Origin of the sequence: Streptomyces sp. NPDC048295 (assembly GCF_040652135.1) — a bacterium.
Classification (GTDB): Bacteria; Actinomycetota; Actinomycetes; order Streptomycetales; family Streptomycetaceae; genus Streptomyces.
Genome location: NZ_JBEZLL010000014.1, coordinates 111,611 through 214,321 on the forward strand (window position 1 = coordinate 111,611; position 102,711 = coordinate 214,321).

The 102,711-nt window shown below is 69.4% G+C and carries 94 protein-coding genes, 1 tRNA gene and 5 pseudogenes (1 of these 100 running past the window's edge); 54 read left to right on the forward strand and 46 right to left on the reverse strand.

Annotated features, from left to right (window positions below; genetic code table 11):
- The 3 genes from AB0D53_RS21760 to AB0D53_RS21770 all read right to left on the reverse strand — a co-directional run.
- On the reverse strand, window positions 1–1,927 hold the 5' portion of the coding sequence (locus AB0D53_RS21760; protein WP_362449003.1) for a hypothetical protein. Its footprint begins 362 nt before the window's first position; only the first 1,927 of its 2,289 coding nucleotides appear in the window; the start codon lies at window positions 1,925–1,927; its stop codon lies off the left edge, out of view.
- A 3-nt stretch (window positions 1,928–1,930) separates the two neighbouring features.
- Window positions 1,931–2,002: transfer RNA gene (locus AB0D53_RS21765), tRNA-Pro, on the reverse strand.
- Window positions 2,003–2,429: 427 nt separating this feature from the next.
- Window positions 2,430–3,611 (reverse strand): hypothetical protein, encoded by a 1,182-nt coding sequence (locus AB0D53_RS21770; RefSeq protein WP_362449005.1) that lies wholly within the window; start codon window positions 3,609–3,611, stop codon window positions 2,430–2,432.
- A gap of 399 nt (window positions 3,612–4,010) precedes the next feature.
- Here AB0D53_RS21770 and AB0D53_RS21775 point away from each other — a divergent pair, with 399 nt between their 5' ends.
- The 4 genes and pseudogenes from AB0D53_RS21775 (at window position 4,011) to AB0D53_RS21790 (ending at window position 7,381) form a co-directional block, all read left to right on the forward strand.
- Window positions 4,011–4,586, forward strand: coding sequence for a class I SAM-dependent methyltransferase (locus AB0D53_RS21775; RefSeq protein ID WP_362449007.1), 576 nt, complete (start codon window positions 4,011–4,013; stop codon window positions 4,584–4,586).
- Between the two features lie 106 nt (window positions 4,587–4,692).
- A pseudogene (locus tag AB0D53_RS21780) lies at window positions 4,693–5,310 on the forward strand (tyrosine-protein phosphatase); the annotation flags it as partial.
- 310 nt (window positions 5,311–5,620) lie between these two features.
- Complete coding sequence (locus AB0D53_RS21785; RefSeq protein ID WP_362449009.1) at window positions 5,621–6,271, forward strand: DUF5701 family protein; 651 nt, start codon at window positions 5,621–5,623, stop codon at window positions 6,269–6,271.
- 147 nt (window positions 6,272–6,418) lie between these two features.
- Entirely contained in the window at window positions 6,419–7,381 is a 963-nt protein-coding gene (locus tag AB0D53_RS21790) for a nitronate monooxygenase (protein ID WP_362449011.1), read from the forward strand.
- Window positions 7,382–7,419: 38 nt separating this feature from the next.
- On the opposite strand, the gene AB0D53_RS21795 is transcribed toward AB0D53_RS21790, so the two are convergent.
- Both AB0D53_RS21795 and AB0D53_RS21800 read right to left on the reverse strand, forming a co-directional pair.
- A complete protein-coding gene (locus tag AB0D53_RS21795) occupies window positions 7,420–7,653 on the reverse strand; it encodes a hypothetical protein (RefSeq protein WP_362449013.1) in 234 nt (77 codons plus the stop codon).
- A 489-nt stretch (window positions 7,654–8,142) separates the two neighbouring features.
- Window positions 8,143–8,673 (reverse strand): CGNR zinc finger domain-containing protein, encoded by a 531-nt coding sequence (locus AB0D53_RS21800; protein ID WP_362449186.1) that lies wholly within the window; start codon window positions 8,671–8,673, stop codon window positions 8,143–8,145.
- A gap of 104 nt (window positions 8,674–8,777) precedes the next feature.
- Here AB0D53_RS21800 and AB0D53_RS21805 point away from each other — a divergent pair, with 104 nt between their 5' ends.
- On the forward strand, window positions 8,778–9,980 hold the full coding sequence (locus AB0D53_RS21805; protein WP_362449015.1) for an MFS transporter: 1,203 nt from the start codon (window positions 8,778–8,780) through the stop codon (window positions 9,978–9,980).
- An 89-nt stretch (window positions 9,981–10,069) separates the two neighbouring features.
- Entirely contained in the window at window positions 10,070–10,888 is an 819-nt protein-coding gene (locus AB0D53_RS21810; RefSeq protein WP_362449017.1) for an isocitrate lyase/phosphoenolpyruvate mutase family protein, read from the forward strand.
- A gap of 42 nt (window positions 10,889–10,930) precedes the next feature.
- On the opposite strand, the gene AB0D53_RS21815 is transcribed toward AB0D53_RS21810, so the two are convergent.
- Window positions 10,931–12,136 carry an erythromycin esterase family protein gene (locus AB0D53_RS21815; protein WP_362449019.1) on the reverse strand — a complete coding sequence of 402 codons (1,206 nt, stop codon included), beginning with the start codon at window positions 12,134–12,136 and terminating at the stop codon, window positions 10,931–10,933.
- Between the two features lie 58 nt (window positions 12,137–12,194).
- Between AB0D53_RS21815 and AB0D53_RS21820 the strand changes: the two genes are divergently transcribed.
- Window positions 12,195–12,950: a TioE family transcriptional regulator gene (locus AB0D53_RS21820; RefSeq protein ID WP_362449021.1), complete on the forward strand. Its 756-nt coding sequence runs from the start codon at window positions 12,195–12,197 to the stop codon at window positions 12,948–12,950.
- 88 nt (window positions 12,951–13,038) lie between these two features.
- Here the strand turns inward: AB0D53_RS21820 and AB0D53_RS21825 are convergent, their stop codons facing one another.
- Together AB0D53_RS21825 and AB0D53_RS21830 are read right to left on the reverse strand one after the other, a co-directional pair.
- Window positions 13,039–13,842, reverse strand: a complete 804-nt coding sequence (locus AB0D53_RS21825; protein ID WP_362449023.1) for a methyltransferase domain-containing protein — start codon at window positions 13,840–13,842, stop codon at window positions 13,039–13,041.
- Between the two features lie 99 nt (window positions 13,843–13,941).
- Window positions 13,942–15,471 carry a hypothetical protein gene (locus tag AB0D53_RS21830; RefSeq protein WP_362449025.1) on the reverse strand — a complete coding sequence of 510 codons (1,530 nt, stop codon included), beginning with the start codon at window positions 15,469–15,471 and terminating at the stop codon, window positions 13,942–13,944.
- Between the two features lie 112 nt (window positions 15,472–15,583).
- Here AB0D53_RS21830 and AB0D53_RS21835 point away from each other — a divergent pair, with 112 nt between their 5' ends.
- Together AB0D53_RS21835 and AB0D53_RS21840 are read left to right on the forward strand one after the other, a co-directional pair.
- Entirely contained in the window at window positions 15,584–16,747 is a 1,164-nt protein-coding gene (locus tag AB0D53_RS21835) for a HAMP domain-containing sensor histidine kinase (RefSeq protein ID WP_362449027.1), read from the forward strand.
- On the forward strand, window positions 16,744–17,415 hold the full coding sequence (locus tag AB0D53_RS21840) for a response regulator transcription factor (protein ID WP_362449029.1): 672 nt from the start codon (window positions 16,744–16,746) through the stop codon (window positions 17,413–17,415). The genes AB0D53_RS21835 and AB0D53_RS21840 overlap by 4 nt, the downstream gene beginning before the upstream one ends.
- A gap of 70 nt (window positions 17,416–17,485) precedes the next feature.
- Here AB0D53_RS21840 and AB0D53_RS21845 read toward each other — a convergent pair whose 3' ends face one another.
- On the reverse strand, window positions 17,486–17,908 hold the full coding sequence (locus AB0D53_RS21845; protein ID WP_362449030.1) for a hypothetical protein: 423 nt from the start codon (window positions 17,906–17,908) through the stop codon (window positions 17,486–17,488).
- Here AB0D53_RS21845 and AB0D53_RS21850 point away from each other — a divergent pair.
- Both AB0D53_RS21850 and AB0D53_RS21855 read left to right on the forward strand, forming a co-directional pair.
- Window positions 17,804–18,595 (forward strand): hypothetical protein, encoded by a 792-nt coding sequence (locus tag AB0D53_RS21850; protein WP_362449198.1) that lies wholly within the window; start codon window positions 17,804–17,806, stop codon window positions 18,593–18,595. The two genes, AB0D53_RS21845 and AB0D53_RS21850, sit on opposite strands and share 105 nt — an antisense overlap.
- Before the next feature lie 333 nt (window positions 18,596–18,928).
- The gene (locus tag AB0D53_RS21855; RefSeq protein WP_362449032.1) at window positions 18,929–19,480 is read left to right on the forward strand and encodes a DoxX family protein; all 552 of its coding nucleotides are present in this window, start codon (window positions 18,929–18,931) and stop codon (window positions 19,478–19,480) included.
- A 70-nt stretch (window positions 19,481–19,550) separates the two neighbouring features.
- Here AB0D53_RS21855 and AB0D53_RS21860 read toward each other — a convergent pair whose 3' ends face one another.
- The 3 genes from AB0D53_RS21860 to AB0D53_RS21870 form a co-directional block, all read right to left on the reverse strand.
- Window positions 19,551–20,726, reverse strand: a complete 1,176-nt coding sequence (locus AB0D53_RS21860; protein ID WP_362449188.1) for a DUF6596 domain-containing protein — start codon at window positions 20,724–20,726, stop codon at window positions 19,551–19,553.
- A gap of 8 nt (window positions 20,727–20,734) precedes the next feature.
- Window positions 20,735–21,142 (reverse strand): YciI family protein, encoded by a 408-nt coding sequence (locus tag AB0D53_RS21865; RefSeq protein ID WP_362449034.1) that lies wholly within the window; start codon window positions 21,140–21,142, stop codon window positions 20,735–20,737.
- Window positions 21,143–21,330: 188 nt separating this feature from the next.
- Entirely contained in the window at window positions 21,331–22,137 is an 807-nt protein-coding gene (locus AB0D53_RS21870) for a helix-turn-helix transcriptional regulator (RefSeq protein WP_362449190.1), read from the reverse strand.
- A gap of 86 nt (window positions 22,138–22,223) precedes the next feature.
- On the opposite strand from AB0D53_RS21870, the gene AB0D53_RS21875 reads away from it, so the two are divergent.
- The 3 genes from AB0D53_RS21875 to AB0D53_RS21885 all read left to right on the forward strand — a co-directional run bounded on the left by AB0D53_RS21875 (window position 22,224) and on the right by AB0D53_RS21885 (window position 23,810).
- Entirely contained in the window at window positions 22,224–23,027 is an 804-nt protein-coding gene (locus AB0D53_RS21875; protein WP_362449036.1) for a sulfite exporter TauE/SafE family protein, read from the forward strand.
- A 145-nt stretch (window positions 23,028–23,172) separates the two neighbouring features.
- Entirely contained in the window at window positions 23,173–23,577 is a 405-nt protein-coding gene (locus AB0D53_RS21880) for a DUF6221 family protein (RefSeq protein WP_362449038.1), read from the forward strand.
- Window positions 23,574–23,810 carry a hypothetical protein gene (locus AB0D53_RS21885; protein WP_362449040.1) on the forward strand — a complete coding sequence of 79 codons (237 nt, stop codon included), beginning with the start codon at window positions 23,574–23,576 and terminating at the stop codon, window positions 23,808–23,810. The genes AB0D53_RS21880 and AB0D53_RS21885 overlap by 4 nt, the downstream gene beginning before the upstream one ends.
- A gap of 74 nt (window positions 23,811–23,884) precedes the next feature.
- On the opposite strand, the gene AB0D53_RS21890 is transcribed toward AB0D53_RS21885, so the two are convergent.
- Complete coding sequence (locus AB0D53_RS21890) at window positions 23,885–24,049, reverse strand: hypothetical protein (protein ID WP_362449200.1); 165 nt, start codon at window positions 24,047–24,049, stop codon at window positions 23,885–23,887.
- 181 nt (window positions 24,050–24,230) lie between these two features.
- Between AB0D53_RS21890 and AB0D53_RS21895 the strand changes: the two genes are divergently transcribed.
- Window positions 24,231–25,739, forward strand: coding sequence for a carotenoid oxygenase family protein (locus AB0D53_RS21895; RefSeq protein ID WP_362449042.1), 1,509 nt, complete (start codon window positions 24,231–24,233; stop codon window positions 25,737–25,739).
- Between the two features lie 115 nt (window positions 25,740–25,854).
- On the opposite strand, the gene AB0D53_RS21900 is transcribed toward AB0D53_RS21895, so the two are convergent.
- A complete protein-coding gene (locus AB0D53_RS21900) occupies window positions 25,855–26,400 on the reverse strand; it encodes a YciI family protein (protein ID WP_362449044.1) in 546 nt (181 codons plus the stop codon).
- 467 nt (window positions 26,401–26,867) lie between these two features.
- Here AB0D53_RS21900 and AB0D53_RS21905 point away from each other — a divergent pair, with 467 nt between their 5' ends.
- Window positions 26,868–28,460 (forward strand): oleate hydratase, encoded by a 1,593-nt coding sequence (locus AB0D53_RS21905; protein WP_362449046.1) that lies wholly within the window; start codon window positions 26,868–26,870, stop codon window positions 28,458–28,460.
- Window positions 28,461–28,556: 96 nt separating this feature from the next.
- Here the strand turns inward: AB0D53_RS21905 and AB0D53_RS21910 are convergent, their stop codons facing one another.
- Entirely contained in the window at window positions 28,557–29,042 is a 486-nt protein-coding gene (locus tag AB0D53_RS21910; protein WP_362449048.1) for a CrcB family protein, read from the reverse strand.
- A gap of 309 nt (window positions 29,043–29,351) precedes the next feature.
- Here AB0D53_RS21910 and AB0D53_RS21915 point away from each other — a divergent pair, with 309 nt between their 5' ends.
- The 6 genes from AB0D53_RS21915 (at window position 29,352) to AB0D53_RS21940 (ending at window position 34,329) form a co-directional block, all read left to right on the forward strand.
- Window positions 29,352–29,837 (forward strand): inorganic diphosphatase, encoded by a 486-nt coding sequence (locus tag AB0D53_RS21915; protein WP_362449050.1) that lies wholly within the window; start codon window positions 29,352–29,354, stop codon window positions 29,835–29,837.
- Window positions 29,838–29,864: 27 nt separating this feature from the next.
- Entirely contained in the window at window positions 29,865–30,653 is a 789-nt protein-coding gene (locus AB0D53_RS21920; RefSeq protein ID WP_362449052.1) for a hypothetical protein, read from the forward strand.
- A gap of 4 nt (window positions 30,654–30,657) precedes the next feature.
- The gene (locus tag AB0D53_RS21925; protein ID WP_362449054.1) at window positions 30,658–31,194 is read left to right on the forward strand and encodes a histidine phosphatase family protein; all 537 of its coding nucleotides are present in this window, start codon (window positions 30,658–30,660) and stop codon (window positions 31,192–31,194) included.
- Between the two features lie 517 nt (window positions 31,195–31,711).
- Window positions 31,712–32,302, forward strand: coding sequence for an isochorismatase family protein (locus AB0D53_RS21930; protein ID WP_362449056.1), 591 nt, complete (start codon window positions 31,712–31,714; stop codon window positions 32,300–32,302).
- 382 nt (window positions 32,303–32,684) lie between these two features.
- On the forward strand, window positions 32,685–33,350 hold the full coding sequence (locus AB0D53_RS21935; protein WP_362449058.1) for a DUF4097 family beta strand repeat-containing protein: 666 nt from the start codon (window positions 32,685–32,687) through the stop codon (window positions 33,348–33,350).
- A gap of 160 nt (window positions 33,351–33,510) precedes the next feature.
- A complete protein-coding gene (locus AB0D53_RS21940) occupies window positions 33,511–34,329 on the forward strand; it encodes an alpha/beta hydrolase (RefSeq protein WP_362449060.1) in 819 nt (272 codons plus the stop codon).
- A gap of 411 nt (window positions 34,330–34,740) precedes the next feature.
- On the opposite strand, the gene AB0D53_RS21945 is transcribed toward AB0D53_RS21940, so the two are convergent.
- A complete protein-coding gene (locus tag AB0D53_RS21945; RefSeq protein WP_362449062.1) occupies window positions 34,741–35,655 on the reverse strand; it encodes an aminoglycoside phosphotransferase family protein in 915 nt (304 codons plus the stop codon).
- Between the two features lie 231 nt (window positions 35,656–35,886).
- Here AB0D53_RS21945 and AB0D53_RS21950 point away from each other — a divergent pair, with 231 nt between their 5' ends.
- Entirely contained in the window at window positions 35,887–37,143 is a 1,257-nt protein-coding gene (locus tag AB0D53_RS21950; RefSeq protein WP_362449192.1) for an SLC13 family permease, read from the forward strand.
- A 5-nt stretch (window positions 37,144–37,148) separates the two neighbouring features.
- On the forward strand, window positions 37,149–37,649 hold the full coding sequence (locus AB0D53_RS21955; protein WP_362449064.1) for a universal stress protein: 501 nt from the start codon (window positions 37,149–37,151) through the stop codon (window positions 37,647–37,649).
- Window positions 37,650–37,810: 161 nt separating this feature from the next.
- Here the strand turns inward: AB0D53_RS21955 and AB0D53_RS21960 are convergent, their stop codons facing one another.
- Together AB0D53_RS21960 and AB0D53_RS21965 are read right to left on the reverse strand one after the other, a co-directional pair.
- On the reverse strand, window positions 37,811–38,371 hold the full coding sequence (locus AB0D53_RS21960; protein WP_362449066.1) for an SMI1/KNR4 family protein: 561 nt from the start codon (window positions 38,369–38,371) through the stop codon (window positions 37,811–37,813).
- A gap of 458 nt (window positions 38,372–38,829) precedes the next feature.
- The gene (locus AB0D53_RS21965; RefSeq protein ID WP_362449068.1) at window positions 38,830–39,468 is read right to left on the reverse strand and encodes a LysE family translocator; all 639 of its coding nucleotides are present in this window, start codon (window positions 39,466–39,468) and stop codon (window positions 38,830–38,832) included.
- Window positions 39,469–39,774: 306 nt separating this feature from the next.
- On the opposite strand from AB0D53_RS21965, the gene AB0D53_RS21970 reads away from it, so the two are divergent.
- The 3 genes from AB0D53_RS21970 to AB0D53_RS21980 all read left to right on the forward strand — a co-directional run bounded on the left by AB0D53_RS21970 (window position 39,775) and on the right by AB0D53_RS21980 (window position 43,189).
- The gene (locus AB0D53_RS21970; protein WP_362449070.1) at window positions 39,775–39,912 is read left to right on the forward strand and encodes a hypothetical protein; all 138 of its coding nucleotides are present in this window, start codon (window positions 39,775–39,777) and stop codon (window positions 39,910–39,912) included.
- Between the two features lie 105 nt (window positions 39,913–40,017).
- The gene (locus tag AB0D53_RS21975; RefSeq protein ID WP_362449072.1) at window positions 40,018–41,775 is read left to right on the forward strand and encodes a hypothetical protein; all 1,758 of its coding nucleotides are present in this window, start codon (window positions 40,018–40,020) and stop codon (window positions 41,773–41,775) included.
- Window positions 41,776–42,124: 349 nt separating this feature from the next.
- A complete protein-coding gene (locus tag AB0D53_RS21980) occupies window positions 42,125–43,189 on the forward strand; it encodes a 2,3-butanediol dehydrogenase (protein WP_362449074.1) in 1,065 nt (354 codons plus the stop codon).
- A 356-nt stretch (window positions 43,190–43,545) separates the two neighbouring features.
- On the opposite strand, the gene AB0D53_RS21985 is transcribed toward AB0D53_RS21980, so the two are convergent.
- Window positions 43,546–44,661, reverse strand: a complete 1,116-nt coding sequence (locus AB0D53_RS21985) for a MerR family transcriptional regulator (RefSeq protein ID WP_362449076.1) — start codon at window positions 44,659–44,661, stop codon at window positions 43,546–43,548.
- A 336-nt stretch (window positions 44,662–44,997) separates the two neighbouring features.
- On the opposite strand from AB0D53_RS21985, the gene AB0D53_RS21990 reads away from it, so the two are divergent.
- The 5 genes from AB0D53_RS21990 to AB0D53_RS22010 all read left to right on the forward strand — a co-directional run bounded on the left by AB0D53_RS21990 (window position 44,998) and on the right by AB0D53_RS22010 (window position 48,270).
- Window positions 44,998–45,453: a hypothetical protein gene (locus tag AB0D53_RS21990; RefSeq protein ID WP_362449078.1), complete on the forward strand. Its 456-nt coding sequence runs from the start codon at window positions 44,998–45,000 to the stop codon at window positions 45,451–45,453.
- Between the two features lie 143 nt (window positions 45,454–45,596).
- Window positions 45,597–46,118 carry a hypothetical protein gene (locus tag AB0D53_RS21995; protein ID WP_362449080.1) on the forward strand — a complete coding sequence of 174 codons (522 nt, stop codon included), beginning with the start codon at window positions 45,597–45,599 and terminating at the stop codon, window positions 46,116–46,118.
- A gap of 427 nt (window positions 46,119–46,545) precedes the next feature.
- Window positions 46,546–46,863 (forward strand): helix-turn-helix domain-containing protein, encoded by a 318-nt coding sequence (locus AB0D53_RS22000; RefSeq protein WP_362449082.1) that lies wholly within the window; start codon window positions 46,546–46,548, stop codon window positions 46,861–46,863.
- A 158-nt stretch (window positions 46,864–47,021) separates the two neighbouring features.
- A complete protein-coding gene (locus AB0D53_RS22005) occupies window positions 47,022–47,480 on the forward strand; it encodes a hypothetical protein (protein WP_362449084.1) in 459 nt (152 codons plus the stop codon).
- Window positions 47,481–47,514: 34 nt separating this feature from the next.
- Window positions 47,515–48,270: a DUF1877 domain-containing protein gene (locus AB0D53_RS22010; protein ID WP_362449086.1), complete on the forward strand. Its 756-nt coding sequence runs from the start codon at window positions 47,515–47,517 to the stop codon at window positions 48,268–48,270.
- Window positions 48,271–48,896: 626 nt separating this feature from the next.
- On the opposite strand, the gene AB0D53_RS22015 is transcribed toward AB0D53_RS22010, so the two are convergent.
- On the reverse strand, window positions 48,897–50,429 hold the full coding sequence (locus AB0D53_RS22015; protein ID WP_362449088.1) for an amidohydrolase family protein: 1,533 nt from the start codon (window positions 50,427–50,429) through the stop codon (window positions 48,897–48,899).
- Between the two features lie 501 nt (window positions 50,430–50,930).
- Between AB0D53_RS22015 and AB0D53_RS22020 the strand changes: the two genes are divergently transcribed.
- Entirely contained in the window at window positions 50,931–52,145 is a 1,215-nt protein-coding gene (locus AB0D53_RS22020) for an APC family permease (RefSeq protein WP_362449194.1), read from the forward strand.
- Window positions 52,146–52,467: 322 nt separating this feature from the next.
- Here AB0D53_RS22020 and AB0D53_RS22025 read toward each other — a convergent pair whose 3' ends face one another.
- Window positions 52,468–52,872, reverse strand: a complete 405-nt coding sequence (locus AB0D53_RS22025; RefSeq protein ID WP_362449090.1) for a nuclear transport factor 2 family protein — start codon at window positions 52,870–52,872, stop codon at window positions 52,468–52,470.
- Between the two features lie 424 nt (window positions 52,873–53,296).
- Here AB0D53_RS22025 and AB0D53_RS22030 point away from each other — a divergent pair, with 424 nt between their 5' ends.
- Window positions 53,297–53,629, forward strand: a complete 333-nt coding sequence (locus AB0D53_RS22030) for a metalloregulator ArsR/SmtB family transcription factor (protein ID WP_362449092.1) — start codon at window positions 53,297–53,299, stop codon at window positions 53,627–53,629.
- The gene (locus AB0D53_RS22035; RefSeq protein WP_362449196.1) at window positions 53,626–54,372 is read left to right on the forward strand and encodes a DUF2071 domain-containing protein; all 747 of its coding nucleotides are present in this window, start codon (window positions 53,626–53,628) and stop codon (window positions 54,370–54,372) included. The genes AB0D53_RS22030 and AB0D53_RS22035 overlap by 4 nt, the downstream gene beginning before the upstream one ends.
- Window positions 54,373–54,381: 9 nt before the next feature.
- On the opposite strand, the gene AB0D53_RS22040 is transcribed toward AB0D53_RS22035, so the two are convergent.
- A complete protein-coding gene (locus AB0D53_RS22040; protein ID WP_362449094.1) occupies window positions 54,382–54,690 on the reverse strand; it encodes a transposase in 309 nt (102 codons plus the stop codon).
- A gap of 197 nt (window positions 54,691–54,887) precedes the next feature.
- Window positions 54,888–55,388 (reverse strand): pyridoxamine 5'-phosphate oxidase family protein, encoded by a 501-nt coding sequence (locus AB0D53_RS22045; RefSeq protein ID WP_362449096.1) that lies wholly within the window; start codon window positions 55,386–55,388, stop codon window positions 54,888–54,890.
- Window positions 55,389–55,634: 246 nt separating this feature from the next.
- Between AB0D53_RS22045 and AB0D53_RS22050 the strand changes: the two are divergent.
- Window positions 55,635–56,468 (forward strand): annotated as a pseudogene (locus AB0D53_RS22050) (DUF6596 domain-containing protein); the annotation flags it as partial.
- A gap of 905 nt (window positions 56,469–57,373) precedes the next feature.
- On the opposite strand, the gene AB0D53_RS22055 reads toward AB0D53_RS22050, so the two are convergent.
- From AB0D53_RS22055 to AB0D53_RS22065, 3 genes are read right to left on the reverse strand one after another with little or no spacing between them, the layout of a single operon-like run.
- Window positions 57,374–57,700: a hypothetical protein gene (locus tag AB0D53_RS22055; protein WP_362449098.1), complete on the reverse strand. Its 327-nt coding sequence runs from the start codon at window positions 57,698–57,700 to the stop codon at window positions 57,374–57,376.
- A gap of 42 nt (window positions 57,701–57,742) precedes the next feature.
- Window positions 57,743–58,606 carry a DUF3592 domain-containing protein gene (locus tag AB0D53_RS22060; protein WP_362449100.1) on the reverse strand — a complete coding sequence of 288 codons (864 nt, stop codon included), beginning with the start codon at window positions 58,604–58,606 and terminating at the stop codon, window positions 57,743–57,745.
- Window positions 58,607–58,629: 23 nt separating this feature from the next.
- Window positions 58,630–59,712, reverse strand: coding sequence for a hypothetical protein (locus tag AB0D53_RS22065; RefSeq protein WP_362449102.1), 1,083 nt, complete (start codon window positions 59,710–59,712; stop codon window positions 58,630–58,632).
- Between the two features lie 1,028 nt (window positions 59,713–60,740).
- On the opposite strand from AB0D53_RS22065, the gene AB0D53_RS22070 reads away from it, so the two are divergent.
- A complete protein-coding gene (locus AB0D53_RS22070) occupies window positions 60,741–61,619 on the forward strand; it encodes a hypothetical protein (protein ID WP_362449104.1) in 879 nt (292 codons plus the stop codon).
- A gap of 217 nt (window positions 61,620–61,836) precedes the next feature.
- The gene (locus AB0D53_RS22075) at window positions 61,837–62,073 is read left to right on the forward strand and encodes a hypothetical protein (protein ID WP_362449106.1); all 237 of its coding nucleotides are present in this window, start codon (window positions 61,837–61,839) and stop codon (window positions 62,071–62,073) included.
- A gap of 459 nt (window positions 62,074–62,532) precedes the next feature.
- On the opposite strand, the gene AB0D53_RS22080 is transcribed toward AB0D53_RS22075, so the two are convergent.
- Both AB0D53_RS22080 and AB0D53_RS22085 read right to left on the reverse strand, forming a co-directional pair.
- Window positions 62,533–62,655, reverse strand: coding sequence for a hypothetical protein (locus AB0D53_RS22080; protein ID WP_362449202.1), 123 nt, complete (start codon window positions 62,653–62,655; stop codon window positions 62,533–62,535).
- Entirely contained in the window at window positions 62,633–63,169 is a 537-nt protein-coding gene (locus AB0D53_RS22085; protein ID WP_362449108.1) for a YrhB domain-containing protein, read from the reverse strand. Before AB0D53_RS22085 ends, AB0D53_RS22080 begins: the two co-directional genes overlap by 23 nt.
- A gap of 163 nt (window positions 63,170–63,332) precedes the next feature.
- On the opposite strand from AB0D53_RS22085, the pseudogene AB0D53_RS22090 reads away from it, so the two are divergent.
- Window positions 63,333–63,535 (forward strand): annotated as a pseudogene (locus AB0D53_RS22090) (hypothetical protein); the annotation flags it as partial.
- A gap of 112 nt (window positions 63,536–63,647) precedes the next feature.
- Here AB0D53_RS22090 and AB0D53_RS22095 read toward each other — a convergent pair.
- Together AB0D53_RS22095 and AB0D53_RS22100 are read right to left on the reverse strand one after the other, a co-directional pair.
- Complete coding sequence (locus AB0D53_RS22095; protein WP_362449110.1) at window positions 63,648–64,304, reverse strand: class I SAM-dependent methyltransferase; 657 nt, start codon at window positions 64,302–64,304, stop codon at window positions 63,648–63,650.
- Window positions 64,305–64,669: 365 nt separating this feature from the next.
- On the reverse strand, window positions 64,670–64,942 hold the full coding sequence (locus AB0D53_RS22100) for a DUF6225 family protein (RefSeq protein ID WP_362449112.1): 273 nt from the start codon (window positions 64,940–64,942) through the stop codon (window positions 64,670–64,672).
- Window positions 64,943–65,463: 521 nt separating this feature from the next.
- Here AB0D53_RS22100 and AB0D53_RS22105 point away from each other — a divergent pair.
- Window positions 65,464–65,724, forward strand: coding sequence for a hypothetical protein (locus AB0D53_RS22105; protein ID WP_362449114.1), 261 nt, complete (start codon window positions 65,464–65,466; stop codon window positions 65,722–65,724).
- A gap of 105 nt (window positions 65,725–65,829) precedes the next feature.
- On the opposite strand, the gene AB0D53_RS22110 is transcribed toward AB0D53_RS22105, so the two are convergent.
- From AB0D53_RS22110 to AB0D53_RS22120, 3 genes and pseudogenes are all read right to left on the reverse strand, one after another.
- The gene (locus AB0D53_RS22110) at window positions 65,830–66,390 is read right to left on the reverse strand and encodes an SMI1/KNR4 family protein (RefSeq protein ID WP_362449116.1); all 561 of its coding nucleotides are present in this window, start codon (window positions 66,388–66,390) and stop codon (window positions 65,830–65,832) included.
- A 144-nt stretch (window positions 66,391–66,534) separates the two neighbouring features.
- Window positions 66,535–67,402 (reverse strand): annotated as a pseudogene (locus AB0D53_RS22115) (IS5 family transposase); the annotation flags it as partial.
- A 301-nt stretch (window positions 67,403–67,703) separates the two neighbouring features.
- Window positions 67,704–69,245: a hypothetical protein gene (locus AB0D53_RS22120; RefSeq protein WP_362449118.1), complete on the reverse strand. Its 1,542-nt coding sequence runs from the start codon at window positions 69,243–69,245 to the stop codon at window positions 67,704–67,706.
- Between the two features lie 286 nt (window positions 69,246–69,531).
- Between AB0D53_RS22120 and AB0D53_RS22125 the strand changes: the two genes are divergently transcribed.
- The 4 genes from AB0D53_RS22125 to AB0D53_RS22140 all read left to right on the forward strand — a co-directional run bounded on the left by AB0D53_RS22125 (window position 69,532) and on the right by AB0D53_RS22140 (window position 74,731).
- Window positions 69,532–69,741: a hypothetical protein gene (locus AB0D53_RS22125; RefSeq protein WP_362449120.1), complete on the forward strand. Its 210-nt coding sequence runs from the start codon at window positions 69,532–69,534 to the stop codon at window positions 69,739–69,741.
- Window positions 69,738–70,460 (forward strand): restriction endonuclease, encoded by a 723-nt coding sequence (locus AB0D53_RS22130; RefSeq protein WP_362449122.1) that lies wholly within the window; start codon window positions 69,738–69,740, stop codon window positions 70,458–70,460. The genes AB0D53_RS22125 and AB0D53_RS22130 overlap by 4 nt, the downstream gene beginning before the upstream one ends.
- Window positions 70,461–70,864: 404 nt before the next feature.
- Entirely contained in the window at window positions 70,865–72,409 is a 1,545-nt protein-coding gene (locus AB0D53_RS22135) for a N,N-dimethylformamidase beta subunit family domain-containing protein (protein WP_362449124.1), read from the forward strand.
- A 720-nt stretch (window positions 72,410–73,129) separates the two neighbouring features.
- Complete coding sequence (locus tag AB0D53_RS22140; RefSeq protein ID WP_362449126.1) at window positions 73,130–74,731, forward strand: TROVE domain-containing protein; 1,602 nt, start codon at window positions 73,130–73,132, stop codon at window positions 74,729–74,731.
- Between the two features lie 63 nt (window positions 74,732–74,794).
- Here the strand turns inward: AB0D53_RS22140 and AB0D53_RS22145 are convergent, their stop codons facing one another.
- The 8 genes from AB0D53_RS22145 to AB0D53_RS22180 all read right to left on the reverse strand — a co-directional run bounded on the left by AB0D53_RS22145 (window position 74,795) and on the right by AB0D53_RS22180 (window position 85,652).
- Window positions 74,795–75,559, reverse strand: coding sequence for a hypothetical protein (locus tag AB0D53_RS22145; protein WP_362449128.1), 765 nt, complete (start codon window positions 75,557–75,559; stop codon window positions 74,795–74,797).
- A gap of 260 nt (window positions 75,560–75,819) precedes the next feature.
- A complete protein-coding gene (locus AB0D53_RS22150; RefSeq protein ID WP_362449130.1) occupies window positions 75,820–76,686 on the reverse strand; it encodes an NAD(P)-dependent oxidoreductase in 867 nt (288 codons plus the stop codon).
- A 26-nt stretch (window positions 76,687–76,712) separates the two neighbouring features.
- Window positions 76,713–78,935: an FAD-dependent oxidoreductase gene (locus AB0D53_RS22155; RefSeq protein ID WP_362449132.1), complete on the reverse strand. Its 2,223-nt coding sequence runs from the start codon at window positions 78,933–78,935 to the stop codon at window positions 76,713–76,715.
- 12 nt (window positions 78,936–78,947) lie between these two features.
- Window positions 78,948–81,239: a hypothetical protein gene (locus AB0D53_RS22160; protein WP_362449134.1), complete on the reverse strand. Its 2,292-nt coding sequence runs from the start codon at window positions 81,237–81,239 to the stop codon at window positions 78,948–78,950.
- Window positions 81,240–81,342: 103 nt separating this feature from the next.
- Window positions 81,343–82,221: a carbohydrate ABC transporter permease gene (locus AB0D53_RS22165; protein WP_362449136.1), complete on the reverse strand. Its 879-nt coding sequence runs from the start codon at window positions 82,219–82,221 to the stop codon at window positions 81,343–81,345.
- A complete protein-coding gene (locus AB0D53_RS22170) occupies window positions 82,218–83,168 on the reverse strand; it encodes a sugar ABC transporter permease (RefSeq protein ID WP_362449138.1) in 951 nt (316 codons plus the stop codon). The genes AB0D53_RS22165 and AB0D53_RS22170 overlap by 4 nt, the downstream gene beginning before the upstream one ends.
- Window positions 83,169–83,175: 7 nt before the next feature.
- The gene (locus AB0D53_RS22175) at window positions 83,176–84,426 is read right to left on the reverse strand and encodes an extracellular solute-binding protein (protein ID WP_362449141.1); all 1,251 of its coding nucleotides are present in this window, start codon (window positions 84,424–84,426) and stop codon (window positions 83,176–83,178) included.
- Between the two features lie 224 nt (window positions 84,427–84,650).
- Window positions 84,651–85,652, reverse strand: a complete 1,002-nt coding sequence (locus AB0D53_RS22180) for a LacI family DNA-binding transcriptional regulator (protein WP_362449143.1) — start codon at window positions 85,650–85,652, stop codon at window positions 84,651–84,653.
- Between the two features lie 235 nt (window positions 85,653–85,887).
- Between AB0D53_RS22180 and AB0D53_RS22185 the strand changes: the two genes are divergently transcribed.
- The 4 genes from AB0D53_RS22185 to AB0D53_RS22200 all read left to right on the forward strand — a co-directional run bounded on the left by AB0D53_RS22185 (window position 85,888) and on the right by AB0D53_RS22200 (window position 91,808).
- Entirely contained in the window at window positions 85,888–87,030 is a 1,143-nt protein-coding gene (locus tag AB0D53_RS22185; protein ID WP_362449145.1) for a mandelate racemase/muconate lactonizing enzyme family protein, read from the forward strand.
- 401 nt (window positions 87,031–87,431) lie between these two features.
- On the forward strand, window positions 87,432–89,525 hold the full coding sequence (locus AB0D53_RS22190; protein WP_362449147.1) for a DUF6351 family protein: 2,094 nt from the start codon (window positions 87,432–87,434) through the stop codon (window positions 89,523–89,525).
- 480 nt (window positions 89,526–90,005) lie between these two features.
- A complete protein-coding gene (locus AB0D53_RS22195) occupies window positions 90,006–90,749 on the forward strand; it encodes an SDR family oxidoreductase (protein WP_362449149.1) in 744 nt (247 codons plus the stop codon).
- A 378-nt stretch (window positions 90,750–91,127) separates the two neighbouring features.
- Complete coding sequence (locus AB0D53_RS22200; RefSeq protein WP_362449151.1) at window positions 91,128–91,808, forward strand: class I SAM-dependent methyltransferase; 681 nt, start codon at window positions 91,128–91,130, stop codon at window positions 91,806–91,808.
- Between the two features lie 302 nt (window positions 91,809–92,110).
- On the opposite strand, the gene AB0D53_RS22205 is transcribed toward AB0D53_RS22200, so the two are convergent.
- Both AB0D53_RS22205 and AB0D53_RS22210 read right to left on the reverse strand, forming a co-directional pair.
- A complete protein-coding gene (locus AB0D53_RS22205) occupies window positions 92,111–93,103 on the reverse strand; it encodes a calcium-binding protein (RefSeq protein WP_362449153.1) in 993 nt (330 codons plus the stop codon).
- 676 nt (window positions 93,104–93,779) lie between these two features.
- Window positions 93,780–94,712 carry a DMT family transporter gene (locus AB0D53_RS22210; protein WP_362449155.1) on the reverse strand — a complete coding sequence of 311 codons (933 nt, stop codon included), beginning with the start codon at window positions 94,710–94,712 and terminating at the stop codon, window positions 93,780–93,782.
- Between the two features lie 40 nt (window positions 94,713–94,752).
- On the opposite strand from AB0D53_RS22210, the gene AB0D53_RS22215 reads away from it, so the two are divergent.
- Window positions 94,753–95,277 carry a MarR family transcriptional regulator gene (locus AB0D53_RS22215; RefSeq protein ID WP_362449157.1) on the forward strand — a complete coding sequence of 175 codons (525 nt, stop codon included), beginning with the start codon at window positions 94,753–94,755 and terminating at the stop codon, window positions 95,275–95,277.
- A gap of 465 nt (window positions 95,278–95,742) precedes the next feature.
- Here AB0D53_RS22215 and AB0D53_RS22220 read toward each other — a convergent pair whose 3' ends face one another.
- Window positions 95,743–96,246 (reverse strand): hypothetical protein, encoded by a 504-nt coding sequence (locus AB0D53_RS22220; protein ID WP_362449160.1) that lies wholly within the window; start codon window positions 96,244–96,246, stop codon window positions 95,743–95,745.
- A 109-nt stretch (window positions 96,247–96,355) separates the two neighbouring features.
- On the opposite strand from AB0D53_RS22220, the gene AB0D53_RS22225 reads away from it, so the two are divergent.
- Complete coding sequence (locus AB0D53_RS22225; protein WP_362449162.1) at window positions 96,356–97,222, forward strand: hypothetical protein; 867 nt, start codon at window positions 96,356–96,358, stop codon at window positions 97,220–97,222.
- 406 nt (window positions 97,223–97,628) lie between these two features.
- Here the strand turns inward: AB0D53_RS22225 and AB0D53_RS22230 are convergent, their stop codons facing one another.
- On the reverse strand, window positions 97,629–97,805 hold the full coding sequence (locus tag AB0D53_RS22230; RefSeq protein ID WP_362449164.1) for a hypothetical protein: 177 nt from the start codon (window positions 97,803–97,805) through the stop codon (window positions 97,629–97,631).
- A 133-nt stretch (window positions 97,806–97,938) separates the two neighbouring features.
- Here AB0D53_RS22230 and AB0D53_RS22235 point away from each other — a divergent pair, with 133 nt between their 5' ends.
- The 4 genes from AB0D53_RS22235 to AB0D53_RS22250 all read left to right on the forward strand — a co-directional run bounded on the left by AB0D53_RS22235 (window position 97,939) and on the right by AB0D53_RS22250 (window position 102,194).
- Complete coding sequence (locus AB0D53_RS22235) at window positions 97,939–98,472, forward strand: hypothetical protein (RefSeq protein ID WP_362449166.1); 534 nt, start codon at window positions 97,939–97,941, stop codon at window positions 98,470–98,472.
- A gap of 16 nt (window positions 98,473–98,488) precedes the next feature.
- A complete protein-coding gene (locus AB0D53_RS22240) occupies window positions 98,489–99,499 on the forward strand; it encodes a hypothetical protein (RefSeq protein ID WP_362449168.1) in 1,011 nt (336 codons plus the stop codon).
- Between the two features lie 21 nt (window positions 99,500–99,520).
- Window positions 99,521–100,855, forward strand: a complete 1,335-nt coding sequence (locus tag AB0D53_RS22245) for a Dyp-type peroxidase (RefSeq protein ID WP_362449170.1) — start codon at window positions 99,521–99,523, stop codon at window positions 100,853–100,855.
- Window positions 100,856–101,006: 151 nt separating this feature from the next.
- The gene (locus AB0D53_RS22250; RefSeq protein ID WP_362449172.1) at window positions 101,007–102,194 is read left to right on the forward strand and encodes a PP2C family protein-serine/threonine phosphatase; all 1,188 of its coding nucleotides are present in this window, start codon (window positions 101,007–101,009) and stop codon (window positions 102,192–102,194) included.
- 209 nt (window positions 102,195–102,403) lie between these two features.
- Here AB0D53_RS22250 and AB0D53_RS22255 read toward each other — a convergent pair.
- Window positions 102,404–102,586 (reverse strand): annotated as a pseudogene (locus AB0D53_RS22255) (short-chain dehydrogenase/reductase); the annotation flags it as partial.
- Window positions 102,587–102,711 lie beyond the last annotated feature (125 nt).

Sequence of the window (102,711 nt, forward strand, 5' to 3'; positions counted from 1 at the left end):
CCAGGGTGGCCAGATTGTGAGTGGTGAGGATCTGGGCCTGCTCGATGACCTTGCCGTTGGCCGCCACGGACCAGGTCCGCCCGTCCGGCTCACCGGCCCGCGCCGCGCACAGTTTCGCGAAGCCGGGCGAAGTGCGTGCCGGATGGGTACGGCGCAGTGACTCGCTCGCTTCGGTGATCGCCAGGTTGCGGACCGCCGCGTAGTCGATGCCGTAATAGCGCTCGTACAGAGTGCCGCCGAGCAATTCGGCGGCGACCCGCGCCGCAGCGAGGAACTTCGGTGTGAAGGCGCCCATGAAGATGTCCGACGCGAGTTCCTCGACGAACGGAGCGCCGGCATCGGCCTGTCGGGCGAGCACGCCGAGCTCCCGGACCAGAGGGTTGGGCAGGAGTGTGCCGGGGAAGGCCTGCACGGCCAGTTCGCCGAGTTGGCGCAACGCGGTGTGCGCAACTTCCTCCGTCCCCTGATCGTGGACGCGGTATTCGGCCACTGCGCCCACCCAGGGCAGCTCCTCCGCCCGCACCTGCCGGGCGAGGTCGAGCAGGAGCAGCGATCGGCGATTGCGGAACGCCCGGTAGTTCGCGGCCATCAGGGTGCGCAGAGCCTGGTCCTGATACACCTGCGAATCGGTTGCGGCGACCAGTTGCGGAACCAGTTCGGCCAGGACTTCGGCCGAGGGCACCACACCACGTTCCACAAGTGTGCCGATGGGAGCACTCAGTGCCGCCTCCACGACGCGTCGCACCGCCACCGGGATCGCCGCTCCGGCCGGCAACCCCGTCTCGGCGGCCTCGCGGGGCGAGACGTCCGAGACCAGTGGTGTCACATCGGCCGCACCGGTCTGCTGAGGCAGTCCGGAGAGCCGGCGCAGAACGAGTTGGGCCAGTGCGTGGTACGAGGGCCGGGCAGCCTGCACCGCCTGACGTGCACGCAACTCGCTGTGCCGAACGGAGCCGGGACGGCCGCGCCGTCGAACCATCGACTCCACCGCGTGCCGCAGCAGCCCGAGCCGACGGGGGCCCAGCGGCCGGCCTGCGACGGCTTCCTCCAGGGCGCCGCGCAGGATGCCCAGGTTCTCCTTCGGGTCACGGTGCTTGGTGCAGCGTGTGTGGGCCGCGGCGAGGACCCGGTAGCGGCGCAGGAGCAGCTCACCGCGCTCCTGCCATGCGTCGTCGGGTATGCGGTCCAGCACGCGGCCGGTTCCGACTGTTTCCAGCCAGTGGGCGAGCAGTTCGTCGCCGAAGGGCTGCCAGACGGCGAGGGCCTCGCGCTGGGTCTCCACCGCGGAGTTGGGGCGTCGGGCGGACAAGGACACGCCGACATCGCCGACCGTGCGCCGGTGCACCGCCTGGACGTCGGGCGCAGGCAGGGCGGACGGCCGCGGCATGAAGCGCAGCCGGTCGGCCCACGGTTCCAGGATCTCGACGAGATCCAGCGCGCCGGCCACGTCCCCGGCCCGCACCAGCCAGGCCACGACCAGCAGCGCGGCCTCCTCGGGCACCAGGATCTCGTAACGTCCGCTGTCGAGCAGCGCGTACAGCCGGGCGAGGCCCGGTTCGGTGAGGCAGTACGCGAACAGTGCCCGACGCTCGGCGGGTACCTCCGCCAGGGAAGCGGCCTCGTGTTCGTACGGCTGGAGCGGGCCCTCGGCTCTCGCCGCGGCGGTGGCGAAGCCGCCCCGGACGACTTCCGGGGTCACCCAGGCGGGCAGTCCCGCCACCGGGGCGCGTGAGCCGATGGTCAGGCGGCCGTCCGCCATACCGGAGAGCACGGCCTGCCAGCGCGCGATGCGACCCGCCGCGCGGGTCCGGGTGGCGCTTTCACCATGGGTCAGCCAGGTCAGAAAAGCCCGGTCCCGCATGGCCTCGGGAAAGGCCGTGAGGTTCCTGGACCCTTCAGAATGCTGCTGCTCAGCGTTTTCGTTCATAAGCCGACGTGGCAGGTTCCGCCCCTGCGCCCTCCGGGTCCCGAGCCCGGTGCTCTGCTACTGAGCTACACGCCGATGGACGTGAGGCTAGATGTCTGGCGGAAGCCCCTGCAAGCGCATTGTCCGGGCATTCGCAGTCCGGTGACCGGTGGCCGGTAGCGTTCCGTGCCGACGACAAGAGGGCCGCCACGGATGCTGGTACTCAACTCGGTTCTCTTCGAGTGGAATCGTTGCGCAGGCTCCAGATCTCCTTCCACTCCCGGGTGTGCCTGGCTGCCGACAGCGGGTCGCGAACCTGGGCCCGCTGCACCGCCAAGGTGATCCCGCACGTCTTGCATCGCACATTCGTATGCCGGACGAGGGGCGGCAGGCTTTCGTCGTGAACCCGTCCCCGGTGCGTGTTGAAGCTGCTCATCCGAAGACGTTGCGGTCTGCCGGGCCGGGATCGCACCCCACTATGGCCTCAGTGCTCGTGGTGGCGGCAGGTCGCCGGCCGCGTCTCTCATCGAGCCCCGACCGCACCGGCGTCGGGCGGGTCCTGGAATGGAGCCGCGGCATCTCCCGTACCGGAACGGCTCACGGCCACCCGCAGTGTCACGGCAGCCGCGACCCCCGCCACCAGCCCACAGGTCAGGGCAGCCGGGACGCCGCCACCGATACCGGCGGACAACTGCAGCAGGCCCCGGCGCAGGCCCACCCCGTCCGTGACCACCCGCAGCAACTGGCTCGCCAGGAGCCCGAGGACGGTCGCGCAGACCGCGCCCGTCGCCATCGCCGGGACGGTGGTCCGGGTGAACAGTGCGGGCAGCCGCCGCAGCGCCCACCACACGACGGCGAGCAGCAGCGCGTCGGTGGCCCGGTAAAGGAGCCAGTCGCCGAGCGGTGCGCCCGCCGGGTCGGACCAGGCACCGAGCAGCAGCCACTGGCGCAGGAGATCGCCCGGCTCGGAGAGCAGCCCGCTGTCCGGGGATACCTGTTGGATGGCGGCGGCGACCGGCTGGTACGAGAGGAGCACCAGGGACAGCGCGATCACCGCCGTTCCGACGGTGGCGGCCAGGCGGGCGGGGCGCGCCGGGATGCCTTCCTGCGGCAGCGGACCGGTTCCCTTGGCGGTGATGCGAGCGATGAGCACCGCACCCGTCGCCGCCACCAGCGCGCTCGCGACCAGGGCTTGCCGTCCGGAGGAGATCACGCCCGCGAGTTGGGGCAGGAAGCGGTAACTGCCGTGCCCCTGCGAGGCGATGAGCCACGGCGCGGAGACGGTCACAGCCAGGGTTCCGGCCACCAGACCCCAGGCCCACATCGCGAGCAGCGCGGCCGGCATCCGGCCCCGCACCGGAGGCAGCCTGTGGATCAGGAGCAGCGCCACGGGCACGAAGAAGGCGAAGACCGCGGCGAACCGGATCTGCATCGCGGTTTCGTACAGCGAGAGATAGCGGGTGCCGTCCGTCATGGTCGTGTCCCCGATCCCACCGGACATTCCGGCGCCGAACCGAACCGAGGCCGGAGGGTCGTACGACCAGGGGACGAGCCACCGTTCGAGCTCGGCGGTGGTCTGACCGCCGAAGACGCCGGTGCTGCCGGGCAGATGAAGTGCCTGCGTGCTCGCCCCCGCCCACCACAGAAGGGCCGTGAGGAGCAGACCTCCTGCCAATGCCGGTACTGCCGCGCGCCGGTATGTCATGTGCCGCCCCCGCCTCGACCGCTCATCCGGTGAATCCCCTGGCCATGGAGATTACGAGGCGCCGATCACATACGGATCACGGTCGTACGCCGACTTGCCCGGCGTCGAAGTCCGCGATCGGGCGGTCAGCCCCGCAGTTCGGACAGGTACTCCTCGCCGGGGCGCGGACCGTTCGCCGCGAGGGTCTCCTCCGGGGGATCGGCCGAAGGTGCCCGTCACCGGGCGAAGCGTGCCGAAGCCGAAGCTGTCGACGGCCAGGTTTTCGCCGGGGGAGAGACCTGACCGTCATGATGACCAGGCTGCCCACAGAGCTTCCGAAGCCGGTGGTCGGACGGAACCCGGTGCGTGGACCTCCGCTCGCGGATAGCGTCATGATCACGACGACGAAGGGGTGTATTCATGACCGAACGCGCTGAACGAGCTGTTCCGGACCGTGTGGTCGCGGCGGAGCGTGCCGCCTCCGAGGTGGGGTTCAAGAAGAGTTGCATTCCCGAGGTGGGAAGGCTGCTCAGGCTGGCCGCCGCTGCGAAACCCCACGGAACGATCGCGGAGAGCGGCACCGGCTCGGGAGTGGGCACCGCCTGGCTCCACAGCGGCCTCGGCGCCGGCGCACGGCTGGTCACCGTGGAACGCGACGAGGATCTGGCCCGTCGAGCCGCCGGTGTGTTCGCGGACGACGAGCGCGTCAGCGTTCTCGCCGGGGACTGGCGGCTGATCGAGCGACATGCCCCCTTCGACGTCTTCTTCTGTGACGGCGGGGGCAAGCGTGACGACCCCGAGAGGGTCGTCGATCTGCTGGCTCCCGGAGGCATGCTCATCCTGGACGACTTCACCCCCTCGTCCCACTGGCCGCCCCGCTTCGAGGGCGAGGTGGACGAGCTCCGCCTGTTCTACCTCAGTCATCCGGACCTGGATGCCACTGAAGTACTGACGACACCGGTCAGTTCAGTGGTCATCGCGGCACGTCGCCCCTAGGTAGACGTCCACTGCGCCGACTTTCTCGGGACGACGCTTCAGGAGCGGTCTTCGGGGAGCTCCATGGCAGTGCGCATGCAGTGGTCGGTGACTCGGTGTCCGCAACTTCCGCGATGCGGGTGGTGTGGGTATGCTCCGCCGCGGCGTTCTCTACCGTTCCGGTGCGCTGGACGTCATGCAGCCGGAAGGCGCGCGGATCCTGGAGGAAATCGGCCTGCGCAGCGTGATCGACCTGCGCAGTCGGCCGGAGGTGGCAGCCAGATCCGATCTGCGCCGGCACTTGGAGTTCGAGTACAGCCACATACCGCTCTTCGCCGAGCAGCGTTGGCCCTCGGACCAGCGCGAGCTCTACCCGGCCATGGCCGAGCACGCCGGGCGCTCGACCGTGGCGGTCATCCGTCGCCTCATCGTTCCTGGGGCACTGCCTGCTCTCCTCCACTGCGCCTCGGGCAAGGACCGAACCGGTGTGACCGTGGCCATCCTCCAGACGCTTGCGAGCGCCTCCGAGAAAGAGTTGACGGAGGACTTCCTCCGCTCCAACACGGCCCTGGGCCTCAGCGAGGCCACAGCTGGTGCCGGCCACGCGACCCGCGCCGTCACTGCGACTCACCTGCTCCACGCCATGATCTGGATCCGCAGCCACTACGGGTCCGTACCCGGCTATCTCCTGGCGCACGGTGCTGAGGAAGTCGAACTGCGGGCGCTCGAACGCGCCTTGGCCTGACACGCTCCGGCACCACGGCTGCGGGGCTTCGACCCGGGGCTACCGGGGCCGGCCGGAGGCGATCGAACGCTCCGAGTGCGGCGAGGTCCGGTAGAGCGAGTTCCGGTAGGAGGAACGATGTCCGGGCTCCGGTGCGGAATCGGGGCACCGGCAGATCATCAGGGCAGCGATCGCGACCACATGAGCTCATCCTTCGACGCGGGCGACAGCCGTCGGGCAGCGGCAGCGGCGACGCGGAACGAATCCGGCTTCCGCCGCGTTGTAGGCGGGCACGTTCAACTTGCCCTGCTTCGACATTTCATGGAGTCGCATGTCAGCCGAATCCCGCACTCTGCCCTCGATCGCCGACCAGGCAGAGCGACTGATCGAGCTCGGAGTTCATGAACTCGGACGCTTCCGGCCCGCAGAGCTGCGCTCGACGGCCGCAGAGGCCGGGGCTCGGTCCGGCCTTCTTGTCGTCCACCCGGACCGCGTCCCGGCGTCGGCCCTCGCACCGCTGCTCCGGCATCAGGGCAAGTCCGGGTTCGTCGTGGTCGACATGCCCGACATCGATCAGTTCTCGCCCATCGAATCGACGACGGTGCCCGACGAGCCGTTCTATGTGCTGGAAGGCATCGACCGAGGCGATCACATGGCGAACTGGAGCCCTGACGAGGCGCTCCCCGCCATCATCGAAAAGGGCCGCACTCCTCTGCTCCTGGCCGAGGGCATGCACTGGGTGCTGCAGCACCCTGCGGCACTTGAACGCGGACGCTGCTTCATGACCATCGGGTCCCGCCTGCGGAAGGAAAACGGCTCGCTCGACGCGCGAACCCCAGCACTGTGGATCAGCAACGGGACCGGGCGCGACGGCCGGGACAACCGTGACGCGCCGAAGGCGGGCTGGTGTTGGGCGGGCAACCGGCACACATGGCTCGGCTTCGCCTCGGCGGCCGGACGAACCTCGGCCCGGTCCGCGTAGCGTCCGTCCGGCAGGCGCGGCAGTGGGCCATGGGGTCATGAGGCCGTGGCAAGGGACGAGGGTCTTCGGGACGGGGAAGTTCCCCCGAAACGGGGCCGGGTTCCAGGCTGTTGTTTCAGAGGGCCGAAGCGGGCGAGGATGGTGCTCATGGCATTGTCGACCGCGTTCACGAAGATGTTCGGTGTGCGTCACCCGATCGCGTTGGCGCCCATGGGAGGGTCGGCCGGCGGTGCATTGGCCGCGGCCGTCTCCCGCGGCGGCGGACTGGGACTGCTGGGTGGCGGGTACGGGGATCGGGAGTGGCTGGCCCGCGAACTGCCCGTCGCGGCCGCGAGCGGCAGACCGTGGGGCATCGGATTCCTGAGCTGGGCGGCCGGTGTCGGCGCGGTCGAGCAGGCGTTGGAGTACGGCCCCCGGGCCGTGATGCTCTCCTTCGGGGACCCGAGCCCGTTCGTCGAGCGGATCCGGGCCGCCGGCGCGGCGGTGATCGTTCAGGTCACCGATCTGGAGGAGGCCCGGACAGCGGTGGATCTGGGGGCCGATGTCATCGTCGCGCAGGGGACGGAGAGCGGCGGACACGGGGCCCGGCGCGGCAGGGCCACGTTGCCGTTCGTGCCGGTGGTGGCGGACCTGGCCGCGCCGGTGCCGGTGCTGGCGGCCGGCGGGATCGCCGACGGCCGCGGCGTGGCAGCCGCGCTGGCCCTGGGGGCCGCAGGTGCACTCATCGGCACTCGATTCCAGGCCACGGTCGAGTCCCTGGCCGATCCCGCGACCGCCGAGGCGATCGTCAGCGGTCGCGGGCAGGACACGGAACGCAGCGGCGTCCTCGACATCGCCAGGGGAGCCGGATGGTCGACGGCGAAGTACACGGCTCGTACCCTCGGCCATCCCTACCTCGACCACTGGCGAGACAGGGAGGCGGAGCTCGCCGCCGACCCGGAAGCCCGGCACACCTATCAGGCCGATGTGGCCCGAGGCCACGTGCCGCCGCTGCCGGTGTGGGCCGGCGAAGGAGTCGACCTCGTCAATGACGTGCCACCGGCGGCCGACCTCGTCGCCGCACTGGCTGCCCAGGCCGAGGCCGCCCTGACCCGGGCAGGGAGGCACTGACACGCGCGTACCCGGGTGCACTTCAGGTTCCTGATGTGTCAGCCCGGGACGACCTGTAACCCGGCGGGCTCAAGGTAGGGCTGACCCTCGGTACGGGACAGCGGCGCCCCCGAGTGCGCGGACTTCTCCTGCTGCCGGTCGGACGCCGGGCCCTGGTCGGCGCTCTTTACCCGGGGCCTTCCGCTGCCGCGCATCGCTTCCCGGTACAGAGCCGTCAGCGCGTCGTCGATGGGATGGTGCTGCGCCTTCCCCGAGTAGTCCGCCTTTTCCACCTCATGAGACCGACCGCGACGGGCATCTGCCGCTTTCCGTCGGCACGCGTCAGCGACGTCGTTCCGGCCCTCCAGACCGTGCCGTCGTGGCCCCGGAACGTGCCACAACCGGGGACCGTGGCTCTGTGCGGGCCGAGGCCGCAGTCGATGCTCTTCTTTTTCCAGAATGCGGACCGGGACCGTGCGTTGCATCTGCGCCGGTGAGGACCGCTTGACGATCCCGCGGGCGAGCGGCCTGCGGCGGGGGCGGTTGAGGTCCTTCATGGTCGATACGGAGGAAACGGCCGCGGTGACCGGCGCCGGCGCCGAGGCAGCCGGCTCAGCGGGTTTCCTGCGGTCGGCGACCGGGTCGGCCGGATCGGACGGGGGAACACCGGCATGATTGCTCCGAGTTCGGGATCCATGACGGCCATCCTCGTGGCCGCGCCCCGACCTCATCCGCCAACCGTCGTGCATCCGGCCCGGGTTGCGCACTGATCGGCGCGGGACCTACTCGGACCGGGGCGGTTGTGCGGCGGATCGGGAGCGCCGGTGGGCCGCGACCCGCTCGCGGGTCGCGCAACGGCGCGAGCAGTAGCGGCGTTCCGGGCCGCTGCCCCGGGTGATGAAGACGATCCGGCAGCCGGGCGACGAACAGATCCTGCCGGGCGGACGCTGGTGGTCCCAGATGAGGACGGTCAGGGCGATGCACGACGAGGCGAGAAGCCACTCGTCCCAGGGGGCGTTGTCATCGTCGTCGAGATGGGGATGCCAGGGGGCGCTGCCGGCGTGCGACGTCAGGCGGAGCGGTCCGGTGTGTTCCCGCAGGAGGCGATTGAGAACGGCGGCGGCGCCGTCGGTGTCCCCGGCGGCGAAGACCTCCCGCAGCAGGGTGGCAGCCGCACGCATCCCGGCGACATCGTGAGTGGTGAGGGCGATGGGTTCAGGCTCACCGTAGGCACGAAGCACGTCGGCGACCCCGGCCGGGTCAGGGCGGTAGTCGTCGAGGACGTTGATCAGGGCCGCGGTCCGCCGGGCCATGGCCAGCACTGAGTGCCGGGTGGACCAGTCGTCGATGGGGGAAGGCACTCAGGGAATGTAACGCATATTGCCGATGTTTGAGTTACCTCCGTAACGTCCCGCTCATGAAGAGGCGTTACACACTCCACCTGTATCTGGCCGGAGCCGTGGCAGCCCGTGCCGGGGACGAGATGTCGGGGCCGGCGCTGATGCTGGCAGCATTCGCGCTGGCAGGCTCGGCAACGGACGCATCGTCGCTGCTCGCGGGCGTCACGATCTCCGCCGCGGTCGGCGGTCCGGTGTTCGGGGTGCTCCTCGACAGAACAGGACGGCCGGGCCGCCTGCTGGCCGGAGCCCTCTTCCTGTACGCGGCAGGGCTGGGGATGGTCCTCGCGGGGCTCGGCCGTCTGCCGTTCGCCGTCAGCGTTCTGATCGCAGTGTGTACGGGGATGCTGGGGCCGGCCCTCTCGGGTGGATGGACGGCCCAGTTGCCCCGAGTGGTGCCGGGTGACCGTCTGCCCCGGGCGAACGCCCTCGACGCCATGACGTTCGGCGTGGCGAGCCTGGCCGGTCCGGCTCTCGCCGGTGCGGTGGCGGAGGCACTGGGGGCCCCGACGTCCGTGGTGGTCTCCGCGGCGCTCATCTGCCTGGCGCTGCCCGCCGCATGGACACTCCCCGACCGTCCCGGCCGGGCACGGGGCCCGCTGCCGGGCTCGGTTTTCGGCGACCTTGCCGCCGGGATACGGATCATCGTCAGAAGACCTCCCCTGGCCCGGGCGACTCTCACCTCGACCGTCTCCTGTGCGGCTCAGGGCATGCTGACGGCCTGCGTCGCGCTCCTCGGCGAGCGCGTCCTGGGCGGAGCCGGCCGCGGTGCGATGCTGCTCGCCTGCACGGCGATATCCGCCCTGGCGGCCACCGCCGTACTCGCGCGATTCCCGCGCTCGGTCGTGCCCGACACCATCATCTGGGCCGGCGCCCTCGTCCAGGCCGCCGCCCTGGCCCTGGCCGCTTCGGGCCGGCCGGCCGTGCTGATCGTGGCCGCACTGCTGGCCGGGGTCGGTGAAGGACCCCAGCTGGCCGCTGTGTTCGCGGTCCGCCACCGCGAAGCCCCGGAACACCTGCGCGGCCAGATCTTCACCACCGGCGCCAGTGCGAAGATCACCGGATTCGCCCTCGGAGCGTCGGTCGGCGGACCGCTTGCGACCTGGTCCGTTCCGGGCACCCTGGCACTCGCATCAGGTGTGGCGGCCCTCGCGGCACTGGCCCGCTTCGCGGTTCCGTCGACGAACGTCGACTCGCCCGGGAACCGCAGCCCGGCGACATAGCCGGGGCGTTCCGCCCGCCCGCAAAAGAATCGACGTCCATGTCGGATTCCTGCCGGAAGACGGCCACCAGCCGGTGTTTGACTGCGGTCATGACCCTCACACGGCCGGACACCGCCCACCTCTTCCGTTCTCTGCACACCCCCTCCGCACCCCTCGCGCTCGCCAACGCCTGGGACGTCGCGAGCGCCCGCGTCATCGAGGCCTCGGGTGCTCCCGCGATCGCCACCACCAGTGCCGGCGTCGCCTGGTCGTTGGGTTCCCCGGACGGCGACGTTCTGGCCCGCGACCGGGCGCTGCGGCTGATCGCCCGAGTCGTCGCCGCGGTCTCGGTCCCGGTCTCCGCCGACATCGAGGGCGGGTTCGGGAACGACGCCGCCGAGGTGGCCGAGACCATCGCCGGGGTGCTTGCGGCGGGTGCCGTCGGCGTCAACATCGAGGACGGCACCCGGCCTCCGGCGGAACTCGCGGCACGGCTCGCCGCAGCCCGTCGGACCGCTGACCGCGCGGGCGCCGACCTGTTCCTCAACGCCCGCATCGACACCTTCCTTTCCGGGCTCGGTGACCCGGACACCCGACTGAAGGAAACCCTGACCCGGGCGCACATGTACGTCGACTCCGGCGCGGACGGCATCTTCGTCCCCGGTGTCACCGACTCCGCCACCGTCGCGGCGCTGACCGGGGAGATCTCCGTACCGCTGAACATCATGGCCGGCCCCGGCGCCCCGGCCGTTGCCGAGCTCGGTGCCCTCGGGGTGGCCCGCGTCAGTCTCGGCTCGGGCGTGGCGCAAGCCGCCTACGCCGCCGCACGCCGCGCCGCGCAGGAGCTCTGCGGTTCCGGCACGTACGACTCCCTGACCGAAGGCATCGCCTTCCCCGAACTCAACACGCTGATCTCCGGGCACCACTGAACGTCCTGCCGGCCGTGTCCCCGGCCTCGCAGGGCAGTACACCTAGCTCTGCGGGATGTCCTTGACGTACACGATGCCGTCGATGCCGGCCAAGTGCGCCGGGTCGAGCGGGGCGTAGCCGAACCAAGGAGACACGCGGGGCGCGGCGGGCAGGGCGTCGCCCAGGGCGGTGGCCAGTCCTGGGGCGTCGACGACGCAGTGGTCCTCCGGGAGTGCGTACAGGAGTCCTTCGACGGTGTCCGGCGGCGGTGTGTCCACTCCCTGGTGCCGGATGGTGCCGAGGGCCGTGGCCACGAAGGCGTACGCTCCGCCGAGTCGGGCGTTCACCAGCGCACCGGCGCTCCACCACTCCACCGGTCCCTCCCACGTCTGCATCGTGCTCTTCTCGCGTTGGAGATGGGCGTTGTGGGCATGGACGAGCGCAGGGTCCCGGGCGGCGACGGCGAGGAGATTGTCGGCCATCATCAGATCCCGCAGCGCGCACAGCCGTGTCATGCGGACCGGTGAGGTGTCGGCCATCCAGTAGTGGTAGCGCAGCAGGCCGACGGCGGTGCGACCGTACAGGCGCGTCCGTTCCCAGACGTCCCGCGAGTCCGCCGCGATCAGCTGCGGCGTCTGCGCGTCGAGCAGCGCCACCAGATCGTCGGCGAGCAGTCGCAGCTCCCTGGCATCGGCCGACTGCCCCACGGACCGGGACGGGTCCGTCATCGCGGCGGGCTCGGTCCATCGGTCGTCCGCGCCGAGCAGGCGGTCCAGCGTTTCGCCGGTGCAGGGGAGCAGGTTCGCGTCCACCCGGTTCGCGAGACGGTCGTGGAGGGTGGTGAGGGCCTGCCGGGGGCTCGCGGCGCCGGTGATCTCCAGCGGTCCGTCGATGCCGGCGAAGCGGAGCTGTTCGGACGCGGGCCGGCCGTCGTTGTGGGACCGCATCCACCGCACGAGCTCGCGGTTGGCCGCAAAGGCGCCCCAGTCGTGGCTGAATCCGTGTTCCATGGCCTCGTCGAGAGTTCCCGTGCCCGAGGTGACGTAGTCGTCCACGACCAGGCCCGACATGCAGTCGCTCTCGATCGCGATCGTCCGGTAGCCCTCACGCTCGGCGAGCTGCCGGAAGAGCTTGTTGCGTACTTCGAGCAGGGTCTCCGCGCCATGGGTGGGCTCACCCAGGGCGAGCAGCCGGGGCCGGGGCCGGAACAGTCCCATGACCGCGGTGGCATCGACGGCATGGGTGATGTCTGTGATGTCAGTAGCCATGCATTCAACGCTATCGTTGAACCTTCGGTTGAAACTTTTCTGCGAAATCAACGGAACCATGGCGCATAACCTTCAAAGCGGTGAAAGGCTCAGGCCGGTCGATCTGGCGCGTGGGCACGGTCTGTCCACGCAGGCGGTCAGGAACTACGAGGCGGCGGGCATCCTTCCGCCCGCCGGTCGCACGCCCCACGGCTACCGCACCTACACGCCACTGCACGCGCAAGCCCTGCGCGCATTCCTGGCCCTGGTGCCCGGCCACGGCCACGCCACGGCCACGTCGGTCATGCGGGCGGTGAACGAGGGCGCGGCCGACGAGGCGTTCCGGCTCATCGACGAGAGCCACGCCCAACTCCTCGACGACCGACAGACCCTCCAGGCCGTGGAGGGCGCCCTGCGAGACCTGTCGCCCGCCGAGATGTCCGGACCCGGCGCGGCGGTGGGCGGGTCCGGGGCAGGGGAAACGTTCATCGGACCGCTGGCAAGGAGGCTCGGGATCCGTCCCGCGACGCTGCGCAAATGGGAGGCCGCCGGGCTGGTGCTCCCGCGCCGCGACCCGCAGACCGGATACCGCGTCTACGACGAGGCGGACGTACGGGACGCCCGACTGGCCCACCAGCTCAGGCGGGGCGGCTACCTGCTGGAGCGGATCGCCCCACTGATCACCCAGGTGCGGGCGGCCGGCGGGCTGGAGCCGCTGGAGTCCGCCCTGCACGACTGGCGCGGCAGACTGTCCGCCCGCGGGCGCGCCATGCTGGCCGGGGCCGCCGAATTGGAGGCGTACCTCCGGAAACTGCCGACGGATGCCGTGCCTTGAGCCCGGACATCCTTGAGCCCGGGCGTCCTTGGGGCCGGACGAGCGGACGGCATGGAACCGGACAGTGGACGTGGCCGGCCGGCGGTTGCTACGGGCGGCGCCCCCACGCGGAGATCATCGGGGCGGTGGCCAGATCGAGGCGCCCGGTGGCCACGTTCGTCAGATGACGGTCGATCTCCTCGTCGGTGGCCAGCCCCTCCGCCACCAGACGATGGCGGATCTGCTGCACGGTCGCGGTCTCGAGGACGGCACAGGCCGGCGAGGTGATCGGGAAGTAGGCATCGGCCTGAACGTCCTCAAGACCCGCTTCGCGCAGCAGCCGGGGCAGCGTTCGCCCGTAGGCGAGGTCCGCGCCGCGGGCCGCCATCAAGGAGCGGAACCCGGATCGCAGCCGGTTCGCGAGCCGCTGGTCGGGTCCGGACTCGTCCGGACACAGCAGAGGCTGCAGCCCAGGGTCGGCATCCTCCAGGAACAGCCATCCACCGGGTCGCAGCGCCTGGATCATCCGGCGCAGCGCCTCGGCACGATCGGGGACGTGCACCAGTACCAGCCGGGCGTGGACGAGGTCGAACGCACCGGGCGGCGGCGGGTCGGCCGCCACATCGTGCCGCAGCACCTCGATCACTCCACCGTCGATGTCCTGGGTCCACGACACGTCGATGTCGGTGGCGACCACCGCCCCCTCCGGACCGACCCGCTCGGCCAGCCCGAGGGGTACGGACGGAGCACCCGCCCCGACCTCCCAACAGCGCATACCGCTGGTGATACCGAGCTGGTCGACATGCCGGAACGTCACCGGATCGAACAACTCCCCGAGCGCACCGAAGCGGACTCCGGCCTCCGACTGCTGGTTGTCCAGGAGATAGCCGTGATCCGTGTTGTGTTCAGCCATATGGCGATTCTGGCAGAGGAGGTGGTCGACGTCCGACCTGCCGAAGCAGAGCAGCGCGGCGCGTGGGCGACGCGAGTGCGCCCCGGGGGCAGAGAGCTGCTACTCGGTCCGCCGTCCGCCTTGCGGCAGGCGGCTCAGGGCAAGCCCGAGAAGCGTCGCCGTGTACGCACACAGCACCGCGAGTCCGGCCCACCACGGCAGGGGGAAGTATCCGGTGGAGGGTGCGTAGTGGGCGACGACCTGCGGGTACTCGATCAGGGTCTGCTGGGCGGCGAAGCCGGCCGCCGGAGTGACTCGCAGCAGCCACTGCGACAGGCCGTCGGCCAGCAGCGGGAACGAGGTCACGGCGTACGGGACCGCGATCGTCAGGACGGCGACGGCGATCGCGAGCCGGCCGCGCCGAAGCAGCGCACCGAGCGCGAGCGCGAACACGGCGGCGAGGGCGAGGACGGCGGCCGTTCCGACGGCGACCCGCGCCGAGGTGAGTGCGGACACCTCGACGACGGAGGTCCCGCTCCCCGTCGAGGTCGCCACGGCGACCGGGACGACGATGCCGGTGGCGAGGAGACCGGTTCCGAAGGTGAGTGCTCCGACGACGACCGCCTTCGCCGCGAGCACCCGGCGGGTGAGCGGCGTGCCGTCCGCGGACCCGCGGGGGCGGCCGGGGTCGGAGGTGACGAACCGGACGGCGACCACCAGCACGACGATCAGCCCGAGGGACAGGCCGCCGAGGGAGCGTTCCACCGGGAGGCCGCCGCCCTCAGTGCCTCCGGGCCCGATGTCGCCGGTGCCGGTGACGGTGAACGTACCGTTCCTCTCCACCGCCCCGGATGCCCTGTGGTACTTCTCCCAGTCGGTCCGGTTCATCTCGCCGACGGCATCCGTGTTCCAACTCCCCGCAGCGGCAGCACCCTTGAGGGCGACGTTGTCGAAGACACCGCCGGCCTGTGTGAACCGCACCTGCTCCGTGGCACCGCCGAGCCCCACGGACCGCAGCGTCAGGTCGCCGGGAGAGGCGGCGAACAGGCCGACCTGCACGGTCCCGGGCAGCCCGGACAGCCGTGCCGTGCCGACCTTCGCCCACCGCTCGCCGTCGGCTGACTCGTATCCGGTGACGGTGTCGCCCGACCGTGTCAGCCGCAGCCAGCGCGGCGACCCGGCCGAGACCCCACCGCCGCCGCCCGCGATGTCGTGGTGGTAGTCGTACTGCATCCGCACACCGTGGCTGCCGGTGAGCATCAGCGCCGCGTACGAGGACCCCTGACGGATCCCGTCCTTGATGATGATGCCGGCCTTCGCCCACGGCACCAGGCCAGGGACGATCCGGTCGTGGTCCGGCGGCGGATAGGTGATCGTTCCCGACATGGACGTCAGCCGGACCGTGATGCTGCCGTTCTCGCCCAGGTCGCGATGGAGGAAGTAGAACTGGTCGTCGACGCGGGAGTCGTCCGGCCCGGTCGGTTCGGCCGGGCACGGACCGTCGCAGGATGTGTGGCCGCCGAGCGCGGAGAGCAGACCGAAGGCGACGACGACCAGAGCCGCGGCCGCCATCGCGACGAGCCGGCCCGGACGCCGCAACCGGGTCCACTCCCGCCGGAGCAGTTGAAGTGTTTCGTTGGTGGTGAGCATGGACCCGGTTCTACGGATCGGGGCATAACGCGGTCCGAACCGCCGCTGTCATGCCGTTGTTAGGCGCGGTGGGGCAATCTGGGGCCGGCCGGATCCGAGGAGGAAGAGACACGTGGGCAGAGTGCGGAGCGGTACCGTCGGACGGCGATTCACGATCCTGTACGCCTCCGGGTTCCTCGGGTCCGGGAGCGTACTGCTCGCCCTGACCTACCTGATGTCGGGCGGCCGGGTGACCGGTGTCGCTCCTGAACAGCCCCCGGCCGTCCGGCCCGGCCTCGCCGCAGCCGAGCAGCAGATCCGGGATCTGCAGCGGCAGCTCTCGGAGGTGCATGCGCAGCAGAACCACCGGCTGCTGGTCGGTTCGCTGATCGCGCTGGCGGTGATGGCGGGCGTCTCGCTCCTGCTCGGCCGGGCCCTCGCCGGCCGGGTCCTGCGCCCGCTGCGGCTGATCACCGCGGCGACACGGCGGATCTCCGCCGAGAACCTGCATCAGCGGCTCGCCGTCGTCGGACCCGTCGACGAGGTCAAGGAGCTCGCCGACACGGTCGACGGACTTCTGGAACGTCTTGAGGCCTCCTTCGTCGCCCAGCGCCGGTTCGTCGGCAACGCCTCGCACGAACTGCGTACGCCGCTGGCGACGATGCGGGCGTCGCTGGACGTCGCCGTCGCCAAACCGGAGCCGGCGGCACAGACCGTGGCGCTCGCCGGACGGTTGCGCAGAGAGCTCGACCGGGTGGACCACCTGCTGGACGGCTTCCTCGTCCTCGCCCGGGCGCAGCACGGCGCCCTCGCTGGCCGAAGTCCGGTGTCGCTCGGCGAGCTGGCCCGGGAGGCACTGACCGTCCGGGCCGCCGACATCGCCGCGAAGAAGCTGACCGTCGAGGACGAGGCGCACCTGGACGCCTGGACACGGGGCAGTCCGGCACTGCTGTCCCGGATGGTCGAGAACATGGTCGACAACGCGATCGTGCACAACGAGGAGAGCGGCTGGATCCGGATCGCCACCGAACACGACGACACCGGGACACGGCTCGTCGTGGAGACCGGCGGGCGTGTCCTCGACCAGGCCGGGGTGGACGGGCTGACGCAGCCGTTCGTACGGCTCGGCGCCGACCGTACGGGACCGGAGGGGAGTTCCGGCCTGGGACTGTCGATCGTCGCAGCGATCGTCGCGGCTCACGGCGGCCACCTCACTCTCCTGGCCCGGCCGGAGGGCGGCCTGCGCGTCGGCGCTGCGCTGCCGACGGCGGCCGGTTCGCAAGGAGCGGCACGGTGAGAATTCTGGTCGTGGAGGACGCCAGGTCGCTCGCCGAGGTCCTCGCCGAGGGGCTGCGGGACCAGGGGATGGCCGTCGATATCGCGCACGACGGCCTGGCCGCCGCAGCCAGGCTCGACGTGAACGCGTACGACGTGGTGGTTCTCGACCGTGACCTGCCCGGTATCCACGGGGACACGCTCTGCCAGATGATCACCGAGCGGGACGAGCGGGCGATGGTCCTGATGCTCACCGCGGCCGGGGCGCCCGGCGACCGGGTCAGCGGCCTCACCCTCGGCGCCGACGACTACCTCGCCAAGCCCTTCCACTTCCCGGAGCTGATCCTGCGCATCCGGTCCCTGGCCCGCCGCAGACCGGCCGCCCGGGCCCGCACTTTGCGCGCCGCCGGTCTCGAACTCGACCCGGTACGCCGGACCGCCCTGCGCGACGGCCGCCCGCTGGAGCTGTCCGCCAAGGAGTTCGCCGTCCTGGAAGCACTGCTGCGCGCCGTGCCCGGCTTTCTGAGCGCCGAGGACCTCCTGGAGCAGGTGTGGGACGAGAACGCCGACCCGTTCACCAACACCGTGACCGTCACCATCGGCAGGCTGCGCCGCAAACTGGGCGGCCCGCCCGTCATCACGACCACCCCCGGTGTCGGTTACCGCATCGCCGACGCTCCGGCCGTCTGACGTGGCAGGACGGGCCGGAGCCGGGCCACGAACAGTCCGATGCCCCGGCCCCTGTCCGGCGGTGTGCCGCCTATGGCGCCGATCCTCCCGGCCGCCGACCCCGGCGGCGGGCCCGGGGAGGGGGAACGCGGCGAAGCCCGTGTTCAGGACGGCCGCCCCGGCGGCGGAGGTGATGGCGATGGCCGTGGTGCGGCCGGTAGGGGCCTCGGGGCTCCATATGGAGGCTTGCCGGGGCCTGGGGGGATGGGGCAGCCGAGGGATCGGGGGCCGGGGCGGTGACGGTCGCCGCCGGATCCACCGTGCCCGCGCCGACCAGCGCCTTGTCGGCCGGGATGTGAAACGCCGTCGCAGTCAGGCAGTCGGACTGCTGAGAGGGTGTCAGATCCGGGTGTACGGCGACGGCGAGCGCGGCGGCGCCCGCGACGAAGGCGGTGGCCAGCCCGGCGCCGTCGCCGGTGAAGCTGCCCGTACCGCCGGGATCGACGCTCGTCACGGCATTGCCGCCGTCGCCGACTCTGCCGGGAAGGGCAAGGCGGCCGACGAACCGTCACCCGCGGGGAGCCACAGAGCATCCGCCGAGCCGGGCTCCGGGTCCAAGGCCGCCGCAGGGAGAACAGCGGCCGGAGGGGGCACGGCTGCCGGATCCACCGTCAAATCCACCGCGGCCCAGCAGTTCTCCGCCTATGCGGGACCGCACCGCTCGGGCTCCGGAGTTTCCTACAGCGAGCACGGCTCGTCCATAGGTCGCCAACAACGACGACCTGTGGACGACCGCTACTCGCCCCACGGCTCTAACGGCCGATTCCGCTCGATCCCGATGTCTGGGGACGGCAGCGACGCGGGTACCTACGCGACCTGGTCCTTCAGCACCGGCTCCGTCACCTCGGGCTCCTGCCGCATCAGCGTGCACATCCCCGACTCCAGCGACATCCGGCATGCCGGCGGCGCCCCGTCCTACTGCACCGTCCACGCCGGGAGCAGCTCCTCCCGGACACAGCCGGCGAGCTTCACGATCGACCAGGCCGCCCACCACGGGCAGTGGGTGGCGGCCCCGAACGTCAGGATCGGTGGCGGGAAGCCGGCGGTCGTGCTGCACGACCGCGGCAAGGACGGGAATTCGGAGGGTTCCACGGACGCGGCGCACCACGCGGCGGACGTGGTCTATGCGAACTGCAGCTGACGCGGGGCACTCCCGAATCCGTACCTCAATCCGTCAAATCCGGTTCCGACGGCGACCCATGGGCTGCGGCCCGCTGTTGACAGTGGATGACAGCAGGCTGGGGCTCAGGGCTCCAGCCTGCTGTCATCGGGTCCGTACCAGGGGCGGTCACGCCTCCACGCACCTGCTGATACCGCGCGCACTCCACCGCTCCAGGGTCGATACCGGGCGGGGGAGGGGTGACGATGGAAAGAAGATCCAGTATCGCGCATTTCGATTACCGCGCATTTCGATACGAAAGCGAACGGCGGCTCGACGGCGGGGGCGGCAGCTCCGACCGAGAGGGAGCCTCCAATGAAGTTCATCGATGAGAAGTTGCGCGCCCCGCCCAGGTCGGCGGTCCACGTTGCGGCGAGGCCTGCGATCTCCGCCGGCGACTGCGGACTGCTCCTTCTCAGGATCGCCTTCGGCCTTCTCATGGCCGGGCACGGATCCCAGAAGCTCTTCGGACTGTTCGGTGGTGAAGGCCTCGACGCGACGGGCAAGGGTTTCGCCGCTCTGGGCTACCGACCGGGAGCGGTCTATGCCGCCATCGGCGGTGGTTCCGAATTCCTCGGCGGCCTGGGCCTGGCCCTGGGGCTGTTCACGCCGTTGGCATCGGCCGCCCTGATCGGTGTGATGATCAATGCCATGGTGACCGTCACCGCAGCACATGGCCTGTGGGCGACGCAGGGCGGCGCCGAATACAACGTGTGCATCGCGGTCGTGGCGCTGGCCGTCGCCGCCATCGGTCCCGGCCGGTTCGCCCTCGACAGACCGTTCCGCTGGGGTAAGGGCGGCTGGCCGGAAGCCGCTTTCGCGTTGTTCGCGGGCGGCATCGGCGCCGCCGTCGTACTGAGCCTCTGAGCCCGGGCCGACTCAGATACATGGGCCATGGGCCACGCCGAGTACCGGGGTGAATGCCCGGCGTGAACCGTCAGCGACGCCCCCGGGTATTGAGCCGGGCGGCCTGGCGCATCAGATGGTCGCGCTCGGCGAGGTCGGTGGCTTTCAGGGCCGCCTCGGCGTACAGCCGTGCTGCCGTCGTCAGGTCACCGTCGCGCTCGTGGAGGTACGCCGCCACCGCGACGTAACGGGGCAGCGAGTCGTCCAGAGACGCGAGTGCCGCCAGACCGGCACGAGGTCCGTCGGCTTCGCCCACGGCCACCGCGCGGTTGAGACGCACGACCGGGCTGTCGGTCAGGCGAGCGAGTTCGTCGTACCACTCGACGATCTGCACCCAGTCCGTCTCCTCGGCGGTGGGTGCGTCGGCGTGCAGGGCCGCGATGGCGGCCTGGGCCTGGAACTCGCCGAGACGGTCGCGAGCGAGGGCCGCCTGGAGGATCCCGACGCCTTCGGTGATCGCCCCGGTGTCCCACCGGCCGCGGTCCTGCTCGGAGAGCGGCACCAGGCTGCCGTCGGACGCGGTCCGGGCGGCACGCCGTGCGTGGTGGAGCAGCATGAGGGCGAGCAGCCCCGCCACCTCGGGGTGGTCGATCACGGCGGCGAGCTGCCGGGTGAGCCGGATTGCCTCGGCGGCGAGGTCGACGTCGCCGGAGTAGCCCTCGTTGAAGACCAGGTAGAGCACGCGCAGCACGGTGGCGACATCGCCGGGCCGGTCCAGACGCACACGGGAGACGGTGCGCTTGGCCCGGCTGATGCGCTGCGCCATGGTTGCCTCTGGCACCAGGTAGGCCTGGGCGATCTGGCGGGTGGTGAGCCCACCGACGGCACGCAGTGTGAGCGCGACCGCGGAGGACGGCGTGAGCGAGGGATGGGCGCACAGGAAGTAGAGCTGGAGCGTGTCGTCCACCGCGGGCGCGGGCCCCGGAGCCGGTTCCTCGTCGACGAGGTCCTCACGCCGGCGGCGGGCCGCGTCCGCCCGGGTCGCGTCCAGGAACCGGCGCCAGGCCACGGTGACCAGCCAGCCCTTCGGGTCGCGGATGGCATCTTCCCTGCCCGAAGAGCCGGGGGAAGAGCCGGACGGCCAGACACGGACCGCCTCGACCAGCGCGTCCTGAACGGCGTCCTCGGCCGCCGCGAAGTCGGCCCCGCGGCGGACGAGGATTCCGAGCACGCTCGGAGTGAGGCTCCGGAGCAGATTCTCGTCCACTGCCGACGTCACTCCGTGATGGTGGCCGGTGCGCCGAGGAACGGGCGCACCTCGAGCCACTCGTGGATCGGCTTCCCGCCCGCGCCGGGGGCGGCCGAGAGCTCCCCGGCCAGCTCGACGGCGCGCTCGTAACTGTCGACGTCGATCACCATCCAGCCTGCGATCAGGTCCTTGGTCTCGGCGAACGGGCCGTCGGTGACCGGCGGGCGCCCCTCACCGTCGTACCGGACCCACATGCCCTCGGGAGCGAGCGCCTGACCGTCGACGAACTCACCGGTCTTCTCGAGCCGGTCCGCGAAGTCCTGCATGTACTGGACATGGGCCGAGATCTCCTCCGGCGTCCACTGGTCCATGCACACGTCGTTCACCGGGGCCGGGGCGCCGCGGTAGTGCTTGAGCAGCAAGTACTTGGCCATCGTGTTTCTCCTCGGTGGTGATGCGACCCATTCTGGTCGCGTTCATAGCAGGGACGGAGCCGGTCACGGGTTCTCGACATCACCGTCCAACATTTTTTGCATTCGTGGACGAGCCCGGGTGAACCGCTCGCGGCGCCCGGTTCCATCCAACCGCCGGAGACGCCAGGAGCATCCGTCGCCGCACCACATCAGAGCGCCTCCCCGGGCAGTCGGCATCGGCCGCCGCCGCCCCGGTGGCTCGCGGAGAAGCGGGACGGGGGCATCCCGAAGGCGCGGGTGAAAGCAGCGGTGAACGCTGCGGGAGAGGCGTAACCGATACGGCCACCGACCTCGCTGACCGACCCGGTGCGCAGCAGTGGGACGGCCGCGAGCAGGCGGGCGCGCCCCCGCCAGACGGCCGGGCTGTCGCCGGTCTCGACGCGGAAACGCCGGGTGAAGGCCCGTTCGCTCATCGCCGTCCTGGCGGCCCACGTGGCGTTGGTGGCATCGGCGTCCGGGGCCGCCAGATACTCCCGGCAGAGCTCCGCGAGGTCGGCGGAGGCGGGAATCGCCACGTGGAACGGGAGCGGGGCGCGCTCGGCGATCTCGTACAGGAGGAGTGCGGCGATGCTTCCCTCACGCCCGGACAGGCTGTAGTCGACATCGAACTCGACAGCGGCCAGGAGCAGCTCGCGCAGCAGTGGCGGTACGTCCACGACCGTGCAGGTGGCGGGCCACCAGGGGACGGCATGCGGCTCGATGTACAGGCTCCGGGTGCTCACCCCCAGCATGCGGACCCGGTGCCGTGTAGTGGGCGGGATCAGTACGGCGCGCTCGGGCGGAACGGTCCAGGTCCCCTCGGCGGTGTCGACGACCATGACTCCGGTGGCACCGTAGAGGAACTGCGCACGCCGGTGTTGGTGCCAGTCCAGTACGTGGCCGGGCGGGTAGTCGGTGCCGATCGGCAGGACGGCTCGGTCGGCGTGGTCGACGTCGTCGAGCGGAACGTTCTTCACCCCGTCCACATTAGTGGCTGACACGCAAAAGAAGTGTGCCGACCATCGCATGCGAGTAGGCAGCCCCGGCTGATGTGGTGGGAGCCATGGACTTCGTGATGCTGATCGGGGTCGGGCTCCTCACCGGGGTGACGACTGTGTTGTTCGGATTCGGTGGAGGGTTCGTCGCGGTACCGGTCGTGGTCTGGGCGGACGCCGCCCTCGGTGCGGACGCGATGCGGGTGGCGACGGCCACCTCGGCCCTGGTGATGGTGGTGAACGCGGGGTTCGCGACGGCCGTCACACCGCGGCGGGTACTCCTCTCGCTCCGGGGCAGCGGCATCCTGCTCCTGCTGCTGGCGGCCGGTGCCTCGGCCGGGGCGCTCGCCACCCGCCTCGCTCCCTCCGCTCTGGCCCACTGGGCGTTCGTCGCGTACGTCGCGCTCACCATCGCCGACCTGCTCCTGCGCCCCGGCTTTCTCCGCCCGGACCTCCACGCCGGGACGGCAGCGGACACACCGCGCCCGCTGCCGTCCGCCCTCGGCGCACCGATCGGCGCGGTCGCCGCCTTCCTGGGTGTCGGTGGCAGCGTCATGACCGTCCCCGCGATGCGACGGGCCGGGCACACGATGAGTGTGGCGACCGCACTGGCCAACCCCCTCACCCTCGCCATCGCACTGCCGGCCACCGCGGTGTCCCTGTGCGTGGCAGTGGTCCCCGCCGCCACGCACGCGCAGGTGCGGCTGGTGGGCCTCATCGACCTCCGCGCAGCATCGGCGCTGCTCCTGGGGGCCCTGCCGGTGATCGCGGTGCTGCGGCGACGCCCGCCGAGGATTCCCGACCGCATCCACGCCTGGGCCTACATCGGACTGCTGTTCACGGTGACGGTCGCGATGCTGTTCCTGGTCTGACCATCGCTCCGGGGTGAAGCCCGCCGACGGCGCGGCTTGTTGAGTCGATGGCCGCCGCCGACGATGCGGCTCATCACGGATCAGGCTCCACCCCCGGTTCACCGATCCTCCCGTTCCGGCCCTGGCGATACGGGAGGATGGCCCCATGGACGACTTGATGCGATTCCTTGGTGACAGGCTCGACGAGGACGAGTCCGTGGCGCGCGCTGCCGGGGGGCGTAGCGCTGACGGGCTCCGCTGGCTGGACCACGGCTCGGGGAGCGGTCTGGTGAGTGACGACACCGGAATGGTGGTCACGCACAACACTGGCGTGAGCGACCAGCACGCCGCTCACATCGCCCACCAGGACCCGGCTCGCACCCTGCGCGAAGTCGAGGCCAAGCGTGGACTGCTCAAGCGGTACGAGGAGCCGGAGGCGAGCGCGGCGCTGCCGGACTCCTTCAACAAGCTCACCGCCGGCGTGGAACGCGCGGTCCTCCTGGAAGTCTTCCGCCACCTGACCCTGCCCTATGCCGACCACCCCGACTACCGCGAGGAATGGCGGCCATGAGCATCTGGTCCAGCGTGCCCGGCCCCGACATCCAGGCCCTGAACGGCTTCGACGAGACCGCTCGCTACCGTGCCGAGGGCGATCCGACCATCAGCATCGACGTGGCCACCACAGGCCACCACGACCACATCCGCCTTGCGCTCTACGACGACGGCGAGATGGAGGCGCTCCTGTCACCCGAGGCCGCACGCGCTCTGCGCGACAGGATCGACGAGGCCTTGCGCAGCCGCTGACCGCGTTCCGCCGTCGGCGCGGACCCGCACCCGGGGAGCGGTTCCGCCCACCGGACGCGACTGCGAAAGGACCCTCAGGCCACCGCGAACTCGGCGACGTACTCGTCGAAGGGCTCGATGCCGACCTTTGCACGCAGTGTGTCCGGATACTCGGGCTCCTTGCAGGGCCACGCCGTGCCGGTGACGAGGGCGACTTCCCTCCGGGCGCTTCCGACCCCCGCGAGTCGGGAGCGGATCATGCCAGGACGTCAATTCATCTCCGTACAGGCGTGATTCCTTGGTGGTGGGCCTATGCGGGGGTGGCACCAGCACCACCCCCGCACACGGGCCTCAGGCCACCTGACTCGCCCGTCGTCAGCGCAGCAGAATCTTTCCCAGGACCGGCGAGGACCGCCGGGAACCGATCACAGGGGGAGAGCGATGACCAGTCACACACGCCGACGGATCCTCCACGGAGCGGCGCTCGCGGCGGCCGGGAGCGTCGTAGGAGGCTACGGCCTCGGCCACTACGCCACCGCGGCGCAAGCGGCCACCAGCGGCACAGGAACCGGGAGCGGGGCCACGTTCCCGTTCCTGGAAGGGGCCTTCGCCCCGGTGACCGAGGAGCTCACCGCGTTCGACCTGGAGGTGACCGGCCGGATCCCGCGCGACCTGGACGGCCGTTATCTGCGTACCGGCCCCAACGCACTGGGTATCGAGGATCCGCGGGCCCACCATTGGATGCTCGGCGACGGCATGGTGCACGGGGTGCGGCTGCGCGGCGGGCGCGCCGAGTGGTACCGCAACCGGTGGGTGCGCTCCTCGCAGGTGGCACGGAAACTTGGCGAGCCGTACCCGGGCGAGGCACCGCCGGACGACTTCGCCTGCAACACCCACGTCATCCCGTACAAGGGGCGCATCCTGGCCCTCCAGGAGAGCGGACCACTGCCGTACGAACTGGACGGCGAGCTGAACACGGTGCGGCCGTACGACTTCCGCTCCACACTGGAGGGCGCGTTCACCGCGCACACCAAGTACGACGCGGCGGCGGACGAACTGCACGCGGTGGCGTACTACCCGACCTGGGACCATGTGCGGCACCTCGTGGTCGACCGGACCGGCCGGGTGGCACGGACCACCAGGATCCCCGTGGCGGACGCGCCGATGATGCACGACTTCGCTCTCACGCAGAAGTACGTGGTGATCGTCGATGTGCCGATCACCTTCGACATGGCGGCCGCCGAGGCGGGCGCGCCCGTGCCCTATGTCTGGAACCCGCAACACCCGATGCGGGTGGGGGTGATGCCACGGACCGGTGGCGCGGTCCGCTGGTTCGAGATCGATCCGGTGTACTACTCGCACACACTCAACGCCTACGACCAGGGCGACACCATCGTCATGGAACTCACCACCATGCCCGCGCCGTTCTACGCCGCGGGCCGGGGCAACGGCGGGCCTTCCGCGAACGGCACACCCGCGCTCGACCGCTGGACCATCGACCTGCGCGCGGGCCGTGTCCGCAGCACGCGGATCGACGACCTGCCACAGGAGTTCCCCCGTGTCAACGAGTCCCTCGTGTCGCGACGGCACCGCTTCGCGTACGCGGCGAGCGCGGCGGAGATGTGGCGCGCCTACGAAACGGTCGACGGAGTCCCGCCGGACGACGGGTTCACCAACTGTCTGGTGAAGCACGACATGCTGCGCGGCAGCCGACAGGTGCACCGATTCCCGGACGGCGCGGCAGCCGGGGAGCCCGTGTTCGTGCCGCGCCGCGGGTCACGGGACGAGGACGACGGCTACCTCCTTTCCTATGTGCACGACCCCGACCGCGGTGCGAGCGACCTGGTGATCCTCTCCGCGCAGGACTTCACCGGACGCCCACTGGCCCGTATCCACCTGCCGGGGCGAGTGCCGCTCGGTTTCCATGGGAGCTGGGTGCCGGACGCGTGAGGGAGACAGCGCCCGGGCACTGGCGGTCAGGCCGATGCGCCGTGGGTTCGGGCGGACGCAGGGAAGCTGAACCACCCGAACGGCCACACGGTCATCGGCCTCCGACTTCCCCGGGTCAGGACGCCCGTCCGCCGAACTGCCAGTTGTGCACCTCGATGTCGGCGTACCTCTCCGCGGTGAGGACGGCGCGTGCCGTGTCCGGGTCCGGCGCCCGGACCAACGCCGCCGTGCCCAGCCAGGCGGTGCCGTCGTCGGACAGCAGCGGTCCGTAGGCGATCAGCTCGTCCCGATGGAGCGGCACCGTGAGATCGGCGGCCTGCCCCGTGCCCAGGCCGAGCACCAGGTAACGGTTGCCACCGGTCCGGCCGCCGGGGAAGTCCCACATGGTGCGCCCCAGCAGGTTGCGCCATCGCCGTACCAGCACGTCCCGGTACACGCCGGCCTGGTAACCGGGCTCGTCGAAGGCGAACGCGCGGGCGGCAACGCGATCGGGCAGGTCGACGATGTGCACACTGCCGGTGGGCGTGTCGCCCGCGAGCGTCGGGCCCCGGGCGATCATTTCCTTTGCGTACCCGTCCATATAGGACCAGTGGTCTTCCAGTAGCTCGGCGCGCAGCGTCTCTGAGCCGGGCCGGTCGCGGTGGTAGCAGAAGAACTCCATGCCCACAGCGTCTCTTCGAGAGGGCGATCAGGTCGAGCGGGTTTCAAGGTGACGCCTGCCCGGCAGTCGTGACGCACGCGCTGCCCCTCGGGCCGGCCCCAGTGCTCCTCGTCGACGGTCGGCTCCTGCTCGGTGAAGAGGGCACCGAACTCCTCGGAGCCGGGAAGAGGCTCCGCTTCGGCGTGCATCCAGGGCATGTCGGCGCCGGTCTCGGCCGGTCCGGCCGACCGACACCGGTATCCGGCAACGCCCGGCGCGCCCGGGCCATCGCTCTGCTCCGGCACCACGCGCATCCCACCACACGGCGAACCACGGCGGCCCTGTGCACCGTGGTGACGGGCCGACGGCGCACGGCCTGTTCCGTTCGCGCGATGTACGCAGGTGCGAGAGGCTCGGTGGGGGTCGGCGGGCCGCGCAGTCCGCCGCGACCGCTCCGTGCCCGTTCCCGCCGTACCGGAGGTCAGCTCGTGCCGGCATCGAAGAACTCCCAGGTCTACCTCGTCGGTGGTGGCGTGGCCTCGCTCGCCGCAGCCGCCTTCCTCGTACGGGACGCGGGGGTGCCCGGCGAGAACGTGCACATTCTGGAGCAGTTGCCGATCGTCGGCGGATCGATGGACGGAGCCCCTGCACCGACCGCCGAGGGCGGATACGTCACCCGTGGCGGCCGGATGTTCGAGGAAGAGCACTACGTGTGCCTGTGGAACCTCCTGGAGACGATCCCGACCCTGGACGATCCGGCGATCTCGGTACGGCAGGAGATGCTCGCCTTCAACATCGAGCACCCCACGAACGCCAAGGCCCGGATCATCAACGGCGATCGCACCATCGCCGACGCCTCCCGGCTCGGCCTGGACGCCCGCGATCGCGTCGACATGACCCGGCTGCTCGCGCTGCCCGAGCGGGTGATCGGCGCGCGTCGTATCGACGACTTCTTCCAGCCGCACTTCTTCGCCACGAACTTCTGGTGCATGTGGCGTACGACGTTCGCGTTCCAGACCTGGCACTCGGCGATCGAGCTGAAGCGTTACTTTCTCGCCTTCGTCCAGGAATTCGACCGCATCCACACGCTGTCCGGGGTGCGGCGCAGCAAGTACAACCAGTACGACTCCGTCATCCGTCCGATCCAGGAGTGGCTCATCGCCCGGGGCGTGCGGACCGAGTTCGGGGTGACCGTCGCCGACATCGACTTCTCCGACGCCACTGCCCGCAGGGTTTTCCGACTTCGCCTGGAGCGTGACGGCGCCGAGGCGGGGACGATCGAGCTGGGCGAGGACGACTACGCGTTCCTGACCATCGGGTCGATGACGGCCGACACCACATACGGCGACCGCTCCACGGTTCCCGAGCTGATCCGCGACAAGAGGGACGGTTCCTGGCGGCTGTGGGAGGCGATCGCCAAGAAGGCCCCCGACTTCGGCCGTCCGACCACGTTCTGCGGCAACATCGACGAGACCAAGTGGGAGTCCTTCACCCTCACCATGACCGGCAGAACTCTGCTGGACCGCATCCAGGAGTACACCGGCAATGTCCCCGGCGAAGGCGCCCTGATGACCTGGAAGGACTCGCGCTGGCTCCTATCGGTCGTCGTGCCGGCGCAACCGCACTTCCGCGACCAGCAGGAGGACACGTACACGCTGTGGGGATACTCGCTGTTCGGCGACGTCCCCGGCGACCACGTGCCGAAGAAGATGGACGACTGCACCGGTGCAGAGATCCTCGACGAGCTCCTCGGCCACCTCGGCTTCGACGACATCGCCGACGAGGTCCGGGCCACCACGAAGGTGACCACGGTCCAGATGCCCTATATCGACGCCCAGTTCCAGCGCCGCACCGTCGCCGACCGGCCTCTGGTCGTTCCCGACGGTGCCGAGAACTTCGCGTTCCTCGGCCAGTTCGTCGAGATCCCCGAGGACGTCGTATTCACCGTCGAGTACTCGGTCCGCGCGGCCATGCTCGCGGTCTACCACCACTTCGGCGTCGACAAGGAGATCCCGACGATGTACCACGGCCTCTCCGATCCGAAGATCGCCTGGTCCGCGCTGAGAACCGCCTTCGCCTGATGACGCCGGAGCCCTCGGTACCGGCGAGGCGCGCGACTTGGTGGTCGTCGAGGACGACGAGGCCCTCGGAGACGGGCAGCGCGGACCCGGTGAGCCTCAAGACTGCTTCCATGCGACGACGCGACGTGTCACGGTGACGGCGATCCAGACGGAGCCCATGGCGGCGAGCAAGGTGAGGACCAGGTAGGTCGGGCCGGCGAGTGCTCCGTGCCCGGCCACCAGGCGCTGGACATCGCTGACGTACGTGGAGAAGGTGGTGAAGCCGCCGAGGACACCGGTGCCGAAGAAGGGGCGCACGAGCCGGTGGGCCGCCCAGACATCGGTGATCACGAACATGAACACGCCGATGACCGCGCAGCCGATGGCATTGACCGCCAAGGTCGTCCACGGGAAGACATCGGCCGCCGTGGGCCACAGAAGCGATGCCCCGTACCGTGCGGTGGCCCCCAGACCACCGCGGACTGCGACGGCGGCCACCACGGGACCCTGCCGCAACCGCGGATCCTTGCGTTGCCCGGGAACGTGAAAGCCGACATCGTGGCCGACCGCTTCGTCCAGCGTCGAAGTCCGGGGCTCTTCCATGTACGTCTCCTACTCGCCGGGCACGGGAAACACGGGTGCGCGTCGCAAGCAGGGACCGTTGACGGCGTCGTTGCCGCGGTTCGGGTACGGCGGGCCCCACGGCCGTGCGATGAGAACGAGATCACCGCTCCCGGCAGCCTGCCGGGAGCCACGAATGTTGTCCCGGCAGGCATGGACCGGCGGTTGTACCGCCCGGCCGTGCGCGGGACACTGGACACGTCGGGCGATGAGGCTCGGCGTAACCGCGCCGATGCGGCGCCGATGACCTCTGCGTGATCCAGCCGTCCGGTATCACGGGAGGTGGGCGCGGTGCCTCGCATCAAGGTCGAGGTCGAGTCGACCATCGGGTCGTCCATCGGGAGGCACGGCAGTCCGGAGTCCGCCGAGCACGACGTACCGGGCCGCGACGGAGGCTGGCCGGTGGGCGAAGGGCGAGCTCAGGACACCCTGGGCGAGGACGGCCGGTCCGTGCGAACCATGGTCCTGATGCAGGAGCCGGCGCGGCCTGGCGACGAGGTGCCGGCCTGGCCGGTGGCCATGCTGCATCTGAGCGACGGCCGACGTGACCTGGAGGAAGTGGTGTGCGTCGCCGAGGCCGAGCCCTTCGTCGACCTGGTCGACCTAGCGGACCTGGGCCGCTGGCACGCGGAGCCTGCCGCGTGGGCAGCTGCGCTCCGCAGGCTCTCACCCGGCTCCACGTATCGGGTAACGGGCTGCGGCAGCCGGAAGGAGGCCGACCGACTGGTGGCGGATGCCCAGCACACCTACCTCCAGCTCACCGGATGCATGGACTGATGCACGCCGGCGGAAGGAAGACAGGCTGTGACGACGATCATCGACGCCCGCACGCGTCATGCGGTGGCACTTACGGCGGCGCGCGATCGGCTGCTGCGCATGAGCGTGCACCTGCCCGTCATCAACGGCGAGCCGGGGCCGCTCCACGCCCGGATACTCGTCGTCGCGGACGTGCTGTCGCGGACGCTGGAGGCGGACGGCCACCAGCTGATCTGGGCCTGCGAGCTTCCCGACCCGTCACCGGAGCGGGTCAGGACGTTGCTGACCTTCACGACCGCACTCGGAGTGCACCCTCCCGCCTCGTTCACCGGCAGCAGCGGCGAGTCGCTCGACGCCCTTGGTGGCCCGGCCGACGTCGATGTCTTCGGCGACGGACGACACGATGCCGAACCGGGGGTCTGGGTGGAGGTGGGACGTGCGGACGGGACCGGAGCGCACCGGCAACGTCCGGCCGTGGGCGAGGACCTGCTGGCCATCAGGCTCGGGTTGCTCAGTCGGCCGTACCACCGGCCCTTCACCCTCACGCCCGGTGATGTCGTCGAGGCAGATCGGACGCTGCTGCGCTGGCGGGAACGGGTTGCGCACTGGGCGTGTTCGCCGTCGAAACCGGTGCCGCGGGAAGTGAGCCGCGCGGCGGCCGACGCGCTGGCGGCCGACCTCGGCACACCGGCTGTACTGGACCTGCTGCTCCGTGCCGAGGTGGCCGATGGCGTGCCCGAGGGCCAGAAGTTCGAGACCTTCGCCTCCCTGGACCGGATCCTCGGCCTGGAACTCATCCGTGAGATCGGCCGCCCTCCACCGCGGGAAGCGGGCTGAGACCGTGCCCAGGCCTGCCCCGGCCCGACTGATCGTGCTGCGGCACGCCAAGTCGGCCTGGCCGCACGGCGTACCCGACCACCTGCGCCCGCTTGCGGGCCGGGGCCGCCGGGACGCTCCGGCAGCCGGACGTCGGCTGCGCGAAGGGAAGTACGTGCCCGACCTGGTCATCTGCTCGACGGCCCGGCGTACCCGGCAGACATGGGACCTGGTCGCGGCACAGCTGGGCGCGTCACCGGAGGTGGTGTTCGAGCCACGGGTGTACGACGCGAGCGCGTCCACCCTGGTAGCCGTTCTGCGTGATGTGCCGGATCGGAAACGGACCGTTCTGCTGATCGGCCACCAGCCCGGAGTGCAGGACCTGGTCCTGTCCCTCGCGGGAGGCGGAGAGGATGAGGCACTCGCGCGGGCACGCGTGAAGTACCCGACCTCCGCTGTCGCGGTCCTGTCGCTGACCGGCACGTCGTGGTCCCACCTCGCGCCGGGCACGGCGGCGCTCGACGAATTCACCGTCCCACGCGGCACCACCGTCACACATTGAGGATTCCGGCGCATCCGTCTTCCGCTGCTCTCCCCGTTTCCCTGCTCTGCCCGTTCCTCGTCGCACGCAGGGGCATGACGCCTCCTCAGCGGGACGGGACCGCTCGGGATGTCCGGGCCTTCCACCTCGTGCCCGCCCAGCCTGCGAACCGGCCGTCGGGGTCGCCGGTGTCCTGTCCGTGCCGGAGCGGGGCCGGGTCACCCGGATTGCCCGCAGTCGACCGCGGTTGTGTGGTGAGCCCCATCACCGGCACGCTCGGCGCGCACCTCCTGTATGCGCTCCACCCCGTTCGCCGGTTCTGGTGCAGGGCGCCCGTGCTGACCTGCTTCGACGGCTGAGGGGAGCACGCTGGCAAAGCTTCTCTCTCCCTGCGGCTCCGGCGCGGGAGGGAGCGTTGCACCACGTTGCCGGGCGTGCCGTGCCGGTCGGGTGAACGACCGGCGAGTGGAGCGCACGTCCACCGGCGGGAGGGTGACCATCGGGGGAATGGCTGTATCCGAGGGAAAGGGCACTCCCCATGCGTCGTGCACTGATCATCGTCGATGTGCAGAAGGACTTCTGCGAGGGCGGCAGCGTTCCGGTGAAGGGCGGCGCGGACCGGGCCGCCGCCATCGCCGAGCTGCTCCGGCGCCCGGACGAGCGGTACGCCTTCGTGGTGGCCACCCGTGACCACCACATCGACCCGGGCACCCACTTCTCCGAGAACCCCGACTTCCAGGACTCGTTCCCCGTACATTGCGTCGTCGGCAGCGAAGGAGGCGAGTTCCACCCGGACTTCGCGCCCGCTGTGGACTCCGGGCACGTCGACGAGGTCGTCTTCAAGGGAGCGCACTCCGCCTCGAAGAGCGGTTTCGAAGGCTTCACCCAGGACGGGACGACGCTGTCCGACTGGTTGAACGCCCGCGATGTCACCGATCTCGATGTCGTGGGCATCGCAACCGACCACTGCGTCAAAGCCACCGCGCTGGACGGAGTACGGGCGGGCTTCACTGTGCAGGTCCTGCTCGACTACACCGCCGGCGTCGCCCCCGACACCACGCGCACCGCACTCGACGAGCTGCGCCGGGCCGGTGTCGCGCTGAGCGGCGAACCTGTCGTCGTCGCCTGATCAGGTCGTCCCCATCACGGAATCCGTGCGCGGAGTGTGCCGGTCCTTCTCGCATGGGGCGTTCTTGCAGGTTCGGCAGGGGGCTGGTCATGTGGGCCCGCGATCCGCGACCAGGCTTCGATCAGCCCCTGCCGCCCAAGTACACCGAAGTCCGAGCCGGTGGCCCCGCCTTCGGTGGCGCGGTGGGCCCGCCGTAGCGTTCATCTTCGGCTCATTGCAATGAGTGGAAGATTGATGTTGCGTTAGTCTTATATCTATTGCAACGATTTCAATGCTGCCACCTGCATGAACATCAATTTCGTGCAATGAATCTGTTGTCGAACTTTGGAAAGCAACGTAGCGTTTCCTGTGTCAGAAACGGCAAGCAGCTACGGGAGACACCATGCTGAAGTTCGACACCCCCGCCCCGATCTCCGTCGTCCTGGACCTCCCCGCCGGACGTGTCCAGTTCATCGCCTCCAACCGCGCCGACACCACCGTCGAGGTCCTGCCCGCGAACCCCTCCAGGAGCCGGGACGCCAAGACGGCTGAGCAGACCACCGTCGCCTGCGCCGACGGCGTCCTGCGGATCGCGGCCTCGACCCCGGACAACCGGCTCTCCGGCCCCTCCGGATCCCTGGAGGTCACCGTCCAACTGCCCGCCGGCTCCGGCGTCGAGGCCAGGACCGCCGGCGCCGAGCTCCGAGGCGTCGGACGCCTCGGCGACATTGCCTTCGAAGGCGCGTACCGCCAGATCAAGATCGACGAGGCCGAGAGCGTCCGCCTCACCGCGATCGACGGCGACATCGAAGTCGGCCGGCTCAACGGCCCCGCGGAGATAAGCACCACAAGCGGCGACATACGGATCACCGAGGCGGTGCGCGGCACGGTCGCGCTCCGCACCCAGTCCGGCGACATCACGGTCGGCGCCGCCGCCGGCGTTCCGGCCGTCCTGGACGCCGGCACCGCCCACGGCCGTATCAGCAACGCCCTCAAGAACGACGGCACCGCCGGACTCGACATCCGCGCCACCACCGCCCACGGTGACATCACCGCCCGCAGCCTCTAGCGGGGCCGGGGCCAGAACCAGAAGTATCCGGCCGGGCCGGCTACGACCGAGCTCCTGCCGGTCGTTCCCGAAGGCCCGGCCGCCCGCGCCGCGAGGCCCACGATCCACATGCAGGTCCCGGACAAGCCGTACGGGACATCTGACCCGACCAGGGGAAAACATGACGACGAACAGCACCTCCTCGACCATCTCGCAGTGGACCGGAATGGTTCCGGTCGACGACACGGCCCTGGCCGTCACCGACACCGGCGGGCCCGGCATCCCGGTGGTCTACCTCAACGGCCAGTTCGCCACCCAGGGGTACTGGCGGCGGGTCATCGCCGAACTGGGGCCAGAATGGCGGCACATCACCTACGACGAGCGGGCCCGCGGCAGGAAATCGAAGCGCTCGGCGGACTACTCCTTCGAGGCGGCCGTCCGGGACGTCGATGCCGTCCTCGCGGCCAGGAGCGTGCACCGGGCGCTGCTCGTGGGCTGGTCCTACGGAGCGTTCGTCGCAGCACACTGGGCCGACCGCAACCCGGACCGTACCCTCGGCGCGGTCCTGGTCGACGGCGCGTTCCCGTACGACTGGCTCGACGAAGCCATGGAACAGCGGATCAGGAAGATGTTCCGGCGCATGGGCTGGTTCCTGCCGTTGCTGCGCCCGACCGGCCTGGCCCCGCGGATGACCGCCGAGCAGCAGGCGGACAGCAACATCGAGATCGGTGTGATCTCCCAAGAGCACGAACTGGGCCCTGTGCTGGACAACATCACTGTCCCGGTACGGTACGTGGTCGCTTCGGGTACGTCCCTCGGAAGCCGTGGTGACGAGCAGGAGCGGATACGGACCAGCCTCGACGCGGTGACCGCCCGCAACGCGAACATCGAGATCAGTGCGAAGGTCGCCAGCAACCACGGTGCGATCCTGAAGAAGGAGTCCCCTGTCATCGCCGAGGCCATACGGGAGATCGCCGCCCTCGACCACGAGCAACACTGAAGGCACGCCCACGGCACCCGATGACAACTGCACGCCCTCGCCACGCGAGGAGCAGGAAATCAGGCGCTCTGGTAGCGGTCCCGGACCTCGGGGCGCTGCCGGAAGCCGGCCGATGCGCAGGCGGCGACAGCGCCGGAATGGGAACTCAGGGTGCAGACGAGCGGACTTCACCGAAGTGACTGCTCAGCAGCCTGGTCCAGCAGCGAGGCAAGGCGCGTCTGCTCGGCGGTGTCCTCGGCTTGCGCTGCGTTCACCTCCGGCCGTCGCGGCGGCCGGCCATTGCGCCCAGGTCGTCTCCGCGGCCGGTTCGACGACCCTGGCTCCACGGGGGAGCGGGCCACAGATGCACACGAGGGCCGGTCAGCGGCACCAGGGCCCGCCTTGGTCCGCTGGCCTGTTCGGCCCGGTCGTTCAGCGGGCCGTCGCGATGAGGCGTCGTAGCGTGGCATGGGCGGGCGGGCCCCAGGTGGGCTTGCCGCCCGGGCGGCCGTGGACGCCGGCGTCTCCGATGAGGATGCAGGCCAGGGCGCGCAGCGCCGCCCAGCCGCGAGCGCGACGCAGGGTCGCGTCATCCGGGGCCGGCCGGTAGGCCCCGTGGAAGCGGTCGACGGCGCCGTCCGGCAGTAGTACCCAGGGGGCGGCGAGGTCGCAGGCCGGATCGCCCGCGAAGAGGTCACCGAAGTCGATCACACCGCAGAAGGTGCCATCCGTGGTGAGAACGTTGGCCGGATGAAGGTCGCCATGGAGCCACAGTGCCGGGCCCGCCCAGCCAGGTGCGTTGGCGGCGTCCTCCCAGACCGCGCGGACGGCATCCGGGTCGGCGATCAGCCCCAGCTCGGTGGCCGAGGCGAGCATCTTGGCGAACCCTTCGGTAGCGTCGGCCAGTGGCCCCCCGCGATCACGACCGGTGGGCGCCCCGGCGGGAGCGGGCCGGTGAAGAGCTGTCAGGAAGGCGGCCAAGGCGTCGGCCGCCTCCGCGGCGCGTGTGGCGGGGGCGCGGTCGGCGGGCTCGCCCGGCACCCAGGTGGTGACGATCCAGGGCCGTGGAAACCGCTCCGAGGGCTCACCGAGGCGCTGCGGGACGGGGATCCGCAGAGGAAGGTCCGGGGCGAGGGCGGGCAGCCAGGTGTACTCCTTGCGCAGCAACTCGTCCGCAGTCCGTGTCGCCCACGGCAACCGGACGGCAAGGTCGTCCCCGAGCCGCCACAGCTGGTTGTCCCAACCGCGCGCGCCGAGCTCCACGCGGTGATGGGCCAGGTCGGGGTGCTGGTCGCGCAGCAGGTCCCGGACCAACTCCGCGGTGATCTCGATCTCGGTGTGGGTCATGCGGAGCAACGATAGCCTCGCCGACCGTGGCGGGCCCGGGGCAGGTCTACTCTCGCCACCGAAACATCCCAGAAGTTTGCATATCGCCATAATCATCACTGTTTCACCCGAGAGCTGGTAACAGCTGACTACGCGAACTCACCAGCGCCCACCGGCTCCGGTGTACTTGACGACAGTCGTCCGGTGCGGCCGTCCTCTGCGCCAGGACTCCACTCCGGAAAGGCTCAGCCCCTGAACGCCTCACTCGCGGAAGCACTCTCCGCCGCCCTCCTCCTTGCGGTGCTGGCCTGCGCGGTGATCCGGCCGTGGGGCTGGCCGGAGGCGGTCGTGGCCGTCCCCGCAGCCGGGGTGGTCATCGCCACCGGCGCGATCCCGCTGAACCACGCGGCGGCCGAGGCCGCCCGGCTGGGCCCGGTGATCGGCTTCCTCGCAGCCGTCCTGGTCCTGGCCCAGCTGTGCGACGACGAGGGCCTGTTCCACGCCTGCGGCGCCTGGATGGCCCGCCGAGCGGCCGGCCGGCCCCACCGGCTGCTGGTTCTCGTCTTCGTGACTGCCTCACTGATCACAGCGGTCCTCAGCCTGGACGCCACGGTGGTGCTGCTGACCCCGGTGGTGTTCGCCACCGCCGCCCGCCTCGGCGCCCGCGCCAAACCGCACGTATACGCCTGCACCCACCTGTCGAACACCGCCTCACTGCTGCTGCCGGTCTCCAACCTGACCAACCTTCTGGCGTTTGCCGCCAGTGGCCTGACCTTCACCCGTTTCGCCGCCCTGATGGCCCTGCCCTGGCTGGTGGCCATCGGCACCGAGTACGTGGTGATCCGGCGTTTCTTCGCCACCGACCTGGACGCCGGCGCCCAGGCCCCGCCGGCCGACCAGCCCCGCGAACTGCCTCTGTTCGCCCTGCTCACAGTGGCGGGCACCCTGGCGGGCTTCGTCCTGACCTCGGCCCTCGGCACCAATCCGGCCTGGGCGGCGGCCGCAGGCGCGGTCGTCCTGGCGGCCCGCGCCCTGGCCCGGCGACGCACCACCCCCACGGCGATCGTCCGGGCCGCGGCCCTGCCGTTCTGCGCCTTCGTCCTGGCCCTGGGCATCGTGGTCCGGGCGGTGGTCGACAACGGCCTCGCGGACGTACTGGGCCACCTGGTGCCCGGCGGCACCGGCCTCCCGGCCCTTCTCGCCCTCGCGGCACTGGCAGCCGTACTGGCGAACGTCATCAACAACCTGCCCGCCGTTCTGGTCCTGCTGCCGCTGACCGCCCCCACCGGCCCGGGCGCCGTCCTGGCAGTCCTTCTCGGGGTGAACATCGGACCCAACCTGACCTACGCCGGCTCGCTGGCCACCCTGTTGTGGCGGCGCATCGTGCGCGAACACGACACCGACGTGGATCTGCGCGAGTTCACCCGGCTCGGCCTGTTGGCCGTACCCGCCGCCCTGCTGCTCTCGGTGGTGGCACTGTGGGTCTCTCTCCAAGCGATCGGAGGCTGAACACCGTGACCGTCATTGTCTGGATCGTGGAGGGCACCTGGCCCGCCTGCGTCGACGCCGCCCGCACCCACACGCCCGCGGACGCCGAACTGGTGCTGCTTCACGTCACCGGCCACGAGGTGCCGGGCGCCGCCCACGGTGCCTATGCCGGACTGCTGGGCCGCGCACGCCCCGACCGTGACCCGGGCACTGCAGTGGAACACCTGGCCGCCGCGTCCGCCGAACAACTGCTGGCCAGTGCGGCCGAGCGGCTGGGACGCCCGTGTACCTGCCGAGAATGCCCGGGCCGCGCCGAAGGGGAAGTCGTGACCGCCGCAGAAGGCGCCGACCTTCTCATTCTTGCCCGCGACGGCGACCGTACCCATGTCGGACCGCGCAGCCTCGGTCCGGCCGGCCGCTTCATCGTCGACCACGCCTCCTGCCCCGTCCTGCTGGTCTGGCCGGACACCGCGCCCAGCACGACCACCAGCCCGCCACCGCCACCCCACCTGCCGCACCACTACTAGTCCTAGGAAAACGACCGTCCGGCGGCCGCAGACGGACCAGCCCGCAGCCAACAGGACCGCTTTCGAGTCGAGAGCTCGGGGCGGCGGTCTTCCGTGCCGCCTCCACGAGCTCGACGACGGTTCGACGCCACGGGATCAATCAGGAGACATGGCCCGGCGCGTCATGCCACGTCGAACCAGGGCTTGTTGGCGGCCCAGTGCTTGACCCATCCTGCGAATCCGGGTTCAGCCGTGGTGAACCCGAACCCGGATCCGAAGGGAGTCGCCCCTTCGCCAGTGATGAACCAGACGTGCCCGCGATGCGCGCCGGTGACGACGAGGTGCCAGTACATTCCGCAGCCGTCCGTCCCGAGCACGATTGTCCCGTGATTGAACATCTGGTCCAGGATCGGATCGATCTCCTCCGACGGCCTGGTGTCCTCATCCCACAGCCAACTCGAGGTGAGCGGGAAGGGCCGGCTCAGGTCTCGTTCCCCCCGGCCGTCACCCCAGTCGTCGGGCAGCTCCGCAAGCCCCACCAACCCGTAGTCCGGCGGTCCGGAGTGAGACCCGTCGGTGACCTCCGCAACGAAGGTCCGATAGGGCTCGGGCAGGACTGTGCCGTGCTCCGCTTCGAAGGCTTGCACCGCTTCCCAGCCCAGCGCGGACTCGCCGCCGGTGTCGATGCCGAAGGCTTCACGAATCGCAGCGAGGTCGTCAGGATCTGCGTGCTCGGTGTTCATGCGGCCCATTGATACCAGCCGGCTGTGACACGACCCCAGCCTGCCGCCCGGCCGTGCTCCTGCCGTTCCGGCCTCCAGCCCCAGGACCATCACACAACGTTGCTGTCGCTCACCCCAGTGCTTCGGGCGCGGCGCATGGGTCCGACTCCCTGGCTTGATCTACCAGGCGGGACGGCCTGCACGGTCGAACGTGGTGATGGGGAGCGTTGTGCCGATCACGGCGAGGCCGATGGTGCTGTCGATCCGTTATCAGGCGGTGGTGATGGAAGCCAGAGGCGGCGGGCGGGAGGAGGAGCCGCTCAGGGTGGCGAAGGCGCGTACGGCTGCACGGCCGTCGTCGACCGGCCGATCTGCAACGGCGCCGGCATCCTGACCGGACCGAGTGCCACTGCCTCGCGCACAGCGAAAAACACGCCGAATGCGCCGCCGCCCGACGCGGTCGCCACTCCGGTACGGGTTCAGTCCTTGCGCCCCGTCGCGGCGACGGTGACGCCGAGGCCGATCATTGTGAGCCCGCCGACTCCTCCGACCAGGGAGAGCCGCCGGGGTGAGCGGGCGAACCAGTCCCGCCCGGTTGCCGCGATCAGTCCCCACACGCTGTCGGAGGCCATTGCGATGACGTTGAAGACCAGCCCGAGCACCAGCATCTGAACCGCGATGTGTCCTTGGCCCCGGTCGACGAACTGCGGCAGCACGGCGGCGAAGAACACCATGGTCTTGGGGTTGGCCACGCCGACCGCGAACCCCTCCAGCAGTGTGCGCAGGCCGCCCTGCGTGGTCGTGTCAGCAGTGAAAGCGGCCTGCAGCGAGCCGCGTTGACGCCACGCCTTGACACCCAGATACACCAAGTAGGCGGCACCGGCCATTTTCAGCACCGTGAAGACGAGAACGGAGCGCTCCACGATCGTCCCGACCCCGAGAGCCACAGCCGCGATGAGCACATAGGCACCCAGCGTATTCCCCACGACCGTGGTCAGCGCGGCACGCCGCCCCTGCGCCAACGCCCGCCCGATCACGAACAGCACACTGGGCCCGGGAATCACAATCAGCAGGAATGACATGGCCGCGAAGGCGAGCAAGCGCTCGGAAGACACCATGGGGCCCATACAAGCACGGGTCGGGTTCGCCCTTCAGCCTCTTTTTGCTCAAGGTCCGGGTGCGGACCGAGGACGCTGCCTTTGCCGTGGCACCCGGTGTGCCGGTGTGGTGAGCCGTGGTCCTGTCACCAGCCCAGGCGGAGCACGGCAGTTGTCGCCATCGAACCTCGGGGAGCACCACGCCGATTTCTTGCAGACGGCGCCGGGGAGGCGGCTGGGCACCCATGTCAGCAATTCTCAAAGGCTGTTCTTCGATGACAGGATGTCCGTCAGGGAACCGATCGGCCGAGGTCAGCGGGGGCATGAGTGGCGGGCACCGTAGGCGCGGCGCTGGAAGAGGTGCCGTGGGAGCGGCTGGAGTCGGCGCTCGGGCACGACCCCGCCGTGGAGTTGCGGCGCGCCCTGCGGAGACTGGTGGACAAGGGCGCGACGGCGACCGCGTAAGACTGCAACCTGCTGTTCGAATACGTTGCGCCAGGCACCAGAGGCGCGAATCCCGTCGCGACCGCCGTGCTGCCGCTGGTCGTTGCTCTTGTCTGCGATCCGGTCATGGGCGCCCGGGCCACGCTCGTTCAACTGCTGACGAGCCTGTCCGAGGCCGCGGCCGAAGCCGGGGAGGGAAGCGAGGACGCGGCGTGGTGCGAGGTGTGGCAGCGCCACCGGCCCAGGCTCCTGACGTTGCTCGCGGACCCCCTGCCCGAGGTGCGAAGAGAGGCCCTGCCCATCGCGGAATGTGTCGACGTGCTGCTGGAGCGGTGGCAGGCCGAGACGGACCCGACGGTGCGGCTGCCCACGCTGCTCGTGCTCGGGACCGCCACGGCCGGCGCCGACGATGCGAGGGCCGTGGAACGGGTACGAGAGGCCGTGACCGGAGTACTGAGGACCGATACTCCCGTCATGCGGGTCGCGGCCGTCCACTCCTGGGCCGCGTTCGACCCTCTGGCGCCGGTGCGTGAGCTGGACCTGCTGGTCGAGGTCCTGTCCGACCCGGCTGTGCGCCCGCAGTTCGAGAAACTCTGGTTCGTGCCGGACATCGGCGGTCCCCTCAACCGCGAGGGCGTTCTCTCCTGGACGGCCCGCCCGCTCGAGGATGCTCCGCAGACGGCACTTTCCTTCGTCGTCCGACTCGTCGACGCGGCGCGCCGGACCGGGGACACCCTGCTGTGCCAGGCCGCGCTCGACGAGGCATGGCGGCTGCTGGTGGTGATGCCGTCCGCGGCGTCCGCGTTGCTGCCGCACGCGGGCGCACTGCTCTGCGACCCGGACGACGGCGTACGCTACCGGGCGGCCCACCTGCTCGCGGTGCTGGGTGCGCGGTCGGCCCCGTACGCTGACGAACTGGCAGCACTCCTCGACGACTTGGCCGAGGACGAATTCTTCGAGGGCACGGTGGGCGACCACGCCCGGTGGGCGCTGACCCGCATGGGTGACCGGCGTGCCCTGCCGGAGCTGGTCGAGCGGCTCTACGAGCCGTACCGAGACCAGTACACCCTCGGATACTGCCTGAGCGATCCCCATCTGCCGGAGGTCGAGGAGGTACTGGCCCCACTGCGGGCACACGCGGAGATTCTCTTGCCCGGGGTACGGAAACTGCTCCGCGACGACGGTAAGGGCGGCGCGCTGACCTGCTCCTTCCTGAACGTACTCCAGGCGTGGGGGCCGGCCGCGGCGCCCGCGCTGCCGGAGGTGGTGGCCCTGCTGGACGACGCCCGGTACTCGCTGTACGCAGTCGACGCGCTCGTGGCGATGGGACCGGCCGCAGCCTCCGCGGAGTCCGCCGTACGCCGGTGCACGGTCCTCGACCACTCCGGCAACCACCACAAGGTGGCATGGGCGGCCTGGCGCCTCGGCGGCGACCGCGACACGGCGCTGCGGCTGATCGGCGAGGCGGTGCTGACGCAGGAAGGACCGCTCTACGGCCCCGTCGACCTCCTCGGCGACTTCGGCCCGGCGGCGGCGCCCTATGCCGATCGGGTACAGCAGCTCATGCAGCACGGCGATACCTGGTTGCGGCCACGAGCGGCCGTCGCGCTCTGGTCGATCACGGGCGAACCCGAGCCGAGCGTGTCCGTCTTGGAGGAGTATCTCCCTCCCATCGCTCACGGCGGCGACAGCTACGGCAGCTTTTTCTACGCGCTGCAGGCCCTCGCCCGGATCGGAACCGTCTCCCCGGCGGCGCGGGCTGTCCTGAGCGGGGTGCAGGGATTCGACCGGCCGCTGTCGACGTACCGTGACCACCGGGCGGTCCTCCAGGACGAAATGATCCGGTCCGCGATCGACGACGTCCTTGCCCTGCCCTGCTCCTGAGAACCGGTCTGTCGGCGCAACGAGAACGAGCCGGCCGGCCACCGGGTATCCCACCAACGCAGGAGCATCAGCTTCGCACCGGACAGGGGCGACGGGGCGTTCCTGGTGGCGTGGGTTCGCACCGGCCGGCTGACCGCCGGGCCTTTGCCGCACACATCGGGGGAGTGTGTGCGCGGCCCCGCGAATGCAGGGCGTGCTGTCGGGCCAGACGGTTGGCGCGAGCGCGCGCCCGTATTGGGTCGTACTGTTAGCTATTGCCGTGAATATGTCGTGCGAGGTGCCCGCCTCGTCCCACGGCAGGACCCGACACGAGACGTGAGCAGAAAACAGACGAAGGGGCCGGCCCAAAGTGAAGGCTGCACGCTACTACGACCGAGGCGACATCCGTATCGAGGACGTCCCGGAACCCGCCGTACGGCCGGGCACGGTGGGCATCGATGTCGCGTACTGCGGGATCTGCGGCACAGACCTGCACGAGTACCTCGACGGACCGATCTTCGTTCCGCCGGCCGGTCACCCGCACCCCGTCTCGGGCGAGTCCGCCCCGGTGACGCTCGGTCACGAGATGTCCGGCGTCGTGTACGCGGTGGGCGAAGGTGTCGAGGGTCTGAAGCCGGGCGATCGCGTTGTCGTCGAACCCTACATCCTGCGCCCCGACGTCGACACGAGCAAGAACAACTCCGCCTATCACATCTCGCCCGACATGAACTTCATCGGGTTGGGCGGCCGCGGTGGCGGGCTCGCGGAGAAGATCGTCGTCGAACGCCGGTGGGTCCACCCGGTCGGAGATGTCCCGCTGGACCAGGCGGCGCTCATCGAGCCGCTGTCGGTGGCATACCACGCGTTCCAGCGCTCGGGCGCGAAGGCGGGCGACCTCGCACTCGTGGGCGGTGCAGGCCCCATCGGGATGCTCACCTGCGCGGTGCTCAAGGCGATGGGCGTCGAGGTCGCGGTCACCGAGCTCAGTTCGCTGCGCCGGCAGAAGGCGCTGGACTCCGGGGTCGCCGACCACGTCATCGACCCCGCCGTCACCGACGTTGCCAAGGAGGTCCGGCGCCTCACCGACGGCAAGGGCGCGGATGTCGCTTTCGAGGCCACGTCCGTCAACGCCGTCCTCGACACACTGCTGGACGCCATCAGGCCCGGCGGTGTCATCACCGTCATCTCGATCTGGGGCAAGCCGGCGTCGCTGGACATGCAGAAGCTCGTCCTCAAGGAGGTCGACCTGCGCGGCACGATCGCATACGTCAACTCCCACCCGCAGACCATCGAGCTCGTGCAGGAAGGCCGCATCGACCTGGCTCCGTTCATCACCAAGACCATCGGCCTCGACGACCTCGTGACCGAAGGCTTCGAGACCCTGATCCACCACAACGAGACGGCCGTCAAGATCTTGGTGGACCCGCACTCCTGACACGCCGGCAGACCCGGCCACGGGCTCCGGAACTCGTTCGGCCGCCTCACGCCCGGAGGCCGATGGCGGTGAGACCGTCCGACCGGACCGTGCCGTCGGGCTCTGGACCGGTCCCGGCCCGGACGTCCATCCGAGCTTCGACAACTACGCCCGCCCGCAAGGCCTCCGCCATCAAGAAACGGCTGCTGGTCCACGCCCGGTGGGCCGGCCCGCAGGATTGCCGCGGGGCTCGTGCCGATCAGGGCCACCGACCTCGTCGACCGGGTGGCCCGGGCGGCCGGGGAACGTGCGCGCGAGCGCGGGGCCGCCCGCGTAGAGGCAGGCCAGCTCCTTGCGGTGTTCTCACGCACCCGGGTTCAGGCCACGAGAAGGCGCAGGCCGAGCTCTGCCGTGTCGAGGGCGACGAGGTCGCGGTTGCGCTCGGCCCACCGGCCCGAGGAAAGGTCGTCGCGAAGCCCGTTCACCGCCCGGCGCTCGGCCTCCGGCCCGACTCCGGTCCATACCGATACCGCGCGGCGCACATCTTCGTCCAGGTATGCCTCGGGCCGACGCCAGTAGGCCTCGAAGAAGCCGTCAGCACAGTCCCAAGGGATGAGCACCGGCTCCGCGCGGCCCCCGATCGCGCGGGTCAGGTCGGCCAGTGAAGGCCAGCCGTCGAGAAGGCCGGCGAATTCAGGCAGGTAGTCGCGGGTGAGCCAGAAGCGCTCACGCCAGCCGGTGGCACTGGCGTCGTACGTGAACACCACCACACGGCGGGCCACGCGCCGCATCTCGCGGAGCCCGGCGATCGGGTCCTGCCAGTGATGAACGGTACTGAAGGCCATTGCGGCGTCGAAGGACAGGTCTTCGAACGGGAGGCTCTCCGCACTGGCGGCCACACACGGCGCCGCGCCCGCGGGACGCTGCGCCCGCATGACCGCTGACGGTTCCACCGCTGTGACATCCCGGTCCGGAGGTTCGTACGAGCCGGTGCCGGCACCGACGTTCAGTACGGTCCGCGCGTCGCCGAGCGCATCCCAGACCCTCGCGGCGATCCGCGGCTCGGTGCGCCGCGTCGCCGGGTAGGCGGACCCGATTGATTCGTACAACTGCGCGCCGAATAGCTTCAGTTGATCCTCCGGCGTCGTCCTGATCCCCATTGCGCGCGCCTCCAGTTCCTTGTCGATGGCCGTCACCGTGGCAACAGCGCGGTCGCGCTGTTCGAGCAGCAGGCCGCGCAACCGGTGCAGGTGCGCGACCGCGTCGGTGGCCGGATCGTCGACCAGATCTGCGATCTCGCGCAATCCGAAGCCCAGCCGCCGGTAGGCGAGAACCTCCCGCAGCCGCTCCACGTCGCCCGCCGAGTAGGCCCGGTACGCGGCCGAGGTCCGCGCGGACGGCTGCACGAGGCCGATGGCGTCGTAGTGATGCAGCGTACGGACGCTCACGCCGGCCAGCCCGGCCACACGTCCCACGCTCAGGTGCTCTTCCATGCCGGCGACAATGGGGCATGACGCCACGTGAGGGTCAAGCGCTTCTCTCCTGGCGGACTGTTTTCTCGTACAGCCATCAGTGTTCCTCCGCAGCGCGACAGGACTTCCGATGAGCGACGTGGGTGCTCTGGCCCCGGTGTGCCGATCCGCCGGGACCGGTGAGGTGTGAGTACCGGGTGGCATGCTCTGCCGCTATGAACAGACAGCAGCTCTGACAGCCGGTCGCCTTGATGTCCTTGGTCCGCAGTCGGACGGTCCCAGTGATCGTCGCTTCACCGCACGGGCGAACTCGGCTCAGAAGGCGAGCCCGTTGGAGGGAATCCGTACTCTGCGGGTATGGAATGGACGACGTTGGTCAGCACGATGCTGGGAGCGGTCATCGGTGTCGGCAGCACGCTCCTGGCGGATCGCTTGAGGTGGCGCCGGGACAAGGGCGAGCGTGACAGAGAGGCATTGCGGTCTTCGTACGTTGAGTTCCTGGAAGCGCTGACAAAGGCCAGGGACGTTATCAGCGAGGCAAGCCGTGCGTCGAACACCTTGCAGCAGGAACAGATACAGAGCGCTCTGCTGGAACATGGAGTGCATGTGAAGCAGTATCAGCTCGAACTGCTGGCACCGGCACATGTCGTCACGAAGGCCAGGGACGCCGGCTACAAGCTCGCGCTCTACCGGGATGCGGTGGTGGATGGTGCGCGGAGAGACGATCCTGACTGTGCTGATGCGCGCCGTGCCTTCCGTGCGGCCCGAGAGGAGCTGATGGAAGCCATGCGTTCGGCTGTGATGAGGGCTTGAGCCTCAGGAAGTGGTGGTCGTGTCGCCGGCGGTCTGCTTCGTGAGGCGATGGAACTCAGGGGCCGGGGCTTGGAACCGTGCCTCGGAGCCGGGCTCGGCGCCGGTTTCCGGGCGTGAGCCGGAAGTGTTCTAGATTGGCTCGCATGAGTGTGCGGGGGTGGAGCTACCGATATGTCGGACCGGTCGACCTGAAGACCGGCGTCCGGCCTGGCAGCGGTGGCCGTCGGATCGGCTCCGCGGATGACTTCGACAGCTGGGCCGCTGAGAGACCAGCAGTGGAGCTGGTGGAACCATTCACCTTTGTGGTCGGCACGGACGCAGTGCTTCGGCTGGCGCCGCGACGAAGCGAACACGTGGCCTGTGCCGGCGGAGAAAGAGTGCTGAGCGCCGGGGAGATCAGCTTCACCCGTGAGGCAGGCCGATGGGTCGTGGCCGACGTCAGCAACCATTCAACCGGGTACTGCCCGGACATCAGCTCCTGGCCGGCAGTCGCCCGCGCCCTGGACGATGTAGAGCTCGGCCACCCGTCGGGCTTCACGCATGAAGTGGTGTTCCGACGCTGCCCCGGCTGCCAGGAGCACAACATCGTGCGCGAGGACGACTTCGTCTGCGTCTTCTGCGGCAACGATCTGCCCCAGGCGTGGAACGTGGATCCCACTGCATGACGGCTGTGGGCCATCGACACTCGTTGATGACGGCGACGTGCTCGCACCCCTCCCGCGTCGGCCTGCGACTGGAGCCCGGCTGAAGACCGGGTGCCATCGGCGGAACAGGTCGTAGTTCCGGCGCCACGGCCTCTACTCGACGGGAATGCCCCGCCGGGCAGCCACGGCAGGAGCCGTGCAGGCCGGCGCGGACGAAGCGGACGAGGCCGCGGCGGGTGGAGCCAGGTCCGGGCGCCCGGACCGAGCCGTACGCTGCGGCGGGACGCGGGATGGCAGAAACAGGCGCTGATTGACGCAGGTGTGCACGCCGTCCGTCGTCCCAGGCCCGGTGTGTGCTTGGGGGTGAGTCGATGAGCCATCCGGTCGCCCTTTTGAGGTGCCCCGCAGCCGGCCCCCCCCAGGGATGTGTGGTGTCGCAGGCCGGGCAGTGCGTGGAGACCAGGAGATCGGGCTCGTCCCGGACGCCGCCAACGAACCGGCTCAGGTGTCCGGACGCAGTCGCTTCGCGTTGGACCTGGGCTTCCGTGCTGCGTGCGGCCTCGCCCTCAGCGACTACCAGCGGGATCTGCGGCTGCGCCGAGCCCGATCGCTGTCGGCCGAGGGCGCGGCACCGTCGACGGCGGAAGCTGAGGCCGGCTACGGGGACCAGGCTCATCTCACCCGACGGTTCACCCGCTCCTACGGCATCACTCCGGCTGTCTACGGGACCGTGCTCCGGCAAGGGGTCTGTCCGCGCGTCGAGTAGGTCACCGCCATGACGCCGGAGAGATCTGACCCTGCCCGGACAAAACAAGGCTCCCGGGGATCGGCCATGGCATCCCCGGGGCTGTTGGATGCCCCTCTGCCCCTACCGCTAGAGTGCGATGCTTGTTCGATTCGCCGCGAGGCGGAGAGGGAGAGATCATGAGCATGCAACTGAGAGAAACCGCCATTGAGTTGGCGGAGATCTTGTGGCGGGAACACACTGTTTACCGTGAGCGGTCCGGTGGTGTGGTCATCCGGGGCGAGCATGTACGGCGGTGGATCAGTCTTGCTCCGGCGGGCGGTCGGGACGAAGTCCTCGTACGCGCCGGGCGGATCCTGGACGGCGGCACCACCGCTCCCGCGCGTTCGGAAGCTGTGGTTCCGCTCTCTGCTGCCACAGACGTGCTTGCCGCGACCTGCCGTCGCCTGCTCGCCGAGGCGGCGGCCGATGCCGCGCCGGTCGTGCCGCGGGCGGCACCCGGGCGGTTCAATCGCTCCGGGAAAGCGGTGCGCCCCAAAGGCCGCGGGAAACACACCGGTTTCGGTTCATGGGTGATCCTCGCCTGCGTCACCGGTGTGGTCGCCCTGTACGTCTACAGCACTGCGACGTACGGCTAGGCACCGTTCGGCGGTTCCATTCAGGAATCGGCTCATGACGTCTTCCCTGTACGACGGTTGGCGGGCCGTCACATCCCACCGCCGCCAACGTGCCCGTGCCGCCCCGCGCGAAGCAATTGCCGCGGGCGAAGCGGGCGGCGTCCCCTGCATCGCCCGTCGGCTCGGCGCGGATCACGGTCTCTTCCCCGAGTACACCGACGATCGCAACAGCCGGCTCACCGTTTCCGGTCCGTCCTCCGCTGGACATCGTCGGGATACTGCCGTCATGGCCGTCACTCAGCAAATTGCTCGCATCTCGGCGGGGTATCTCGCCGACTGCCGCCGTTCAGCCCGCGAATCGCCGGCCGGGGATCCTCACTGGGATCCGTCGCCGTGGGACATCCTCGACCTGGACTGGGCGCCGGCGTTGCTGGGACGGGTCTGCGAACTGGCAGGTCTGGATGGCGCCCGCCTGGACGCCCTGCGGCAGGCCACCGACGGTGACACGGTGCTCGACCTTGGCTTTCTCAACACGCACCCGCATGCCATCGGCCCCTTCGGACCCGCTCCCACAGCCCTTTCCGCAGCTCAAGTGGCCCGAGTCTCAGAACTGCTCGGGCAGATGGACATGCCGGCGATGCTTGCCGCGCTGCCGGCCGACGACACACAAGCCGCTGCCCTGATTGGTTTCGGAGCCGACCTGATCGCTGGAGGCCCGAGGAAGTACCTGCTCGAGCATTTCGATGCCTTGAGGGAGTTCTACCTCGGAGCATCCCAACGGGACCTTCTCGTCGTGCTCTGGTGGGACTGATACCGGCATTCACCCCGGTCTGCTCCACGGGCGGCCGAGCGGCTACGTGATGGCCCACCAGTGCAGAACCGTCAGTGTTTTCTTCGGTCTGCTTGCCGGCGCATGCCGAGCGTGTCGAGGGCGGCGCGGTGTTGTGCGGTGAGTGCGTGGGCTCGCTTGCGGATGGTGTCGAGCCATGTTTCGCGTACAACGAGCACACGATCGAGTCCGCCCCCGGTCACAGCCGTGCCTGGAGCGGCTTGAAGGCCGACTGCCGGGTCACCGCAGGCCCAGGCGAGGCCGAGGCGCTGTCCCGGACGCACCACACCTGCGGCTCCTGACCCCACCCGGCGGCTTACCGTACGGGAACGCTGCCCGGTGGGCCGCTGGAGTGCTGGACGAATTCTTCTGCTCCCGACTTTGAACCGCCTCCTCCAACTCGACCACCAACACCGTGCCCGCATGCTGGATCCTGATCGGTATGGCTTGATGCCACAACTGCTGTTCCAACATGTGGACTTCGCGGAATCTGAGTCAGAATCCGAGTCGGAACCCGTTGGCGATCCCGCGTCGTGGATTCAGGCCGGCCCGGCGGACGTGGGGCTGAATCGAGGCTGTTGCCGTTCCGCGAGGACGGTGCCCGGCGGTCAGTGGACGCAGATGTGAGGAGCCGCGTTGCCCGTGACCGGAGGCTCGCTCGCGGCAGCGGCGCGCGCCACGTCGGCCAGCAGGCGCAGGCGCTCCGCGCGATCCAGATATCGGCCGTCGATCAGGACGGAGTGGATCCGCTGCGTATGGCGGATGTCGGTACGCGGGTCCGCGTCCAGGACCAGCAGATCGGCGCGGTCGGCCGGCAGGCCGAGCATCCGGCCGGGCGCAGTGGTTGCGGAGTGCAGGACGTCCCGCGTGGGCAGTCCCGCCTCGACGAGCAGTTCCAACTCGTGGTGGAGGGAGAAGCCGGGGACCGCGTATCCGGTGCCGGTGTCGGTGCCCGCGAGCAACTGCACACCGGCCCGGTGGAGTTCCGCGACGAGGCGCAGCCGGTGCTCGTAGATCCGGTGGATGCGGGAGGTGTCCCGCGCGGTGCGACCCGCGGTGAGGGAGGACCAGATGGCCGGCCAGTAGTCGGTCATCCAGCCGGGCAGGTATGCGAACTCCGGTGAGTCGGAGGGCAACTGGTCGGTGCGTTCCAGCGAATGATGGACGGTGAGGGTCGGAACGACGTGGGTGCCGTTGACGGCGAGCCGGTCGAAGAGGGCGCGGGCACGGCCGGCATCGTACGTCTGCATCGCCTGCCACTCCACCGCGTGCACCTGCCGGAACCAGCTCGCGTAGCGCTCGAAACTGGTGCCGAGGCCGGGGTCGATCCGGACCTTCGCCATGGCCCGCCGGATCTCGGCCTCCTGGGCCGAGGTGCTGAGGAGGAGGGCGTGGAGGTGCTCGATGGACTGCTGCCCGGCGTCACTCGCCCGGGCGATGGGCAGGGTGTCGGGGCAGTGGCCCGCGTGGCGCAGGCCCTGCCGGCGGGACTCGTCGGCGATCGCCTCGTACGCCTCTGGCGTGAGCCGCGAGTACACCTTGATGAAGTCGGCGCCGTTCGCCTTCGCCTCACGCACCGCGCGGCGCGCGGACGGGGCGTCGGTGACCTCGATGACGCGCTCGCCGGTGTCATTGGCCCACAGTGAGGGCTGCCCGTCGATGATCGAGCTGGCGATCACCCAGCGCGGGCCGAGGAGCTTGCCCGCGCGGACCTTGTTGCGCCACTCGTGGTGGAGAGGCCCGCCCCACATCTCGCGGACCGTGGTCACACCGTTGAGCGGGAAGAGGGGCGGCAGAACGGTCTCGGGCCCTTGGTTGTGGACATGGGACTCGATGAGGCCGCCCATGACGATGTACTTGCCGGTCAGGTCGTACGTTGTCGTCCCGTGGGGAATCGGGACCTCGGCCGAACGGCCCACCCGGCTGATGCGGCCGTCGAGTACGAGGACGGTGCGGTCCGTGCCCGCGCCGAGGACGGTGGCGTGGGTGAGAGCGATGGCGCGGCCGGGATGCTGACCGGAAGCAGCCGCCGTACGGTCCGGTGTCGTGTGGGCGGCCGCTGCCGCGGGCGCTGCGGCGGGTAGGACTACGCCGCCGGTGAGGGCGGCCGAGGAGGCGAGTGCTTCGCGTCGAGTGGGCATGTCACCACTCTGGTGCGGGCCGGATCATTGGTCACTGGCTCCAGGCAGTGGGTACGGGGTGTTGGTGGCAACACCATGGCGAGGGGCACCACCACGTGAGAGGCCCTGTCGACCGCTGAGGCGTGGACTCCGGGGCCGCGGCCCTCGTCGCCGAAATGCAACACCGAGCGGCTTCGATCAGGGCGGTTCGCAGCCGTGGCTCCCGGCAGGCACTGAGCTCCTCGGCAGGCAAGATCTCCTCCGCCGTGGGCGGGCCGGCCCGGTCGGATAACGCGACGAGCGTGAGCAGCTCCTCGTAGGGCTCTCCAGGATCCAGTGGCAGCGGCGTCCGGCTCTATCGGTGCGGCGCATGACGAGACCATTGCTTGTTCAGGTCGATCGCTTATCGTCTGCGCGGACCGCAACCCCGCAGGCGGCCGCAACCGACAAGGAGAGACGCAGTTGAGCAGCCCCACCTCGCCCCCGCCCAGAGTCCCGGACGAACTCCAGCGGCGCCTGGGGATGTCGGACGCGGTGCTGATCGGGCTGGGCTCGATGATCGGCGCCGGGATCTTCGCCTCCCTCGCCCCGGCCGCCCACGCGGCCGGCTCCGGGCTGCTCGTCGGACTCGCCCTGGCGGCGGTCGTCGCGTACTGCAACGCCACCTCCTCGGCCCGTCTCGCCGCCCTCTATCCGGCATCCGGCGGTACCTACGTCTACGGACGCGAGCGTCTGGGGGAGTTCTGGGGCTACCTGGCCGGATGGGCGTTCATCGTGGGCAAAACCGCCTCGTGCGCAGCCATGGCACTGACCGTCGGCTCCTACGTCTGGCCCGGCCAGGCCCACGCGGTCGCGGTGGCGTCGGTCGTGGCGCTGACCGCGGTGAACTACGCCGGAGTGCAGAAGTCAGCCGTGCTCACCCGGGTCACCGTGGCTGTGGTCCTGGTGGTCCTCGCCGCCGTCGTGGCCGTCTCGTCGACCTCCGCAGCCGTGGACGCGGCTCGGCTGGACATCGGCTCGGACGCCGCCCCCGGCGGTGTCCTGCAGGCGGCGGGCCTGCTGTTCTTCGCCTTCGCCGGGTACGCCCGCATCGCCACCCTGGGCGAGGAGGTCCGCGATCCGGCCCGCACCATTCCCCGTGCCATTCCGGTCGCGCTCGGCATCACCCTTGCCGTCTACGCCGCCGTCGCCGTCTCGGCGCTGCTCGTCCTCGGCCCGGGCGGGCTGGCGGCGGCCACAGCTCCGCTGACGGAGGCGGCCCGGGCGGCGGGGGCCGACTGGCTCGCCCCGGTCGTCCGCGCCGGTGCGGCGGTCGCGGCGCTCGGCTCGCTGCTCGCCCTTGTCCTCGGCGTCTCGCGCACCACCCTGGCCATGGCCCGAGACCACCATCTGCCCCACGCCCTGGCCACCGTGCACCCGAAGTTCAAGGTTCCGCACCGCGCCGAACTCCTCGTCGGCGCCGTCGTCGCCACCGTGGCCGCGACCGCGGACATCCGTGGGGCGATCGGCTTCTCCTCCTTCGGCGTTCTGGCCTACTACGCCGTCGCCAACGCCTCCGCCTTCACGCTCACCCCGGCCGAAGGCCGCCCCGCCCGGATAGTCCCGGTGGTCGGCCTGGCCGGCTGCCTCGTCCTCGCCTTCGCCCTGCCGCTTTCCTCCGTCGTCACCGGGGCTGCAGTCCTCGCTGTCGGCGCCGCGGCCTTCGTGATCCGTCGGGCAGCGGCCCGACGGACCTAGCCACCGCCCACGCCGTCGGGCGCGACCGTTACGGTCGACGGGAGGGGCCGAGATGCACTCACCGAACTGCGCCTTCGGGGTGCGCCCACGATCGAGCACATCGACGTCGAAGCCCTCGGTGCCCACCCCTTCGCGGACGGCGGAGGGTTTCCCACTTCGTATAGTGCGTTCGTTCTTTGTGTCGAGCGTTCGTTCGTCATGCTGGATGGGGACGGCCCTTCAGGCTGCGGTGGTCCATCCACCAGTCCTTTCGGCGTACGCGTTCTTGGAACTCAACAAAGTGGCAGGCTGATCACCCGGCTGACCCGAGCGAGGCCAGGAATCAGGTCCCGGTGATGGTTCGGCCCGGCATCGGCTCCGCGAGCGCGGCCCGCCAATCCGGCGCGCCGAAGGGGTCGGCGAAGTACTGCGTCTCGTGCACCACGTGCTGGTTGGCGAATTCCATGATGCTCACCGAATACGAAGGCACACCGTCGTAGGTGATGAGGCACTCGCTCACCCACAGATTCGCATGGCCGGTGATCCGCTGGACGGTGAAGTGCCGGTCGGCCGGGTGCCCGCCGCGTTGCGCCGAGATCGTTGCTCGGCCCCGGAACCGCTCGCCCGACTGCGGGTAGTCCAGGATCGCGTCCGTGGCATAGATGGCGTGTTCGGCTTCGGTGTTCCCGCGTTCCGAGGCCCGCCAATGCTCCTCGATCGCTGCCCTGGTTCGGGAGTCAGTATCCATGGCACCGTCCTTTCATAGCGGTGACAGCCTAGGCACCCCGGGCCACAGTCGGCCCGGGACCAGGCGGACCCGGGCTGCCGAGTCCTCCCTTTGGCCGGAGCGGAGGGGGCGGCCCTCGCCACGACAGCGAAGCAGGGGCGAGTCAGGAAGGCCCCACACCACGGTCCGCGCTCTTCCGGCACCGGACCGCCACGATGGCTCTCCGGTCGGGTGATCTCGTCGTCCGGTGCGAGCCAGGGGGAGCAACCGGTACCCGGGAAGCGGAGACCCTCGCGCAGTTGTACGTGTACGAGTTGCGACTGAGTGCATCAGCCAGGGAGTGAGCGGTCCGGTGGGCGAGCTGAGCCGAAGCGGTCAGCCGCACCTGCCGGCAGAGTCACGAGACCACTTGTTAGATATTTAGCCAAGCTGCTAAATATTGGGTATGACAGAAGCTCAGGACGAGGCGGGAGCCTTCCGCGCTCTCGCCGATCCGACGAGGCGCCAGATCCTCGAGGACCTCAGGGGCGGTGAGCTCGCGGCCGGGGAGATCGCAGCCAGGTTCGCGATCAGCGCGCCCTCCATCTCACGACATCTCGGCGTGCTCAAGGGAGCCGGTCTGGTCACCGAGCGACGGGAGGGCAACAGGATTCTCTATATGCTGGCCGAGGATCGCCTGGCCACCTGCATCGGTCGGTTCCTCAGCGTCGTCTGCCCCGAGCAGATCGTGCTTCGCCACACCAAATGGCGCCCTGGGGCGCAGAGCGAGGGATCATGATGCAGCCGCGCCTGTCCAGCGTCATCGAGCGACGACTGCTGGTGAACTATCGAGTCTCCCCGGATGCCGCCGCACGCCTGCTCCCTGGGCCACTGCGTCCGCAACTTGTGCACGGTTATGCGGTCGCGGGCATCTGCCTGCTGCGCCTGGGAAGGGCCCGGCCGGCCTGGATGCCCAAGGCCTTCGGGCTGCGGAGCGAGAACGCGGCACATCGGATCGCCGTCGAGTGGGACGGGCCGGACGGTGTCGAGACCGGCGTCTACATCCCACGGCGCGACACTTCCTCGCGGCTCAACGCCTGGGCCGGAGGCCGCCTCTTCCCCGGCGAACACGGCCGCGCCGACTTCGAGGTACACGAGAGGCCCGGTCAGGTGCGCGTCGCACTGGCGACACGGGATGGCGATACCCGAGTGGATACCACCGTCGATCTGTCCGACGAGCTACGAGGCAGCGAACTCTTCGCCGACCTTGCCGAGGCTTCCCGTTTCTTCAGGAGCGGGGCAAAGGGCTTCTCGGCGACCAGCTCCGGCCGCCACCTGGACGGTATGGAGCTACGGACCAAGGTGTGGCACATGGAAGCCGGCCGGGTTCGCTCCATCGGGTCGTCCTTCTTCGACGACCCGGACCGCTTCCCGCCGGGGAGTGCGACCCTGGACTGCGTTCTCATCATGCGTGACGTCCCTGCCAGCTGGCGGCCACTCCCGGCCATGGCTTGCGGGAGAGATGCTCAACTCGCCAACTGAAGTGCTCGGTCACACGCATTTGTGACTGATTCCCAAATGGCCTGCGTTCAGGCCGACTGCCCAGGTCGCCGGGTCGTCCTCAAGCAGTGCCGAGACGTCGCCTGTCAGCTTCAGCACTTCAGCTTCGTTGTTTGGTACGCGGCGCGAGAACAGCTTCGTCCCGTCCGTGTCGATCACGGTGCAGTGGTGCGCGGCCTCGCCGGCGTCCGTCCCCGCCCGGAGTGCGGGCACCCGAGCGTTCCTGGTCGATCGGTTGACCGGTGGTCCCTGCGGACGATCACCCCGACATGTCCTTACGAAGCGATCTCGTTCGCTCATCCCAAGGAGCGGGCCGTGCCGTCGCGCGGCACTGAGCGCCTGTCGGTCAAAGCCACACGTACGGCGTGATCGCTTTCAGCCACACCCAGGCCCCTGGGTCTCCCGATCGTACGAAGGACCGGAATCAACCGGCCAACAAGGTAAGGAGCACCTTCAGACGGCCACTGTGCATTCCAGTTGGCCACCGTGGTTCTCTGTCAGTGCTCCGGTGAGCGGGGCAGAGAATCGGACGGCTGCTGTCCCAGCCACGTCCCGTCCCGCATGATGACTCTGCCGCGTAGTTCCGGCTCGCCGCGCCAAGCGCGCACGGTCTTCGGAACCACACGCACATACACAAAGGGGGCCTCCTCCGTCCGCGGGTCCCACCCGAACTTGTCGGTGAACGCCTGCGCCGCGCCGTCGGGCACCTCCTGGCTGGGGAAGCACTCCGCCTGCCCCTGGAGAAGCACCACATCGAAGGTGTCCGGCAGTGCCAACCGCACACGCGGCTCAGTGCGGACGTTCCGCGCCGTCGCTGAAGTCGCGCTGGTACACATCCATACCGCCTGCCCATCCCACAGGAACCACAGCGGCACCTGGTGCGGCCCGTGATCAGGGTGAGCTGTCGACACCCAAACATCCCGCTCCGCAACGAGCCGCTCCAGCGTGTCGCGCCTACGCTCCGACATCTGACGATGAGCCATCTCCGTGGTCTGCATGAGTGCAGACCCTAGCCGGGAGGCCTGAAGCACGGATGAGGCGCGGGACCTACTCCCAGCGGCCGATGGAGCTCTCATCCTGCACCTTGGGTGGTGTCGGCGTACGCGCGATCGCCCCATCTGCATACGGATGAAGATGAGCAGCACCACCCTGCTGCCCGACCTCGCAGGCGAACCCGAACCCCACCGCGCCGTTCATCCGGTCGGCGCGGCCCTCGACCCCCTGCGCACCGCGTGGCCGATTTCGAGATCGCCCGAGCCTACTTCGTGCCGGAACCGACCATGGCGGTCCGGATCAGCCGGGCCAAGCAGCGGATCAAGGCCGCCGGCAGCGAGTTCACCATGCCGGTCGGGCAGGACAGGGCGGAGCATCTGCGGGTCGTGCTGCACGTGCTGTACGTGATTTTCAACGAGGGTTGCACCGCCAGTTCCGGCGACCGGCTGCGCCGTGACGACCTGGCCGCCGAGGCGATCCGTCTGGCCCGCCTGTTGCACCGGCTGCTGCCGGACGACGGCGCAGTGGCCGGCCTGCTGGCCCTGATGCTGCTCAACGACGCCCGCCGGGCCGCCCGCACCGGCCTGCACGGCGAGCTGATCCCGCTCGACGAGCAGGACCGCTCGCGCTGGGACCGCGGCCGCATCGCCGAAGGTGTCGCACTGGTCACCGATGCGATGACCCGCTCGACGCTCGGCCCCTACCAGTTGCAGGCCGCCATTGCCGCACTGCACGACGAGGCGCCCAGCACCGGCGAGACCGACTGACGTCAGATCAATACGCTGTACTAGATCCTGGAGCGGCTCTCAGCGAACCCGATGGCCAGCCTGAACCGGGCGGTGGCGGTCGCCATGATCGAGGGACCACAGGCCGGCCTGGCCCTGCTGGACAAGCTGGCCGCGGACGACCGGATCGCGGACCATCATTGGCTGCACGCGGTCCGCGCGCACCTCCTGGAGATGGCCGACGACCTGCCGGCAGCCCGGGAGTACTACCATCGCGCCGCCCGCGGCACCACCAGCCTGACCGAGCGCCGCTACCTGGAAACCCGTGCCGCCCGACTGACGCCACGCACCGCTTGCTGACCCGGCCGGCGAGGCCGACGGCGTGGGCGCGCTGAAGGATCCTGTGACCGGCGGCGGCGTACGTGGCGAACACTGTCACCCGGTCCAAGTCCCGTACCGGGCACATAGTGCCGCACCCGGCGACGTCCGCCCTGCTCACGCCCTCGCGGAGGTGTTCGTCGGCGGCGTCCGTGTAACGCCGGACGATGTGGCGGCGGAACATGCTGCTCCGTTCTTTACGGCACCTGTTGGTGAGCGCGAGGTCCTGCTCCTGCGAGACGGCCAGGACGTGGTCCAGGACGATCAGCGCCGCCCATGCGGAGAAACCCGCCACCCGACCTTCGCGCGGGTTCCGCTCAGGCGTTGTTGCGCCTGCATTGCGGCAAGTCCACGGGCATCGGTCCGCCCGCCCGTGAGCACATGGCGATACCGGTGGGGGAACGACGAAGTGCGCCAACTGGGGCCGATGGTGCAGGACTGGCGGGCCCACCTGGGCCTGGGAGCCGACGACAAGACGATCTGCTGCACCGATGCGAACGGCGCTGCGGTCGTGGCGATTCAGGCACTTCACCGGCAACTCGCAGACCTTCAGGCCGAGGTCGGCGAACTCCGGGCGCAGAAGGCTGAACCGGCAGCGTACGCACCCGGTGCGGAGACCCCCGCGGAGCTGACCACCTCAACCGCTGGGCCAGGCCGCGGCTGGGTGCAGCGGCTACGGATGGCGGACGCTGAACGGTACAGGCGGGGCAGCTGCACAAGATGAGCACCGCCGTACTGCCGCCGCTGACGGTCCCAGCTGCCGTGCCGTGCCGGACCGTGCGCGACAGATGGTCCCACTGATGACGCGGTTGCGCCGGAACAGCTCGAAGACTGCGTGGTCCACCCGCATGTGTACGGCGCCGTGCTCGAAAACCATCGGTTCCGCGTCAGAACACCGACCGGTCGGCGAGTCGCGCCACCTCGGTGAAGTAGGTGCGGAACAACGGCTCGTCGCCGGGCGGCACCTGGAACGCGGGCGAGGTCGAGTGCCGGAGGGCGAGCCGATCGGTGTTGTAAAGGGCGGCCTGCGGATCACGGACCACGCCGAAGTACAGAGTGCCGGGCCGGTCCGGCTTCTTGTAGTGCAGCGACACTCCGAGCCAGCGCAACGGGACACGGAACGTGTGCGCCGAACTGTCCAGGTTGAACAGCTCGAACACCCCCCGGTCCACACGCGCATGCAGGTTCTCGTAGTCGAATGTGAACGGTTCCATGGGGGAGAAGGTACACACCTGGTCCACTGCCCGTCATGGGCCTCAGAGGAACACCATTCCCACCACGGCCGTCGCCACGAGCACGACGAACACCAGGACGCCGAACGTCACCCCCCGTTCCTCCGAGCGCTGCTCGGCCGCACGGTCCAGCGTGAATTCAGCCGGGTCGGCGGGCGTGTAATGGACCGTCACATCACGGCCGCACGCGCCGACGGGGTCCGGAAGGTTCGACATGCAGTAGGCCGTAACGGCCGTGCCCTCCCGGGTGGTGAACGACACGACCGGGGTGATCGTGGTCGAGGTGTGACCGTCGTCCTGGTCGACGCTGACGTCCTTCAGTACCGCGACGACCCGTCCCGGGACGGTCTCCATCGCAGCCAGCCTCTCGATGCGACGGTTCTTGGCGCGTACCGTCCCGGGCAGGTGAACGGCACCAGAGATCGCCCAAGTCCCGCCGAAGCCGATCAGCGCCCACGGCCACCCCCACTCGAGCGCGGCGAGGACCACCAGCCCGACGTAGACCAGAAGGACCGCGAATCCCGGCCAGCCGAGCCCACGATCGGGCTCCTTCGGTGTGTTGGAGAACTGGTAGGCGTGCGGTCTGCCCCGGGGGTGGCTGATCCCGATCTCCCGGCCCTCCCACGCGGGGGTGATCATCTCGCCGCGCTCACCGTCGTTCGTGACCGTGATCTCCTGACCGGAGGCCGGGTCACGGTAGGAGACGACCACCGATATCCCGCCCTTCCGGGATCCGCCGTGCCGCGGCTCCCGCACCCGCGTGATCGACCCCGTGAGCCGGACCGTACGTTGCGCCTTCGTCACCCCGGCCAGCGACCGGACGAACCCGACCACCGCCACCGCGCCCCACACCGCACACCACAGCACCAGAAACGTGTCCCACCCCATGCGCCCTCCCGCTCCCGTACCGATCAACTTCCGATGCGCCGAAGCACTTTGCCCTGTGCGTCCGCCTCCAGAATTGCCGTGCCTCCGCCGCCGGTCACCACGATTCTGAGTGTGAGCGATCCGGTGACGCCGTCGGCGGTGAGCTGCCAGCTCTGCGGGGAGTCGACGCCGAGAGTGGTCCTGGCCTCCTCGACCAGGCCGGCGACGCGATCGTAGGGCAGGGACCTCGGATCGAAACCGGCGGCCGTCGCGCCGGTGGGGGAGAAGACGACCGTCAGCAGCTGGTCCTGCATGACGACGGTGAGTGCTTGGCGCTCGTCCCGGACTTCGGCCAACGACTCGACGGCCTTGCGTAGTTCACCCTTGTCCAGCATCGACCGGCCCGGCCCCAGCGTGACCGTGCCCGTCGCCGACGTCACGACGCCGGTGGACGACGAGTAGGAGACGGACGGCTCGGGGGCGCCGCTCCCGCCCTCAGCGGAGTCGAACAGGTCGGTACGGAAGAACACGAGCACGGCGGCCACGCCGAGCAGCAGCCCGAGGAGAGTGAGGAGCCCACCGAAACAGCCCGCCGGGGTGTCGATCTTCATGGCAGGACCTGGCACCGAGTCCACCCGGGCCTTGGCCGCCCGCTCCTCCCATTCCGGCGTCGGCCGCCTCATGATCCGCGTCTTCCACGGCCGGTCCGGCGGATACTCCACCACCACGACCCCGCGCACCCGGTAGTCGGGCAACTCGACGAGGTTGATGTCCTGCCGTATCTCGACGCGGAATGCGGGCGCGTCGGCCGGCGCGACGGACAGCTCGAACCGCACCGGCACGTCGCTGGTCTCACCCTTGACGGCCTCCAGATCCTCGATCATCGCGAGCGCCGTACGCGGTACGACGGCCGCCTCCCGGGCCCGGCGCGGCAGAGTGGCGAGGAAGAAGACCAGCCCGTAGACCGCAGGCAGGACCAGCCCCGTGACGATCAGTGGCGTCCTCTCGACGATGCAACCGCCGATGAAGGCGGTCAGCGACGCCCCGATCACCCCGCCCGTCAGGAACCCCAGGGCGAGCTCGGCAGGCGTGTTGTGCGTGGGTGGCGCGCCCGCCGGGACTGTCATGTGACTGATTGTGCATGTCATGGATGACGACCGACAGACTTGTGGATGACCTTCGCGTCACGACGGGACAGCCTCGACCGTCATTCTCAAACGGCACGGCCCACCGCGAGCGGTTCAGGGAAAGCGGCGATCGCCGAGTGCCACAGTGCCTGTAGGCCGGCCGGCTTGGGATATCGCACCGTGCACAGTCGGCCACGAACGCCACCGGCCCCAGCCTCACCCGCCCGACCCTTTGCAGCCGGGCTGACTTGAAGACGTCCGGCTGCGAGCCGCGCTTGAAGAGGATCGAGTCACCCGGCTGGAACGTATGGGTGTTCACCGGCACCAGCGAGTTCCACATGGTGCTCACGCTTCCGTCGCCGTTAGCTGCGGCGCCGCAGTCGACGTGAAAGTCCTGTGAGGTCCGTGCGACGGCCTGCGGTCGCCCCGGGGACTGTGCCACCGCGGATGTCGCGGCGAGGATGGACATCAGCGCCAGCGACAGGGGCGCGAGAAGACGGGGTTGGTCTGCCGGTCATGGAACGACTCCATTGGTTCTCGGCGGGCGGCCTTCCCGACAGGTTCGGTCAGAGCCGCCGAGCCGTCGAGGAACACCTTGAACCGGCTGCCACGGAGGCGTTCACGGGGAAGCGCGGTAGCGGACGGGGGAGTTCGGGGTCGTCCGTGCACAGCTGCGGAGAGACAAGACTGCGATTCTCCTGGTCGAAGCCCACCATCAGCCGATTGTCCGGTGCCACTGTCAACACACACCGCTGAGGGACATCGGCTCCGAGTCTGCCTGCTGATCACTGTTCAGATCTCACGCCTGCACCGATGTGTCTTCCGTACCGGCGCCGTCCGCCCGATGCCCGTCCAAAACCCCCGCCCGTTACCAATGCCACCGGGCAGTCGTCGAGTCGCTGCCCGCCTCGCAGGTGAACCAGAGTTCGTCCAGTGCTCATTGACGGTGGTCGTCCGCCGCTGCTGTAATCCCTTCGCCCCTGAAAAGCGACGTTTCTCATTGCAGAACAACGGGAGGGTGGAATCAGATGAAGCTGGGCAGGGTTTCGGCGGTCGCGATAATCGCAGCCGCCACATTCGTCGGGAGTGCGACATCTCCCGCAATGGCCGCGACCTGGACGCGGACGGCGGACTACCAGCGGTGGACAGGGTTCAATGCGCTGGAGCGCGGGCAGGGTGTGGCGACAGACGGGACGTATTTCTACTATGCCGGGCCCGGCGGGATGGTGAAGGCCACCGCCGCCAACGACTCGGAGGTCGCGTCATCGGGGGCCCCGATTACCCGGGAGATGAGCGGGACGTACGGCAGCGATCACATAGGGGACGTGGAGTACTACGGCGGCTATGTCATCGCGCCGATCGAGGATGGTGGCAGTGGCTACCAGCATCCGCTGCTGGCGCTGTACAACGCGAGTGACCTGAGCTACACGGGTCGCTATGTACAACTGCCCCTTGCACACATGCCGGGCGGGGTGCCGTGGGTCGCGGTGGATGCTGCCGCAGGTCTGGTCTATACCTCGCCCTGGGATCAGGATGCCGCGCAGGGCACGAACAAACTGGTCGCCTACAGCTTGAATGACCTGTTGAATCTTCCGGCCGGTTCGACGCTGCCCGTGGTGAAGACCGTGACGCTGTCACAGCCCTTGAGCAGGATCCAGGGCGCCGCGATGTGGCAGGGCAGGCTTTATGCCTCCGTGGACGACTCGGCGAAGTCGGTCTACTCGATCGACATCGGCTCCGGACAGGTTTCCTACGAGTTCCATCAGGACGTCGAGTCCGGGGACGAGGTTCAGGGGATCGCAGCCTCGGACTTCGGCCCATCGGGCGGTCAGCTGCACATTGTCAACGTCGGATCGGGCTGGAAATCGATCTTCCTCTATCTGCAGCACTACACCCAGACCGGCTGAACCTGTACGGTCGGTCGCCGGTATACCCGAACGGATGAGCGAGGCAATCACACTCAGGTGAAGCCGAGGTGGCGCCAGCCGGTGTGACGGCACAGGACAGCGACAACAGGGCCTCCTGGTGCTCAAGGTCTCAACAAGCCTGAGCTGCACCAGAGGCCCTGTCTTCATGCACGGACAGACCCGAAGATCGCCCGACCGAGCCGCCGCATTCGAGCCCATGCTCACCAAGACCAGTACGACAACGGCTTCTGAGGCACGACTCCTCGGGGGCGGTATGTCGGGATCGGTGGTCGGGCTGTGGCTTTTCGGACCGCGCAGGTTCGGGGACATTGCGGCCGATGTAGGCCCGTGGCTGGAAAGCTTCTGTGAGCCGGCCGGGACCAAGGCCGATTGCGACCTGAACTTCTGGGGTGCGAGCCGGTTCGGCGCCGCGTTCGACGGGGATTCCGGCTGAGGAGTGGGCGCAGCGGGCGGCCTCGTGGTGTGCCATGAGCCACTGCAGATGCTTGAGGTCTTTGCCGCGGTGTTTGCGTGGTGGGGTGGCGACCTGGCCGTGGGTTTGCGCCGCGAGGCCGATCTGTCGCCAATGCCTGGCGGTGGCTTCGGTGCGTCCGCGGACGAACGCAGCGAGATCGGCCGCGAGTTGCGCCTTCTTCGTCGAAGACCGGGTAACACGCATCAGGCTGATCAAGCGCTGGTCGTACGGCCGCCCCCACACGCGCATTCTTGCGCACCCTCGTCCTCTCGAAGCCACCGCGATGTCCCGCCTCAGCTGGACCAGTTGGTCTGTCGCTGCGAGCTGACTGCCTGGGTTGTCGGGACCTGCGCCGAGCTGCGAGACGGCGACGCACGGGCCCAGAACCGGGTCAACAGAGCCAACCGCGTGTCTTCCGCGGTTTCGACTGGTTGCATCTCAGAAATCAGCATCAACGCCGAAGGTATGTACGGCGAGCATACGGTCGAGGGGTTTCACAAGCTCCTGGTGAGCGATGGCCAGGAGCTGCGTCGGCACCTCACCTGCGAGCAGCCCGGTCATGCAGGCGAAGGCATGCGTCGGGGAGAGCCCGGCCACCTTCCGACTTCCGACGAAGGGTATGGACAGCAGCCATGCGTCCGCCCGTTGCTTCAGCTGCCGTCCGTAGCTCGTCGTGGAGATGGTCCACAGCAGTGCGGACCGGCAGCCCTTGGATACGACTGCGGTAGTCGTCCTCCCAAGCCCCCTCGATCGCGGAGAGCACTCCAATCGAGTGGAGCCCGCCATCGGCGCGGACGACCAGACACGGACCGTGTCCCACCAGCATCGCGGCTGCATTGTGTGTTCGCGCATACTCCTCGGATTGGACATAAACCTTCCAGACGAGCTCGTGCTCGACTACGCGTACGACCACGCTGCGCGGGAATTGCTTGACGCCAGCAGTAACCCACGCCTGATGACCGCGCGCCGGCTCTTCCTCAACGATGCGTACCGCGTCATCCTGTTGGATCACGACCGCAGCATCACCTGGAACGTCACCTAGCCACCACGGGTTTCTCTCACCAGGCTCACTCACATACAGGATCCGCGAATCCGTCTGTGCCGACCGTCACGGAGTGTCCGCCACAGCCGAATTCAGAGATCGTCATCAACGTGAAGGAACTCGGCCGGACCCTCGACGGTGGCGGCCATGGCGAGTCTTGGGCCGTGATGCCGGCCGTCCCCTCCGCGGCAAGTGCACACTGCTCGATGAATGGGCCTGCCTGCGGCCCTACACCACCAGCGCAGCGCGCACCGTGGCCTGACAGACATCCTTCACACCTACGACCACCACCGCTGCCACGCCGGGCTCGGAGGCCACTCCCGGACGGCGGCGGCCGCAACGTTCGCGACTACGAACGTCTGCCCCAGTGCCCCGGGACTCGGAAGCGCACCGGGGTAATTCACTCCCCTCATGGCCCGGTGTCTTATGTGCGCGGGAACACCGCCCAACTGGTCGAAGAGATCCATCACCGGCAACTGATTGTCGCAAGGAGCGGTTCCGAGAACGCTCGTCAGCTTTGATGCCAGACCAGTGTGTATCGCCAGAACAGACGTCGGCGCAGCCGAACACCGGGCAGGATGCGGCGGGCGTCATGAACAATTTCGGCGAAGCTCATGGTCGCTGGTCGGGTGGGGGCGGTCATGGAGTCCGGCCGGGGTGCTCTGCGCCCCTTGTTTTTGATCCAAGCCATGGCGACATTCAACGGAATGGCTACAGCGCCGAGAAGATGATCACCGGGAGACTGCGCACGGGCCACGCCTACGACCACCAGGGTCCCACCTGGTGCCAGGTGCTGGCGAAGGCGGGAGAGAGCGTCGGAGAACGGCAGGTGGTGGATGGTGGCGACACACGTGATGACGTCGTAGGAACCAGGTGGAATCTCCGTCAGCGCGTCTCCTGCGGTGAACTTCACCGGGGCAGCCGGCGCAGTGAGTTCCCGGGCCCGAGCAACGATCGCGTGGTCAGCGTCCAGGCCCTGCACTGTTCTGGCACGTGAGGCCAGGAGTCGGGCCAGATCTCCGCTACCCGATCCGACGTCCAAGGCCCTGTCGAAGCGCCTGGGGATCTGCCGCATGATCCATCGGTGATAGTGGGCGTTGTGGTCCCACGGGTGGACACTGTGGAATCGATCAATCGCTCGAAACAGGCGGGCCGTCAATGTCGTCATGGCACGAAGTCCAGCACCCTTGGTCCTCCCGCAACAGCGCCGCAGGATCACAAACAGTCAACTCGTCGCCGACGACACCGAACGGTTCGGTCTCCTCGCGCACATCCACGGGTCGCGGTTCATCACGACCGAGCCGTTCGCTGTCACCGTGCTCATCTCGCGCAGGGACAGCCGCGTCTCAGCGGGTCCGTACGCACCGCGCTCAGGCCGGTGATCGGCGACTGCCGAAACCGCCCGTACCCGAGCGCCGCGCCTTCCTCCTGGAGCACCTCGCCGATGCCGAACCGTCGATCCAGACAGTCCGGCAACCGACGACCGGGATGTCGCCGCCGTACGCCGGGCGAGGCGCCGTGGTGGGCCCCGGTTCACTCCAGGTGGTCGTATGCGCCCGGCTCCCAGTCGGCGAACAGTGTCAGTGCGTCCGCTGTCTCGGTACGTTCCGGCGCCGTGGAGGTGGCCGGCCACCAGTTCTCCACTTGATGCGCGTCCACAAGTACGAATTCCCGGTATCCGTCGAAGTCGCCGGGGTCGCCTGCCACGCCGATGTGGATGGGCGCGTCATCGGGCAGGTCCTTGAGCGCGTCGCGAAGCTGCGCGGCATTCCAGATCTGCGGGGTGTGCTCGAAGATGTCGGTCATGGGCACAGAGTGCCGGATCGGGCCACATTGCCGGTGGAGACACGGCTACGCGCCGGACTGACTCTGAACACGTCGAGAAGCAGTGCTTCTACAGCGATTCGCCCGGGTGGCCGACGACAGAAGCGCCGGCTTCGGGGCCGGACGGTCGGTGGCCCCGCATCGATGCTGCACGCAGGCCGCCCGGTACGGTAGGGCGGGCCCGCAGAGCAGCCGTCGATTCGGAGGAAGGCCGCTTTCGAGCTCCGGGGTCTGCGGCTCCCCGCCATCGCCGCGTAGCCGATCTGCTGCCTTCCGCACATGAATGTCGAACCGACGCATCGCCACATGCTCCGGGCTACGTTCGGCGGCCTCGTCGCGTCATGCGCCGCAGGTCTCGGACAACCTGCGGCTGCGGCGCTCAGCCACAAGTAGAGCCGCCGTGACGCGTCCGTCCATCACGTACCCGACCGCGCCGCCGTGGCGCGCACGCACGTCGCTTCCGTACGCCGGCAGCACGCTCGCCGGACCGGCGCCAGCCCCTGATGGCCCACGAGAGCAGTGGGGCTGACGTCGAGAAGACGCTTGAGTACGGCACAGTGTTGTCCGACGCGGTGAAGGCGAACACGGTAACGGCCGCCGCCGATGCCGCGACAGCCGGAGCCGGCGCGGCGCGGGAAGCACTGGATGCCTTCGGTCAGGGCGGAAATGAGTGTCACGCCTGGGCCGTGTATCGGGAGTCGATCTCGAACGGTGCGGAGAAGGTTCAAATCACGGTGGGAGATCCAAAGCAGTGCAGTCATTGAGGGCGACCAGGACCGGATCGACGCAGCCAAGCCGCAGCAGCACAGCAGAAACAGCAGTGGGCCCGTGATGTCGGTCGGCACCGTGGGCCTACGCGTGTACGCCGATCACCAGTCCCAGATGAGCCTGCCCTCCTGAACACGTCCAGTTGCGCCCTGCGCCCCCGCAGAAATCTGCTCCATGAGGACGACCGTCTCGCTGAACAGAGCGGTCAGTGACTCGTGAACTCCGAAGGATGGCGCATCCCCATCCCCGAATGAACCGATCTGACCGCTACGCACATCCAGGAACTTTCCGTAGCAAGCATCATCGTCCGAGATGATCGGAATCCACTGCTCATGCCAGAAGGGGAACTCCGGATCGTCGGACGGGTCGTCGCGCTCGATCTCCATCTTGAAGTGGTACGTCCGCTCCATGGCCGCGAGTCCCAGCAAATCGCGGTTGCCGGGCACGACACCCTCCGTGACACCCTCAGGGCGGTTGTCGGCCCCGGATGCCTGGAGCCACGTCCGAAGCTCGACCGGGAAAACGACGCACATGCGCTCCTCAGCCGCAGTGATCGCTGCCGGCGGAGCGGGAGCAAGGATCGACGACGCAGTCGTCGGTGCGTTCGTCTCCAGCCAGTCCACCAATCGCTGCCACGCCAACTGCACGTCCCCCATGGTCATGCCTTTCTCCGAACGTCTACCTCACGGCCGTACCCTACGGCCCGGAAGCGAAGCGCCCCAGGAGCGCAACGTCGTGCGCGAGGACGACTTCGGCTGTGTGTTCTGCGGCATGAAACCTGGATCCCGTCGCGTGACAGCCGAGGGTCGCAGCCACTCGTCGACGGCCGCGATGAGGACGGTCGCCTCGTAGCGGACCGCGAGCTTGTCGTACCTCGTGGCCACAGCTCGGTGTCTCTTGAGGCGGTTGATTCCGCACTCGACAGCGTGGCGCTCACGGTAGTCGACGGGTCGAAACGTGGTGGCCGACCGCCACGGGAGCCGCGCTTTCTCCGATTGCGCGCCTGGCCTGCCTTGTCAGGGATGGTGCAGCGGATGCCGCGGCGGCGTAGGTAGGCGCGGTTCGCGCGAGAGGCGTACGCCTTGTCAGCGCGCACGCGATCGGGGCGGACACCTGACCGCCCCAGTCCTGCGCGAGGCACACGGACTCTCTTCAGCACAGGTTCGAACTGCGGAGAGTCTCCACGCTGCCCAGCTGTGACCACGATCGACATCAGTTTCTGGCCCTGCTCGACGGCCAAGTGCAGCTTGGTGGTGAATCCGCCGCGCGAACGTCCGTGATCACGAGGCTCAGTGAAGACATCGCACGGCGGCTCCTTCTGCAGATCGCCCACTTCCGGGCCCCGGCCGCATGCTGATGGGCGCGGCATACCGTGGAGTCAACGCTCAGGTCCCACGTAGTCGCACCCTTCAGGTCGGCCTGGGACTGAAGTTGAGTAGAGATCCGACGCCAATTGCCATCCCGCTGCCACCGGCGGAACAGGTCGTAGACCTGACCCCACGGCCCGTACTCGGAGGGTACGTCCCGTTACGGAACACCCGTCCGAACCCGGGACCTTATGCCGTCGATCAACTGCCGTCGAGACCAAACAGATGGCCGCCCCGCTCTCGTTCCCTTCGGCAACAACGGCTCCAGCACCGTCCACTGCTCGTCCGGGAGATTTCCCCGCCCCATGAACCGGGATCACCATTACTCGAGATCCATCTTCGATACACGGCCCAGGACGTCGGGCGCGGGAAGGACCGGATCGGCCAGTCGCGCCCCTGGCCGGTGCCGCACGGAGGATGCCCCCGGCCGGCCTTCGGTGAGTTCGCTGATGAGCGCGCTCAGCCCGGCGCATACGAGAGTGCGGTGGGCGCAGTCGCTCGCGGTGAGCAGCAGGTCTGGCAGGCAACCAGGTTGGCGCCGACCAGCGGACGACACCATCACAGGTTCACTCGGACGGGTGATGTGCCCCGCGTCTCGGCCCGCCCGGCTATGTGAGGGGGCAGGTGAGCGGGAGGACCCGCTCGGTCAGCCGGCCGGTGAGACGGGTGCTGGTGAGGGCGGGTTCGGTGAGCCAGTCCGCTGCGGCCAACTGGTCCGTTAGAAAGGCCAGTTCGCCGGGATCGACGGCGCACCAGGAGGCGAGATGGTCCAGGTCGACGCCCTGGCCTCCAAGGCCCAGCTGTCCGTCAGGGGAACTGTGGGTGGCCAGCACCAGGGCGAGCAACCGGGGGGCGGCGCCTGCTTTGGTCTTGCGGAGTTTCTTGTCCGAGACGATTTTCTGGGCCCACCCGGAGAGCTTGGGCCGCAGCTTCTTGCCGAACGTGAACGGTCCCGGCTTGTCCTCGTCGGGAACCAGGGAGGGGACGGTGACAGGGGTGGGGCTCTCGGGCCGGGAGGCGAGCAGGTCACGAGGGGTACTGGGAAGGCACAGCCAGCCGCTGTCGGCCAATTGCGTGACCAGGTCCTCCGGCTCGCTCAGGCCCAGCCCGGTGAGGTCCTGACCGACGAGGTTGCCCGTGCCGCTGTGCGCGGTGCGCAGGGTCAGCATCACCACCAGCAGGCGCGCCTCCGGGCCGGGCAACGGTGCGGTGTCGGTGACGTGGGCGAGGACGGACCGGGCGTGGCCCCACTGGACGGGGCCCATCAGCAGGCGGGGCACAGCGGCAGTGTCGCTGTCCGGGTCGGTGCTGCTCGTGGCCAGGCCGGTGCGCTGCTGGTGCTGGAAGCGGGCGGCGGTGGCGGCCTGCTCGGCACGTTGGGCGTCCAGCCTCAGGCGGGTGTCGCCGGTGGCCTCGGCCCAGGCGGAGAAGGCGCTCGCCTTGCGGGTGTGGAGGTCTGCCAGAAATGCCAGGTCGGGTTGGTCGCGCTGCTGGTAGGCGCGGAAGAGGTCACCGAGTTCGATGAGTTCGTCCCGCAGGGCGATGGGGCGCAGATCGTGCGGGATGACGCGCTGGGCGATCTTCACCTGCGGTGGGCGGCGCCGCACGGGGGCGGAGCGAGGAGTCGGCACCCACGTCCCGGCTGCGACCTGGTGGTCGGAGAACTGCGGTGTGCCCGCGTCCAGGACTGCGGGGGCCGGGCGGTCGGTGCGCTGGGGCCCGGGGGCCTGGGAGGTGGCCGCGGTCTTCGCTCCGGGTGTGGCGGCCGCGCACCGCGAGCAGCACTCCATGGCCTGCCACCAGCGGCCCGCCCGGTCGGCGATCACGGCCAGGACGACCGGCCCGCCGCACCGCCAGGGCTCGGCACGGGCATGCCGACCGGTGTCGGGCAGATGAGTCTGGCAGCCCTCGGCCCTGCACGCGCAGTACGACTCTGCCCTGGGGGCGGGGGCGGCGCGCAGGTGGGCCTTGAGGTGGGCGACCGCTGCCGCGCGGCCGGCGGTCGCGGACGGCAGACGTTGCTCGGCACATGCGGGGCGGCTGCACGAGATGCGCACTGCCGCACTGCCCCGGCCGGCAGCATCCAGCCGTACTGTCCACCGGCGCCCCGGCACCCGCTCGTCCAGCTCGCTCCCCGCAGCCTGTGTCATCCCGCTCTTCCTCCCTGTTTCGTGTCCCCGACTGCCACCCGCCGCCGGCCATGGCCGATGGCGGGCGGCAGGCACAGCGTATGCGGCTCACCGAGCCGGTAGGGGCGGTCGCGAAGTGCACGTCGACGACTGATCCGCCGTGTGGTATTCGGCCAGGTCCGATGGCTTTGTGTCATTCGTCGGCAATCCGCCTCCAACATCACTGAGCCCCGGCTACACAAGAAGGCAGGGCGGCACGTAGCGGCCTCATCTGTGTGTGGGCCGGTCGTGCGGGAGGTCTGGGCGGTTGCTGACTATCAACGTGGCTGTGCTGCTTGCAGTCGTCGTCTTCTTCCGGCTGCGTCGGCGTACGGAGTCCCGCAGTCGCTTCGACGAGAAGATGACCGTCGTCATCGTCCTGGCGCTCGGGATGCTTCTGGCTCCCACCCCGGTGGGCCAGGGCGTTCTGACCTTCCTGGGGCAGCTCACGAGTGGCGTGACACAGGCCAGCCGGTGACCCCCCGCAGGCGCCGGACCGCAGTCACCAGGCGCACGGTGACGCGGCGGCGTACCCGTGGGCGCGGCCGACGACAGCGTGCGAATGACCGGCTGGTCGGGTTCCTCGCGGCCGCGGTTCTGGCCGTTGCACTGGTGGTGGCCGTGGTCAACTGGCTGTTGGTCCACTGGTGGATCCTGATTGCCGTCGGTGTCCTCGCCGTGCTGGCCGGTGGCGTCCTGTTCCACCGGAAGCAGCAGCGAGCACGGTGGGAAGCGGTCCGCACGCAGGGCCTGCGCTACGGGCTGACGCAGCTGGACAACCTGCACCACACCCGGTTCGAGGACGTGGTGCGGGAGCTGATGCACCGTGACGGCTGTCAGGACGCGTCCCGCGTCGGAGGCGCCGGAGACCTCGGCGCCGACGTGAAGGCCACCGACCCCTACGGTCGACGCTGGGTCATCCAGTGCAAACACCGCCGCAACGGCCTCGCCGGCTCCGCCGTGGGCACCCCGGACCTTCAGGTCCTCAACGGCACTGCCCGCCAGGTCCACGGCGCCGACATCGCGGTGATCGTCACCAACGGCCGCGTCACGGCCCCGGCCGTCACCTTCGCCAAGCAGCAGCGCCTCCATGTCGTCGACCGCCACACCCTCGGTGTGTGGGCGGCCGGCTCACGCCCCTTGTGGGAACTGCTCCGGGCCGTCCCACCATCCCGCAAACCGACCTCGCTCTCCTGAAGCCGTGCGCCGGCGCCCCCGTACGCCCTGCCCTTCCTGACCGTCCGGGAGCGGCGCGGACGGAACAACCGACAGAGACCTTCAATCACGCCGAGTAGGCCGCCTGCACGCCAGGTGACGCGGCGAGACCGGCAACTTCCACGCGGGGCTGCATTGCCTGCGCCGCTGCGGCGGTCGCCGCCACCGGAGCTCACGCCCGTGAGGGGCACCTGCAAGCCTTACGGAGGCACGCCGAGCACCTGGGGAGTCGGGAGATCTGCGGTGCCGCGACACGATGCGGCCGGTGCCCGGTTCGGCGCTGCCTCGTCGTTCCCGAGCACGCGGCGGGGGACGATGGCCGGTGACAGTGTTGCGGTACGGGACAGGCGGGCGACATGAAGCACGGTGAGGGGCAGAATGCCGGGATGCCTGGCCGACTGGACCGCAGGCTCTTCCTCGCTGCGGCAGCGAGCGGGGCGATGGCCGGCGGCGTGGCGGTGACCGGTTGCCACTCCTCCGGGATCAGCGGATCCACCCCGCCCGGCGCCGGCGGCCGCACCGAGAGAGCGGAGAACGCCCTGGCGGGGGACTCCGACTGGCGGGTCCGTTCGCCGGGATCGTCCGGGGCCATCGAGGGCTATGCCGACAAGGTCAGTGTGCTGCCGGGCGAGGAGTTCGGCCTGTACGTCTCCACCACCGCCCCAACGTTCCGGGTCTCGGCCTACCGCGTCGGCTGGTACGACGGGGCGCAGGCGCGACTGGTCTGGCGTTCGAACCGTGTTGCCGGGTCGGTTCAGAGGCGCCCCCGGCTGGTCCAGGCCACCCGTACCGTACGGGCGGACTGGCAACGCACACTCCCCGTCCGCACCAGCGGCTGGCCGGCGGGAGCGTATCTGCTCCGGCTCGACTCGGAAGACGTCCACCAGCATTATGTGCCACTGGTCGTCCGCTCGGCGAGCGCCGTGGGCAGAATCGTATTGATGCACGCCCCGGCAACATGGCAGGCGTACAACCGGTGGGGCGGCTACAGCCTTTACCAGGGTGAGAACGGCGCGTACGGCACGCGGTCGCTCGCCGTCAGCTTCGACCGGCCCTACGACGGCGACGGAGCCGAGAAGTTCATGGTTTACGAACGGGCGGTGGTGGTCCTGGCGGAGAAGCTGGGCATCCCGCTCGCCTACACCACGGGCCCGGACATCCATCGTGACCCCGGAATCCTCCACGACGCGACCGGAGTTGTCTCGCTGGGACATGACGAGTACTGGACGCCGCAGCAACGGGCGTACGTCACCCGGGCACGCGACACAGGTACGAACGTGGCCTTCCTCGGGGCCAACGCCTGCTTCCGCAGGGTCAGGCTGGAGCCGGGCGCCACCGGCGCCGACCGCACCGTCGTCTGCTACAAGACCGACTACCTGAACGACCCGTACCTCGCCGACCACCCGGACATGCCGACCAACGACTTCCGTCAGCCACCCGGCGCCTCCCCCGAGTCCTCACTGACCGGTGTCCTCTACGAGGGCTATCCCGTGGACGCCCCGTATGTCGTCCGCCGGAGCGACCACTGGCTCTTCGAGGGGACGGGCGTGAAGCGAGGAGCCTCCTTCGACCATCTGGTCGGGGTGGAGTACGACCGGGTCACTCCCGGCATGCCCACCCCGGCGCCGCTCGAGATCATCGCCCATTCCCCTCTCGTCTGTAAGGGCAGGCCCAGTTACTCCGACTCCGCCTACTACACCGTGCCGAGCGGGGCGGGCGTATTCGCCTCGGGGACGATGCGGTGGGTCGAGGCTCTGATGGCGGGAACCCGCGAGAACGGACGCAACCACGGCATGGACGCCCGGACGGGAGCTTTCGTCACGCGCACCACGGAGAATCTGCTCCGCGCCTTCGCTGCGGGCCCGTGCGGCCGGAACAGGCCGAAGCCCAGGGACGATGTGAGCGGTGTGTACGCGTCCGCGGCACGCTGACACCAGCGGTGCCGACCCGTCGGAGAACACCGCTCGCATTGGGCGAAGCCGAGCACAGCCGGATCGGGCGGCGCCAGGCGCCCGGCGCTGGACCCGAGCCGGCCGTTCCCGGGTGGGACAACGCCCCGCAACGCACCGTGTCCACCAGACCGGCCCCACCGCATCGTGGAGGGCCACGAGGACAGCGTCACGCTGGACCGGGTCGCGTACCGACCGGTCTCCGGTGATCACGGCTTGGCAGGCCGGCCGGTTCCGGCTGCCGATCCGGCCGCGCTCCGCCGATGAAGACAAGCGGCTTGGCGAGGAGGGTATCGGGCCGGTGCGAGTTCAGGGCCGCGGCGTTGAGCCGTGGTGAATTCTCTGAAGGCTTCGTGCGTTCCGTGCCGGGCGGACAGCGGCCCGCACTCGACGAGTCACCCCCGACCTCGCCGCCCGACCCGACACCGTCGGCGGCCATGCCGGAGTCCGGCAACGGGCCGGCGTTAATCGCTGGTGCGCGGCCCGGGGGCCTTGTAGCTTGGCAACGCGACCGCGCCTCCGATGCGCTCGGCTGCGGCTACTTCCTTCTGACAACCAAGTGATGCCGCCGCCCCCTTTGATCTCGGCAGGCGCGGGCGTCTTCGCCCCGTCGGGCCTTTTGGCCGGGGGCGTCCAATCCTTTGAATCCGGGAGGATTCGCTGCCTCGTCACACCCCACGCGTCTCCAAGATCTGGTCCGAGATGCTCGTGGCCCCGCCCGTCTCGTCGGCCGCCCGTACACTGCCCCGGCCACGGCCCCACCACAGGCCCGCCGGGCCGGACTTCCACACCTACGAGGGCGGCCCGGCCTTCGCCCGAGAGCCCCGCGAGGAGCTCTTCCTCCTCGCGGTCGGCAACTTCGTGTCCCAGAGGACCTTTTACGAGAGCGGTGAGGAGCGGGACGACCGCTACGTCCGTCTCGTCGGTGAACTCGCCGTCCAGGACCCCGTGTGGACGGCCGGCCTGCTGCGCTGGCTTCGCGGCGAGGGCAACATGCGCACGGCGTCTCTCGTGGGTGCCGCCGCTTACGTGCGCGCCCGGCTCGAGACCGGATCGTCCGAAGGGCCGTCCAACCGGTCCGTGATCGATTCGGTGCTCCAGCGCGCCGACGAGCCCGGTGAGCTGCTCGCCCACTGGATCTCGGTGTACGGGCGGAAGGTGCCGCAGCCCGTGAAGCGGGGCATCGCCGACGGCGTACGTCGGCTGTACACGTCCCGATCCCTGCTCAAGTACGACACCGGGTCCAAGGGCTTCCGCTTCGGTGACGTGCTCAACCTGGTGCATGCCTCACCCGACCCGGACAAACCCTGGCAGGGTGAGCTCTTCCGGTACGTCCTGGACCGCCGGCACCACCCGGAGCAGGCTGTTCCGCCGGCTTCCGACCATCTGCTGACCGCCCACCGGGCGTTGATGGAGACGGCTGTGGACCAACGGCGGGCGGTGGTGACCGGGCCCGGCGGCACCGAGCGGCTGGCCGCGGCGGGCATGACGTGGGAGGCCCTGGCGGGCTGGCTCCACGGACCGATGGACGCCGCAGTCTGGGAAGCGGTGATCCCCACGATGGCGCCGATGGCGCTGCTGCGGAATCTGCGGAACTTCGACGGGGCGGGGGTCTCGGACGAAGTCGCGGCCGGGATCGCCGCACGGCTCTCGGACGCCTCCGAGGTTGCCCGGTCCCGGCAGTTCCCCTTCCGTTATCTGGCCGCATATCAGCACGCGCCGTCGCAGCGTTGGGCAGCCTCGCTGGAACGGGCACTGGGCCACTCCCTGGCCAACATACCGCCCCTGCCCGGCCGGACTCTGATCCTGGTGGACCGGTCGGACTCCATGTTCTGGGACACCGTCTCCGAGCGGTCCGTGCTGACGCGAGCGGACGCGGCCGCCGTGTTCGGCACCGGGCTGGCCATGCGTGCCGAGCAGGCGGATCTGGTGGAGTTCGGCTGGCGCAGCGCAGAGGTGCCGTTCGAGCCGGGCGAACCGGTGCTCGAGGTGCTGAAACGGTTCCACAGCCACGGAGGCACCCACACCTCGAAGGCGGTGCGGACCCATTACCGGGAACACGACAGGGTAGTGATCGTCACCGATGAGCAGGCGGCCCCCTACGGCCCCGGCGGGCCGGCCGAACCGGTCCCGGCCGACATTCCCGTCTACACGTGGAACCTGGCGGGGTACCGGCCCGGCCACGGCCCCACGGGCCCCCACCGGCACACGTTCGGCGGCCTCACGGACGCCGCGTTCCGGATGATCGGCCTCATCGAGGCCGGCCGCGAGGCCTCTTGGCCGTGGACCGCTGAGCCGGCCTGACCCGAAGTCATGGCGGGGCCGCCCTGCCCGAGGACCGAACCTGGAGCAGGGCGAAGTGCGAGGTCATCGTGCCCCTTCTGCCCCATTGCCGGGCCACCTTGTCGAAGGCGGTTCCGGCGTCGACGCGCCGTCGGCAGGGGCGGGCGGTCTCGCGGTGACGGGTGTCAGCGGGGCGCTGGCCGCGTCGTGTTCTGCTGCGGCGGCCCAGCGACGGATGTGCTGGTCGGGGTGGGCCCGTGCGGATGCGAGTGTGCTTTCAAGGAGCTCGTGCAGCCGTGGCGGGTAGGCCGCGTGAGAGGTAGGCAGACCCAACAGGACCCGGTGGCGCATCCGTAGATCGGTGGCCTCGGCGAACACCTGCATCGAGGCCTCCGACCAGGCGTCCATGACGTCCTGCGACTCGTCCAGAGCGGGGTCACGTACCCCGCCGGGCCCGTACGCCGGGGACCGATCTGCGCGCAGAGGCACATGCGCGCAGTACCAGGCACGCACGGCACCCGCTCGCTCGGCATCCGTGCCGACCCGTAGATGGTCGACCAAGGCTGCCATCACACGGCGGCGTCCGAAGACATAGACCGCCGGCTCGACGAACCAGCGGCAGAAGCTGGGATCCGGGTCGTACACGGCTGCCGCCATCAACGGGGCGAACAACTCCGCGGGCAGACTCGCTCGTTCGAGCAGCGGCCTACGCACCGTATGGGCGAGGCGGCGGGCCTGTCGGGCGTCCGGCTTCATGGCGACGTCTTCGACATTCAGCAGCCGAGCCACCTCCGTCGTGTACATCAGGAACGAACACGGTTCCATGCTGATCTGTTCGCTTCCGGTCATGACAGCATTCCGGGCCGGCCACGACGGCAGACACAGCACCGAGGTCTGCCGACCCCTTGTACAAAGCGAACTCGCTCAACACTCCTTACCTGAAGGCTCCTTGATCTGTTCGATGCGAGCCCGACGTACGGTGACCACTCGTGGATCACTGCGGCATCCACTGGGCGGAAAGGACGCACGACATCGCGAGTCAGGCCCAGGATTCGACGGATTCGCGGTAGCCGTCGCTCATGGCGACGGCTCCGGCGGCCGTCGTGGGTTCACTGCGGGGTGACCGCCCCGCGACCGAGGAGATTCCGTGCCGTGAACCCGAGCAGCCCGTGCGCGGCCGAGGTGTCGACCGGCGCCGTGCGCCCCGGCAGCGGGCTCCGCAGCACGGTGGAGGGGTGATAGCGGCGCAGCAGTTCCTCCGTCGGGTACGGAACGATGATCTCGGGAGCGCAGAGATGCACCGCGTGCGCCGCACGGCCGGGTACGTCCAAGGCCAGCAGTGCTGCCCTCGCCGCGTCGTGGACCTCGAGATACGTCCACAGGTCCCTTGCCCCCGCAGCCGGGTCGGCCGTCAGCCGGGCGGCGTGCGCGTACAGCCGTTCCTCGAAGCCGCCCACGTACGGATAGCGCAGGCACACCACGCTCATCCCGTGCCGCCGCGCCATCATCTGCGCTGTCAGCTCGTCGACCTGTTTGGACAGGCCGTAGGGGTCGGCGACCTGGGAGGCCATGGCCTCATCGACCGGTGCGTACGGTGGATGCGGATCCTCGACGTCCGTCCAGGGCAGGCCTGTGACACCCCAGGAGCTCGCCACCGCCGCATGCCGGATCCCGGCCCGGCCGGCCTCCTCCAGGACGGTGAAGGTGGAGAGGCTGTTGCCCGCGAAGACCTCGAATGCGGTGTTGCGCGCGGGAGTCGGGATCGCCGCCAGGTGGATGACCGCGTCAGCACCGTCCAGAGCCGCCCGCACGGTCTTCGCGTCGGCCGCGTCACCGGTCACGACCAGGCGCGCCGCGAGATCACCGGGATCATCGAGGACCAAGGCGTTGGCCTCGATCCCGCGCTCGGCGAGCAGCGCGAGGACCGCTCGCCCGATCCGCCCGGCGGCCCCGGTGACCATCGCTCTTCCGACCATCCAGTCACTCTCCTGCGTCAGTGCTTCTACTCGTAGGCGCGCACGGCGACGACGTGCGCCGACGCCGCCCCGTTGGTGGCTTCGACGACGACCCGGATCGCCGATGTGGTGACCGGCTCGGCCGGCCTGTGCGTTTCGCGTCGCCGCCGATTCTGCGTGGCACGGGCGATGACGCGCCAGGTGCCGTCAGTATCCAGGGCCTCGACGCGGTAGTCGCGAAGGAGGGTGGGCAGGGTGTCGAAGGGCGTGCGGTGGTGGTGCAGGTTGATCAGGTCCTCGTTGACGTCGTCGTCGGCGATGACCTCGATCCGGCCGAGGACGACCGGTTCGGGCCAGGCCAGCTCGAGCCAGGGGGAGGGGACGTCCGCCAGCGGCGCGGAGACCCACATGTGGGGTCCCGCGTACGGGCGGGCATAGCCGTCGGTGGCCTTGGCGGGGGAGTAGGCCGCGGTCTCTCCCGTACGGAGGCAGAAGGTGCGGCGTAGCAGACCCGCGTCCGTCCACTCGCGCAGCGGCTGCGGCGATTCGTCCGACGGACGCAGCGGGATGCGCGTGAAGCACAGGACGCCGGGGGTCGGGCGGTCGGAGCGGTGCAGGGCGAGGGCGTCGTTGGCGCGGACCACGAGGAAGGCGTTGCGCGGGGTTTCGGGAGACCAGTCCAGGCCCGTCTTGAGCCACTGCCGGGCACCGGCGGCGACGGGCAGGGTGATGGAGGTGACGAGGCGGCGCGGGACGTAGTTCTGGCCGAGCTCGGGGTCGTACAGATCGATCACGATCTCGGTGTCGCGGTCGGCGTCGACGAGCAGTTCCACTCCGCAGAGGTCCGGGTCCGCCGGGAGGACGAGTCCGGCGTCCGCCGCGAGCGGCCACAGCTCGTCGGAGCCATCGACTGTCAGGCTGCTCAAGGTGGACGATGCGGTGGCCGTCGCCCGAAGGGCCAGGTCCTCCGGGTCCGTCGAGGCGAGGCCGATGAGCGAGGCATCCTGGCGCAGCAGCGCCCGGTGCAGCTCGGGTACGGGGAGTTCGCGCGGGGGGACATCTCCGGTGGCGCAGAGTGCCGCCGCCGTGCCGGCCGCCTGCCCGATCGTGGCACAGGTCGCCATGACGCGGGTCGAGCCGAAGGCGACATGGCTGGCGGAGATGTTGCGCCCGGCGAAGAGCAGGTTCTCGGTGTTCACCGAGTAGAGGCTGCGGTATGGAATGTGGTAGATGCCGTCCGCGTAGCGCTGTTTGGCGCCTGCCTCGGTGGCGTACATGCCCTGCGGCGGATGCAGGTCGATCGACCATCCGCCGAAAGCGACCCGGTCGGCGAAATCGGTCTGGCCGAGGATGTCGCCCTGGTGCAGGACGTAGTCGCCGAGGAAGCGCCGGTACTCCCGTTTGCCGGGGACCGATCCCACCCACTCCAGGGTCATGTTCGCCGCGTCGAACTCGCCGGAGTTCTTGATGTGGTCCCAGATGCCGTGGATCACGGACCACAGCTCGTCGCGGATGCGTTCGTTGTCGTGGACGGTGTCGAGCTCGCCGCCGAACTCGATCCACCAGTACGCGCAGCCGTTGTCGCCCGCCTTGATGATGCGACGCTGCGGGATGGAGGTCAGGGTGATGTCCTTGGCGAAGTTCGGCGGCACGAACTTGACCGGGTGACCGGCATCCTTCGTATAGAAGAGGAGAGTCGATCCCAGAGTGATGTCGTCGGCCGTCTCCGGAGCCCATGCCTCGTCGTACTCGGCGCGCGATTCCCGGCCGATGCGGTGGTGGGCGCCCGCCAGGTGGCCGATCAGGCCGTCTCCCGTGCAGTCGAGGAAGAGCTGGCTCTCGAACCGTATCCGCCGCTCCGAGCCCATCATCCAGCCGGTGACCGAGGTGATCCGCCGGGCCTCGTCCGGACCTTCGGAGTCGACCTCGCGCACATCGGTGTTGAGGTAGAGCGTGATGCCGGGCTCGGCGCGCACGGCGTCCAGGACCACGGCGTCCCAGTAGTAGGGGTTCCCGTCCGGGTTGCGGTACTGGTTCTCCACGAGCAACTCGCCCATGATGCCGCCCTCACGGGCATGGTGGTTCTTGCCGTGGCCGGTCGCGCCGCACACCCAGACCCGGACCTCGCTGCTCGCGTTGCCGCCGAGCACCGGCCTGTTGTTGATCAGTGCGACGCTCCGGCCGAGCCGGGCCGCGGCGATCGCCGCGCAGACCCCGGCCAGGCCGCCGCCGACGACGGTGATGTCGTGCCGTGCGGTTTCGTTTCTCATGTCGTACGTCACTTACTTCCAGTCGGGATTGGCGGCGAGCCCGTAATAGATGCGCGGGGCACCGTCGAGGGTGAGGGTGACCTTGCCGTTGGAGGCCTTCAGGGTGCGCTCCTGACCGATGCAGTTCAGCTCCCGCACCGTGCCGTCGACCGTTCCCGCGTGGGCCACGACCGGGGTCCTGGTCGTCCAGGTGTCGATCCATGGCTCGGGCGATGCGTACCAGGGATCCTCGCCGTGCTCGGAGTTGAGGACGTACCCGTCCTTGCGGCTCCAGACGATCGACACCGGTCCGCCGGGAGTGGTGAAGAGGAGCCCCTTGATGTCCTGGTCCGCGAAGGCGAGATGCCGGACGAACTCGGCTTCGTCCAGGACCCGGGCGGCGGTCGCGAAGGCGAGGAGCGAGGGCTTGGCGCTGGTGTCGCGGTTCATCAGGCCGTAGTGGTACTCGGGGTTGGCCGGGTCGGCCTCCTGGGGGTGGTGGATCACCGAGTCGTGCAGCTGGTACCAGTTGACGGCGCGTACCTTCTCGGACTTGGCGAGAGCGAGCGTGAGCAGTGTGTTCTCGGCGGCGTGCCGGTAGGTGTCGCTCCACCACGCGTTGGGCCGGGTCGGTGCGTACGCCTCGGTGAGCCACAGTTCCTTGTCGCCGCCGTACTCCTCAAGGACCTGGTTCGCCTTGCGCAGTGCGCCGAGGAAGTTCCAGTACGAGCCGGAGGACCCTTGTGTCCACTCCTCGGGCGGCGGCGCGAAGTCGGGCGTGAAGTTGCCGCGACCGGGGTGGAAGGCGAAGGCGTCGATGAGGTCCCAGCCGCCCGCGTCATGGAAGTTCTTGGTCCATATGTAGTCCATGCCGCCGAGGCCGGCGTTCATGACCTTCATCCGCGAGCCCGCCGCGTCGAGGCGCGTGGTGACCTGGCGCAGACCGTCCCGGACGTAGGCGTCGGCGCCGCGGCCCGACATCCAGGGCTGGTTGACCTCGTTGCTCACCTCGAAGTACGCGGCCTCGGCGTCCAGGGCCTTGGCGACATTCGTGTCGGCCCAGGCCGCGATCTGCTCCGGGCTGCCGCCCACAGGGATGCCGCTCAGCTCCACGTTGTGCCCGATGCCGTTCGCGTCCAGAGTCGCGGTGTCAATGCCCGGCGCGCCTGCGTAGGCGATACGGATCCACTTGATGCCGAGCGTCCTGACCAGCCCGAGTACCGCGTCCTTGCCGGGCTTGAGCAGCCAGGGGTAGTTGGCCAGGCCGAACATCGACTCCTTGCCCGCCTTGTACGTGAACTCCGGGAGCACGCTGAGATTCGTGCGGGCCAGCGCCTTGTCATTGCCGCTGACCGCCTCCACCCCGGTGAACACGATGTTCTGCGAGGGCGAGGTCAGGGAGAAGGACGCGTTCCAGGCGGCGCCCGCGGCGAGGCTCCTGCAGAGCGTTCCACCGGCGATCTTCCTGCCGCCGAAGTCCCGTGCCCACCACGTCAGGGTCACCTTCCTGGCCGCGGCGGAGCCGTTGACGACCTGCGCCTTGAGCGTCATCGTCTGCCCGGCCGCCTTGTAGAGGTTGAACGGCTGGTCGGTCCACACCTCCACGCCGAGGGGCCTCCTGGCGGCGAGCGCCCCCGCCCCGCGCGGACGCAGATCGCCGAGGACCAGATCGGCCTCGGTGACCGCGGTGTCCGCGCCGGTCGAGGTGCCGGGGGAATGGACCCAGGTGGCGTTCGTACTTGCCGGGTTGGTGGACGAGAGGCAGAAGAAGCCCTTCGACCCCGCCCATGTCTCCACGTACGCGCCGCCCGCGTTCACCTCGTACGGAATGCCGCCCCGGGCGTCCCGTTCCCAGACGGTCAGCGCTTCGTACGACTCCGCCGCGCTCGCTTCGTACACGGTGCGGGAGAACATGAAGCCGGCCGGTGTGAGCGTGCTGGAGCCGCCGACCTCCCACTTCATGTGTGCCTTGTGAGGGGTGACGTCGAAGGTGCCGCGCACCGTGACTCCGGACACGCCGCTCGCCATCGTGTACGTGACCTGAATCGCGGGGCGCCCGTCGGGGAGCGTGATCCGGGCGGGCGTACCGCCGAAGGTGCGCTGCTGGCCGAACGCGGTGTCCTTGATCATGAAATGGCTGAGCAGGATGCGGTCGGCGCCCGCACCGTCCTGCACGAGGACGCTGCCGTCGCTACGGCCGACCAGGGTGATGCCGTCGGCCTCGATGGTGACCGGGTCCGCTGCGTACGCGGGAACGGTCGGCAGCAGTGCGGCGCCGGTGGCGACGGCCGTGCCCTGGATGAATCTGCGGCGGGCGACTGACATGGAGGTGCCCTTCTCTTGGTCGGGGTGTTCCGGGTGCTCCGGATGCTCCGAAGCGGAATGTGTGTGGGGGAGTCGAGGGATCGGCCGCCGGCTCCGGCGGAACTCAGCCCTTGACCCCGGTGAAGCCGAGCCCGGCGACGATGTACTTCTGGCAGACGACGAAGACGAGCACCGGCGGGGCGACGGCGAGCACCATCGCGGCGATCAGCTGGTCCTGCGGAGCCTGAGTGGCGAGCTGGGCGAGCGCGACGCTGATCGGCTGCCTCTCGGGGTCGGTGATGGCCACCAGCGGCCAGATGAAGTCCTTCCAGGAGTGCATCACCGCGAGCAGGCTGATCACGGCGAGCACCGGCTTGCTCATGGGCAGCACGATCCTGGTGAGCAGTTGCCAGGTACTCGCCCCGTCGACCCGCGCCGCGTCGAACAGCTCCTTCGGCAGGGCGTCGAAGAACTGCTTGGCGAGTAGCACGGTGAAGGCGTTCGTGCCGGCCGGCAGCCAGATCGCCCAGTAGGTGTCGCCCACGTTGAGGTGGAGGAACGGCACATCGATCACGGTCATGAAGAGGCTGACCATGTTCACCGTGTACGGCACGAACATCGTGGCGAGGATCGCCCCGTAGACGGCCTTGCCGAACCTCGGCCTGAGCACCGAGAGGGCGAAGCCCGCCGTGGCCGAGACGAAGAGCTGCACGAACCACGATCCGCCGACCACCAGGAAGGTGTTCATCAGATAGCGGCCGACACTCAGATCGGTGTACGCCGCCGAGAAGTTGCCCAGGGCCGGCCGGTCCGGCCAGAGGGCGAGGGGCTGGGTGGTGAGCTCGGTGGGTGTCGAGACCGCGCCCTTGACCATCCAGTACAGCGGTCCGATGCCGATGAGCAGCAGCAGGATCAGGGTGAACACCTGGATGGAGCGCACTGCGGCGCGCACACCGGGGCGTTGGCGGTCGTTGGCGGAGACGAAGGTGGTGAGCGTGGTCATGACGTGCTCCAGCTGCGGGTGGCCCGCAGATACACCGCGGAGAGCAGGGCGAGGGCGAGCACCATCAGGAAGGAGAGCGCGGCGGCCTGGCCGTATTCGCCGTCCTGGAAGGCGTACCGGAAGATCAGCAGCAGGACCGTGAGGGTGGAGTTCTCGGGTCCGCCGCCGGTGAAGACGTACGGCTCGGTGAAGACCTGCACTGTGTTGATCAGCTGGACGAGCAGCAACAGGCCGATGACGGAACGGAGCTGGGGCAGCATCACATGCCAGATCCGTCGCCAGATCCCGGCACCGTCCATCTCTGCGGCCTCATAGAGTTCGCCGGGGATACCGACCATCGCCGCGAGGTAGATCAGTACGGCGCCGCCCATGCCCGCCCAGGTGGCCTCCAGGACCAGCGAGAGCATGGCACTGTCGGAGGACTCCAGCCACGAGTACGGGCCGAGCCCGACCTTGCCGAGGACGTTGTTGAAGAGCCCGCTGCCGGGATCGTAGAACCACTTCCAGAGCAGGATCGCCACCACCGGCGGAATGACCACCGGCAGATACACCAGGAAGCGGTAGACGCCCGCACCGCGCCGCACCGTCGACATGATCGCGGCCAGGGCCAGTGGCGCCGGGAAGCCGATCAGCAGGCCGAGGACCACGAAGAACAGCGTGTTCCCGACGGCGGTGCCGAGCAGTGGATCGTCGAACAAGGTACGGAAGTTGTCCAGGCCGACCCAGACCGCGGGCTCGACGAGGTTGGTTCTCTGGAAGCTGAGCAGCAGGCTGCGGACGATCGGCCACCAGGCGAAGAGCCCGAAGACCAGCAGCGCGGGGACGAGGAACAGCCAGGCCGTGAACTGTCTGCGGGAGCCGGTACCACGCCGCCGCTGCGGGAGGGTTCGCGGCACGGTCTCCTTGGCCACAGCAGCCGGACGGCGGGACGGAGTGAGCAGGGCCATGGGCCGGCTACTTCTGGTCCGCGGCGAGCTTGGCATTGACGTCCTTCTCGGCCGAGGCCAGCAGGGAGTCGATGTCGGCGTCGCGCTTGGTGAGCACAGCCTGGACCACCGGGTCGAGCACGGTGTACAGCTTCTGCGCCTGGTACGGCGGCTCCGGCTTCAGCTCCAGTGTGGAGAGACCGTTGATGTACGGCCCGAAGTTCCGCAGCTTCACATTGACGTACGGCTTGATCGCTGCGTCGATCTCGGTCTGCCGTTGTTTGTCGAAGACCGGCAGCGTCGGCACGCCCACCGCGGACTTCGGGTCGGCGGAGAGTGCCTTGGCCTGCTCGGCGGCGATGTCGGTGCTGTACTGCGGCTTGGCGTAGGCGAAGGTCAGCCACTCGACGGCCGCTGCCGCGTGCTTCTTGTCGGCGGACTTCGGGACCATGTAGATGTCGCCGCCGGTGAGTGTCGCATCACCGCCGGACTGCGGCATCGGGGCCACCCCGAAGGCGTCGGTGTTCTCCATGCCGAACTGCATCTTCGCCAGCCGGTACGTCCCCGGGCTGCCCATGAACATGCCGACCTGACCGGCCGCGAACTGCTTGATCACGTCGTTCTGGTTGTTGAGCAGGGTCTTGCCGAGCGAATCGTCCTTCCAGCGCATGTCCTTGAGGAGCCGCAACCCCTTCTTCGTCGGCTCTCCGGTGAGCGTGGCGGTGTACTTGCCACCCTGCTCCTTCTCCAGCTCGCCGCCGAAGGCGTACGACAGCATCGTCAGCTGCCAGCCGCCCTGGTTGTCCTTGGACTCGTGGACGAAGCCGGCCTTGCCGGTACTGTCGCTGATCCTCTTGGCGGCTGTGCGGACTTCCGCCCAGGTGGCCGGCGGTCTGTCCGGGTCGAGACCGGCCTTCTCGAAGAGCTCTCGGTTGTAGACCAGGCCCTGGGCGTAAGGATTCTGCGGCACGCCGTACACGTCGCCGGCGCCGTCGGTGAGCGGCTGGAGGACCTGGGGGTTGAACTCCTTGAAGTGCTTCCACTCCTTGAGCTGCCCGGTGATCGGCTGCACCTGCTTCTGCAGGATGAGCCGCTGCGGCTCGGTCAGCGGCACCTTGATGACGTCCTCGACATTGCCGCCGGACAGCTTCGCGGAGAACGTCAGCGGGTCGAAGACCGTGGTGGAGCCCTTGACCTTGATGCCCGGATTGGCCTTCTCGAAGTCGGCCACCTGCTTCTTGAAGAGGGCGACCCCCGGCTTGTCGGTGGCCGGCGGCATGCCCTGCACCCGCAGCACGAGATCGCCGTCCCCGCCGGCACTGCTCGGGGTGAGTGAGGAACAGCCCGCGAGGGTCGCGGTCAGCGTTATGCAGCCAAGTATGGCCGCACAACGGGAGTTTCTGGGCATAACGGCTCCAAGAAGGGCAGGAGTGGGTGCGATGCGGTGCGGTGTAGTGCGGTGTAGTGCGGTGCTTTGCTCGTTGTGGTGGTGTGCGCCGTGGATCAGTGGGAGGGGGCGGGGCCCGTCGAGGCGCGGGGGATCAGGCGTGAGCCGATCTCGACGAAGCGAGAAGTGGTCGCAAGTCCTGTTCCAGTGCGCTCTGTTGCGCTCGCGATCGTCTCGACCAGGAGGTCCCCCGCGCGCGTGGCGATCTCTTCGGGGTCGATTCTGATCGTGGTGAGGCTGGGGGTGGAGACGGAGGCGAGCAGCGTGTCGTCGATGCCGATGACGCTGACGTCGCGCGGCACGCTCACGCCGAGGTGGGCCAGCTGGTGCAGCACGCCGAGGGCGACCAGGTCGTTGTGGGCGATCACGGCCGTCGCTTCGTGGGCGGCGATGAGCGTGGCGGCGTGCACGCCCGTCTCGAACCGCGGCTCGTACGGGCCGAGCTCGGACAGGGAGAGGTCGAGCGCTTCGAAGGACTCCTGGATGGACTTGCCGCGGCTGAGCTCGGCGCGGGACGCGTTGATGAAGACGCAGCGCCGATGGCCGTACGCCTTCAACTGCTCGGCGGCCTGTGCGATGCCGGCGGACAGCGAGATCCTGACTTCGGGGATGCCTGGCACATGACGGTTCACCACCACCAGCGGCATCCGGCCCGCGAGTTCATGGAGCCGGCCCTCGGTGAGGGTGGAGGCCCACAGGATCAGGCCGTCGACCCGCTTCGATACGGCCGCGATGGCGGCCAGCTCGTCGGCCTCGCGCTCGTCGCTGTCGGCGACCAGGACCGTGTAGCCCAGGTGCCGGGCGCGGGCCTGCATCGCCTTGATGATCGGCGGGAAGAACGGGTTGGCGATGTCCGGGACGATCAGGCCGAGTGTTCCGGTGCCGCCGCCGCGCAGTGAACGGGCCGCCGGGTTGGGGGAGTAGCCGAGCTCCGCCGCGGCGTCGAGGATGCGCTGCCGCGTCGTCGGCTGCACCTGGTCGGGTGCGGTGAACGCACGGGACACCGTCGAAACCGAGACGCCCGCGGCGCTCGCCACCTCCCGGATCGTGACTGCCACGGACGGCCTCCTCGTCGTCTTGAGCCGGGGGACCCCGGTCGTCTCGCATCTGGATCCTGCGAATGCGGTTGATGTTTACGAACGTTCCCAGGGCGTGTCAAGTCGTGCGTCAGGACTATTTCATCGAGGAAAACCCGCTGGGTGCACGGGTCTTGCGCATGGGCCCGACTGCTGCCGATGATGTGCTCTCAAGAACGATGCTGAAATTGCGGGAACGTTTTCATTGAGGAGTGGCATGAAGATCACCGGCCTGGAAGTGCTGACTCTCCCCGACCATGGCGACAGCATGATGCTGGTCGTGGTCGACACCGACGAGGGCATCCATGGCTTGGGCGAGGTCGGCATCAGGTCGCGCCAACGGGCAGTCGCGGGCGGTCTCGAGCATCTTGCGGAGCTGATCGTCGGCGAGGACCCGCGACGGATCGAGCATCTCTGGCAGGTGATGTTCCGGCGCGGGTTCTTTCCCGCCGACCGCATACTCGGCGCCGCCATCGCAGCAGTGGACGTGGCGCTCTGGGACATCCGCGGCAAGGCACTCGGTGTACCGGTGCATGAACTCCTCGGTGGCAGGGTGCGCGATCACGTACCCGCCTATGTGCATGTCGGTGACGGCTACCACGACCGCGCGTGGTTCCTGGACCGCTGCCGCGAACTGGTCGCCGAGGGCTGGCGTCATCTGCGGTTCGCCTCGCCGCACGACGCCGACGGCACGCTCGACGCCCGCCGTTGTCTGCGCGACTCGGTCGACCTCTTCCACCAGGTGCGGGACGCGGTCGGCGACGAGGTGGAGCTGATCCTCGACGTCCATACGCGCTTGGATCCGCCGGAGGCGCTGACCCTGTGCCGGGAGATCGAGGCGGCCCGCCCGTACTTCGTCGAGGACCCACTGCGCTGTGAGAACCCGGAAAGCTACCGCATGCTGCGGGCCCGCACCGGCGTACCACTGGCCGCAGGCGAGCAGTACGGCTCCAAATGGGAGTTCAGAACACTCATCGAGGACGACCTCATCGACTACGCGCGCGTGGACGTCGGGGTGGCCGCGGGCCTGACCGAGGCGAAGAAGATCGCGGCGATGGCGGAGACCCACCACATCAAGCTGGCCACCCACAACCCGCTCGGCCCGGTCACCGCCGCTTCCTCGCTCCAACTCAACCTGGCCTGCCCCAATGTGGCGATCCAGGAGCACCAGACCGTCCCCGATCCGGCCATCGCCGACCTCTTCACCGCGCAGCCGACGATCCTGCCGGGGCGGGTGGAGCTGAGCGAACTGCCGGGCATCGGCGTCGACATCGACCGGGAGGCGGCGCGCCGGTACCAGGCCGCGGCGGCCGAGCGCCCGCACTTGCGCACGGCGGACGGGGCGTTCACCAACTGGTAGCCGCGCACGGCCGGTACGTGCAGGCCTTCGACACGGCCACGCGCCCTGACTCCTTCACCTCGCCGCGTCAGCCGCCGGTCTGCGAGGTAGTTGGTCCGGCCGTCCTGTCCGGCACCGCCGGACGGGGGCGACAAGCAACCGGTCCCGGCCTGCCTGAAGCCCTTCGGCGTCTTCACCGGGCGGGCACGGCCCGTGCACCGGGCCAGGCATTACATGTGCAGGTCGTTGACTGAAGTTGCACACCACGACAACGGGACAATCGCATCACCGTCCCGGCGGGCCCACGGTCCGCATCCGCACACTGAGCACGATCTCCCACTCCAGAAAGTGAGGCGAGTTCCGTCGTGTCGTTCAGAGGAACCGCGAGACCGGTCCAACTGGGTCTTGTCGGCATAGCGTTCATGGGCGTGCTGGTAGGTGCGTCCGCGACGCCGGCCGGCAGCCAGGAACGCGAGAAGCTGCACGTGACGGCCGTGTCGTCGCGGCCCGGCACGGTGACGGGAGACGACGCCCTGATACGTGTCGAGGTGCCCGACTCCATTGCGGCCGACACGGTCCGGGTCGAGGTGGCAGGCCGGGACGTGACGTCGAGTTTCCGGCCCTTCGGCAACAACGCGCTGATGGGCGTGGTGAAGGAGCTGTCCAAGGGCGACAACAGGCTCACGGCCAGGGCTCAAGGCGCGGACGCGGGACAGCTGACCCTGAAGAACCACCTCATCACGGGGCCGATGTTCTCCGGGCCGCACGAGCAGCCGTTCGTCTGTGACACCGCCGCGTTCAAGACGGTCACCGGCGCCACCCTCGGGCAGCCGACCGACGAGGACTGCTCGGTCGAGACCCGCGTCGACTACATGTACCGCACCACGGCCGGCACGTTCGTTCCGTTGCCCGACGAGAACGCCCGGCCCGCCGACCTGGCGACCGCGACGACGAGCACGGGCCAGAAAGTGCCGTACATCGTCCGCGTGGAGACCGGCACCATCAACCGCGGTATCTACGAGACGGCCGTGCTGTACGACCCGAACGCCGGTACCCCCGACCCGCTTGAGCGTGGGCCGGGTTGGAACGGGCGCCTCGTGTACGGCTTCGGCGGGGGCTGTGACGGCGGCTGGTACGTCCAGGGCCGCAACACCGTCGGCATCATGAACGACACGTATCTGAGCAAGGGCTACGGTGTCGCATCGTCCACGCTGAACGTCTTCGGCAACAACTGCAACGACGTGCTGGCCGCCGAGACCATGAGCATGGTCAAGGAACACTTCGTGGAAACGTACGGGGTCCCGGCCTTCACCATCGGCAACGGCTGCTCCGGCGGCTCGTACCAGACCCACCAGATCGCCGACAACTACCCGGGGCTGCTGGACGGCATCCTCTCCGGATGCAGCTTCCCCGACGTCGCCTTCGGGACGATCCAGACGCTCAGCGACGCCCGGCTCCTGAACCACTACTTCAAGGACGTCGCGCCGGACGCATTCACCAAGGAGCAGCAGAGGGCGGTCTCCGGGTTCGGGAAGTGGGAGAGCATCGGCAGCCTGGCCAGGGCCGGCGGCCGTATCGACCCCACGGTGTTCTGCCCGGCCCAGCTGCCCGCGGGACAGCGCTACAACCCCGACACCAACCCGGACGGCGCCCGCTGTGACGTCTACAGCCACACCGTGAACGTCTACGGCAAGGTACCGGAGACCGGAAAGGCGCGCAGGCCGCTCGACAACACCGGTATCCAGTACGGACTCGACGCCCTGAACAAGGGGACCATCGACATGGACCAGTTCATCGACCTGAACCGGCGCATCGGCGGCCTCGATGACGACGCCAAGCCCGCCGCGGAACGCACCGTCGCCGATCTCAAGGCGGTACGGCTCGCCTACCGCACGGGCCGCATGCTGAACGGCGGCGGCGGCCTCGCCGACATTCCGATCATCGACTACCGCGACTACACGGACGACGCGGCGGCCGGCGACATGCACATGCGCTTCCAGTCCTTCTCCACCCGGGCGCGCCTGGACAAGGCCAATGGCACCCATGCCAACCAGGTCATGCTCACCCGCTCCAGCGGGCACGGATTCACTCTCGCCGGGATGCTGGCCGACATGGACCAGTGGCTCACCGGCATCAAGGGAGACGCCGGCGACGACGCCCCCATCGAGAAGATCGTCCGCCACCGGCCGCAGGGCCTCACGGACGCCTGCTGGACCCGTGGCATCGGCGCGAAGAAGATCGCGGAGCCCCAGGTCGAGGGCATCGACAACACCGAGTGCAACACCCTCTACCCGGTGTGGACATCGCCGCGGATGGTCGCCGGAGCCGACGTGGCCAACGACATCGTCAAGTGCCGCAAGCGTCCAGTGATCCGCACCGACTACAGCGTGCCGGTGACCGATGGCCAGCTCGAAGATCTGAAGGCGGTCTTCCGGGACGGTGTCTGCGACTGGTCCAAGCCCGGGGCGGGGCAGCAGGGCCTCGCAGGTACATGGCTCTCCTTCGATCAGAAGTGACACGAACCCGGTAGGCGACCCGAACCGGGAACAGGTCCGACCTCTCGCCTCGATGCCAGGCGTGCTGAATTCCGTGTCCGTCCAGGTCGGCACCTGTTCCCGGTCCGCTGAAGCATCGTCACACCCGGTTGCTGCCTCCCTGTTGTCCGTGGGGACGAGAGCGCCGGAGCCGGGGTGGTCACGCGCAACTGGTTGCGACCCCGGACCGTCCCAGCCCGACGCCGTGGAACAGGCAGCCCGCCGGTGGTTTGCAGGCCTTCGCGTAAGCCGTCTTCTGGGCCGGCGGGGGATGGCCGCACCGCCGGTGCCCTCACCGACCTGGAGCGGGACAACCGTGCGGCACCCCGAAACGGACCAGCCGCAGGTGCCGGAACCCGCCGCGGCAGGAACAGTGGAGGGCAGGACCCATACGGGCCGCGCGTCCTGATTCATCCGCGTGTCGGGCGTGAGCTGCCCCGGCCGGCCGAAAGGTGTATCGCCATGCCCGCGGAGCGCGCATACCTCGACCCGCACCCCCTCACTGCCCTGGTCACCGGGGCCACGTCGGGCATCGGCCGGGCGATCGCCAAGCGGCTGGCCGCCGACGGCATGTCCGTCGTCGTGGTCGGTCGCAACGCTCAGCGTGGGGCAGAGACCGTCGCTGAGATCACCACCGCCGGTGGGCACGCCCGATTTGTTGCGGCGGATCTGGAGGATCCGGCCGACGTCGACCGGCTCGTCGCGGAGGTCGGCGAGGTCGATGTCCTGGTCAACAACGCCGGACATGCCGTCTGGGCGCCGACCGAGGAGATGACGGTCTCCGACTACGACGCGATGTTCGCCGGCAACGTACGCGCGGCGTTCTTCCTCGTGGCCGCGTTCGCGCCGGCGATGGCGGCGAAGGGATCGGGAAGCGTGATCAACATCGGCAGCATGGCCGGCAGTGTCGGCTTGGCCAACGCCGCCGCGTACGGTGCGACCAAGGCCGCGCTGGCATCACTGACGCAGAGCTGGACGGCTGAGTACAGCGGCCGTGGCGTCCGCTTCAACACCGTTGCCCCCGGCCCGGTCCACACCCGGGGCGCGGCCCGCGAACTGTTCGACGCGATCGCCGAAACCACAGCGATGAAGCGCGCGGCCGAGCCTGCTGAGATCGCCGAGGTCGTCGCTTTCCTCGCCTCGCCGAAGGCCGGCTACGTCACCGGCGCGACCGTCGCCGTCGACGGCGGCCGCACCGCCATCTGAACCCGGACCGAGCGGGACTCCGACAGACACACCACCGCTGCGCATCACTGCCGCCAGCATCGGCAAGCACACCAGCGACCACAACCGTTCCTGATCGTGCCCCCGCCGTGCCCGGCCGCGACCCGGCCGTCAACGAGGACCCTTTCGCCCACGGGGCGCCGGCCGAGGGACAGGCTCACGGTGGACGGCGGTCGGCTCGGGATTCCGGCTCGACTTCTCTGGTGATCGGCAGTCTGTCCGGCCTGCCGCGTCGTGGGGCGCTACCGGGCGCGACGACAAGCGGTGGGCGGTCATGCTCGGTTGTCGCCCCGGGACGCCGTTTTGCCGTACCGGCAACAGGAGTGGCGTGATTCGAGCGCGATAGGCAACGGTGGGCCCGTGACTGACAACATCACGGCAGGATCGCCCATGTCCGACACTTCCTCGCCTGTCGACGGATACGTCGGAGACCCCGCAGTGCGAGCGGAGTGGGACAGCCGGTACGCCGACCGGCAACAGTTGTGGAGTGGCCGGCCCAACGGTGCACTCGTGGCCGAGAGCACCGGGCTCACCCCCGGGCGGGTGCTCGATGTCGGCTGTGGTGAGGGGGCGGACGCCGTCTGGCTCGCGCGCAACGGGTGGAAGGTGACCGCGCTCGAGGTCTCGGGCGTGGCGTTGGAACGGGCGGCCGGGCACGCGCGGGACGCCGGCGTCGCCGTTCGTTGGGTACACGCCGCACTGACGGAGGCGACGCTCCCGCCGGCCTCCTTCGATCTGGTCTCTGCACAGTACCCGGCCCTGCTGCGCACCCCCGACGCCGCGGCCGAGCGAGCACTGCTCGCGGCCGTCGCGCCAGGCGGCGTACTGCTGCTCGTACACCACGCGGGGATGGACACCCCGCAGACTCACGACAGCGGCTTCGACCCGGCCGACTACGTCTGGCCCTCGATGGTCGCCGCTCTGCTCAACGATGACTGGGAGGTTGAGGTGGACGAGCAGCGGCCACGGGTGGCACCCGACGGCGGTGCCGGCGCGCACCATACCGACGACCTGGTGCTGCGCGTGCGCCGACTGAGCTGAGGTCCGTCGCCCGCAGCAGGACGGCAATGAGCGCGAAGACGTGGAAGAGCTTGCCGGCGGGGCCGCCCTCATGGACGCGCCCCGCCGTTGGCGCAGGCCGGACGGGTTACCAGCGGTCGTGGCGCTCGCAGCGCGCGTCGTGCTCTTGGCGCTTGATCTTGGTGAGGTCGGAGGCGGTGCGGGTGGTGGTGTCACCGCCACCGACAGCAGTGGCAGTGTTCGTCACCTGGGTGTGGCCTTGAAGGAGACGTCGACCTTCAGGGTGATGGGGAGGGTAACTGTTCCCGGAGGGGAGGACGTCGCTACGGGTGCAGGCGAGGGTGCTCGGGGTGCAGTTCCATACCGTGCCACGGATGCTGTCGGCGCTGAGCCCGGTGGGCAGGGTGTTGTGCACGGTGACCGTGGTCCCGCGCACCGCCCGGCACGGCCGTGCCCCGTTCCTTCGGCGCGGTGACTTCGACGCGAGTGGGGCGGTGGCCCGGCCGGTCCGCCCGATCCGGGGCGGGCCGAGCGGACCGGAACGGAACGTCAGCGCACGTCGACGTAGTCGCCTGTGGCGTTGACGGCCGACGTGGTGGAGGTACCCGCGAAGGACCAGCGCCAGTAGCCGTCGGCCGCAGTCGTGACCGTCGTCGACAGGTTGCCCGTCGAGTTGGTCTGACCGTCTTGACGGTCTTGTATGTGCTGGTGCCCGCTTTACGGAACTGCAGCTTCACGGACTGGTTGGTGTCCCCCGCGTAGGTGAGCCTGTCCCCGTTGGCGCGGGTCAGCTTGCGCGTGACCTTGAGCCACTTGCCTTTGGTCACCGGCTCGGGCCCGGCATCGACGCTGAGCTTGCCTCGGCGCAGGACCGGATGGGTGATGTCGCCGCCGTTGTTGTAGAGATCGCCGTCCTTGGACTGGAGCTGGACGACCACCTTCCACGGACCCGCGAGGGCGCTGCGGGGCACGCCCCAGCCCGAGTCGAGCTTGACGGTGAGTTTGCAGGTGGAGGTGGTGGCACTGCTCGCGGTGCACTTCGGGCTGCCGTGGTACGACCAGTAGCTGTCCCCGACCTCGCGTTTGATCTGCAAGAACGCGAGCTTGGTGCTGATCCCCGAGTCGTCCGAAGCCGTTGCCGAGATGGTGAACGACTCGGTCTGGGAGGTGCCGAGGGCGATGGGCTTGCCGCCGTTCACGGACACCTTCTGGATCACCACACCCGTCTCCGCGGCGTACGCGGCCGGAGCGGTGACAGCGGAGGCGGAGAGGACCGGGGCGCCGGTGAGCACGGCGCCTATGGATGTTGCGCGCAATGAATCCCCAATGTGTCGAGCCGGCCCCGGCCGTGTGAATCCCCCCGGCCGCAGGCTTGGCAGGTGACGCGAGGCTACGCCACCACTGCGGCTCGGTCTCAGCGGTGAACGGGCGCCCCTGGAGGACGAGATGAGCGGAGAACGCACGTACTCGCCGCCGTCGATTACAACAAAGAAGTTCCTGCCCGGACCCTCGCATGACGCGTTCATCGCCGTGGTCCGCACCGCGCTCACCGACAAGTGCGCCGCCACGGCGGGCTGGCCCAAGAGCGTCCCGACCTCGCCGATGGACCGGTGGCCGGGTGGGAGTCTCCGGAAGCCGCCGGCCGGGCCGTTCCGGTCACGGGGAGGGCGACCTGGTCGTCGGCAAGGGCAGGGGCCCGCCATTAACTCCCTGGTCGGCCGCACCACCCGATACGAAAGGCTCGTCCAACTGCCCGATGGGCGCGGCGCCGAACACGTCCGAGACGCGTTCGTCCGCACCCTCATAGGCCTTCCCGTCTCGTTCGCTGACATGGGGCCAGGGCAGCCAAATGGGCCGCCGCGACGAGTTCACCCGCCGCGACGGACGTCCCGGTGCTCTCGCCTCCGGGGTCCGGCGTCGCGGCGGGATCTGGAACTCGCCCCGTTACCGCGGGGCCAAGAAGACCGTCCTGGACACCCCCATGCCCGACCCTCACGGGGGCTTGCGTATGGAGGGCGCTCCCGCGGGACACTCGGTGGACACCGGATGGGGAGGTGTCCGGCTGCTGTCGCGTCGGCCCGGGCGCGCGGGCCGGCCCAGGACGACCCCGGCCGCGACCAGGACCAGTCCGCAGAGCTGCTGAACGGTCACCACCTCTCCGGCAACCGCTGTGCCGAGCAGCACGCCCGTAACGGGGTTGAGGAGTCCGAGCAGTCCGACTGTCCCCGCAGGCAGGTGCCGCAGCCCGGTGAACCAGGCGGTGAAGGCCAGCGCGGTGGCGACCAGGGCGACGTAGCCGAACGCGAGGAGCGTTGATGGGGGCAGCGCGGGTGGAGGGCCCTCCACGGCCGCGGCGACCGGGAACAGGAACACGCCCCCGGCGGTGAGTTGCCAGGCGGTCGAGGCAAGAACATCGGCGCCGCCGCTCCACCGTTTGGCCAGGATGTGACCGAAGGACGACACCAGCATGGCGGCGGCCGAGGCGAGGACTCCCGGCACGCTCGCCCCCTCCGCCCCCGTGAGGAGCATGAGACAGACCCCGCCGAATCCGACCGCGGCGCCGGTCAGATGCGCGGTACGGGGCCGCTCGGACAACAGGGGCCAGGCGATGAGCATCATCGTCAACGGGGACATCGCCATGACGGTCGAGGCCACGCTCGTCGGAAGCAGTTGGGAGGCGGCGTATACGAGGACGAAGAACACGCTCACGTTGAGCAGCCCGAGCACCGCGGACCGCCCCCACCACGCGCCGTGCGGCCGCTGCCTGCACAGGGCCAGCAGGACCAGGCCGGCGGGCAGCGCTCGCAGCGCGGCCCCGTACAGAGGGCGGTCGGTAGGCAGGAACTCGTGTGTGACGAAGTAGTTGGTTCCCCAGGCCACCGGCGCGACCGCGGTCAGTGCGACCCAACGCATATTAGCTTCCATGGAAGACAATATAGCTTCCTGGGAAGCTATTATGGAGTCCATGGAACACCACCAACCACTGGACCGAGTGGCCCGCATCCAGGCCGACTGGCGCCTGGAACGACCCGACGTCGATGTCAGCCCGCAAGGTGTGATCGGCCGACTGCACCGCCTGGCCAACCTGCTCACCGAGGAGCTCTGTCTCGTCTACGGCCGCTACGGACTCAGCGAGGGAGAGTTCGACGTCCTGTGCGCACTGCGCCGCGCAGGTGAGCCCTACGAACGGGCACCCGGCGAACTCGCAGCGCACACCATGGTCACCACCGGCGCGATGACGAAGAGAATCAACCGTCTGGAGCGGGCGGGACTCGTCACCCGCCGCCGTTCGGACGACGATCAACGTGGCCGGATCGTCGCCCTCACCGCGCCCGGACGAGAACTCATCGACCGGGCGTTCACCGACCACATGCACAACGAACGCCACCTGCTGGATCTGCTGACGCCGGGTGACGCCGAGACACTTGAATCTCTGCTCACCACGTGGCTCTCCCGCATGGAACATCCGCGTCCTGCCGACAGCGAGTGACCCATCACGGCCTCTCCACGCTGCGGCCGGCGCCTTGGAGGCTCACACGGAAGTCCGCAGGAGCGGAGCAGACCCGCTCCGCCCACCAGGTGCGGACGGGACGGACGGTCCCGGTGGGCATCCAGCGGGCATCGCCGCACCGCCTTGTCTTCCGTGCGGACGGCCAGGACCGCGACGCCGGGAACCAAGAGGAACAGACGCCGGGAACCAAGAGGAACAGACGCCGGGAACCAAGAGGAACAACAGCTCCCGCAGGCGGGACACCACCTCGCGCAGAGCCACCGAATATCAGCCGAACCAGATTCTGGCGCGCCCTTCCGTGATGCCACACCGCGGCTACTCGTGCTCGGTCCGGGTCACCCCGCTGACCTGCTGCCTTCGCGTACATACCGCGACGACGCGGCTATCGGCGGGCCGCCGTCACAGAAGTTGCTCCAGAGCCCAGGGTTCTGACCGCACGTCACTTCAGTGATCTCGGCCCGTGGGCTGTGCGGAGCAATCGTGTCCGTCGCCGGGCAGGCCCATGACGTTCAGCACGGGTTCTTCGCCCGCGGGGATCTCGAAGGTGAAGTGCGCTCCTGTCGGGATGGCTACGAGCGAGCACTGGTTGCCGAAGGTGAGCGGAGGATACGGCGCCCAGGAACAGCCGGCCTCGTCCAGGGCGGACACGACGTCCGTGTGCTTGAGCCCTGCCGGGAAGGTATCTGTTCCCCCGACGAGCGACGAGGGGAGTCGGACGATGTCACGCCAGGTCTGGACACAGATGAGGGAAACCTTGCGGCAACGGCAGACACTCAGCTCAAGGTCTCCGTACGCGAAGAGCCGGGGCCACCTTCGATTCCGGCTCATCGCTCCGATGTCCCACGGCTCGCCGAGTGCTGCGGTCACATCACTCCAGCCGGCTCCGCTGAACACCGGGCCCAGTCTGCCTGTCCTCGCCATGTTGGTCAGGGCATCGAGAATCTGCACGAGGCGGAGCCTAGCGTGGCCGGATCCGTCAGCGGCTTGTTTGCCTGGCCCGCCCTGTGCGGGAGGCTGTGGCGACCGCGGACGGCGGCCCGGCAGAACGGAGTATGTGATGGCCGAGGTACGGGAAGACGACGCGGGGGAGCCCGCGCAGCGCACGATGACTCCGTTCGACGACATCTACGACCAGGCCGATCCCCGCGCCTTCTTCCGCGAACTCGGCGCGTTCGGCTACCGGACACCGCATCACGCGCAGCGCCTCTTCCGCCGTCTGGCAGCACTCCGGCTGCGGGCCCCGGGGGAAGTGGTGCTGGACCTGTGCTGTTCGTACGGCATCAACGCGGCCCTGCTCAATCACGAGCTGACCCTGGACGACTTGTACGCCCACTACACGTCACCGCGGGCGGTGGCCATGACCGCGGAGGAACTGGCCGAGCACGACAGGTCCTTCTTCCGCGCCCGCCGCAGACGGGACGCCGTCCCGGTGATCGGCCTCGACATCGCGCCCAACGCCATCGCCTACGCACGAGCGGTCGGCCTGCTGGACGCCGGGTTCGCCGAGAACCTGGAGACCACCCCGCCGACCCGGGACCTGCTGGAGGCGGCCCGGAGCATCCGACTCATCACCATCACGGGAGGTGCGAGCTTCCTGTCCCGGTCCACATTCCAGCCACTCCTGGACAACGCCCGCACACTGCCGTGGGTCGCCGCCTTCGTTCTGCGCACCGGCTCCTACGCGCCCATCGCCGAGCACCTGGCCGGACACGGCCTGACCACCGAGATGTACGCGGAGCGCACCTTCGTCCAACGCCGCTTCACCGGCGCCGCCGAGCAGCAGTACGCCATCGACGCAGTGACCGCCCATGGACAGGACCCGGAAGGCAAGGAATCTGCGGGCCATTTCCACACCGCACTGCATCTCGCGCGCCCTGCGGCCGATGGCGGCACGCCTCCGCTCGGGGAACTGGTCACCCGGTGAATGATCCCCGTACATGTGCCGCCCGCCCTGCGTCCAGCGCATGCCGAGGTGGTCGAGGTTCGCGCGGCGCCGCTCGGTGGACTCGGCGGCGCGTTCGCGGGTGTTGTCGAGCCACATGCCGAGCCTGACCACCACAGGTTCCGCCGCGCCGCCCTGACGGCGGCCGCGGCTGTTCTCCCTCTTGCCCAGGTGCTGCTGTGAGGCGGGAGGCCGAGGGCCCTGTGCCGTCCTGCGAGGAGGACGAGGCTGAGCAGGTGCCTGCCGCCAACGGTTCTGTGGGCCGGGACGGCGGGTCACGGTACGGACGAAGCCGTGCCCGCTGCGCCTGAGTCCGGGGAATGGCCGGAGCCCTGGCCGTGGCGGACGGACCGGGCCGACTTCCGGGAGGAGCCGGCCCGGCCCGCGGTCAGTCCTGCTTGCCAGGGGTGACGATGGGGAACTCAGGGTCCGGGAGGATCGGCGTGCCGAAGACCGCATCTGCCGCCGCCCGGACCTTGTCGCCGCCCGGGGCGATCTTCTTGTCCTGCACCGCGTTGTTGACGTTCTCCTTGAAGCCGGGGCACTCGGCCCGTTCGTCGAGCACCTGGCGGCTCGGCCTGATGGTCGCTGCCGGCGCCCCGACTCACCCGTTGTTCACGCCTGCTCGGCGGGCGCGCCCGGTGACGGGGCGCGAAGATGGAATCGTCCCGGCGCACTGGTCGGCGGGAGGAGCGGACATGGAGATCAGGCCTCAGGCGGTCGTCCTTCCCAAGGAGACGGATCATCTCGAACAGGGGAAGTACGGGCCCGTCTTCCCCAGGACTCCGGCGTGCTACGGGTTCACCATCGTCGCGCCGGTCAAGCCCGGCCACGCCGATGCCATGCGGGAGTACGGATACGCGCTGGCCAAGGCGCTCGAACAGGACCCGTACCTTCTCGCGCCACTGAAGCTGCACTACCTGCGTTGGGTTCTCTTCGACGACGACACGCGCTTCATGTACCAGGGGATCTTCGACACCGACTTCGACAAGTACACCGAGGACGCCATCGCGCTGTTCTCGAAGGCGGGCGTGAGCACGGCGTTCGAGCATCTGGAGGGATTCCCCGACGACTGGCGGACCAATCCGGAGGCGTTCGTCGGATTCGTCCGCGAGCACCACTGCCCGAGCTTCATCGAGTACGGAGAGTACCCGTATGTGACGGCGGACGAGATCAAGAAGGCTTTGCGGATCAAGAGCGCTCTGTCGGAGATGCTCGACCAGATGCAGTGAGGCGGGGAGCCGGGCGATGAGCGAGGCCAGAACAGCGCGGACCTACAACCAGCGGCACATTCCCCGGAAGTACACCCCTGCCGGACGGCGTGTGAGCGTGTACGTCTCGTGGAGCTATCCCGCCGAGGCGGGCCGGAACGCGGCCGAACTGGACAACCGGTTCTCCACCATGACCGAGGTCCGGCGGGTGGCGTGGCCGGCCTACGAGGACCCGAAGTGGTCCGACCCGGATCAGTTCCAGCAGGGCATCGCCGGATCGCTGGAGCTGTTCTTCCGGGCCTGGGTGCCCTTCCAGGAATTCGTCGCGGAGCTCACCGGGCATCCCGTACCGGTCTACCAGCGCATCGACCAGGCCGGTTTCCACACCCCCCTCGACGAGCGGGTGCTCGACGACACGGATGTCCTGTTCGTTTTCGGACTGGACCACATGATCACCGGACAGGAAGCCGAGCCCGGCGAGATCGACGCCCTGCGGTCCTTCCTCTCGCGGGAGGACGCCCGGCTGGTCCTGGGACCCCATCACGACGTCGGCGCGTCGGACGACCTGTCCGTGCGCGAGGTGGAGTACCGCCACCACGGCGATCCCCTGGTGCCTCGCCAGCAACGGTTCGCCACCTACGTCAGGGACGTGATGAACGGTCTGGACGTGCCCGTCGTCAACCGGTACGGGCTGCGCCCCGCCACCGGTCGGGACAACCGGATCGCCCCCCTGTCGACCATCAGGGATCTGGACGGGAAGGGGTGGCTGAACGGGGTGACGAATTTCAACTTCCACATGCACCTGCCGCACTACGAGGTGACGACCGACGAGCCGCAGGCCATCCATGTGCTGGCCCGGCAGCCGATCGACACGTCCCGGCCCCATCCGTTCACCGAGGACGGGAACACCGAGTTCAACATGTTCCTGTGGATGCCCCCTGGCGATGACCGTGCGGCAGACGTGCTGCTGGCCGATTCGACGATCTTCAGCACCCTTTTCGGTGCCGACGACAGCCTGCGGAACTTCTGGCGCAACCTCGTCTCGTAGTGCTGCCGCAGGGAGGCCGACATGAGCGCACCCACGGACGTCACGCTGGAACTCGACGACATCCAGCGCGGGGTCCTCAGCCCGCGTCCCACCCCGTACGCGGCGACGTACCTGGTCTTCCGTATCGACGACCGCTCCCAGGGCCGGGAACTGATGCGGCGGGCAAGCGCGGTGGCGACCTCCGCCGCGGACACCTCCAGCCCCCTCGGGGACACCTGGGTCAGTGTCGCCATCACTTACTGGGGCCTGGAGGCATTGGGGTTGCCACGTTCATCGCTGGACACGTTCGGCTGGGAGTTCCGGCAGGGCATGGCCGCCCGCGCGCGGGCGCTGCGGGACGGGGGAGCGAGCAGCCCGCAGCACTGGGAAGCACCCCTCGGCACGCGCGACGTCCACGTGGTGATCACGGCGGTCGCACCCGGCACACTGGGCCTGGAGGCGGCCATCGACCGCGCCCGCCCCGCTTATGAACGCCTTCCCGGCGTGACTGCGATCTGGCGACAGGACTGCTACGCACTGCCCACCGAGAAGGAACACTTCGGGTACCTCGACGGCGTCAGCCATCCGGCCGTCGAAGGGAGCGGCATCCCAGGGTCCAATAGGCTGGAAACGCCATTGAAGAGCGGGGAGTTCGTCCTCGGTTACCCGGATGAGATCGGCGGCGTCCAGACGCCTCGGCCGACCGTGCTGGGGCGCAACGGCAGCTACGTGGTCTTCCGCAAACTCCACCAGAACGTCGCCGCCTTCAGGCGCTACCTGAAGGACAACTCCACCAGCGCCCACGACGAGGAACTGATCGCCGCGAAGATCATGGGCCGCTGGCGCAGCGGGGCCCCACTGGCCCTCGCGCCGGAGCACGACGACCAAGCCCTCGGCGTCGACCCCCACCGCCGTAACACCTTCCTGTACGAACAGGACGATCCGGTGGGATTCACCACCCCCGGTGGCTGCCACATCCGCCGCGCCAACCCACGCGACGCCTCGGTGGCCGGAGAGGTGCGGCTGCACCGCATGATCCGGCGCGGCGCCGTGTACGGCCCGCCACTGCCGGAAGGAGCGCTGGAGGACGACGGAGCCGACCGCGGTCTGATGTTCGCGTTCATCGGCGCCCACCTGGGCCGGCAGTTCGAGTTCGTCCAGTCGGAGTGGATGAACGACGGCGTCTTCTTCGGGGGCGGTGACACGAAGGACCCCGTCGTCGGCGCCGAGGACGGCCGGACCCGCTACACCATCCCCCGAAGGCCGGTGAGGCGCTGCCTGGCCCCGCTGCCCCGGTTCGTCGTCACCCGAGGAGGCGAGTACTGCTTCCTGCCGAGCCTGAGCGCCCTGCGCTGGCTCGGGGACCTCCATGACTGACAGGGCCGGCAAGCGCCACGGACACCCTGCAACTCGTCGTCAACACCGTCACCGTCACTCACCGGGCGGCGGCCGAACGACGCCCACATACCACGGACTGCCTTCGTGTGCCTCTCCTGCGTGACCGGCCCCGTGGGTGTAGACCGGGCTTATGGGCTTGCGGCAGCGGCTTCTGCGCCGGCAGCGTTCTCGGCAAGCGTCCGAGGCCCTGCTGGCGGTCCCGCTCGGGCTGATCGTGACCATCGTGCTGGCCGATGCGCTGAGCCCGCGCGGTGTGCCGCTGGGGCCGCTGCTGATCGTGGCGCCCGCGATCACGGCGTCGTTCGCCGGACCCGTCCTGACCGGGGTGATGGGTGGTACTGCGGTGGCGGGCCTGCTGGGCATCGGCCTGATACACGGGAACCTTCTGGGGACGCTGTACTTCGATTCACAGATCATCGCCCTGCTCGTGGTCTCGGTGATCGTGACCGTGTTCCGGTACCTGCAGGTGCGCCACACCCGTGAGCTGATGCAAGTACGGACGGTGTCGGAGGTCACGCAGAACGTGGTCATGCGGCCGCTGCCACGCCGGATCGGTCCACTGCGGGTGGCGTCGATGTACCTGGCGGCGGAGGAGCACGCCCTGATCGGCGGCGACCTCTACGCCGCCGTCCGCACCCCCACCGGCACCCGGCTGATCATCGGCGACGCACGGGGCAAGGGCCTGACCGCGATCAGCGACGCCGCCCTGCTGCTGGGGGCCTTCCGCGAGGCGGCGCACCGGGAGGCCACGCTGCCCGCCCTCATGGCCTACCTGGAGCACAGCGTGTGCTGGAACCTGGCCGAGCCCGCCGAAGCGGAGACAGCCGGGGAATGCTTCATCACCGCCGCCGTCCTCGACATCCCCGACAATTCCTCCCGGGCACAGATGGTCACGTGCGGGCACCCGCCACCCCTGCTGTTGCACGACGGGCAGGCCACCGCGCTGCCTGTTCTGCGGCCCGCGCCACCGCTGGGCCTGGGCGAGCTGAGCCGCCCCGAGTACCACGTCGACACCTTCACCCTGGAGCCGAACGATGTGCTGCTGCTGCACACCGACGGCCTGACCGAGGCCCGCGGTGCCCAGGGCGACTTCTACCCGCTGGCCGAGCGCGCCGCCGCCTGGACGGACGAAAGCCCCCCGGCACTGATCCGCAGCCTGCGCACCGACCTGCTCGCCCACGTCGGCGGGCACCTGGCCGACGACGCCGCCGTCATCGCCCTCCAGCACACCCACAGCCAGTTCCCCGTCGAGCCGGTCCGGCAAGTGCACGAACCCCGCCCGATCGAGGAGACGGTGACGACGGCCCGCAACGGATGAGGCGCGGGAGCCGCTGTTCCCAGCCGTTGCGTCCGTCGCCGACGAGCGCGACGATCCCGTCCAGGACCGCGTGCCGGCCGAGCACGGACCCGGGCGCCGCGAGCTCCGGGGACGCGGTGGCGATGTCCGCCCCGGACCGGGACCGCAGGAGCACCGTCCGTGCCGTGCCGGACCTCTCGACGAGCCGACGGCCGTTTGTGACGTCCGGGTACCCGCATCGACGCTCCGGCCCAATCGTTGGCGAACCCGCCCGGTGCGACGACCAGGTACGTGATGCCGAACGGCGCAGTCACGGCCGCCGGCACGCGGGCCGAGCCGGCGACGGCCGGCTTCGAGGCCGGGGTGGGGCCGCGGCCGCCGGAGGAGGAGAATTGCACGATGGCGCCGCCCTGAAAACCACGACGAGGACATCGAGCAGCGGTGGGGGGGGGCGCGGCGGGGGGCCCCCCGGGTTGGGCGCGGCACGCGCCACCCCCCCCGCCCCCGACCCCCCCCCCCGGGGCGGGGGCCGCCCGCC

What these genes read in the sequence shown, in the direction of transcription:
- AB0D53_RS21995 (WP_362449080.1), top strand. Translation starts at nt 45,597, where the DNA reads ATGAGTGTGCGGGGGTGGAGCTACCGATATGTCGGACCGGTCGACCTG.
- AB0D53_RS21960 (WP_362449066.1), bottom strand. Translation starts at nt 38,371, where the DNA reads ATGAACACCGAGCACGCAGATCCTGACGACCTCGCTGCGATTCGTGAA.
- AB0D53_RS21880 (WP_362449038.1), top strand. Translation starts at nt 23,173, where the DNA reads ATGGACGACTTGATGCGATTCCTTGGTGACAGGCTCGACGAGGACGAG.
- AB0D53_RS22095 (WP_362449110.1), bottom strand. Translation starts at nt 64,304, where the DNA reads ATGACGACATTGACGGCCCGCCTGTTTCGAGCGATTGATCGATTCCAC.
- AB0D53_RS21810 (WP_362449017.1), top strand. Translation starts at nt 10,070, where the DNA reads ATGACCCTCACACGGCCGGACACCGCCCACCTCTTCCGTTCTCTGCAC.
- AB0D53_RS21825 (WP_362449023.1), bottom strand. Translation starts at nt 13,842, where the DNA reads ATGGCTGAACACAACACGGATCACGGCTATCTCCTGGACAACCAGCAG.
- AB0D53_RS21830 (WP_362449025.1), bottom strand. Translation starts at nt 15,471, where the DNA reads ATGCTCACCACCAACGAAACACTTCAACTGCTCCGGCGGGAGTGGACC.
- AB0D53_RS22060 (WP_362449100.1), bottom strand. Translation starts at nt 58,606, where the DNA reads ATGGGGTGGGACACGTTTCTGGTGCTGTGGTGTGCGGTGTGGGGCGCG.
- AB0D53_RS21895 (WP_362449042.1), top strand. Translation starts at nt 24,231, where the DNA reads ATGACCAGTCACACACGCCGACGGATCCTCCACGGAGCGGCGCTCGCG.
- AB0D53_RS21785 (WP_362449009.1), top strand. Translation starts at nt 5,621, where the DNA reads ATGTCAGCCGAATCCCGCACTCTGCCCTCGATCGCCGACCAGGCAGAG.
- AB0D53_RS22105 (WP_362449114.1), top strand. Translation starts at nt 65,464, where the DNA reads ATGGCCCACGAGAGCAGTGGGGCTGACGTCGAGAAGACGCTTGAGTAC.
- AB0D53_RS21990 (WP_362449078.1), top strand. Translation starts at nt 44,998, where the DNA reads ATGGAATGGACGACGTTGGTCAGCACGATGCTGGGAGCGGTCATCGGT.
- AB0D53_RS22140 (WP_362449126.1), top strand. Translation starts at nt 73,130, where the DNA reads ATGCTCGTGGCCCCGCCCGTCTCGTCGGCCGCCCGTACACTGCCCCGG.
- AB0D53_RS22025 (WP_362449090.1), bottom strand. Translation starts at nt 52,872, where the DNA reads ATGGATACTGACTCCCGAACCAGGGCAGCGATCGAGGAGCATTGGCGG.
- AB0D53_RS22045 (WP_362449096.1), bottom strand. Translation starts at nt 55,388, where the DNA reads ATGCAGACCACGGAGATGGCTCATCGTCAGATGTCGGAGCGTAGGCGC.
- AB0D53_RS22030 (WP_362449092.1), top strand. Translation starts at nt 53,297, where the DNA reads ATGACAGAAGCTCAGGACGAGGCGGGAGCCTTCCGCGCTCTCGCCGAT.
- AB0D53_RS22080 (WP_362449202.1), bottom strand. Translation starts at nt 62,655, where the DNA reads ATGACCGGGCTGCTCGCAGGTGAGGTGCCGACGCAGCTCCTGGCCATC.
- AB0D53_RS22145 (WP_362449128.1), bottom strand. Translation starts at nt 75,559, where the DNA reads ATGACCGGAAGCGAACAGATCAGCATGGAACCGTGTTCGTTCCTGATG.
- AB0D53_RS22245 (WP_362449170.1), top strand. Translation starts at nt 99,521, where the DNA reads ATGAGCGCACCCACGGACGTCACGCTGGAACTCGACGACATCCAGCGC.
- AB0D53_RS21820 (WP_362449021.1), top strand. Translation starts at nt 12,195, where the DNA reads ATGGCGCATAACCTTCAAAGCGGTGAAAGGCTCAGGCCGGTCGATCTG.
- AB0D53_RS21855 (WP_362449032.1), top strand. Translation starts at nt 18,929, where the DNA reads ATGAAGTTCATCGATGAGAAGTTGCGCGCCCCGCCCAGGTCGGCGGTC.
- AB0D53_RS22160 (WP_362449134.1), bottom strand. Translation starts at nt 81,239, where the DNA reads ATGTCAGTCGCCCGCCGCAGATTCATCCAGGGCACGGCCGTCGCCACC.
- AB0D53_RS22055 (WP_362449098.1), bottom strand. Translation starts at nt 57,700, where the DNA reads ATGGAACCGTTCACATTCGACTACGAGAACCTGCATGCGCGTGTGGAC.
- AB0D53_RS22170 (WP_362449138.1), bottom strand. Translation starts at nt 83,168, where the DNA reads ATGGCCCTGCTCACTCCGTCCCGCCGTCCGGCTGCTGTGGCCAAGGAG.
- AB0D53_RS21900 (WP_362449044.1), bottom strand. Translation starts at nt 26,400, where the DNA reads ATGGAGTTCTTCTGCTACCACCGCGACCGGCCCGGCTCAGAGACGCTG.
- AB0D53_RS22010 (WP_362449086.1), top strand. Translation starts at nt 47,515, where the DNA reads ATGACGTCTTCCCTGTACGACGGTTGGCGGGCCGTCACATCCCACCGC.
- AB0D53_RS22175 (WP_362449141.1), bottom strand. Translation starts at nt 84,426, where the DNA reads ATGCCGCCGGCCACCGACAAGCCGGGGGTCGCCCTCTTCAAGAAGCAG.
- AB0D53_RS22065 (WP_362449102.1), bottom strand. Translation starts at nt 59,712, where the DNA reads ATGACAGTCCCGGCGGGCGCGCCACCCACGCACAACACGCCTGCCGAG.
- AB0D53_RS22015 (WP_362449088.1), bottom strand. Translation starts at nt 50,429, where the DNA reads ATGCCCACTCGACGCGAAGCACTCGCCTCCTCGGCCGCCCTCACCGGC.
- AB0D53_RS21965 (WP_362449068.1), bottom strand. Translation starts at nt 39,468, where the DNA reads ATGGTGTCTTCCGAGCGCTTGCTCGCCTTCGCGGCCATGTCATTCCTG.
- AB0D53_RS21770 (WP_362449005.1), bottom strand. Translation starts at nt 3,611, where the DNA reads ATGACATACCGGCGCGCGGCAGTACCGGCATTGGCAGGAGGTCTGCTC.
- AB0D53_RS22240 (WP_362449168.1), top strand. Translation starts at nt 98,489, where the DNA reads ATGAGCGAGGCCAGAACAGCGCGGACCTACAACCAGCGGCACATTCCC.
- AB0D53_RS22235 (WP_362449166.1), top strand. Translation starts at nt 97,939, where the DNA reads ATGGAGATCAGGCCTCAGGCGGTCGTCCTTCCCAAGGAGACGGATCAT.
- AB0D53_RS22185 (WP_362449145.1), top strand. Translation starts at nt 85,888, where the DNA reads ATGAAGATCACCGGCCTGGAAGTGCTGACTCTCCCCGACCATGGCGAC.
- AB0D53_RS22135 (WP_362449124.1), top strand. Translation starts at nt 70,865, where the DNA reads ATGCCTGGCCGACTGGACCGCAGGCTCTTCCTCGCTGCGGCAGCGAGC.
- AB0D53_RS22100 (WP_362449112.1), bottom strand. Translation starts at nt 64,942, where the DNA reads ATGACCGACATCTTCGAGCACACCCCGCAGATCTGGAATGCCGCGCAG.
- AB0D53_RS21775 (WP_362449007.1), top strand. Translation starts at nt 4,011, where the DNA reads ATGACCGAACGCGCTGAACGAGCTGTTCCGGACCGTGTGGTCGCGGCG.
- AB0D53_RS21875 (WP_362449036.1), top strand. Translation starts at nt 22,224, where the DNA reads ATGGACTTCGTGATGCTGATCGGGGTCGGGCTCCTCACCGGGGTGACG.
- AB0D53_RS21865 (WP_362449034.1), bottom strand. Translation starts at nt 21,142, where the DNA reads ATGGCCAAGTACTTGCTGCTCAAGCACTACCGCGGCGCCCCGGCCCCG.
- AB0D53_RS21975 (WP_362449072.1), top strand. Translation starts at nt 40,018, where the DNA reads ATGGGCGCCCGGGCCACGCTCGTTCAACTGCTGACGAGCCTGTCCGAG.
- AB0D53_RS21985 (WP_362449076.1), bottom strand. Translation starts at nt 44,661, where the DNA reads ATGGAAGAGCACCTGAGCGTGGGACGTGTGGCCGGGCTGGCCGGCGTG.
- AB0D53_RS22210 (WP_362449155.1), bottom strand. Translation starts at nt 94,712, where the DNA reads ATGGAAGCTAATATGCGTTGGGTCGCACTGACCGCGGTCGCGCCGGTG.
- AB0D53_RS22190 (WP_362449147.1), top strand. Translation starts at nt 87,432, where the DNA reads ATGGGCGTGCTGGTAGGTGCGTCCGCGACGCCGGCCGGCAGCCAGGAA.
- AB0D53_RS22195 (WP_362449149.1), top strand. Translation starts at nt 90,006, where the DNA reads ATGCCCGCGGAGCGCGCATACCTCGACCCGCACCCCCTCACTGCCCTG.
- AB0D53_RS22070 (WP_362449104.1), top strand. Translation starts at nt 60,741, where the DNA reads ATGAAGCTGGGCAGGGTTTCGGCGGTCGCGATAATCGCAGCCGCCACA.
- AB0D53_RS22225 (WP_362449162.1), top strand. Translation starts at nt 96,356, where the DNA reads ATGGCCGAGGTACGGGAAGACGACGCGGGGGAGCCCGCGCAGCGCACG.
- AB0D53_RS22110 (WP_362449116.1), bottom strand. Translation starts at nt 66,390, where the DNA reads ATGACCATGGGGGACGTGCAGTTGGCGTGGCAGCGATTGGTGGACTGG.
- AB0D53_RS22150 (WP_362449130.1), bottom strand. Translation starts at nt 76,686, where the DNA reads ATGGTCGGAAGAGCGATGGTCACCGGGGCCGCCGGGCGGATCGGGCGA.
- AB0D53_RS21800 (WP_362449186.1), bottom strand. Translation starts at nt 8,673, where the DNA reads ATGGCCCGGCGGACCGCGGCCCTGATCAACGTCCTCGACGACTACCGC.
- AB0D53_RS21805 (WP_362449015.1), top strand. Translation starts at nt 8,778, where the DNA reads ATGAAGAGGCGTTACACACTCCACCTGTATCTGGCCGGAGCCGTGGCA.
- AB0D53_RS22005 (WP_362449084.1), top strand. Translation starts at nt 47,022, where the DNA reads ATGAGCATGCAACTGAGAGAAACCGCCATTGAGTTGGCGGAGATCTTG.
- AB0D53_RS22165 (WP_362449136.1), bottom strand. Translation starts at nt 82,221, where the DNA reads ATGACCACGCTCACCACCTTCGTCTCCGCCAACGACCGCCAACGCCCC.
- AB0D53_RS21790 (WP_362449011.1), top strand. Translation starts at nt 6,419, where the DNA reads ATGGCATTGTCGACCGCGTTCACGAAGATGTTCGGTGTGCGTCACCCG.
- AB0D53_RS22020 (WP_362449194.1), top strand. Translation starts at nt 50,931, where the DNA reads ATGTCGGACGCGGTGCTGATCGGGCTGGGCTCGATGATCGGCGCCGGG.
- AB0D53_RS22250 (WP_362449172.1), top strand. Translation starts at nt 101,007, where the DNA reads ATGGGCTTGCGGCAGCGGCTTCTGCGCCGGCAGCGTTCTCGGCAAGCG.
- AB0D53_RS22075 (WP_362449106.1), top strand. Translation starts at nt 61,837, where the DNA reads ATGCTCACCAAGACCAGTACGACAACGGCTTCTGAGGCACGACTCCTC.
- AB0D53_RS21945 (WP_362449062.1), bottom strand. Translation starts at nt 35,655, where the DNA reads ATGACCCACACCGAGATCGAGATCACCGCGGAGTTGGTCCGGGACCTG.
- AB0D53_RS22120 (WP_362449118.1), bottom strand. Translation starts at nt 69,245, where the DNA reads ATGACACAGGCTGCGGGGAGCGAGCTGGACGAGCGGGTGCCGGGGCGC.
- AB0D53_RS21910 (WP_362449048.1), bottom strand. Translation starts at nt 29,042, where the DNA reads ATGGAAGAGCCCCGGACTTCGACGCTGGACGAAGCGGTCGGCCACGAT.
- AB0D53_RS22215 (WP_362449157.1), top strand. Translation starts at nt 94,753, where the DNA reads ATGGAACACCACCAACCACTGGACCGAGTGGCCCGCATCCAGGCCGAC.
- AB0D53_RS21940 (WP_362449060.1), top strand. Translation starts at nt 33,511, where the DNA reads ATGACGACGAACAGCACCTCCTCGACCATCTCGCAGTGGACCGGAATG.
- AB0D53_RS22035 (WP_362449196.1), top strand. Translation starts at nt 53,626, where the DNA reads ATGATGCAGCCGCGCCTGTCCAGCGTCATCGAGCGACGACTGCTGGTG.
- AB0D53_RS22155 (WP_362449132.1), bottom strand. Translation starts at nt 78,935, where the DNA reads ATGAGAAACGAAACCGCACGGCACGACATCACCGTCGTCGGCGGCGGC.
- AB0D53_RS22040 (WP_362449094.1), bottom strand. Translation starts at nt 54,690, where the DNA reads ATGAGCGAACGAGATCGCTTCGTAAGGACATGTCGGGGTGATCGTCCG.
- AB0D53_RS21930 (WP_362449056.1), top strand. Translation starts at nt 31,712, where the DNA reads ATGCGTCGTGCACTGATCATCGTCGATGTGCAGAAGGACTTCTGCGAG.
- AB0D53_RS21885 (WP_362449040.1), top strand. Translation starts at nt 23,574, where the DNA reads ATGAGCATCTGGTCCAGCGTGCCCGGCCCCGACATCCAGGCCCTGAAC.
- AB0D53_RS21935 (WP_362449058.1), top strand. Translation starts at nt 32,685, where the DNA reads ATGCTGAAGTTCGACACCCCCGCCCCGATCTCCGTCGTCCTGGACCTC.
- AB0D53_RS21890 (WP_362449200.1), bottom strand. Translation starts at nt 24,049, where the DNA reads ATGATCCGCTCCCGACTCGCGGGGGTCGGAAGCGCCCGGAGGGAAGTC.
- AB0D53_RS21815 (WP_362449019.1), bottom strand. Translation starts at nt 12,136, where the DNA reads ATGGCTACTGACATCACAGACATCACCCATGCCGTCGATGCCACCGCG.